Here is a 111,571-nt window from a genome sequence, read left to right as displayed (position 1 = left end):
CGAAACGCTCCTGATCGGGCGTCACGTTGCCATAGAGGTTCTGCGTATCGACCTGGCAGACCGTGCCCGGAGCCGTCGCGTTGATCGGCAGCGCCAGTTCGGCGGCGGTCGGATTGTAGGGGGTGCCGACGCGGCAACCGGCCGTCGGGTTCAGCAGCTGGTAGCGGCCGAGCGCGGTCGTGTTGGTGGCGTTGGCCGGACGGACATAGAAATTGCCCGTGCCGATCGCGAACCCGTTGGTGAACGAGCCATTGGCGTCGAGGCCATTGGCGACGTTGTTCGGGCCGCAGACGCGCGTACCGGTGCGATCGCCGCACAGGCCACGTTCGTCGCTGCTGTTGAACGGTGCCGGCAGCGACTTGGACTGCACACCCTCGGCGCGATAGTAGAAGCCGCTGACGTAAGCGTTGTAGCCCTTTTCGTCGAGATCGCCGGTGCCGGCGGTCAGCGACAGGCGCTGGTTGGCGTTGTAGCCACGTTCCGCGATACCGGCTTCGACGCGACCGGTGACGCCCTGGAACGAACGCTTGGTGATGATGTTGACCACGCCGGCGATCGCGTCCGCGCCGTAGCTCGACGATGCACCGTCGCGCAGCACGTCGACGCGTTCGACGATGTCGTCGGGGATCGTGTTGAGATCGACGAAGTTGCGCGAGCCGTCGTCCGACAGCGGATAGTAAGCGGCGCGCAGGCCGTCGAACAGGACCAGCGTCGAGTTGGTCGACAGACCACGCAGCGATACCGACGATGCGCCCGATGCGAACGCACCGTTCGCAGTGAAGGAGTTGGTCAGCGCCGGACCGTTGTTGGACGACAGCGCCTGGATACCGGCCTGCACCGTGTTGATGCCGCGGGCATCGAGATTCTCGGTGGTGATCGTGCTGACCGGCGACGGACCGGCGTCGGTACCGCGGATGATCGAACCGGTTACGACGATGTCATTGCCGGCCTGATCGTCTGCCGCCTCGGTACCCTGCGTCTGCTGTGCGATCGAAGCGGCGTCGGTGGACGCGCCTTCCGGCGCGGTCTGCGCCGAAACGGCGCCCGCATAAAGCATCGCGAACGGCGTAACGGCTGCGAGCAGCGCCGCCTTGCGCGTGGAACGGTGGATCGTGAACATGTGTTTCCCTTGCCTGACCCAAACGTGTCGACCCGCTATGGCGGTATCGGCCCGGGTGTTTGCCAAGCCCCCCTCGACCGCTGGAGCGGCCCTCAAGAGACATACCGCTGAAATGCGGGCGGAAATTTTCGCTGTAAACCTGCGTTTCAAAAACCGGCAACGTTTGCCGCACAGTGTAGCCTAAATGACACAATTATTGTCGTTGTTCGGCTGTCGCGGTAGAATCCCTGCTCGCAATTGCAGCATGACGACGCGATCTGTCGTTTTGAGGGGCAGGCCCTCACGCCCCCGGCATCGCCCCCGCCACCAGCAACGGGTCGAGCCGCGCGTCGCGCCAGCGCAGGCTCCAGTGGAGATGCGGTCCGGTCGCCCGGCCGGTCGCGCCGACCGCACCGATCGGATCGCCCTGGCGGACGTGGTCGCCGACGCGCACGTCAATCCGCGACAGATGGAGGAAGGCGCTGTTGAGACCGTGGCCGTGGTCGATCATCAGCAAATTGCCTTCCAGGGTGAAAGGATGGTCCGCGGCGAGGATGACGACGCCATCCGCGGGCGCGACGACGGGGGTGCCGGTGGGGCGGGCGATGTCGATGCCCGAATGGTAGCTGCCGGGTTCGCCGCGATAGATGCGCTGCGCACCGAACAGCCCCGAGATGCGGCCGATCGCGGGCCAGCGGAACGTCTGGCGCCAGCCGGTCGCATCGGTGACCTCGGCACGCGCCGCGGCGATCCGGGCGAGTTCGGCGGGGCGCAGCTGCGCCATGACCGGATCGGGGGCGGGGAATTTGGGCAGCGTGTCCAGCCGCTCGATCCGCCAGGCCCGCGGCGCCACTGCGAGGGGCTGGGTAATCCGGCGGCCGTCGTCGAGCGTCGCGACGAGCACGGCCTGCGATCCGGCGTCGCGATCTAAGCCGGCGATGAAGCGGCCCGCCTCGACCGCGATCGGCTGGCCGTCAAGGGTCACCGTCACGCTTCCCGCGGGTACGGTGCCGGCGATCAGCCCGCCCTGCGTCGGCGTTCCGGTCCAGCGAAACGCCGGGGCGGCGACCGGGGCGGGCGCCTGGGGCGACGCCGCCGCGGCCAGGCAGACGAGCGGTGCCAGCGCGGCCGGCAGCCTCATCGCGGGCTGAGCGCCTCGCTGGCGAGATGCGCGCTGGCGAAGGCTTCCTGCCGCGCGACGCTCCAATAACGGAGCAGCTCGATCGGGATGCGGGCGCCGCTCACCGCACATACGACATGATCGCCGGGAGTCAGCACCCGGAAGCCGTTGGCCATATAGTGAAGCCGCGCCGGGCGATCCGAGTTGGAAACGAGCATGTCTTGAGATCCTGTCAGAGCAACGTCGGCTGGTCGGGCTTGGGATAGGCCCTGGCGGGTTTGCGCTCAACCTTGCGCTCGGCGGCGGGCTGGACCGTGCCGTCGTCGACGACGGCATCGACGCTGCCGTCGCGGAAGCGCAGCGTCACCGCCCCTGCCTCGCGCACCGCCGCGGCGGACGCCAGCGTCTCGCCGCCCTCGCCCCCGCCCTCGCGGCGTGCGGTGACCCGCGCATAGCCGCGGTCGAGCACCGCATCGGGGTTGAGCGACTGGACCAGCCGCCACGTCGCCGCCAGCCGGTCGCGGTTGCGGTCGACCTGTTGCTGCAGCACCGCCGGGCGCAGCGCGCCGCTCGACCGGTCGAGCTGGCCGCGCGCCAGCGTCACCCGCCGTTCGAGCCCGCGGTCGAGCCGCTGGCCGGCATCGTCGGCACGCTGGCGCTGCGGCCCGAGCAGCGCGTCGCGCTTGGGCAGCAGCCGGGCGAGCCCGGTCAGCCGCTCGCGGCCGCGCTCGACATAGCGATTGGCGCAACGCTGCGTGCGCAGGCCATGGCTCTGGATCGTATGGCGCAGGTCGGCGAGCACCGGCACCGCCAGCTCGGCCGCCGCGGTGGGCGTCGGCGCGCGCAGGTCGGCGGCGAAGTCGCACAGGGTCGTATCGGTCTCGTGGCCGACCGCGGAGATGATCGGGATGGTACAGCCGGCAACGGCGCGGACCACGACCTCCTCGTTGAACGCCCACAGATCCTCGATCGAACCGCCGCCGCGCGCGACGATGACGAGATCGGGCCGCGGCACCGGGCCGTCCGCGGGCATCGCGTCAAAGCCGCGCACCGCGGCGGCGACCTCCTCGGCCGCCCCCTGCCCCTGCACCTTGACCGGCCAGACGAGCACGTGGGTCGGACAGCGATCCTCGAGCCGATGCAGGATGTCGCGGATCACCGCGCCGGTCGGCGAGGTGACGACGCCGATCGTCCGCGGCAGAAAGGGCAGCCGCACCTTGCGCGCGCCGTCGAACAATCCCTCGCCCGCCAGCTTCGCCTTGAGCTTCTCGAACAGCGCCATCAGCGCGCCGGCACCGGCCAGCTCCATCCGCTCGATGACGATCTGATATTTGGAGCGGCCGGGATAGGTGGTGAGCTTGCCGGTGGCGATCACCTCGATGCCGTCCTGCGCGGCGAAGGCGAGCGCATTGGCCTGCCCCTTCCACATCACGCCGTCGATCACCGCGGCATCGTCCTTGAGCGCAAGATAGACGTGGCCCGAGGTCGCGCGCTTATAGCCCGAGATCTCGCCGCGGATGCGGACGTGGCCGAACTCCCCCTCGACCATCCGCTTGAGCTTGAAGCTGAGTTCGCCGACCGACATGGCGAGCGCGTTGTCGCCGGGCCGCTCCTCGGCTAGCAGCCGGGCGTCGTCGGTATCGGATAGGAACTCTGGCATGAACGTCCTGCTGTTGGGCTCAGGTGGCCGCGAGCACGCACTTGCATGGAAACTGGCGCAATCGGCCTTCCTCGATACGCTCTATGCCGCGCCTGGCAACCCCGGCGTCGCCGCCCATGCGACGTGCGTCGCGCTGGATGCGACCGATCATGCCGCGGTGGTGGATTTCGTGGTCGGCCATGACGTTGGCCTCGTCGTCATCGGACCGGAAGCGCCGCTGGTCGACGGTCTCGCCGACACGCTGCGCGCGGCGGGCGTGCCGGTGTTCGGGCCGGGCAAGGCGGCGGCGCAGCTCGAGGGATCGAAGGGCTTCACCAAGGATCTGTGCCGGCGTGCCGACATTCCGACCGCGGGCTATGTCCGCGTGGGCACGCGCGCCGAGGCGGAAGCGGCGCTGGCGAGCACCTTTTCCTATCCGGTCGTGATCAAGGCGGACGGGCTCGCCGCGGGCAAGGGCGTGGTGATCGCGACCAGCGAGGCCGAGGCCGCCGCGGCGTTCGCCGCGATGTTCGCGGACGGCGATGCGCCGGTGGTGGTCGAGGAATTCCTCGACGGGGAGGAGGCGAGTCTGTTCGTGCTCACCGACGGCGTCGCGCTGCTGCCGTTCGGCAGCGCGCAGGACCACAAGCGCGTCGGCGAGGGCGATACCGGTCCTAACACCGGCGGCATGGGCGCGTACAGCCCGGCGCCGGTGCTCACCCCCGAGCTGGAACGGCGTGCGCTCGACGAGATCGTCGCGCCGACGGTGAAGGCGCTCGCCGAGGAGGGGACGCCGTTCAGCGGCGTGCTCTACGCCGGGCTGATGCTGACCGCGACCGGCCCCAAGCTGATCGAATATAATGCGCGGTTCGGCGACCCCGAATGCCAGGTGCTGATGCCACGGTTCGAGGGCGATCTGGTCGCGACGATGCTGGCAGTCGCGGAGGGACGGCTCGGCGAGCTGCCGGCGGCGCGCTTCGCCGACGCGGCGGCGATGACGGTGGTGCTGGCGGCGGCGGGCTATCCGGGGACGCCCAAGGCAGGCGGCGCGATCCGTGGGATCGACGCGGCGGAGGCGACCGGCGCGATCGTCTTCCAGGCGGGGACGCGATTGGAGGGCGACACATTGGTGGCGTCCGGCGGCCGGGTGCTCGCGGTGACCGCGATGGGGGCGGACATCCGCGCGGCACGCGATGCGGCCTATCGCGGGGTAGATGCGATCGACTTCGCGGACGGCTTCTGCCGTCGCGACATCGGCTGGCGCGAACTGGCGCGCTGATCGCTCGGTGCGGAGAAACGGAAAGGCCCGCCGGATCGCTCCGGCGGGCCTTTTTTCGTTCGCGACAGTCGATCAGAAGGTGATCGTGGTGCCGATCGCGATCTGGCGGCCGAGCGCGTCATAGCGCTGCGGCAGCGTGTTGTTGCGCGACAACCCTACCGTGTACGAGTTGGGAATGATCGGCGCCGTCCGATCGAGCAGGTTGTTCGCGATCAAGCGCAGGGCGAAACGCTTGGCAACGTTGAAGTTCATCGACAGATCGAAGAAGCTTTGCGGTGCGATGCGCGCGAAAGTGGTCTGGAACCGCCGGTCTGTTCCGCCGATTACATCCTGCCCGGAGTTGTTGGCGGTGGTCAGCGCGCTGATGTAGCGCCAGTTGAACGACACGTTGAAGACACTGTCTGCGGTCGTCCAGGTAGTGCGCAGGCCATGCGACCATTTCGGAATCAACTGCCCGCAGGCGATGCCGTTCGAGAAATAGCCGGCGCAATTATAGGCCGCACGGACCGGTGAATCCTGTCCGCCCGCCTTCGTCGTCAGCGAACCGTTGAAGCCCCAGTCGAGCCGCCCGGCGCCGCCGAGTTCCAGCGTATACTGGCCCTGGAAGTCATAGCCTTCCGAGAGGGACCGGTAGTAATTGGTCGTGCCGGCGCGGAAGAAGCCCGTCGTCGGGTTGTTCGCCGCCGCACTGAACAGCGTTCCGGTACCAGGATTGCGGACGATGCCCGAGCAGAAGAACGGATCGCCATTCGAGGCGACGCACCCTTGCGCGTAATAATCGGGGCCATTGAACCCCAGCGAGTTGTTGATCCGGATGCGATAGTAATCGGCCGAGAACACCAGCCCCTTGAGGAAGCGCGGCTTGACCACCAGCCCGTACGTCAACGTGTAGGCGGTTTCCGGATCGGCGGTGAAGCCGCCATATTTGACGGTGCATTGCGTCGCGCAGATCAGCGTCGGGCTGCCATAGAGCGCATCGGGCAGGCCGCTCGCGCGACAGGCCTCGCGCGATCCGAGCGGCTGCGTCGTCGTGCCGCCGCCCGGCAGCTGGCGGGTTTCCGGCGCGCAGAAGTCGGTCACGACCGTGGTGTCATAGGAGGTGTTGGTCGCCTGCCGCACCTCGACCACCGTCGGGGCCCGCTGCGCCTTGTTGAACGAGCTACGGAACATGAAGTCTGGGATCGGCGCGTAGAGGCCCTCGATCTTCCAGGTGACGAACTTGTCGGGGTTGCTGCTGTACTTCGACACGCGTGCGCCACCGTTGACCTGCAACAGGTCGAAGAACCGGCGCTTCTCGACGAGCGGCAACTGCGCCTCGACATTCGATTCCCAGACGTATTGCTTCAGGTTGGCATCGTTGCTGCCATATTGGCTGACGTAGGTCTGGTTGGCGCCGCTGACCAATTTGTCCTGACGGAATTCGGTGGCGAACGACACCGCGAGGCCTTCGTCGGCCCAGGGCGTCTTGAGGCCGTATTTGGTGAGATCGCCGGTCGCGCTCGCGACGATGTCGTACAACGTGCCGACGTTGAAGGTCGCGCCGTCGCTGCCGCCCGAGAACAGATAGTTGGTCAGCGCGGGGCTGCCCGAGCTGGCGCGGAAGGCGTCGAAGGGCACGCAGGCGCGATCGACGCCGGACACCACCGACGCGCAGGTCGGGGTACCGCTGACGTTGACGACGTTGAGCGAGCGGTTGACCCGGTCGGGATCGGAATAGACCGAAAACGCGGTGTTCTGGTAGTTGCGGGCATAAACACCGCCGATGTCATAGCTCCACGCATCGCCGACCTTGCCGCGGATGCCGCCGGTCGCCCGCAGGCCGTTGTTGAGATAGGTCGTCCCCTGCACTTGACCGTCGAACCGGTAACGGACGTCGAGCGGCACCGTGGCAGCGGTGCCGGCAGCGGTGCCGCACAGCGCCTGCGCCTGGCTGGTCGACAGGAACGGATTGTTGCAATTCACCTGATAGGGCGTGTCGCCGAACACAGTATAGGAATAGACACGCAACGGCGAGGTCTGTTGCGACGTGTCCCGGAAGGCGATCATCGTGCCGTAGAGTTCGGCCTCCGGCGCGATCTCGAAGCTGGCGAAGGTGCCGACCGTATAGCGTTCGCCCGCGCGCTGATACGAATAGTCGTCATAGGGGTTGGCGGCGTTGCCGCGACCCGGGCCGTAGGGGACGAAGGTTCGGCTACCCAGCGGATCGTTGACATAGGCGGTACCGCTGTTCGTGCCGCTGCGCGGCGAGACATAGCCGCTCGGCGAATAGGTCGAGAGCGGCGAGCAGGACAGCGGACCGTCGAGGCCGGTCTGCGTCAGCTGGCAGGGCGACGACGAACGCGCGCTGTACGGCACCTGATCGGCATGACGATAATTGAAGAAGGTCGACACCTTCAGCCGCTCGTCGAGCATCGCCTTGCCGAGCGTGACGGTGATGTCGCCGCGACCGCCGTCGTTGCTGTAGCCCCGCGGCGTGTTGAAGCCCGCGGCCTGTGCATAGGGCGTGACGATCGTGTCGCGATTGAGGTGGTTGTAGAAATTGTAGTTGGTATCGATGCGCAGGCCGGAGAAATCCTTGCGCAGGATGAAGTTGATGACGCCCGACACCGCGTCAGAGCCATAGACCGACGAGGCACCGCCCGACAGGATGTCGACGCGCTGGAGCAGCGAGGCGGGAATGATGTTGGTGTCCTGCCCGTTCTGCGTCCCCAGCCGCTTGCCGTCGATCAGCACCAAGGTGCGCTCGAAGCCGAGACTGCGCAGCTTCAGCCGCTGGCGACCGTCCGAATCGGTGTAATTCTGCTGCGAATCCGGCGCGATCTGCGGCAGGCGATTGAGCACTTCCTCGACGTTGAGGGGGGCTTGCGCCTGAATGTCCTGCACGGTGACCGAGGTGATCGGCGCGGCCGAGAAGGTGTTCGGGCGATTGATCCGGGTTCCGGTGACGATGATCTCATTGCCGTTGCCGGCTGGCCGGGCAACCTTGCCCGAGATCAACGCAGCGCGATCGTCCGCCGATTCGGCGACGGTATCGGTGTCACTTTGGCTCACGGTGGTATCATCGCTCTGCGCGACGGTTTGGGCTGCCGCCGGCAGCGCGATCGCACCCAGGCTGCTCGCCAGGGCAAGCAGCGACGCGGTCGTTTTCAACCTCATTGGAAATCCCCCTATCGTCCCGGTCACGCTATTTCGTTGGCCGGAATGACAGGAAGGTCCATTAGGGATCAATATCTGTCAATACCAAACAATAACCTATTACGTAACGATCCCACCGGATCGGTCCGTTTTCAGATGCAGTGTTGCGTCACCGCACCATCGTGCGTCAGATCACTGCCCTTCTTGCCGCAACGGCCGCGCGAGCAGCGCGCCGATGACGTCGTCCACCGGCGCGCCCTGCAGCAAGCGGCAGACCGCGGCGGTGACCGGCATGTCGACGCCCGCCGCCGCCGCCGCCTCGCGCAGCACGGGGGCGGTGAAGGCGCCCTCGGCGACGGTGCGGCGGTCGGCGAGCAGGTCGGCGGCGGCCCTGCCCTGACCCAGGCCGACGCCGAGTGAGAAATTGCGGCTGCTGGTCGAGGAACAGGTGAGGACGAGGTCGCCGAGCCCAGACAGGCCAGCGAGCGTCTCGGCGCGCGCGCCACGGGCGAGGCCGAAGCGCGTCATCTCGGCGAAGCCGCGCGCGATCAGCGCGGCACGCGCGTTCTGGCCGAGCCCGGCGCCATCGACCACGCCGCAGGCGATGGCGAGCACGTTCTTGACCGCGCCGCCGATCTCCGCACCGACGACGTCACGGCTGGCATAGGGGCGGAACTGCGGTGCGGCGAGGCGTTCGGACAGCGCCCGCCCGAGCGCCTCGTCCGCCGCCGCCAGCGTCACCGCGGTGGGCAGGCCGGCGGCCACCTCGTGCGCGAAGGTCGGGCCGGACAGGACGGCGACGGGCGCCTGCGGATGGACCTGCCGCGCGACCTCGCCGACGAGCAGCCGGGTGCCCGCCTCGATCCCCTTCGCGCACAGCACCAGCGGGCGCGTGCCGACCGCGATCTGCGACAGCACGCCGCGGACGTGCTGCGCCGGCGCGACGACGAGCAAGGCGTCGCAGGCGGCGAGATCGCCGACATCGGCGGTGGCGCGGATCGACGGCGACAGCGGCACGCCGGCAAGGAACAGACGGTTCTCGTGGCCTGCGTTGATCCCCTCGACCACCTCGGGCTCGCGCGCCCACAGCGTGACGGGCTCGCCGCGATGCGCTGCGACCTGCGCGAGCGCCGTCCCCCAGGCGCCGCCGCCGATGACGCCGATCTTCATGGCCTCGACCTCCCCCTGATGGATCCGGTTCATGCCTTCACCCCGGCGCCGCGCACCGCCTCCGCATCCGGATCAAGCGGCCAGCGCGCGCGCGCCGGCGTGTCGAGCGGATCGGTGAGCCCGGCGGCGAACCGCTCGGCACCCGCCCAGGCGATCATCGCGGCATTGTCGGTGCACAGCCACAAGGGCGGTGCGACGAAGCGCAGGCCGTTGGCGGTGGCGAGCGCCTGCAGCGCGCTGCGCACCGCCGTGTTCGCGGCGACGCCACCGGCGACGACCAGCGCGGTCGCCTCGATCCCGGCGATGCCGCGGCGGGTGCGATCGATCAGGCAATCGACCACTGCCGCCTGGAACGACGCGGCGATGTCCTCGGGTGCGTGCTGGCCGACCGCACGCGCGACCGCGCTCTTGAGCCCGGCGAAGGAGAAATGCGGCTCGGCCGAGCCTTTCAGCGGGCGCGGCAGCGGCACGACCGGGCGGCCGAGCGCCGCCGCCTTCTCGACCATCGGCCCGCCGGGGAAACCGAGGCCGAGCAATTTGGCGGTCTTGTCGAACGCCTCGCCCGCGGCGTCGTCGATCGTCGTGGCGAGGCGGCGATAGCGCGCGACGCCCTCGACCAGCAGCAACTGGCAATGGCCGCCCGAGACGAGCAGCAGCAGATAGGGGAAAGCGAGATCGGGATCGGACAGCCGCGGGCTGAGCGCATGGCCTTCGAGATGGTTGACCGCGATCAGCGGCTTGCCCGCGGCATGCGCGAGTGCCTTGCCGGTGACGAGCCCGACCATGACGCCGCCGATCAGCCCGGGGCCGGCGGTGGCGGCGATCGCACCGACCTGGTCGAGCCGCAGTCCGGCGTCGGCGAGCGCGGCGCGGACGAGCGGTTCCAAGGCCTCGACATGCGCGCGCGCGGCGATCTCGGGGACGACGCCGCCGAACGGCGCATGCGCCGCTTCCTGGCCGAGCAGACGGTGGCTGAGCACCTGCCGGTCGCTGGTGACGAGCGCGGCAGCGGTCTCGTCGCAGGAGGATTCGAGGCCGAGGATGATCCGGAGAGACATGGCCAAGTCTTTACGCGCGTTGCCGGAGGTTGTCGAAGGGTGGGGATTTCGGCCATGGCGGCGGAAGATTGCCGTCCTCACCCTTCCCAACGGGAGACGCCCACAGCGGCGATGGGTGAGGCCGGATAACGGGAGCAGACGGGTGGCGATCAAATTCAGGCTGGGAACGCGGGGATCGCCGCTCGCGCTGACGCAGGCGGGGATGGTGCGCGACACCTTGTGCGCCGCGCATGGCTGGACCGCGGACGAGGTCGCGCTGGTCGTCATCCGTACCACCGGCGACCGCGTGCAGGACCGCCCCCTCGCCGAGATCGGCGGCAAGGCCTTGTGGACCAAGGAGCTCGACCGCGCCTTGCTCGACGACGAGATCGACGCGGCGGTCCATTCGATGAAGGACGTCGAGACGATCCGCCCGCCGGCGATCGCCATCGCCGCGATGCTGCCGCGCGCCGACGTACGCGACCGGCTGATCGGTGCGGACAGCGTCGCCGATCTGGCCGCGGGCGCGGTGGTCGGCACCAGCTCGCCGCGGCGGCGCGCGCAATTGCTGCGGCTGCGCCCGGACCTGACGGTCGTGATGTTCCGCGGCAACGTCGACACGCGCCTCGCCAAGCTGGCGGCCGGCGAGGCGGATGCGACGCTGCTCGCCGCGGCGGGGCTCGACCGGCTCGGGCGCGACGGCGTCGGCCGCGCGATCCCGACCGATACGATGCTGCCCGCCCCGGCACAGGGCGCGGTCGGTATCGAGGTGCGCAGCGCCGACGCCGGTGCGGCGCGGATCGTCGCGGCGATCGACGATGCCGCGACCAGCGCCTGCGTCCTGGCGGAGCGGGCCCTGCTCGCCGGGCTCGGCGCCGACTGCCATTCGCCGGTCGCCGCGCTCGCCGCTTTGTCGGGCGAGATGCTGACGTTGCGCGCCGAGCTGATCGCCGAGGACGGCAGCGCCTTCGTCGAGGGCAGCGGCGAGGGCACCGACGGCAGCCTCGTCGCTGCGGAACTCGCCGCCGACCTGCTGGCGCGGGCGCCCGAGGTGGTGCGGCGGCTGTTCCAGCCGTGAGCCTCTCCGGCCTGCTCGTGGTGCGGCCCGAGCCCGGCAATGCGCGCACCACGGCGCGGCTGCGCGCCGGCGGCGGCGCGGTGCTCGGCCGGCCGCTGTTCGCCGCCGCGCCGATCGCATGGACGCCGCCCGATCCGGCGGCGTTCGACGCCTTGCTGGTGACCAGCGCCAATGCGGTGCGCCTCGCGGGCGCCGGACTGGCGCGGCTCGCCGGGTTGCCGGTGATCGCGGTCGGAGCGGAAAGCGCGGCGGTGGCACGCGACGCCGGCTTGCGCGTCGCGGTCGTCGGCGACGGCGGCGTCGCCGACGCGCTGACGGCGGCGGCGGCGGCGGGACTGACGCGACCGCTGCATCTGGCGGGACGCGAACATATCGACAGCGGCCACCCGACCGCGATCGTCTATGCCAGCGCCGAGCTGGACGTCGACGCGGCGGCGTTCGCCGCGGCAGCGACGGGGCGGATCGTGCTGCTCCATTCGGTCCGCGCCGCGCACCGCGTCGCGGCGCTGATCGCCGACCGGCACGCGACGGGCGTCGCAGCGCTGAGCCCCGCCGTCCTCGCCGCGGCGGGCGACGGCTGGGGGTTCGCCCGCGCCGCGGCGATGCCGACCGACGCCGCCTTGTGTGCGCTCGCGCTCGCACGGACGATTGACCGTGCGGCGGGGGGCGGGGATAAGAGGCCATGACCGACTATACGCCGATCGATCCCAGGCCCGCGGCAACGCCCGTGCGCGGGCCGCGGACGGGGGTGTTCCTGGCGATCATCGCCCTCGCCTTCGTCGCCGGGGCGCTGCTCACCGGCTATCTCATGAAACAGGTCGGCTGGCTGAGCACGACTTCCGCCGCCGAGCGTGCGCTCGCGGCGAAACGCACGCAGCCCGATCCGGCCAATTTCAACCCGGCGCAGCCGCTCAACGCCAACGGCCAGACGACCAACGCGGCGCTCGAGCCGGCCGCGCTCGCCTCGCGCGAGGCGACGCTGGCGGGGCAATTGACCGCGCTGGAGGCGCGCACCGCAGCGGTGGCGAGCGATGCCGTGGTCGCGGGCGCGCAGGCGGGTCGCGCCGAGGGGCTGCTGGTCGCCTTCGCCGCCCGCCGCGCGCTCGATCGCGGCGTCGGCCTCGGCTATCTCGAGGAGCAGTTGCGCACCCGCTTCGGCACCGTCCAGCCGCGCTCGGTGGCGGCGGTGATCGAGGCGTCGCACCAACCGGTGACGCTGGAGGATCTGCGCCAGGGTCTCGACGCGATCGCGCCCGAGATCGCCACGGTGAGCAGCGACGGCTGGTGGGCGAGCCTGCGCCGCGAGCTCGGCGGGCTGGTGGTGCTGCGCAAGGCGGGCACGCCGTCGCCCCGCCCCGCCGACCGGCTGGCGCGGGCCCGCCGGCTGCTCGAGGGCGGACAGGTCGAGGCGGCGCGCGCCGAGGTCGCGCGGCTGCCCGGCGCGCGCGATGCGGGCAATTGGATGCAGGCGGCCGACCGCTACGTCACCGCGCGCCACGCGCTCGACCAGATCGAAGGCGCGGCGATCATGGGCCAGGCGAGCAAGCCCACCGTCGCCGCCGCCGCCCCTGCCCCCGCGGCGGAACTGCCCGCGATGCCCGACACGCTGTCGAACGAGGAAGCGACGACCTCGGTCGGGATGTAGGCTTACGCCAAGACCCGCTCGATCAGCGCCATTGCACCCTGCGGGGCGCGGATCTTGGCGCCGTTGATGAAGAAGACGAACGTGTCGCGCTGCGCCTTGGCCGGGGCGTCGGCGACCACATAGGGCAACCCCTCCGGCCGGCCACCCGCCTGCCACGTCCGCGCCGCCCGTGCCCAATCGTCGAGCGCGGCATCGGTATAGCCCGCCGGATTCTGCTCCTCGGCCGCTTCCAGCCGCGCATAGACGAAGTCGGCGGTGACGTCGGCGATCGCCGGATAGTCCTTCGAATCGGCATAGACGATCGCGACGTTCGCCGCCCGCGCCATCGCGACGAAGGCCGGGTCGGCGAAGCTCTCGTGCCGCACCTGTACCGCATGGCGCAGCGGCACCCCGGCGTGGCTGTCGGGCAGCAATTTGAGGAAGGCACCCATGTCGTCGGCGTCGAACCTTTTGGTTGCCATGAACTGCCATAGGATCGGTCCGAGCTTGTCGCCGAGCTCGGTGATCCCCTGCCCGACGAAGCGCTCGACCGATTCGCCCGCCTCGGCGAGCACCTTGCGGTTTGTGCAATAGCGCGACGCCTTCACCGCGAAGACGAAGCCGTCGGGCGCGGCGGCGGCCCAATTGGCGAAACTCGCCGGCTTGAAGCTCGAATAATAGGTGCCGTTGATCTCGATCGCGGTGACCTGCGAGGCGGCATAGTCCAGCTCGCGCTTCTGCGGCCATTTGGCGGGATAGAAGGTCCCGCGCCACGGCTCGTAGGTCCAGCCGCCGATACCGATTCGGATTGTCATGCGATCATCTCCTTGAGCGGTACGGCCGTATCCGCCAGCTGCGCGGGGTCGATGACCGCGCCGGCGAGAACCAGCGCGCGGCCCTGAACGTAATCGCGCGTCGCGTTGACGCAGTCGAGCGCGATCACCCGGCCCTCGCGCAGGTAGATCAGTGAGACGCTGCGGCTGGCCATGTCGCCACGCACGACCAGAGCGTCATAACCCGTCGACAGCCCCACCGTCTGCAGCCGCAGGTCGTATTGGTTCGACCAGAACCACGGCACCGCATGATAGTCGACCGGCGTGCCGGCGATCGTTTTGGCGACCACCGTCGCCTGGTCGTTGGCATTCTGCACCGATTCGAGCCGGATACGCGCGCCGTCGGCGAAGGCGTTGGCGTGCGTCGCGCAATCGCCGATCGCGAACACGTCCGCCAGACCGGTGCGGCACTGTGCATCGACGTCGACGCCGTTGCCGCCCGCCGCCCCCGCGTCGAGCAACGGCTCGACGGCTGGGACGATGCCGATGCCGACGATCACCATCTCCGCCGGCACCGTCTCGCCGTCGGCGAGCGTGACGCCGCACGCCCGGCCATCCGCCTCCGCGATACAGGCGACGGTGACGCCGAGCCGCACGTCGACGCCATGCGCGCGATGCTCCGCCTCGTAGAAGCGCGACAAGGGCTCGCCGGCGACGCGTGCGAGGACGCGGGGCAGCGCTTCCAACACCGTGACCTGCTTGCCGAACTTCGCGAGCACCGCCGCCGCCTCCAGTCCGATATAGCCGCCGCCGATCACCGCGACGCGGTTGACGCCGGCCAGCTCGGCGATCATCCGGTCGACATCGGCGCGGGTGCGCACGCCATGGACGCCGGCGAGATCGTGACCCGAGCAGCTCAGCCGCCGCGGGCTGCCGCCGGTCGCCCAGATAAGCTGGCCGTAACCGATCGTCTCGCCGTCCCCGGTGGTGACGGTGTGCGCCTGCGGATCGACGCGCACGACGCGGCGGCCGAGCCGCATCGCGACGTCGCGCTCACCCCAGAAGGCGGGGGGGCGGATCAGGATGCGCTCGAACGGCTTGTCGCCGGACAGATAGTCCTTCGACAGCGGCGGGCGTTCATAGGGCGGCTCGGGCTCGTCGCCGATCATCGCGATGCTGCCGGCGAATTTGGCGGTGCGCAGCGCGATCGCCGCCTGCGCGCCGCCATGGCCGGCACCGACGATGACGACGTCGTAATGGGACTGCACGCTCGTATTCTCCCGCATTGCCCTCTCCTGCCTTAGTCCTGGTGGCGGCGAAAGCCCGCTTGCCCTCCGTTCGGGTTGGGGCCCGTCGAAGCCCGCCGCTCCTCAAACGCTACGTTTGCGGCAAACAGCCCTTCGACAGGTTCTGGGCGAACGGTGTGAGTGGGTGCGCCGCTCAGTCGAAGCCATATGGCACGATCGAACGCCGGTCGGGATCGACGAGCAGCTCGCGTCCCGCGGGCGGGAAGGCGCGCTGGTCGCAGTCGCGGCGCGGGCAGATGCGGCACGACGGCCCGATCGGCGTCGCGCTGTCCGCGCCGGCGAGGTCGAGGCCGTCGCCATAGATGAACGCGCCGGCATGTTCGACCTCGCAGCCGAGCACCACCGCATAGCGACGGGCGACGCGGCGATAGCTCGACGTCGCCTTGACCAGTCCCTTGGCCATCGACACGTAGCGCGCGCCGTCGGGCATCTCGGCGACCTGGACGAGGATGCGGTCGGAGATCGCCACCGCCTCATGCGCCACCCACAGCGGGCAGGCGCCGCCATATTGCGCGAATTGCAGCCGCGTCGCCGAATGGCGCTTGGTGATGTTGCCCGCCATGTCGATGCGGCAGAAGAAGAACGGCACGCCGGGCAGCCCGGGCCGCTGCAACGTCGACAGGCGATGGCAGACCTGTTCGAAGCTCACCCCGAAGCGCTGGCGCAGTGCATCGACGTCGTGGCGTCGCGCCCGCGCCTCGGCGCGGAAGCGCGCATAGGGCATCAGCAGCGCGCCCGCGCCGTAATTGGCGAGGCCGACGCGCAGCAGGTCGCGCGCCGCCTCCGAGCGCAGTGGCGCGTCGCCGACGATCCCCTCGATCAGCGCCTTCGCCTCGAGCCGGATGAGCTGGTGCGCGAGCTGGAAATGCCGCGTCTCGATCGGCTGCGCGCCGTCGATCGTCAGCGTCCCCGCCGCGGCGTCATAGGCGCGCATCGGCGCGGCGATGCCGTCGTCGATCACCCGCACCTCGTGCGCTGCCTGCAACCGGTCGACCAGCGCCCGCCCCGGTGGCAGATCGTCCGCCAGCCCCTCGGCGAAGCGATCAAGCGGGTCGATGTAATTGCCCATGCCCTGGAACCAGTCGCGCACCTCCTCCCACGGCAGCAGATGCGGCGGGCTCCCCTGCGCGTCGACGCGGTCGTCGAGCACGCGCAGCTGCTCCTGCGAGCGACGCAGCGCGGCGTGCAGCGCGATCATCCGCCGCGCCACCAAAGGCTGTTGCTTGAGGCCGCGCAGCACGTCCGCCTCGTCGAGCAGCGCCGCCGGTACCGACGGATCGGTCCCCGCCTCGAGCGCGCCGACCAGTGCCGCGCTATCGTCCTCGGGCGCGATCTCGACCCAGTCGAGCGGAAAGGCCCGCGCCAGTGCGCCGAGCACGCCGCCGGTGATCGGCCGGTCGCCGCTTTCGATCTGCGACAGATAGCTGGTCGAGATGCCGATCCGCCGACTGAGCGCGATCTGGCTGAGCGACAGCCGCGCCCGCAACGCGCGAACCTGATCGCCGGCGAAGATGCGTGCACGGGGCGGTTGCTGGACCATGTGCCCTCATAGTTTGCAAACAGGTCCGTTGCAATTTTGCAAAACCACAGTTGCGGCGGCGGGCTAGGATCGGGGAAGAAGAGGCAGGAGAGAGTATGTCATCCACGCAGACCGAACTCGACCGCCGCCGATCCGCCGCCAGAGCGGGCGGCGGCGAAAAACGGGTCGCCGCGCAACATGCCAAGGGCAAGCTCACCGCCCGCGAACGGCTGGAGATCCTGCTCGACGAAGGATCGTTCGAAGAGATCGACATGTACGTCGAGCACAATTGTGTCGACTTCGGCATGGCGGACCAGGTGATCCCCGGCGACGGCGTCGTCACCGGATCGGGGACGATCAACGGCCGTCTGGTTTACGTCTTCAGTCAGGATTTCACCGTCTTCGGCGGCTCGCTGTCCGAGCGCCACGCGCAGAAGATCTGCAAGGTGATGGACACCGCGCTCAAGGTCGGCGCGCCGGTGATCGGCCTCAACGATTCGGGCGGCGCGCGCATCCAGGAGGGCGTTGCCAGCCTCGGCGGCTATGCCGAGGTGTTCCAGCGCAACGTGCTCGCCAGCGGCGTGGTGCCGCAACTGAGCCTCATCATGGGTCCGTGCGCGGGCGGCGCGGTCTATTCGCCGGCGATGACCGACTTCATCTTCATGGTGAAGGATTCGAGCTATATGTTCGTCACCGGCCCCGACGTGGTCAAGACGGTGACCAACGAGGTAGTGACGCAGGAGGCGTTGGGCGGCGCGGTGACGCATACCACCAAGACCTCGGTTGCCGACAACGCCTTCGAGAACGATATCGAGGCGCTGCTCGCGGCGCGCGACTTCATCGACTTCCTGCCCGCGTCGAACCGCGAGAGCGTTCCCGAACGCCCGACCGCCGATGCCTGGGACCGACTGGAGGCGAGCCTCGACACTTTGGTGCCGGCCTCGGCCAACCAGCCCTACGACATGCACGAGCTGATCCGGAAGACGGTCGACGAGGGCGACTTCTTCGAGACGCAGCCGGCACATGCCGCGAACATCATCACCGGTTTCGGCCGGATCGAGGGGCGGACGGTCGGCTTCGTCGCCAACCAGCCGATGGTGCTCGCCGGCGTGCTCGACATCAACAGCTCGAAGAAGGCGGCGCGCTTCGTCCGCTTCTGCGACGCGTTCGATATCCCGATCGTCACCTTCGTCGACGTGCCGGGCTTCCTGCCCGGCACGGCGCAGGAGCATAACGGCATCATCAAGCATGGCGCCAAATTGCTGTTCGCCTATGCCGAGGCGACCGTGCCGAAGATCACCGTCATCACGCGGAAAGCCTATGGCGGCGCCTATGACGTGATGGCGTCCAAGCATCTGCGCGGCGACCTCAATTACGCCTGGCCGACCGCCGAGATCGCGGTGATGGGCGCGAAGGGCGCAGTCGAGATCATCTTCCGCGGCCGCACTTCCGAGGAGATCGCCGAGCACACCGCCGAGTACGAGGCGCGCTTCGCCAACCCCTTCGTCGCGGCGAGCAAGGGCTTCATCGACGAGGTGATCCAGCCGCATTCCACCCGCCGCCGCATCGCGCTGGGCCTGCGCAAGCTCAAGGGCAAGGCGCTGGAGAACCCGTGGAAGAAGCACGACAACATCCCGTTGTGAGCCCATCTCCTGAACATTATAAGCATATGTGAAGGAGACGACTCATGCAGACCGAACGCGTGACCTTTCTGACCACCCCCGATCACAAGGCGGCGCTCGATGCGTTCGCGGCCAGCAACGGCAAGTCCGTCGGCCATGTCGTGCGCGAGGCGTCGGCGATCTATATCGCGCAGGCGGCAGCGGATGAAGACGAAGAGCAACTGGCGGCGCTGGTCCGCGAGGTGAACGAGGCCGTTCCCCGTATGCGCGAGGACATCAAGAGCGCGATTGCCAGCATCAATCGTGCGAACGCGGCGGTCGATGCGGTGCTCGCTGGTGAAGGACCGCGGCGATGAGTTTCATCGGCGATACGATAAAGGCGCTTCGCAACGTCCTCCTGCTGCAAGAGGACGTACGCCAGCTCAAGGATATGGTCACCAGCCAGAGCGGGCGACTCGCGGCGCTGGCTGAAGCGCATGCCACGTTGCGCGAGCGCGTCAGCCGACTGGAAGGCGTGATCGAGGGCGCCGCGATGGCGACGCGGCAGCGGCGGATCGAGGAATGACCGACCACGCGCCGTTGGGCCGCCTCAACCATATCGGCGTCGCGACGCCATCGATCGCGCGGTCAATCGAGACGTATCGCACCCTGCTCGGCGCGACCGCGATCGGCGAGCCGTTCGATCTGGCCGCGCAGGGGGTGAGGGTGTGCTTCATCGATACGCCCAATACGCAGATTGAGCTGATCGAGCCCTATGACGAAAATTCGCCGATCGCCGGCTTCCTGCGCAGCAATCCGGCCGGCGGCCAGCATCACCTGTGTTTCGAGGTCGCCGACATCCACGCCGCGATCGCCGACCTCACTGCCAAGGGCGCGCGCGTGCTCGGCGAACCGCGGATCGGCGCGCACGGCGCGCAGATCGTCTTCGTCCATCCGAAGGACATGGGCGGCGTGCTGGTCGAACTGATGGAGACGCCGCTTGCCGGACATTGAGGTCAACACCGGCGAGGACAGCGGCGCCGCGCCCGCCCTGCCGCCGGCCCCCGAACCGACACCGCAGCCGGGCCTCGCCGACTGGCAGGCCGCCGCCGCGAAGGAGGTGAAGGGCAAGGACTTCGTCTGGCAGACGCCCGAGGGCATCGCCGTCAAGCCGCTCTACACCGCCGCCGATGCGCCGGTCGATCCGGGCCTGCCCGGCTTCGCGCCCTTCACCCGCGGCGTGCGCGCGTCGATGTACGCCGGCCGGCCGTGGACGATCCGCCAATATGCCGGCTTCTCGACCGCCGAGGAATCGAACGCCTTCTACCGCCGCAATCTCGCCGCCGGGCAGAAGGGATTGTCGGTCGCCTTCGATCTCGCGACGCATCGCGGCTATGATAGCGACCATCCGCGCGTCACCGGCGACGTCGGCAAGGCGGGCGTCGCGATCGACACCGTCGAGGACATGAAGATCCTGTTCGACGGCATCCCGCTCGACCAGATGAGCGTCAGCATGACGATGAACGGCGCGGTGATCCCGATCCTCGCCTTCTTCATCGTCGCCGGCGAAGAACAGGGCGTCGACCGCAAATTGCTCGACGGGACCATCCAGAACGACATCCTCAAGGAGTTCATGGTCCGCAACACCTATATCTACCCGCCCGAACCGAGTATGCGGATCATCAGCGACATCTTCGGCTATACCAGCCGCGAGATGCCCAAGTTCAACAGCATCTCGATCAGCGGCTATCACATGCAGGAAGCGGGGGCGACGCAGCTCCACGAGCTTGCCTTCACCATCGCCGACGGCATGGAATATGTGAAATACGGCGTGGCATCGGGCCTCGACATCGACAAGTTCGCCGGGCGATTGAGCTTCTTCTTCGCGATCGGCATGAATTTCTTCATGGAGATCGCCAAGCTGCGCGCCGCGCGGGTGCTGTGGCATCGCGCGATGACGCAGCTCGGCGCGCAGGACGAGCGCAGCAAGATGCTGCGCACGCATTGCCAGACGAGCGGCGTGTCGCTGACCGAGCAGGACCCGTACAACAACGTCATGCGCACGACGATCGAGGCGATGGCGGCGATGCTCGGCGGCACCCAGTCGCTGCACACCAATGCGCTCGACGAGGCGATCGCGCTGCCCACCGATTTCTCTGCGCGGATCGCGCGCAATACGCAGATCGTCATCCAGGAAGAGACGGGGATGACCAAGGTCGTCGATCCGCTCGGCGGCAGCTATTATGTCGAAAGCCTGACGCAGAGCCTGGTCGACGGCGCGTGGGAGATCATCGAGCGGGTGCAGGCCGAGGGCGGCATGGCCAAGGCGGTCGCCGCCGGCTGGCCCAAGGCGATGATCGAGGAAGCCTCCGCCGCGCGCGCCGCACGCGTCGACCGCGGCGAGGACGTAATCGTCGGCGTCAACAAATACCGCAAGGATGGCGAGGACCCGATCGACATCCTCGACGTCGACAATGTCGCGGTCCGCGAGGCACAGATCCGCCGCATCGAACGCGTCAAGGCGAGCCGCGACGAGGCTGCATGCCGCGTGGCGCTCGATGCGCTGCGCGAGGCGGCACGTATGGCGCCGGCCGTTCGCCCTGAGCCTGTCGAAGGGCAGGCACAGGGGCTTCGACAGGCTCAGCCCGAACGGGACTGGGAACAGAGCAATCTGCTTGCGCGAGCGGTGGATTGCGCCCGCGCCCGCGCGACGCTCGGCGAGATCAGCAGTGCGATGGAGGACGTGTTCGGCCGCTTCGGCACGCAGCCGACCCCGGTCAAGGGCATCTACGGCGGTGCCTATGCCGACGATGCGCGCTGGCTGCGGCTCGAGGACGGCGTCGCCGCCACCGAACGGCGGCTGGGGCGCAAACCGCGGATGCTCGTCGCCAAGATGGGGCAGGATGGCCACGACCGCGGTGCCAATCTGGTCAGCAGCATGTTCGGCGATCTCGGCTTCGAGGTCGTGCCCGGGCCGCTGTTCCAGACGCCGAAGGAAGCCGCGACGCTCGCGGTAGAGAAGGACGTCGACGTCGTCGGCGCCTCCAGCCTCGCCGCGGGCCACAAGACGCTGATCCCCGAGTTGATCGGCCATCTGCGCGATGCCGGCCGCGCCGATATCAAGGTGATCGCCGGCGGCGTCATCCCGGCGCAGGATTACCAGGGCTTACGCGATGCCGGCGTACAGGCGATCTTCGGCCCCGGCACCAATCTCATCACCGCCGCCGAGGATGTGCTACGGCTGCTCGGTCACAATATGCCGCCACAGGATTCCGCAGAATGACCCGTACCGACTGGACCCGCGCCGAGATCGCCGCGCTGTTCGACCTGCCGTTCGACGAACTGATGTATCAGGCCCAGACCGTCCACCGCACGCATCACGCGCCGTCGGAGGTGCAGCTTTGCACGCTCCTGTCGATCAAGACCGGCGGCTGCCCGGAGGATTGCGGCTATTGCTCGCAATCCGCCTCGTCGGACAGCGGGCTGAAGGCGGCGAAGCTGATGCAGGTCGACGCGGTTCTCGCCGATGCGGCGGCCGCCAAGGCGGCCGGGTCGCAGCGCTTCTGCATGGGCGCGGCGTGGCGCAATCCCAAGCCGCGTGACATGCCGGCGATCGTCGCGATGGTCGAAGGCGTGCGCGCTATGGGGATGGAGACGTGCATGACGCTCGGCATGCTCGAGCCGGAACAGGCGCAGCAGCTCGCCGCCGCCGGGCTCGACTATTACAACCACAATATCGACACCTCGCCCGAGAATTACGGCAACGTCATCACGACGCGTACCTTCCAGGACCGGCTCGATACGCTCGAGAACGTGCGGCAGGCGGGGATCAACGTCTGCTGCGGCGGCATCGTCGGCATGGGCGAGACGCGGGGTGATCGCGTCGGCTTCGTACACGCGCTCGCCACCCTGCCGCGTCATCCCGAAAGCGTGCCGGTCAACGCGCTGGTGCCGGTCAAGGGCACGCCGCTCGGCGACATGCTGGCGGACACGCCGATGGCCCGGATCGACGAGATCGAGTTCGTCCGCACCGTCGCGGTGGCGCGGATCACCATGCCGCTGTCGATGGTGCGCCTGTCCGCCGGTCGCGAGTCGATGTCGGAGGCGACGCAGGCGCTGTGCTTCATAGCCGGCGCCAATTCGATCTTCACCGGCGACAAATTGCTCACCACCGGCAACGCCGGCGACAGCGCTGATGCGGCGTTGTTCGCCAAGCTCGGCCTGACGCCGATGGAAAGCGCCGAGCCGATGCGGGTGGCCGCCGAATAGCCTGCCGGGGAGGGTCTGCCCTCCCCCCGAAAACCATCAAACCCGCAGGCGGACCGGCCCCCGGCCGGCTGCCAAGCGGGAGGAGAGTTGAGGATGTTCAAGAAAATCCTGGTCGCCAATCGCGGCGAGATCGCCTGCCGCGTCATGCGCACCGCCAAGCGGATGGGGATCGCCACCGTCGCGGTCTATTCGGATGCCGATGCGCGCAGTCCCCATGTGCTGATGGCGGACGAGGCGGTGCGGTTGGGGCCGGCACCCGCCGCCGAAAGCTATCTCAAGGCCGAGCTGATCCTGCTCGCCGCGCGCGAGACCGGCGCCGATTGCATCCATCCCGGCTACGGCTTCCTGTCGGAGCGCGAGAGCTTCGCGCGCGCCTGTGCCGAGGCGGGGATCGCCTTCGTCGGGCCACCGCCCAATGCGATCGCGGCGATGGGCGACAAGATCGAATCGAAGAAGCTCGCCAAGGCGGCGGGGGTCAACGTCGTCCCCGGCTTCCTCGGCGAGATCGCCGATACCGACGAGGCGGTGCGCATCGCCTCCGACATCGGCTATCCGGTGATGATGAAGGCCTCGGCCGGCGGCGGCGGCAAGGGCATGCGGCTGGCGTATAGCGAGCAGGACGTGCGCGAAGGCTTCGAGGCGACCAAGCGCGAAGGGCTGGCGAGCTTCGGCGACGATCGCGTCTTCATCGAGAAGTTCATCGAATCGCCACGCCACATCGAGATCCAGGTGCTCGGCGATCAGCACGGCACTATCCTCTACCTCAACGAGCGCGAATGCTCGATCCAGCGCCGCCACCAGAAGGTGGTCGAGGAGGCGCCCTCGCCCTTCGTCACGCCGGCGATGCGCAAGGCGATGGGCGAGCAGGCGGTCGCGCTCGCCCGCGCGGTCGGCTATTACAGCGCCGGCACGGTCGAGCTGATCGTCTCGGGCGCGGACACCACCGGCCAGGGCTTCTACTTCCTCGAGATGAACACGCGGCTGCAGGTCGAGCATCCGGTGACCGAGGAGATCACCGGGCTCGACCTCGTCGAACAGATGATCCGCGTCGCCGCCGGCGAGCCGCTGACCATCACGCAGGATGAGGTCGGCATCACCGGCTGGTCGATCGAGAATCGCGTCTATGCCGAGGACCCGTATCGCGGCTTCCTGCCGAGCATCGGGCGGCTGGTACGCTACAATCCGCCCCAGCCCGGCGAGGAGCAGGACGCACGCATCCGCGTCGACGATGGCGTCGTCGAGGGCGGCGAGGTCAGCATGTTCTACGATCCGATGATCGCCAAGCTGATCACCTGGGCGCCGACGCGCGAGGCGGCGATCGATGCGCAGATCGCCGCGCTCGACGCGTTCGAGATCGCGGGGCCGGGGACCAACATCGATTTCCTCTCGGCGCTGATGCAGCATCCGCGCTTCCGCTCGGGCGCGATCACCACCGGCTTCATCGCCGAGGAATATCCCGACGGCTTCCACGGCGCCCCCGCCGACGGCGAGCTTACCCGCACGCTCGCCGCGGTCGCCGCCTTCGCCGCGACCGCGCAGGCGGATCGCGCGCGGCGGATCGACGGCCAGCTCGGCCGCCGCCTGCCGCCGCCCGCGGCCTGGACGGTGCGGATCGACGGCACGGACCATGACGTCACGGTGTCGACCGACGGCATCGGCGTCGACGGCGAGCCGCTCGACATCGCGCTCGAATATACGCCGGGCGACCGGATGGTCGAGGCGGAGATCGGCGAGGACGTGCATCTCACCGTCCGCATCGCGCCGGTGCGCAGCGGCTTCCGCCTGACGACGCGCGGCGCCAGCCATGTCGCGCGGGTGTTGCCCGCGCATGCCGCGCCCTATGCGCGGCATCTGATCGAGAAGGTGCCGCCCGACCTGTCGCGCTTCCTGATCGCGCCGATGCCGGGGCTGCTCGTCCGGCTCGACGTCGGTGCCGGCGACGCGGTCGAGGCGGGGCAAGCACTCGCGGTGGTCGAGGCGATGAAGATGGAGAACATCCTGCGCGCCGAAAAATCGGGCCGGGTGAAGAGCGTGTCCGCCGCGACTGGCGACAGCCTCGCGGTCGATCAGGTGATCCTGGAGATGGAGTGAACGGCAGGCGCAAGCGGAGGCGCCGACTTCCCCCCCCCTCAGATCCGCCGCGCTTCCTCTTCCAGCATCACCGGCACGCCGTCGCGGATCGGATAGGCGAGCCCCGCCGCCTCCGACACCAGTTCCTGCGCGGCCGCGTCGTAGCGCAGCGGCTGGCGGGTCACCGGGCAGACCAAACGTTCGAGCAGCCAGGGATCGATCGACGCGGTCATTGCAGCGTCACCCGGTCCTCGCCGTCGTGGCGGCCGAAGAATTGCATCAGCTGGATGATCAGCTCGGCGCGCGTCTCGATGTCGGGCGCTTCGAGCAGCGCCTGTTTGGCGGCGGTATCGAACGGCGCGATCTGGGCGATGCCGTTGACCAGACTCTCGTCGTCGAGCCGGCCGACCGCCTCCCAATCGACGCTATAGCCCTGCGCGTCGGCGAAGCGGCGCGATTCGAGCTCGAGCGACGACCGCCGTCCCAGCGAGAGCGTGTCGTCCTCGACCGCGGGCAGCAGCTCCGCCTCGACCTGACGGAACGGCGTCGTCACGTCGAGTTCGCGCAGCACGCGGAACAGCGCGACGCCCTCCAGCACCAGATTGTAGCGGCCGTCGTCGAGCGCCTCGACCTCGGCGATCTTGCCGACGCAGCCGATGTCGTACAGCGCGTCGTGGCCGCCGGTGCCGTGCATCGGCTGGATCATGCCGATCCGCTGGTCGCGCACCATCGCGTCGCCGATCATCGCGCGATAGCGCGGTTCGAAGATGTGCAGCGGCAGATGCATCCCGGGGAACAGCAACGCCCCCGGCAGCGGGAAGATCGACAGGCGCCCGAGGACGGTCGGCGAGGTCATCCGAACAGGATCGCGGACAGGCGGCGGCGCTGCGCCGAGACCCAGGGGTCCTCCAGCCCGACGACCTCGAACAGCTTGAGCAATTGCTGGCGGGCTGCACCTTCGTTCCAGCCGCGGTCGGCGGCGACGATATGGAGCAGATTGTCCGCCGCGGCATCGCGGTCGCCCGCCGCCATCTGGGCGTTGGCGAGCGCGAAGCGGCGTTCGTGATCGTCGGGGTTGGCCGCGACCTCGGCGGCAAGGCCGGCGAAGTCCTCGACCGGCGGCGCGCTCTGCGCCAGCGCGAGCGCCGCCTTGGCGCGGTCGATGCCGGCGTCCCTGACGTCGGCGGGCAGCGCGTCGATCGCCGCCTGCGCCTCGTCGGTCAGCCCCGCCGCGACGAGCGCGCGGATGCGGCCCGACAGCACGGCGGGATTGTCCGGCGCCATCTCGACCAGTTGATCGAAGATCGACACGGCACGCTCGGCATCGCCGCTCGCCAGCACCTCCTCGCCCATCGCGATCAGCGGTTCGATCTCGGCGGCGGCCTCGTCGCCCGGCGCGGCAATCGGCAATTGCTTGAGCAACTGGTCGAGGATCACGCGCAATGCCGATTCGGTGCGCGCGCTGGTCAGATCGGCGACGAGCTGGCCCTGGAACATCGCATAGACGGTCGGGATCGACTTGATCTGGAATTGCGCGGCGATGAACTGGTTCTTGTCGGTATCGATCTTGGCGAGCACCACGCCCTTGTCGGCATAGGCGGCGGCGACCTTTTCCAGCGTCGGCCCCAGCGCCTTGCACGGCCCACACCATTCCGCCCAGAAATCGATGATGACGAGGGAGGTCATCGACGGTTCGACGACGTCGCGGCGGAAATCCTCGATCGCCTGCTTTTCCGCGGGCGCCATTCCTAGCGTGGCCAAGTCATGCTCCTTCGTATTCGGTAGCCGCCCATGTGGGGCAGCGGCGCGCCCGCGCCAAGGTGTTAAGCGACCTCTACCCGAACGCGCCCGCGGTTACACCCGTGCGACCACCGGACCGCTCCACGCCATCGGCTGGACCGGTTTGCTTGCGGTCGCGCAGATCAAAGCCCGCTTCCATTTGTTACATTCACGAAAACCTGATTTCATCACAGAATCCGGTGGAGGCCGACACTATTTGTCCGTGCCGACAATAGAAAAAGAATCCCAGTCTTCAGGTCGTTTGCAATGGAGTCCTCCTCCGGTCGCGGTCGGCATCTTATCCGTCGTCTATAATGATACGTGATGCGATGCGTGAAGGGATCAGACGATGATCATCAGCAACAGTGCAACGACGACGCCGGTGCAATCCGGCGTGGCTTCGAAGCCGAACAGCACTTCCCCCACCGATACGATCAGGACCCCGGTGGCCGATGCCAAACCCGGTACGCCGGGGATCAAGCGCCTCTCGGGCGACGCCGCAGCCGTGGTGCTGACCGAACAGGGTAAGGACAAAGCCAGTCCGGCTCCCGCAAAGGCGCCGCCGCCCCCGCCGAAGCTCGATCTGCACGGTCAGGATCTGCGCACGGCCGATCTGACCAAGCTCGATCTGCGCGGCGCCGATCTGACCGGTGCAGACCTCACCGGCAAGGATTTGTCGGGCATCGATCTCAGTGGCGCGACGCTGACCGGCGCGAAATTCGACGGCGCCACGTTCAGCCACACCAATCTCCACGGCGTTACCGCCACCGGCGCCAGCTTCACCAAGGCGAGCTTCGACGAGACCGATCTCGATAACGGCAATTTCACCGAAGCGAAGTTCACCGGCGCGACGTTCGGTGCGAACTTCCAGCTCCCGCCGACCAAGGAAACAACCTTCGACAAATGTTATATCGTCAAGGGTGTCAACCTGACGAAAGCAGACTTTTCGAACGTGATTTTTCAGAAATCGATCTTCGTCAAACAGTTCGTCGCAGATGAGGCGTCATTCAACAATATACAAATGAGCTATCTTTCCAACTTCACGTTCTCGGATGGGAGTGTCAAGCAAGCAACCTTTCAAGGCTTTACCGGAGGCGTCAACGTCTGCGGCACCGATGCGTCAAGGGCAGATTTTAGCCATATAAGCGGCGGACATGTGTCTTTCGGTGGTGCGAAGATAGATGGTGCAACCTCCCATGACAGTGACACCGAGCTCAACTTTTCCCGAATGGACATCCGGCATGCCGACCTGTCCACGAAAAATAACAGTCTGAAAAATTCGATTTTTGAAGAGTGCGATATGCGCGGCATGGATTTCTCGGGATATAACTTTTCGGGTGCCCACTTCGTTAGCTATGGATCGAAGTCCGAGGGGTGTTACGGTGCCAAAACGTCGATCGATACCGGTGATCTGGTCACCGGCACCAACTTTCATGGTGCTAACTTCACCCATACGTATTTCCAATGCATGCAGATGGCAAAGGCATTGTTTGATGATGGGGGCCTTCGTGGCGCCATCGTATCAAACCTCTTGAGCACCGTCGTGCATGTCACCGACAATAATTACGACATAAACACGTTATTTCGCAATATCTGGCCTGAGCACAAGGCCATGCTTGCAAAGTTGGGGAGGTAGTTCAACCAGCAAGGAGGAACGACATGAAAATGTTGAGAAAGGCGATGCTGCTGGCTTTGGCGGCGCTGGCGGCAATTTGTACACCGACGATGGCAAGCTGTCAGGGTCATTACCAGAACGGCATCTGGCAACTCTCCAATACGAGCATAACCGGAACGTTCATAAATGGTACGACACGTAGCGATGTGACGTTCTCCAATATCCACTGGACTGGTCGCTACGGCACCGCCAACAGCGATGGAACGATCACAAATCGAATCCAGGGCGCCGTAGCGCCGGGCAAGTCCATTCCGAGCTATCACCGGATGGGCGATCTGGATATTGGCGAGCGCTATACCGAATTGTCGTTTTATGCCAATTTCACACGACAAGACGGCACAACCGGAAATTGTTACTTCTGGTATGCCTATAATATCGAGACCGAAACCCGATACGGTAATGCCAATTCCCCGGGAGGAAGCGACAAGCAACGCCTTCCCGTTTGTGAGTTAACTTTCAACTCATATTACGATATTACCTGGAAAATCACTGACCCACGCGGCTGATTGTCGGCCAACCCGGCGGCTCGCCGTAAAGTGCCGCCGGGTTTACACCCGCTCGACCGAATTCACCGCATCCGCCGCGCGGAGCGCCGCGATCAGCCGCATCAACTGATGGATGTCGTGGACCTCGACGTCGATGACGTTGGTGTGAAACATCGAATCGCGCGTATCGAGACGCAGCGCGATGATGTTCGCCCGATGCGCACCGATGATCGTCGAGACGATGCCGAGCGCGCCGGGCTCGTTCTTCACCTGCACCGCGATCCGCGCCACCGCGCCGTCGCTCTTGTCGCCCCAGTCGACATCGACCCAGTCGGTCTCGTCCGTCCCGCGCTCGGCGAGTTCGGCGAGCACCGGACAGTCGATCGCATGGACCTCGATCCCCGCATCGGGGCGGCGCAGCCCGACGATCCGGTCGCCCGGCACCGGATGGCAGCATTCGGCGAGGTCGAAGGCGACGCCAGGGGTCAGCCCCTTGATCGAAATGGCGGTCGATTGCGGCGCCAGCAATCCGACGTCGGCGCCCGCCGAGCCCGGCATCAGCGCCTCCATTACCGCATGGTCGGAGATCGTCCGCCGCGCGATCGCGGTCATCAGCGCCGCCTCATCACCGAGGTTGAGCCGCGAAAGCGCATGGTCGAGCGCGTCGCCGCCGAGCTGCGCGGGCAGGCGGCGGACGATGTCGTCGTACAGCTTGCGGCCCAATGCGATCAGCTCGTCGCGCTCGCGGTTGCGCAGATGGCGGCGGATGCCGGCCAGCGCCTTGCCGGTGATCGCGAAATTGAGCCAGCCCGGCTGCGGCACCTGCCCCTTGGAGCGCAGCACCTGCACCTGGTCGCCATTCTCGATCACCGTCGACAGCGGCACGACGCGGCCGTTGATCTTGGCGCCGACCGCCTGGTCGCCGAGATCGGTATGGACCGCATAGGCAAAATCGATCGGCGTCGCGCCCTTGGGCAACTGGATCAACTCGCCCTTCGGCGTGAAGGCGAAGATGCGATCCTGATACATCGCCATGCGGGTATGTTCGAGCAGCTCCTCGGGGCTGCCGGCGGTGTCGAGGATCTCGACGAGGTCGGCGATCCAGCTGTGCTGGCTGTCGGCGCGGACCTTCTTTTCCTTATACGCCCAATGCGCGGCGAGGCCGAATTCGGCCTCGGCATGCATGTCGGCGGTGCGGATCTGGATCTCGATACGCGCATTGTCGGCATGGATCACGCTGGTGTGCAGCGAGCGATAGCCGTTGCGCTTGGGCGTCGAGATATAATCCTTGAACCGCCCCGGCACCATCGGCCAGCGGCGATGGATGATGCCGAGCGTGCGGTAGCAATCCTCGACCGTCGGCACGATCGCGCGGAACGCCATCACGTCGGACAATTGCTCGAAGCTGATGTGGCGCTCGCTCATCTTGCGCCAGATCGAATAGGGGTGTTTCTCGCGCCCGGTCACCTCGGCCTCGACGCCGGCGCGGCCGAGCAGCAGTTTCAGGCCCGAGGCGATCTTGGCGATCCGGTCGCCGCCGCCGGTTTTGAGCTGCTCCAGCCGCTTGCTGATCGACTCATAGGCTTCCGGCTCGAGCTGTTCGAAGGCGAGCGTCTGCATCTCCTTCATGAACTCGTACATCCCGATCCGCTCGGCGAGCGGCGCGTAGATGTCCATCGTCTCCTTCGCGATCCGCCGCCGCTTCTCGGGCTTGGCGATGTGATGGAGCGTGCGCATGTTGTGCAGCCGGTCGGCGAGCTTGACCAGCAGCACGCGAATGTCGTCCGACATGGCGAGCAGGAACTTGCGCAGATTCTCCGCGGCGCGCTCGTTCTCGGTCTGCGCCTCGATCTTGCTCAGCTTGGTGACGCCGTCGACCAGCCGCGCGACGTTGCCGCCGAACAGCCGGGTGATCTCCTCGGGCGTCGCGACGGTATCCTCGATCGTGTCGTGGAGGATCGCGGTGGCGATCGTCTCGTCGTCGAGCCTCAGGTCGGTGAGGATGCCCGCCACCTCGATCGGATGGCTGAAATAGGGATCGCCGCTCGCCCGCTTCTGCGAGCCATGCGCCTGCATCGAAAAGACATAGGCGCGATTGAGCAGCGCCTCGTCCGCCTCCGGGTCATAGTCGAGCACGCGGTCGACCAGTTCATATTGCCGTAGCACGCGCACCACATGGGGTAGGGTCGTACCGCTTTGCAACATATTGTTGCGACCTTGCGGCCGAATTCGACAGGAGCCGGCCTGCGCGGACGACGCGCACGCCGGCGTCGCGATCCGCGCCGATATCGGCTAGATAGCCGGTCTGGGAGAGGATCATGATGGCGATACCGGCTCAGCCGCCCAAATTGCGCGAGACGCTGCGCGGATGCAGCCTGCCCGCGGCGCTGGAGGCGATGGGGGAACGCTGGTCGTTCCTGATCCTGCGCGCCGCATTCAACGGCCTGCATCATTTCGAGGCGTTCCAGGCGGAGCTCGGCATCGCCCGCAACATCCTGTCGAACCGGCTTGCGCGGCTGGTCGATCACGGCATCCTGCAGCGCGAGCCGCTGCCCAAGGACCGCCGCAAGATCCGCTATACGCTGACCGAAAAGGGCCATGCGCTGCTGCCGACGATGGTCGCGCTGCGGCAATGGGGCGAGCGGTGGGAGCTCGGCGAGCCCGCCTTTCCGGTGCTCGTCGACACGCGCGACCGGCGGCCGATCGCGCCGGTGGCGGTCCATGCGGAGGACGGCCGGGTGCTCGGCCAGGGCGATCTGATCTGGGCGTTGCCCGAAGAGGTGCGGGCGGCGGCGGCGGAATGACGACGGCTTGTTCCCGCCCGCGCGCTGGCGTAGCGGCAGGCGTATGAAACGCCTCGCTATCTATTGCGGCTCGGCCACGCCGTCCGACCCCGTCTACATCGACTCCGCGCGCGCGATCGGCCGGACGCTCGCCGAGCGCGGCATCGGCGTCGTCTATGGCGGCGGCCGGCTCGGGCTGATGGGCGCGGTCGCCGATGGCGCGCTGGCGGCGGGCGGCGAGGTGATCGGCGTGATCCCGCAGGCGCTGGTCGATGCCGAGGTCGCGCATCGCGGCCTCACCGAGCTGCACGTCGTCGCCGGCATGCATGCGCGCAAGGCGGCGTTCACCGATCTCGCCGATGGCTTCGTCACCATCCCCGGCGGCACCGGCACGATGGACGAATTGTGGGAGGCTTTGAGCTGGGCGCAGCTCGGCTATCACGCCGATCCGGTCGGATTGCTCAACGTCGCGGGCTATTACGATCACCTGATCGCCTTCTGGGAGAAGTCGGCGGAGGTCGGGTTCCTGCGGCCGCAACATCGCGATCTGCTGATCGTCGACGACACGCTCGACGGCCTGCTGACCAAGATGGCCGCGCACGTGCCGACGCAGCCGATCGTGCGGATGAAGACATCTGACCTCTAGCGCCGGTCCGACGCGCGACGCGATCGTCGCCACCGCGCACGAATCGATCGCGCGCGGCTCGAAGAGCTTCGCCGCGGCGAGCCTGTTGTTCGACCGCGCGACGCGCGAGCGCGCGTGGCTGCTCTACGCCTGGTGCCGCGCCTGCGACGATATCGCCGACGGGCAGGATCACGGCCATACCATGTCGGTGGTCGAGGACGCACCCGAGCGGGTCGCGGCGATGGCGGCGCTGACCGACGCGGCGCTGGCCGGGCAGGTGATCGGCGTGCCGGCGTTCGACGCGCTGCGCATCGTCGCCGCCGAGACGCGGCTGCCGGCGCGGTTCGCGCACGATCTGATCGAGGGATTCCGGCTCGACGGCGCGGGGTGGCGGCCGAAGACCGAGGATGACCTGCTGACCTATTGCTATCATGTCGCCGGTGTCGTCGGCTGCATGATGGCGGTGATCATGGGGGTGGCACCCGACGACGAGCCGGTACTCGACCGCGCCTGCGACCTCGGGCTGGCGTTCCAGCTCGCCAATATCGCGCGCGATCTCGACGAGGATGCGCAGGCGGGGCGCTGTTATCTGCCAACCGACTGGCTCGACGAGATGGGCATTCCGCCCGGTGCCGTGATGGCGACCGAGCACCGGCCGGCGCTGGCGATCCTCGCGCGGCGGCTGACCGACCACGCCGCGCAGTTCGAGGCGAGCGCGCGAATGGGGACGCGGGCGCTGTCGTTCCGTTCGGCCTGGGCGGTGCTGGCAGCGGCGCAGATCTACGGCGCGATCGGTCGCAAGGTCGCGATGCGTGGCGAGCGCGCGTGGGATGCGCGGGTGACGACGTCGAAGGGGGATAAGCTGCGCTTCATCGCGCGTGCGGCGAAGGAAGCGCGGGGGCGGACGACGCTGGTCAACATGCCGCGCGATCCGGGATTGTGGCGGCGGCCGATCCGATAACGTCAGACCGAAATCAGCCATCCGTGCTGAGCTTGTCGAAGCACCGGGAGTCTCACGCCCTTTGACAGGCTCAGGGCAAACGGGGTTTCGAGTCCCGGCATTACCCAGACGAGCGTTACGACCGCTTCGCCTTGCTCTCGGCCTTAGCCACCTGCGCGCCTTCGGTCCGGCACGCCGCGCCGATCATCGGATAGGGCACGTCGGTGTTGCGCGCGAGCTGGTCGGGCAGCGCCGCACGGCATTGCGCCATCGAGCTATAATGCGTCGGCACGATCCGCGCCTCGGTGCACTGGACGTTGCCGTCCGCGCAGCCCATGATCGCCATGACGTAGAACAACGGTTCCATGATCGCCTCGCTTCCACGGGGTAAAATCCGTGGCGGGCGCATTATGTTCCGCCCGGTCGCTTTCGCGTGGAGGGCCGAGCACTTACATGAGGCGCAATGCCTCCCGTCGATCCGACCAGCCACACCCGCGCCGATCAGCCCCTGTTGCCGACGCTGCGCCGCTTCCTGCCCTATCTTTGGCCCGCGGGTCAGGCGGGGCTGAAGGCGCGGATCGTCGGGGCGATGACGCTCGTCGTGATGAGCAAGATCGTCCAGGTGTTCGGCGCCGCCTATACGCTCAAATATGCGGTCGACCGGATGGCGATCGGCGACCGCGGCGTCGCGACGATCGTGATCCTGCTGGTGGTCGGCTATGCCGCCTCGCGCTTCGCGACGACGTTGTTCGACAACCTTCGCAACGCGGTGTTCGAGCGCGTCGGGCAGGATGCGACGCGGCGACTGGCGGCGAACGTCTTCCGCCACCTCCACGGCCTGTCGCTGCGCTTCCACCTCGAACGACGCACCGGCGCGGTCACCAAGGTGGTCGAGCGCGGCACCAAGAGCATCGACACGATGCTCTATTTCCTGCTGTTCAACATCGCGCCGACGGTGCTCGAGCTGGCGATGGTGCTCGGCATCTTCTGGCACAGTTTCGGCTGGCCGTTAGTCGCCGCGACGGTGGCGATGGTCGCGATCTATATCCTGTTCACGCAGCGGGTGACCGACTGGCGCAACGCGCTGCGTGCGCAGATGAACGACCTCGATACCGGCGCGGTCGCGCATGCGGTCGATTCGCTGCTCAACTTCGAAACGGTCAAATATTTCGGCGCCGAGGAGCGCGAGGCACGGCGCTATGATTCGGCGATCTCGGCCTATGCGGCGGCGGCGACCAAGTCGGAGAACAGCCTCGCCTGGCTCAACGTCGGGCAGGCGCTGATCACCAACCTGATGCTCGGCGCCGGCATGGCCTATGTCGCCTGGGGCTGGAGCCGCGGCAGCTTCTCGGCGGGCGACGTCGTGTTCGTCTCGACCTTGCTGTCGCAGCTGTTCCGGCCGCTCGACCTGCTCGGCATGGTCTATCGCACGATCCGCCAGGGGGTGATCGACATGGCGAGCATGTTCGCGCTGATCGACACGCCCGCCGAGGTGGTCGACGCCCCCGGTGCGAAACCGCTGGCCATCGCCAAGGGTCATGTCCGCTTCGAGGGCGTGCGCTTCGGCTACGACCCCGGTCGCGAGATCCTGAAAGGGCTCGACCTCGACGTGCCGGCAGGCAGCACGCTGGCGGTGGTCGGGCCGTCGGGCGCGGGGAAGTCGACGCTGGCGCGGCTGATGTACCGTTTCTACGACGTCGCCGAGGGCCGGATCACGATCGACGGCCAGGATATCCGCGATGTCCAGCAGGCGAGCCTGCGCGCCGCGGTCGGCATCGTGCCGCAGGACACCGTGCTGTTCAACGACACGATCGGCTACAACATCGCCTACGGCCGCGAGGGCGCGGGCCGTGCCGCGGTCGAGGCGGCGGCGGCGGGCGCGGCGATCGCCGGCTTCATCGAGCGCCAGCCCGAAGGCTATGACGCGCGTGTCGGCGAGCGCGGGCTCAAATTGTCGGGCGGCGAGAAGCAGCGCGTCGCGATCGCGCGCACCTTGCTCAAGAACCCGCCGATCCTGATCCTCGACGAGGCGACGAGCGCGCTCGACAGCCGCACCGAGGCGGAGATCCTCGACACGCTGGAAGCGATCGAGCGCGGCCGCACGACGATCGTCATCGCGCACCGCCTGTCGACGGTGATCCACGCCGACCAGATCGTCGTGCTCGACGGCGGCCATGTCGCCGAGCGCGGCACGCATGCCGAACTGCTGCGGCTGGGCGGCGTCTATGCCGAAATGTGGGCGCGTCAGGCGCAGGAGCAGGACGAGGACGTGCCGGGCGCCAGCGAGGGCGCGCTCGCGGCGGAATGAGGCGGGCGCGGGTCGACGCTGGCGGCCCCCGCGCCTACATGGCGCGGTGATGATCCCCGATCCCCTGCCCACCCTGTCGCGCGTCTTCGGCTTTCCTGCGTTCCGTGGTGTGCAGGAGGATGTCGTCACCCGCGTGCTGGCGGGGCAGCGGACGCTCGGCGTGATGCCGACGGGTGCGGGCAAGTCGCTCTGCTACCAATTGCCGTCGGTGATGATGGAGGGGACGTGCGTCGTCGTCTCGCCGCTGATCGCGCTGATGCACGACCAGCTCCGCGCCGCCGAGGCGGTGGGGATCCGCGCCGCGACGCTGACCAGCGCCGACCAGAATCGCGCCGAGTCGATCGCACGCTTCCGCGCCGGCGAGCTCGACCTGCTCTATATCGCGCCCGAGCGCGCCTCGACCGGCCATTTCCGCGAATTGCTGGCGAGCGCGAAGCTCAGCCTGTTCGCGATCGACGAGGCGCATTGCGTCAGCGAATGGGGCCACGACTTCCGCCCCGATTACCGGTTGCTCGCGCCGCTGATGGATGCCTTTCCGGAGGTGCCGCGGCTGGCGCTGACCGCCACCGCCGATGCGCATACCCGCAGCGACATCCTGCAACAGCTCGGCATTCCGGCGGACGGGCTGATCGTCTCGGGGTTCGACCGGCCCAATATCCGCTATGCGATCACCCCCAAGGCGAACACCACCAAGCAGATCGCCGACGTCATCGCCGCCACCCCCGGCCCCGGCATCGTCTATGCGCAGACCCGCGCCGCGACCGAGAAGCTCGCCGAGGCCCTGGGCCGCACCGGGCGGCCGACGCGCGCCTATCATGCCGGGCTCGACGCGCATATCCGCCAGAAGAACCAGGCGGATTTCGTCGCCTCCGAAGACATGGTGATCTGCGCGACGGTCGCCTTCGGCATGGGGATCGACAAGCCCGATGTCCGCTTCGTCGCGCATGCCGGCCTGCCCAAGTCGATCGAGGCCTATTATCAGGAGACCGGCCGCGCCGGCCGCGACGGCGATCCGGCGGTGGCGCATCTGTTCTGGGGCGCCGAGGATTTCGCCCGCGCCCGCCAGCGGATCGGCGAGGTCGAGCCCGAACGGCAGGCGGGCGAGCGCACCCGGCTGGCGGCGCTCGGCGCGCTGGTCGAGACCGCGGGTTGCCGCCGCCGCATCCTGCTCAAGCATTTCGGCGAGGACCGGCAGGAGGATTGCGGCAATTGCGACAATTGCCTCGGGTCGCCCGATGCGGTCGACGCGACGCAGACCGCGATGAAATTCCTCTCTGCGGTGTTCCGCACCGGTCAGATGTTCGGCGTCGGCTATGTCGAACAGGTGCTGCTCGGCCAGTCGACCGAGCGCAGCGTCGATCGCGGGCATGAATCGCTGTCGGTCTGGGGCATCGTCGACGGCGAGGAGGCGGCGCTGATCAAGCCGGTGGCGCGCGCGCTGCTGCTCCGCGATGCGCTGCGCACCAATGCGCATGGCGGGCTGGAATTCGGTCCCGGCGCGCGGCCGATCCTCAAGGAGGGGCAGCAGGTGATGCTGGTGGTGCCGCCCAAGCGCGCCCGCGGTGGCCGCAAGCGCGATGCCGGCGTCGCGGCCAATCCGGCGGACAATCCGCTGTTCGAGGCGCTGCGGACCTGCCGCCGCGATCTCGCCAAGGAGGCGGGGGTGCCGCCCTATGTGATCTTCCACGATTCGGTGCTGCGCGAAATGGCGGCGCAGCGGCCGGGCAGCCGCGCCGAGCTGATGCATCTGTCGGGCATCGGCGCGCGCAAGCTGGAGGCTTATGGCGACGCCTTCCTCGACGTGATCCGGTCGCACGGCTGATCTGTCGTCGGTTAAGAAACCCGGTACAAAAGGCGTGGAAACGCGACCAAAATAGCTGACGTATCTCGACCGATCGCGTAATGGGACCGGATGGCCGACATTCGCAGCATCAACGACCGGATCAGCGTCGCTCCGCAGATCGCTCCCGAGGATATCGCGGCGATCAAGGCGGCGGGTTTCGTCGCGATCGTCAACAACCGTCCGGACGACGAGGACAGCGGCCAGCCGAGCGGCGACACGATCCGCGCCGCGGCGGAGGCGGCGGGCCTCGCCTATAGCGCGATCCCCGTGACGCATGCCGGCTTCTCGCACCCGCAGATCGACGCGATGGCGGCGGCGCTGACCGCAGCGGACGGGCCGGTGCTCGCTTATTGCCGGTCGGGGACGCGGAGCTGCAACCTCTGGGCGCTCGCCGCGGCCAAGGCGGGGCGCGATCCCGAGCTGCTCGTCGCGCAGGCGCGCGGCGCGGGCTACGACCTTGCCGGTATGAAGCCGACGCTGGACGCGCTCGCCGGCGGCGCGTGACGGACGTGACCGATCGGGAGATCTGGATCGCGGTCGGCGCGGCCTTGGTCGCGATAGCGGTGACGCTCAGCGTCGTGCTGGCCTCGCGCGGTCGCCGCAAGCCGCGGATCGCCAGCCCCGAGGAAGCGGCGGAGGCGGCCGAACGCGCGCTGTCGGGTTTCGACACGCAGGGTGCGGTGGTCGGCGCCGATGGCGGCGGCGCGCTGGCGGTCGATCGCGGCGGGCGCGTCGCGGTGATGACGCGCGACGGCGCCCGGATCGCGGTACGCGAGGTGCCATGGGGGGCGCTGCGCTCGACCGCGGAGGGCATTTTGATCGACACCGGCGAGCGGAAACTGGGCGCGGTGCTGGTCGCGGGCGTGGATGCGCTCGACGTGCGGCGGCTGGCGCCGGCCGATCTCAAGCGGCTCGTGCCGCATCTGGGGCGGTAGACCTTTCAGGTCCTCCCCCGCCAGGGGGAGGGGAACCAGCGAAGCTGGTGGAGGGGGAGGACAGGGTGGAGCTCTGTCAAGGACTCCCACCCTTTCCTCCCCCTCCGTCACGCCTTCGGCGTGCCACCTCCCCCTTGCGGGGGAGGAATTGAGTTACGCCGCCTCGGTCTCGAGCGCCGGGTAATCGATGTAGCCTTCCGGCCCCTTCGAATACCAGGTCGCCTGATCGTCCTTGGCGAGCGGTGCACCCTGACGCAGGCGTTCGACGAGATCGGGGTTGGCGATGAACTTGCGGCCGAAGGCGATGCCGTCCGCCACCCCCGAGTCGAGATCGGCCTGCGCGCCCTCCGGCGTATAATCCTGGTTGAGGATCAGCGGCCGCTTGAACACCTCGCGGATCTGCGGGCTGAGCTTGGGCACGTCGGTGCTGCCGAAGGTGCCGTCGGGCGCCTGTTCGCGCAGCTCGAGGAAGCCGATGCCGAGCGCGTCGAGCGCCGCCGCGGCGGGGACGAAGACGCTGGCGGGATCGCTGTCGTCGGCGCCCTGCGTCTCGCCGTTGGGCGACAGGCGGATCGAGGTGCGGCCGGCGCCGATCGCGTCGATCACCCGCTCGACCACCTCGCGCATGAAGCGGATGCGGTTTTCCGGGCTGCCGCCGTATTCGTCGTCGCGCAAATTGGTGTTGTCGCGCAGGAACTGGTCGACCAGATAGCCATTCGCGCCATGGATCTGGACGCCGTCGAAGCCGGCACGCAGCGCATTGGTCGCGGCATCGGCATATTCGTCCTGCGCCCGGCGGATGTCGTCGAGCGTCGCCGCCTGCGCCTCGGCATAGGGGTTTTCGGGCTTGTGATAGGGCGCGCGCGTCGCCGAGGACGACAGCGGCGTCATGCCGATCACGTCCGGGCGGGCGAGCCGGCCCATATGCCAGATCTGCGCGACGATCTTGCCGCCGGCCTCGTGCACCGCGGCGGTGACCGGCTTCCACGCCTCGACCTGCGCGTCGGTCCACAGGCCCGGCGCGTTCGGCCAGCCCAGGCCCTGACGGCTGACGCCGGTGCCCTCGGTGATGATGAGGCCGGCGCCGGCGCGCTGGCGATAGTAATCGACCATGATGTCGGTCGGCACGTGATCGTCGGTCGACCGGCCGCGGGTGAGCGGCGCCATGAGGACGCGGTTGGCGGCGTGGATATCGCCCAGCTGAATGGACTCGAAAAGGCTCGGCATAGATGCTCCCAAATGGCCTGACGGACGGGAGATAGGGCGCTACAGGGCGGCATGCATCAGGCGAGGCCCAGAAGAAAAACTGTCGCGGCGGCAACCTGGCAGGCGCCGGGCGCCGCGTTCGCCGCGCTGGTCGTCGCCAATGTCGCGCTCGCCTTCGGGCCGTGGTTCGTCCGGCTCGCCGATGTCGGCCCGGTCGCCGCCGGCTTCTGGCGGATCGCGCTCGCCATCCCCTTCCTTGCCGGGCTCGCGCTGGCGAGCGGCGGCCGGCCGGCTCGGCTGGGCGCCGGCCTGTGGGTCATGCTGGCGATCGGCGGCGTCGCCTTCGCCGCCGACCTCGCCAGCTGGCATCTCGGCATCGTCCGCACGACGATGGCCAATGCGACGCTGTTCGGCAATTCGGCGATCCTGATCTACCCGCTCTACGGCTTCCTCGTTGCCAGGGCGTGGCCGACGCGGACGCAGGGGATCGCGCTGCTGCTCGCCGCGATCGGCGCGGGGCTGCTGATGGGGCGCTCCTACCAGCTCGATTCGCGCAACCTCGCCGGCGACCTGCTCTGCATCCTCGCCGGCATTCTCTATACGCTCTATATCGTGCTGATGGCGCGGGTCCGGCTGGCGATGCGGCCGCTGCCGGCACTGGCGCTGGCCAGTGCGGCGACCGCGCTGCCGATGCTCGCCTTCGCGCTGCTGCTGCGCGAGACCGTGATGCCACAGCATTGGTCGCCGCTCGTCGGCCTCGCCTTGGTCAGCCAGGTGATCGGCCAGGGCTGCATGATCTTCGCGCTCGGCCGCCTGTCGCCGCTGGTGATCGGCATCGGGCTGCTGATCCAGCCGGTGGTGGCGGGTGCGATCGGCTGGGTCGAATATGGCGAGCGATTGCGGGGACCAGATTGGGTCGGGGTCGCGTTGGTCGCGCTGGCGTTGGTGCTGGTGCGCCGCGCCGAGGTTGCACCGTCGCGCCGGCGGGCGCAGGAGGCAGCCGTGCAGGAGATGGAAGCATGACGCAGGACCTGACGCTCGACGAGATCCGCGAGACGCTCGCGGAAGGCATCGCCGCCAATGCCGCGTTCGACGGCTGGGGCGACGCCGCGCGCGACATGGCGGCCGATGGCGCCGGGATCGACCGCGACGTCGCGCGGCTCGCCTTCTCGGGCGGCGCCATCGAAATGATCGACGCCTGGTTCGGGGCGATCGACCGGCGGATGGCGGCGACGCTGCCGCCCGAGACACTGGCGGCGATGAAGATCCGCGCGCGGATCACCGCACTCGTCGAGGCGAGGCTGGCCATCGTCGCACCGGATCGCGAATCGCTGCGTCGCGCGCGCGCGATCCTCGCGCTGCCGCAAAACGTATCGCGCGCCGCGCAGTTCGGCTGGCGCAGCGTCGACGTGATGTGGCGGATGGCGGGCGACACCGCGACCGACTACAATCACTATACCAAGCGGACGATCCTGCTCGGCGTCTATGCCGCGACGATGACCGTCTTCCTCGACGACGACAGCGAGGGCCATGCCGACACGCGCGCCTTCCTGGCGCGGCGGATCGACGGGATCATGCGCTTCGAGAAGACCAAGGCGGCGTTCACCAAACGCTACGAGCATCGGCCGAGCCTGTCGCGGTTCGTCGGCCGGCTGCGCTATCCGGCGGTGTGAATCCACTCTCCCGACCATTTTGCGGGTGATACTGTCTATAAAGCCGCCATGAGGTTCGATCGATTTTCGCGCGAGACGGAGCAAATGAGGAACGCGGCGCACTTGCCGGAAGGGCGATCTGCGACCGGCAGGACCGGCCTCCGCCCCGATCGACATTTCCCATTCGCACCGCTTTACTCCCCCGTGGGTAAATGATAATCAGTTGCATCATGGATATGTCGCGTACCGTCGTTCCTGCTCTCGACCTCGTGTCGCTCCCGCGTCGCCAGCGTGCGACCGTGGCGGCGATCGACTGGACCCGCCTCGCGGTGCCCGAGGCGCGGCGGTTGCGCGAACTCGGCTTCGATGAGGGCGTCGCGGTCGAGGTGCTGCATCGCGCCTCGCTCGGCAGCGGCCCGATCGCCTGCCGGATCGGCCGGATGACCGTCGCGCTGCGTCGCGCCGTCGCCGGCGCGGTGCATGTGGCTCCCGCCACCGCCGAATAACCGTGCATGCAGCCCCGCTGGTCGCGCTGGTCGGCAATCCCAATGCCGGCAAAAGCGCGCTGTTCAACGCGCTGACCGGCGCGCGGCAGAAGGTCGGCAATTATCCGGGCGTCACGGTGGAGCGCCATTCGGGCCGGCTGGTGCTCGACGACGGCCGCCCGGTCGAGCTGATCGACCTGCCCGGCGCCTATAGTCTCGAACCCTCCAGCCCCGACGAACGCGTCACCCGCGACGTCGTCACCGGCGCGAGCAGCCTCGAACGGCTGCCCGACGCGCTGGTCGTAGTGGTCGACGCCGCCAATCTCGACAACCATCTGCGCTTCACGCTCCAGCTGATCGCGCTCGGCCTGCCCGTGGTGGTCGCGCTCAACATGGTCGATCTCGCCGAGCGCGACGGGCTGACGCTCGACGCCGCGGTGCTCGAGCGCGAACTCGGCGTGCCAGTGATCCCGACCGTCGCGGTGCGCCGGCGCGGCATCGACGCGTTGCGCGGTGCGGTCGCCGATCTCGTCGGCGGCGGGGCCAAACCGCGTGCGCCCGACGTCTCGGCGGGAACGCAGGACGATATCGTCCAGCTGCAACGCCGCGCCCGCCGCATCGCCACCGCGGCCACCGTCTCGGAAACCGCGGGCCGGCGCTGGGCGCATATGCTCGACACGGTCGCGCTGCATCCGATCGTCGGGCCGCTGCTGCTCGTCACCATCCTGTTCGTGATGTTCCAGGCGGTGTTCACCTGGGCCGCGGTCCCCGCCGATGCGATCGACGCGGGCTTCGCCGCCTTGCAGGACGTGATCAAAAGCGCGATGCCGGAGGGATTCGTCCGCTCGCTGCTCACCGACGGGCTGATCGCCGGCGTCGGCGCGGTGATCGTCTTCCTGCCGCAGATCCTGATCCTGTTCCTGTTCATCCTGATCCTCGAATCGTCGGGCTATATGGTGCGCGCGGCGTTCCTGATGGACCGGCTGATGGCCACCGTTGGCCTGTCGGGGCGGGCGTTCATCCCGCTGCTGTCGAGCTTCGCCTGCGCCGTCCCCGGCATCATGGCGACGCGGGTGATCGAGGACGAGAAGGACCGGCTGACCACGATCCTGATTGCGCCGTTGATGACGTGCAGCGCACGCTGGCCGGTCTACACGCTGATCATCGGCGCGATGATTCCCAATACGCAGCTCGCGCCGTTCATCCGGTTGCAGGGCGTCGTGATGTTCGGCCTGCTCGTGACCGGTATCGCCGGCGCCTATTTCGCCGCGCTGGCGCTGCGCCGGACGGTGACCAAGGGCGCCTCGTCGGGCTTCATGATGGAGATGCCGAAATATCAGGTGCCGCTGCTACGCGACGTGGTTCTCGGGCTTTGGCAGCGCGCGGTGATCTTCCTCAAGCGCGCCGGCACGATCATCGCAGCGACCACCGTCGTGCTCTGGCTGCTGCTCAGCTTCCCCAAGCCGCCCGAGGGCAGCGGCGTCAGCCCGGTCGACTATTCGATCGGCGGCCGGATCGGTCATGGCATCGAATATGTCGTCAAGCCGATCGGCTTCAATCGCGACATCGCGCTGGCGCTGCTGCCGGCGATGGCGGCGCGCGAGGTCGCGGTGTCGGCGATCGGCACCGTCTATGCGATCGACGACAAGGACGGCGGCGGCACCGATCGCATCACCGACCAGATCCGCGGCCGCTGGACGCTGCCGACCGCGCTTGCCTTTCTGATGTGGTTCGTCTTCGCGCCGCAATGCATCTCGACGATCGCGGTGACCCGGCGCGAGACCAACGGCTGGAAATGGCCGCTGTTCATGGTTGGCTATTTGTTCGCCGCCGCCTACATCATGGCCGGGATCACATACTGGCTGGCGGTGTTCGCCGGCCTCTAGGCATTTTCGGGGCATTTCATGGCGGGTAGCGTCAACAAGGTCATTCTCGTCGGCAACCTGGGGCGCGACCCCGAAAGCCGCAGCTTCCAGAACGGCGGCAAGGTGGTCAACCTGCGCATCGCCACCTCCGAGTCCTGGAAGGACAAGAACAGCGGCGAGCGCAAGGAAAAGACCGAATGGCATTCGGTCGCGATCTTCAACGAAGGCCTCGCAAACGTCGCCGAGCGCTTCCTGCGCAAGGGCTCGAAAGTGTATATCGAGGGCGCGCTGCAGACCCGCAAATGGCAGGATCAGCAGGGTAACGACAAATATTCGACCGAGATCGTGCTGCAGGGCTTCAACAGCGTGCTGACGATGCTCGACGGTCCCGGCGGCGGCCAGGGTGGCGGCGGCGGCGGTGGTGGTCGCGGCGGCGCCGGCGGCGGTGACGACTGGGCCGGCGGCGGCGACGATTTCGGCGGCGGCTCGTCGGGCGGCGGTTATGGCGGCGGCAGCGGCGGTCGCGGCGGCAGTGCGCCTGCGGGCGGCGGCAATCGCGGTGGCGGCAGCTTCGGCCAGGGTGGAGGCTTCGCCGACGATCTCGACGACGACGTGCCGTTCTGAGCGATCCCGGCGCACCTGCGGGCCTGTCGTTGCATTGCGGCGTGCCGCCGGTCGCACCGGCGCGCGCGCCCGTCGCCCCCGGCTGGCGCGTCGACGAGGCGACGCGCACGGCGGCGATGCAGGCCTATGATCTCGAATCGCTGCGCGACAGCGCATCGCTGAAGAAGATCACCGACTTCGCCGCCGCCTTGTGCGGCACGCCGATCGCACTGGTCAGCCTGGTCGAGGAGACGCAGCAGACCTTCCTGTCGCGAACCGGCCTCGACGTGTCGGAAACGCCTCGCGAAATGTCGTTCTGCCAGCATGCGATGCTGGAGGACCGGATCATGGTGATCCCCGACGCGACGCAGGACCCGCGCTTCATCGACAATGCGCTGGTCACCGGCGATCTGCACCTGCGCTTCTACGCCGGTGCACCGCTGGTGTCCGACGACGGCATCGCGCTCGGCTCGTTGTGCGTCATCGACACCGTTCCCCGTCAGGGGCTGACCAAGCTGCAGATGCAGGGTCTGGCGACGCTCGCCGACAATGTCATGGCGCGGCTGCGCGACAGCCGTGACGCGGCGGCGTGGCGCGCGACCGACCGGGCGACCCGCCGGCAGTTGACCGACAGCGAGGACCGGTTCCGCACGCTCGCCGATACGATGCCGCAGATGGTCTGGTCGACGCTCCCCGACGGCTATCACGATTATTACAACGCGCGCTGGTATGAATTCACCGGCACGCCGCTGGGATCGACCGACGGCGAGGGCTGGAACGACGTGTTCCACCCCGAGGATCAGGCGCGCGCCTGGGAGGTGTGGAGCCATTCGCTGGCGACCGGCGAGCCCTATCAGATCGAATATCGCCTGCGCCATTTCGACGGCACCTATCGCTGGGTGCTCGGTCGCGCGCTGCCGATCCGCGACGCCGACGGCCGGATCACGCGCTGGTTCGGCACCTGTACGGACATCCACGAACAGAAACTGGCGCTGCACGAGCGTGAGGTGATCAGTCAGGAACTGTCGCACCGGATCAAGAATATCTTCTCGGTCATCTCGGGGCTGATCTCGTTCGCCGCGCGCAGCCAGCCGGGCTTCGCACCGATCGCCGCCGACCTGCGGCAGCGGATCACCGCGCTCGGCCGTGCGCACGATTTCGTCCGGCCGCACAGCCCGCAATCGCGCCCGGCGGTACAGCAGGACAGTCTGCACGGCCTGCTCGGCGAATTGTTCGAACCCTATCAGCGCGGCGACCACCCGCCGATCACGGTGACCGGCGACGAGATCGCGATCGACGACCGGTCGGCGACGCCGCTGGCGTTGCTGTTCCACGAGCTTGCCACCAACGCGACCAAATATGGCGCGCTGTCGACCGACTCCGGCACGATCGCCGTCACCGTCGTGCGTGGCGACAATCAGGCGACGCTATACTGGACCGAACGTGGTGGACCGCCGGTAATCGCGCCCGACGGACCGCAAGGCTTCGGCAGCCAGTTGATCGAATTGTCGGCGGTGCGTCAGCTCGGCGGCACGGTGACGCGCGACTGGCGTCCGGAGGGATTGGCGATGACGATCACCGTGCCGCTGGCCGCCTTCCGGCGGGGCTGATCAGGCGATATTCGAGCCGAGCATGACGATATCGTCGTTGGCCGGCTTTTCGCCGTCGGTGGCGAAAGCGGCAGCGGCGAGGATGGCGGCCTCGCTGAACGGCTTGCGGATGTAGCCGAGCGCGCAGTCCATGCCGCGGTCGATCTGCGCGGGATTGGCGGTGACGAACACGACCTTGACCCCGTAATCGCGCGCCATCCGCTCGGCGATGCCGGGGCCGGTCGGACCATCGCGCAGGTTGACGTCGACGAAGGCGAAGCCGCAACCGGGCGCCGCCTCGATCGCGCTGGCGCTGTCCGCGGCGATCGCCGCGACGGTATAGCCGGCGTCCATCAGGATCCGCTCCAGATCGAGGGCCACGAAAATCTCGTCTTCGACAATCAGAGCGGTCTTGGTCATCATATGTCCCGGCTTGACGATGGCGAACCAGCGTTTGGGCAAATAGTTCCGCTCTTTACCACATTCATGTCGGAATCGAACATTATTCGCTCAGCGCCGCAGCAGGAAAACGGCGTGCTGGGCGAGCAGGTTGGCCGCCGCCGAGCTGCGCTGCCGGTCGCCGGACAGAAACCAGGCGCCCTCGACGACGACCTGTCGCGCCTTCAGGAACGCCCGGAAATCGTCGATCGTAACGTGATGGATATTGGGCGTGTCATACCATTGTTCGGGCAATTGGTGCGTCACCGGCATCCGCCCGCCCCAGAGCAGCGAAAGCCGCACCCGCCATTGCGCGAAATTGGGGAAACTGACGAACGCCCGCCGGCCGATGCGCAGCAGATGGTCGAGCACCACGTCGGGCGCACGCGCGGTCTGCAACGTCTGGCTGAGGATCGCATAATCGAAGCTCTGGTCGGGATAGCCGGCGAGATCGACATCGGCATCGCCCTGGATCACCGACAGGCCGCGCGCCACCGCTGCGGCGACGTTGCCCGCGTCGATCTCCAGTCCGCGCGCGTCGCAGCCGCGATCGTCGCGCAACGCCGCCATCAGCGCGCCGTCGCCGCAACCGATGTCGAGCACGCGGCTGCCGGGCGCGACATGATCGGCGATCACCGCGAGGTCGGGCCGGAGCGTCACGGCATGGCCCGCAGCATTGCCGCCGCCTCGGGGGACAGCCGTTCCATATAGCGATCGGGCCGCGGCAGCGCATGGAAACCGAGCTTTGCATAGACGCCATGTGCGTCCGCGGTGACGAGACCTATGCGGCGGATGCCGGCAAAGGCGGGATGATCGACGAACCAGCCGACCATCCGCCGCCCCAACCCCTGGCCGCGTACCGCTTCGTCGACCCAGACGTCGGCGATCCAAGCGAAAGTGGCGTGATCGGTGATCGCACGCGCGAAGCCGACCTGCTCGCCGTCGCGATAGGCGCCGAGGCAATGCGAGCCCGCGATCGCCCGCTCGACCAGATCGCGCGCGATGCCCGGCGACCAATAGCTCGACGCCAGCCAGCCATGGATGCGCGCCACGTTCAGCCGCGCCTTGTCGTCATCGAGTGCGATCATCGTCCGCCCCGCAGGAAGCCGTCGACCACGCGGTTCATCTCGGGCGCGTCGAGCAGGAAGGCGTCGTGGCCATAGGGGCTCGACAGTTCGACGAAGCTGACCGGCGCGCCGGCGGCGTTGAGCGCTTGCACGATGCTACGCGATTCGCTGGTCGGATAGAGCCAGTCGGTGTCGAAACTGACGAGGCAGAAGCGCGCGCGGCTGGCGCGGAAGGCGTTGGCGAGCAGCCCGCCATGTTCCTCGGCGAGATCGAAATAGTCCATTGCGCGGGTGATGTAGAGATAGCTGTTGGCGTCGAACCGGTCGACGAAGCTCAGGCCTTGGTGGCGCAGATAGCTCTCCACCTGAAAATCGGCGTCGAAGCCGAAGCTCTTTGCCTCGCGCGCCTGCAGCCGGCGGCCGAACTTCTCGGTCAGCCCCGCCTCGGACAGATAGGTGATGTGCGCCGCCATCCGCGCCACCGCGAGTCCCGCCGCGGGCGGTTCGCCGCCGTAATAGTCGCCGCTTTGCCAATTGGGATCGGCCATGATCGCCTGCCGCCCGACCTCGTGGAAGGCGATGTTCTGCGCGGTGTGGCGCGCAGTCGAGGCGATGATCACCGCCGCGTCGATCCGCTCCGGGAAGGTCGCGGTCCAGCTCAGCGCCTGCATGCCGCCCATCGAGCCGCCGACGATCGCCTTCAGCCGGCCGACGCCGAGATGATCGAGCAGCATCGCCTGCGCACGGACCATGTCGCGGATCGTGATGACGGGGAAGGCCATGCCCCACGGCCGCCCGGTCGCCGGATTGACGCTCGCCGGGCCGGACGAGCCCATGCAACTGCCGAGGACATTGGCGCAGATGACGAAATCGCGCGCCGGATCGATCGGCTTGCCCGGCCCGATCATCCGGGTCCACCAGCCCGGCTTGCCGGTACGCGGATGTGTCGAGGCAACATGCTGGTCGCCGGTCAGCGCATGGCAGACGAGGATCGCATTGCCGCCGTCGGCCGCGAGGTTGCCATAGGTTTCATAGGCGAACTCGACCGGCGACAGCAGCACGCCGCCGTCGAGGCGCAGCGGCCCCGGCAGCGTGACATGGCGGTTGCATCCGAAACGGTCGTCCCCGGTCATCACCGGGTCGCTACGGCGCTCTTCTTGTCAACGCAAGCACGCGCCCGCTAAGGCCATGCGCATGACCGCACCCGCCCCCAAATCCTGGATCCTGGGCATCGCGCCCTATGTCCCCGGCCGCGCCACCAGCGAGGATGGCCGCAAGGTCGTCAAACTGTCGTCGAACGAGAATCCGTTCGGCACGCCCGAGCCGGCCCGCGCCGCCTATCGCGACGCCGCCGACCATCTCGAACGCTATCCGGACGCCGCCGCGATCGACCTGCGCGCGGCGCTCGCCGCGCATTACGGCGTCGAGGCGGAGCGGCTGATCTACGGCACCGGCTCGGACGAGGTGCTCCACCTCGCCGCCGGCACCTTCGCCGGGCCGGGCGACGAGATCATCCACGTCCGCTACGGCTTCGCGGTCTACGAGATCGCGACGCGGCGGGTCGGCGCGACCCCGGTCGTGGTGCCCGACCGCGACTATGCGACCGACGTCGACGCGATCCTTGCCGCGGTGACCGAGAAGACCAAGATCGTGTTCGTCGCCAATCCCAACAACCCGACCGGCACCTACAGCACGAAGGACGAGATCGCGCGGCTGCACGCCGGCCTGCCGGAATCGGTGCTGCTGGTGCTCGATCAGGCCTATACCGAATATCTCGACCCCGAGGACGACGACGGCGGGCTGGAGCTGGCGCGGACCGCGTCCAACGTGCTGGTGACGCGCACCTTCTCGAAGATCTTCGGTCTCGCCTCGGAGCGGGTCGGCTGGGGCTATGCCTCGCCCGAGATCATCAACGCGATGCACCGCATCCGCGCGCCCTTCGCGTTCAGCATCGGCGCGCAGGCGGCGGCGATCGCGGCGCTGGGCGATGCCGGCTTCGTCGAGCGCAGCCGCAGCCACAATCGCGAATGGCGCGGCTGGTTCAGCGAACAGGTCGATGCGTTGCCGGGCCTGCGCGCGGTGCCGAGCAAGGCCAATTTCGTGCTGGTGCTGTTCGAGGGGCTGCTGACCGCCGAGGATGCGTACAAGGCGCTGATGACGGCGGGCTATGCGACGCGCTGGCTGCCCGGCCAGGGCCTGCCGCAGGCGTTGCGGATCACGATCGGCACCGAGGCGGAGATGCGCGACGTCGTCGCGGTGCTGCGCGCCGAGACCGGGCGCGCCGGCTGATGCTGCCGTTCGCGCGCGTCACGATCGTCGGGCTCGGGCTGATCGGCTCGTCGGTCGCGCGCGCGGTGCGGCAGGCGATGCCGACGGTGCGGATCACCGGTTACGACGCCGATCCCGAGGTGCGTGCGATCGCGACGCGGATCGAGCTCGCCGACGATATCGCCGACAGCGCGGGCGCGGCGGTGATCGACGCCGATCTCGTCATGCTGTGCGTGCCGGTCGGCGCGATGGGCGCGGTGGCGGCGGAGTTCGCCGACGATCTGCCCGCCGAGGCGATCGTCAGCGACGTCGGCGGCTCGAAGGCGAGCGTGCTCGCGGCATTGCGCGCAGTACTTCCCGAGGCGACCATCGTCCCCGGCCATCCCGTCGCCGGCACCGAGCATAGCGGCCCCGAAGCGGGCTTCGCCACGCTCTTCCGCGGTCGCTGGTGCATCCTGACCCCCGAAGAGGGCACGGCCGAGGCTCCCGTCGCCCGGCTGCGCGCCTTCTGGGAGGCACTCGGCGCGCAGGTCGAGATCATGACGCCGCACCACCACGATCTCGTGCTCGCGGTGACCAGCCATGTGCCGCATCTCATCGCCTATTCGATCGTCGGCACCGCCAGCGACCTCGAGGAGGTGACGCAGAGCGAGGTGATCAAATTCTCGGCGGGCGGCTTCCGCGACTTCACCCGCATCGCCGCCTCCGATCCGGTGATGTGGCGCGACGTCTTCCTCAACAATCGCGAGGCGGTGCTGGAGATCCTCCAGCGGCTGACCGAGGACGTGACGATGCTCCAGCGCGCGATCCGCTGGGGCGACGGCGACCAGTTGTTCGACCTGTTCACGCGTACTCGCGCGATCCGCCGCTCGATCATCGAACAGGGCCAGGACGACGCCAAGCCGGATTTCGGGCGGAGTCATTAAGATCGTCCCGTTTCCCTACCGTTCGCCCTGAGCCTGTCGAAGGGCAGGTGAGACCCACTGCCCTTCGACAGGCTCAGGGCGAACGAGGGGACCGATGGCCCCGCCCCCTCAATGGAAATCGCGTGACGGGGGCATGATGCGCACGTCGCGCGGATGCTGGCCACGCGGGTCGCGGCTGCTGATGGGCTTGGGACGGATCACCTCGTCGACCGGCAGCAGCGGCGTCTCGGCGTTGTAATCCGACGACAGCCGCCGCAGCTCCACGCTGCGATCATAGGCCTTGACCGTCATCAGGTGGATCACGCCTTCCTCGCTGCGCTGGATCACGCCTTCCAGCACGAGCAGCCGCGCCGCCATCACCGCGCGCCGGTTCGCCTCGAAATCGCGCGCCCACATCAGCGCGTTGGTGACGCCGGTCTCGTCCTCGATCGTCACGAAGATCGCATTGCCCTTGCCCGGCCGCTGGCGGACCAGCACGACGCCGGCGATCCGCGCCCGCCGCCCGTCCCTGAGCCGCCCCGCCTGCGCGCTGGAGACGATCCCCTCGGCGGCGAACAGCGGCCGCAGGAAGCGCATCGGATGATCCTTCAGCGACAGCCGCGTCGTCTGGTAATCCGCCGCGACCTCCTCGCTGGCCGGCATCGCGGGGAGTTGCGCATCGACCTCGCGGCCGAGTTCGGGCGCGTCGGCCGCGGCGAACAATGCGAGCTGCTTGGGCGGGGTGCGCCGCACCTCCCACAAGGCATCGCGCCGGCCGAGCGCGATCGAACCGAAGGCATCGGCATCGGCGAGCAGGTCGAGGCCGCGCTTGGGCAGTCCGGCACGCGCCGCCACCGCCTCGACATCGGCGAACGCCCCCGCCGCGCGCGCCGCGACCAGATCCGTCGCCCACGTCTCGCGAAAGCCGTCGATCTGGCGAAAGCCGAGCCGGATCGCGAGCCCGCCATCGTCGAGCGGTTCGAGCGTATTGTCCCAGCCGCTCGCGTTGACGTCGATCGGCCGCACGACGACGTCATGCGCGCGCGCATCCTGCACCAATTGCGCCGGCGCATAGAAACCCATCGGCTGCGAATTGAGGATCGCACAGCCGAACACCGCCGGGTGCAAACATTTGATCCACGACGAGACATAGACCAGCCGCGCGAACGACAGCGCATGGCTCTCGGGAAAGCCGTAGCTGCCGAAGCCCTCGATCTGCTTGTAGCAGCGCATCGCGAAGTCGCGTTCGTAGCCACGGCGGACCATCCCCTCGACCAATTTGGTCTGGAAATCCTCCATGCCGCCGACGTTGCGGAACGTCGCCATCGCGCGGCGAAGCTGGTTCGCCTCGCCCGGCGTGAATTCGGCCGCGACGATCGCGAGTTTCATCGCCTGTTCCTGGAATAGCGGCACGCCATAGGTCTCGCGGAGCAGATTGCGCAGCTCGTCGGGATCGTGCGGCGGATGCGGCGCGGGAAATTCGGGGATCTCCTTGCCCGCCCGGCGACGCAGATAGGGATGGACCATATCGCCCTCGATCGGCCCCGGCCGGACGATCGCCACCTGCACCACCAGATCGTAGAGCTTGCGGGGCTTCAGCCGCGGCAGCATGTTGATCTGCGCGCGGCTCTCGACCTGGAACACGCCGATGCTGTCGCCCTTGCACAGCATGTCGTAGACCGGCGGATCGTCCGGCGGAATGCTGTCGAGATCGTGGCTCTCCAGCCCGTTGTCGCGCATCAGGTCGAACGCCTTGCGGATGCAGGTCAGCATGCCGAGCGCGAGGATGTCGACCTTCATGATCTTCAGTTCGTCGATATCGTCCTTGTCCCATTCGATGAAGGTCCGGTCCGCCATCGCGCCGTGATGGATCGGCACCGTCTCGTCCAATCGCCCCTGCGTCAGCACGTAGCCACCGACGTGCTGCGAGAGATGGCGGGGGAATTTGATCAGCCGGTCGACCGTGTCGCGCAGCCGCGCGATCTCTGGATTGTCGACGGTAAATCCGGTCTCGTTGAGGTGCTTGGATTCGAACCGGTCGGCGAAGCTGCCCCAGACGGTGCTGGTCAGCCGCTGCGTCACGTCCTCGCTCAGGCCCAGCACCTTGCCCGCCTCGCGCACCGCGCTGCGCGGGCGGTAATGGATGACGGTCGCGGCGATCGCCGCGCGGTGCCGGCCATAGCGGCGATAGATATATTGCATAACCTCCTCGCGCCGCTCGTGCTCGAAGTCGATATCGATGTCGGGCGGCTCGTCGCGCTCCGCGGAGACGAAGCGCGAGAAGAGCAGGTCGTAGCGCATCGGATCGACCGAGGTGACGCCGAGCAGCCAGCAGACCGCGGAGTTCGCCGCCGATCCGCGCCCCTGGCACAGGATCGGCGGATCGCATTCCTCGCGCGCGAAGCGGACGATGTCGTGCACCGTGAGGAAGTAGAAAGCATATTGGCGCTCGGCGATCAGCGGCAGTTCCTCGTCGAGCAGCTTTTGCAGACGCGCCGGTATCCCCTTGGGAAAGCGCTTGCGGGCCGCGGCATACGTGATGTGCTCCAGCCACGCCTGTGGCGCCCAGCCCGCCGGCACCGGCTCGTGCGGATATTCATAGGCGAGATCGGTCAGCGTGAAGGCGATGCGGTCGAGGATGCGCCCGCTCTCCGCGACCGCCTGCGGCAGATCGGCGAACAGCCGCGCCATTTCCTCGCCCGATTTCAGATGGCGTTCGCCGTTGGCGGCGAGCCGGCGCCCGGCCGCGCGGATCGTCGTGCCGAGGCGGATGCAGGTGAGCACGTCGTGCAGCGGTCGATCGGCCGGTTCGGCGTACAGCGCGTCGCCGGTGGCGAGCAGCGGCACGCCCATCGCCTGCGCGAGCCGGGCATGCTGCGCCAACCGGCGACGGTCGCGCCCGGCGCGCGGCATCGTCACGCCCAACCAGACCCGATCCGGCGCGGCGCCGGCGAGGCGTCGGATCGTCTCGCCGAGCCCCGCATCGCTGCGTGGCGGTGGCAGCATCGCCCCGTCGCGCGCCTCGTGCGGACGGGCGCTCGATGCGGGAAGCACGATCAGCAGCAGGTCGTCGAGATGCCGCAGCAGGTCGCCGAAGCCGAGGATGCAATCGCCCTTCACCGCACGCAAATTGCCCGTCGTCAGCAGGCGCGTCAGCCGCCCCCAGCCGTGCCGCGTCGTCGGATAGGCGACGATATCGGGCGTACCGTCGGCGAACACCAGCCGCGCGCCGACCACCAGCTTGAAGTCGATATCGGCGAAGCCGCCCTCGATCGCCCGTGCACGGATCAGCCGCAGCGCCTTGTGCGCCCGCACCACCCCGGCGACGGTGTTGCGGTCGGCGATGCCGATGCCGGCATTGCCCAGCGCCACCGCCTGCGCGATCATGTCCTCGCCATGGCTCGCGCCCTCGAGGAACGAGAAATTGGTCGCCGCGACGAGTTCGGCGAATGTGGTCATCGGCGATCGCCGTCCGCCACGCTCACGCGAACAACCCGTGCAGATACCAGCGCGGATGCGCCTGTTCGTCGTGCAGGCCGTGGCGGAAGATCCAGAAGCGGCGGCCGCGGCGATCCTCGACGCGATAGTAATCGCGCGTCGGAATCGCGGCGTCGTGGCGGCGCCACCATTCGCCGGCGATCCGCTCCGGCCCTTCCGACCGCGCCACCTCATGCACCCGCCGCCGCCAGCGGAAGCGATGCGGCGGACCGTCCGGCACCTCGGCCATCACGCTCTCGATCAACTGCGGCGGGTCGAACAGATAGATTGGACGCAGCGGCGGTTCGCCGTCCTCGGTCGCCGGCCACGCGCTCGCCGGCGCGTCGGCGGTGGCGGGCAGCATCAGCTCGGCCTGTTCGGGGATATGACTGTCGCGCGATCCGAAGCGCCGCACCCGGCCGCGGCCGAGCCGGGTCGAGAGCTGGTCGACGAGCTGTGCGACCTGCCCCGCCCCGGCGCCGGTCTCGCGCGCGCTCGCACCGCCCTCCAGCCGCAATTGCGCCGCGTCGAGCCGCTCGGCGAGCGCGACGTCGAGCCGCACCAGGTCGTAACCGAACCCCGGATCGAGCGGATCGGCGAGACTGTCGATCCGCTCGGCGAACAGCCGCATCAGCAAGGCGACGTCGCGCGTCGGCTGACCGGTCTCGACGCGCAGCGACTGGATATGGCCGTCGGCACGGAACAGCCGCGCCTCCCAGCGCCGGCCGCCCTGCTGCCGCTCCGCCAGCGTCGCGGCGGCGTCCGCGGCGAGATCCTCGAGCACCTCCAGAGCATATTCGGTGCGCGCGATCGGCTCGGCGAAGCGGCGTTCGACCGCGACCGGTGCGACGCGCACCCGCGGCTTGACCGGCGCCTTGTGATCGCCCGCCAGCCGACGCACCGCGGTCGCCGCCTCCTCGCCGAAGCGTGCGGCGATCCCCGCCAGCGGCCGCGCCATCACGTCGCCGACCGTCTTGAGCCCGGCACGGGTCAGCGCCACCGTCGCATCCGCATCCAGCTCCAGCGCCGCCACCGGCAGGCGTTTGACCGCGCGGGTCTCGTCGGGCGCCGGCGCGCCGGCATAACGGGCAAGCGCCCGCGCGATCTCGGGCGTGTCGCCGAAGGCATGGCGGGCGAGGATGCCACGCCGCGCCATCCGCGCCTCGGCATCCGCCGCCAGCGCACGCTCGCCGTCGAAGGCATGCGCGCAGCCGGCGATGTCGATCACCAGCGCGTCGGGCGGCATCAGCGCCACCGTCGGGCTGTAGCGCGTGCAGCCATCCGCCAGCCGTTCCAGCCAGTCCATATCGGCATGCGGATCGGCGGGGAACACCTCGAGCTCGGGCACCCGCGCCCGCGCATCCGCGAGGGTCAGCCCCGGCTCCAGCCCGATCCGCGCCGCGGCGAGATCGGTCGCGGTCAGCCGCACGGCATTGCCGACGGTCTCGACGAAGGCGACCGGCGTCTCACCCCGTCCGGCGAACAGGTGCGGCCGGGTGGCGCGCAGCCGCTCGACCGGGAGCCACGGAAAAACCAGCGCCAGATAGCGACGCTCCACGGAAACTCTTGGCATCACGATCCCACTCCACGCGCCAGCGCTGCCCCGCGGGGCCGCCGCGCCGGCGCAGACATTCCACATCGAAGGCGGCGAAGCCCGGCGCGCCCGCGCCCGTGCCCTGGTCGAGCGCGATCGACGGCACCGCCGCCACGCCCCAGCGCGTCGCCGCCGCACTTGCGGTCGGCGCGGCACCGATACGCAGCGACAGGACGGTGACGCCCGACGATTCGGCGGCGAGCATCAACCGCCGCGTCGCGGTGAGATCGAAGCCCGGCGCGCGGCCGACGCTTTCGACCAGCACCGTCCCTAGCCCCGGACAGCGCGCCGCATCCGCCGCAGCGCGCAGCAGCGCCGCCTCGTCCGCGACGATTCCCAGCACCAGCGACTCGGCGGACAGGCCGAGTTCGATCAGCCCGCTGGCATGCAGCCGCCCCTGCGTCCGCTCGCACGCCTCGGTACGCAGCCACAGCAGCGGCACGGCCCGCGCCGCCAGCGCGACGGCGATACCGAAGCCCGCGCCGCTCGGCCCATCGCCCTCCTCGACCGCATAGATTTCATGCAGTTGCGCACCCGTCAGCCCGTGCGCCAGCCAGGCGTCGACCGGCGCCGCGGTACCTTGCGCAGCGCCGTCACCGGCGGCAAGGCGCCGCAAACGGGCGATCAGGGCGGACGAGTCGCTCATATATGTTCTTGTAATGTTCTAATGGCTGAGTCGCCAAGCCGAAATCGTGTTGCTGATTTTGTACGATTGCTGTTGCAGCCCCGGAAAAGCGCTGCTAGTGGCGCGCCTCACCCAAACGGTGGCTCGCAAGAGCAGCCGTTTCAAGGCGCCAGAGCGGGCGTAGCTCAGGGGTAGAGCACAACCTTGCCAAGGTTGGGGTCGAGGGTTCGAATCCCTTCGCCCGCTCCAGTTTCTTCGCTGCATCGTCGTGCAGTCACCTGTCGCGCGGTGATCTGACCATCCGGTCGCGTGCGATCTCCTCTTCTACTAAAGTCTTGTACGGCGTGTGCTGGCCATTCTGCGCTGCGGGCACCTTCCGGCATGATAGCTGCCGTATGCGACAACCCGTTGCTGTCCATACGGACGGACACCGCGTGATATCTCGCGAACTGCGTCGGAAGCTGGGATTCAAGCTTCGATCATCGTCGCGACCGGCATCGCAGCGCTACGCACCGCGTCAGCCGCCCCACGCGCCTATCTGCGTATCGATCGCCCCGGCGATCCGTTCAGCGATGATCTTCTGATCCGCCAACGACGGGTGCGAGTTGCAACCGGTGAAGGACAGGCCATTCACAGGGACGTAGGCGAGCCGCTGCTCGCCGGACGAGCGCAATAGATGGACGACCTTGGCTACTTCCGTCTCGATCTCGCCGTCGGCGAGGTCCGTCGCCCACAGCACGATCAGCGCCTTCGGATTCCGCGCGCGAAGCGACTGCACAAATCTCACATATTTCGCCTCGTAATCCGCATGAAGCGTCGCGCGCGTGGCCCATGTCTCGCCGGTATGAAGCGGCGTGGTGAAGTCGTTGGTACCCAGCGCAACGACGATCACTTGCGGGTGCCATTGGGGCTCGGCCGCGCGCGATCGGCGATCGAACATCGTATAGGGATAGGCGTCGGGCAGCGTATCCGCCGCAAAGCCGTTGTAATTGCGGACGACGCCCCGCCCGGAGATCGCGTTGATCTCGTAATCCGCTCCGTAGCGGCGTGCCAGGAGCGCACCGAAGCCGCTTGACGTGTCGGTGGTTCTCCAGACGTCATCCTGCGTGCACTCGCGCGTGGCTGACGTCACCCCGTAGCCGACCGTATGGGAGTCGCCGATGAATTCGATCTGGCGGGCGCGGCGCCGCGGCGATGTCGCCACCGGGCGCTGGGCAGCGTAGAACGGTCCCAATGCCGTCGGCCCGGCCTGGCTTTCCGAAGCGACCTCGACACGCAGTTCGTGCCGGCCGCGAGGAAGTCCGTCGATACGATACAAACCCGGCGCCGGCCTCACAAGCGTATCGATCATCCGCCCGTCGACGAGGACGTGCAGCCGGACTTCGCCCGGACCGATCTTGAAGAATGCTGCCGCCCCTTCGAAGACGGTCTCGAAATAGCTGCCCGGCCACTTCCGGACGAATTCGTCGCCCTTCCGCTCGACGCGTCCATGAACCTGTACCGGCAAGATCGACAGATGCGCCGGGAGCACCTCGACACGCTCGACCTGACGCGCCGCAGCAAGGCCGATGGGCGCGATCGCCATCGTCAGCGCCGTCGCGATCCCGGTCACCAGCCTGTGCTTCCTCACTTTACTCTCCCGACGTGTCGCCGCTGCCTATCACGGCTTCCGGCCTGCGCCAGAACGCCCCCATGCGATAGGCAGGATCGCCAGACATCGTTCGTGCGCTGCCGAACCGGAAAACCGTCTGTCGAACATGCGGTGATCCCGTCACCGTTTCAGTCGAGACCAAGGTCGCAATAGCTACTTGGGGTCGGCGGGATCAGTGTCGGCCCGATGTGCCCGTCCAGAGCGGCTTCCCGTCTTTCAGGCTCGTGGGACGTTCACCAAGAGGACCCTGCCCAGTGCCATGCCCGCGCCACCTCCTTGTGCTATTCCTCGCGCTGGCGTGTCCGGTGAGCGCCGCGACGGATGCAGACACCGCCGCCATTCCGATATGGCCCAAGGCCGCGCCGGGTTTGGAGCGACGTGCCGCCGAACCCGAGCAACTGGAAGCCGGCGCCTATGTCCATAACGTCCACCTCCCGTCGCTGACGGTTTCCCGCCCCGATGCCCGGCGCGTCAACGGCGCCGCCATCATCGTCGTGCCCGGTGGTGGTCATCGGATGCTCGTCTTCCAGAACGAGGGCATGGTTCCAGCCCGGGCGCTGAACCGCTACGGTATCACGACCTTCGTCCTCAAATACCGGCTCGCGCGCGAAGCCGGCTCCACCTATACGATCGAGGGCGATGCCGTTGCGGATGCCAGGCGCGCGATCCGATGGGTCCGCGCGCACGCCAAAGATTATGGTGTCGACCCGCACAGGATCGGCATCATGGGCTTTTCCGCCGGCGGGGAACTGGTGTCACTGCTCGCCGACAATCCTCAGCCAAGCGCGCCGGCACCGGCCGATGCGGTCGACCGCCAGAGCGGCCGGCCCGATTTCCAGATCCTGATCTATCCCGGACCGCTCGGTATACCGGCACGATCCGCAGCAGGTGCGCCACCCGCCTTCATCGCTGCCGGTACCCTTGATCGCTGCTGCGCGCCGCCGGCGCTCGCGCTCTACACCCAGCTTCGCGAGGCCGGCGTCTCCGCCGAACTCCACATGTTCGCCAGTACGGACCATGGTTTCAACGTCGCCGTGCACAACGATCGTATCTCGATACAGCATTGGCCCGATCGGCTCGCCGACTGGCTGGGCGACGAGGGGTGGTTGAGCGCAAGCCACTGATCGTTCGTGAGGCATCCCTGTCGGCGATCCGTGCCGGAGGGCAATGACGTATTCCCTCGGCGTTTCCGGACGGATCGGCGACCGCTCTCTGCGTGCACGAAATTCCGCCCGAAAGGCCCGCATCATTCCGCGTAAGAGCCGCGGCCCGCGCCGAGCCGCCCTCCCCCGAGCGAGCACGATCCCACCGACGACGGTTTCGTGACACACGAGTGACAAACTTGTTGCAGCGCAAGAAAATCTTTGGTTTACTCCGAATCGTACACAGCACCGGTAGCTAATAGCCTGATTGTTTCGCGTATCGCCGTGAACGCGCACAAGCGTTGCGAGCATTGGAGCGGGATGTCTGGGGTGTCTGCCGCCGACGGGGCGGGGTTCGCAGCATGCTGCGACCAGGGGGACGCTCTTCATGGTAACACGCAGAATGATTCTGACCCGGCTGGGTATGGCCGGGGGATTGGGCGCGACGTTCGGCGCGATGCAGGCATTGGGGCTCGCCGGCACCGCGCAGGCACAGGACATGAGCGACCTCGTACCGACGCTGGGACGCGGGCGGCACGTCGTGGTGCTGGGCGCCGGCATCGCCGGCCTGACCTCCGCCTACGAACTCGAACAGGCCGGTTTCCTCGTCACGTTGCTCGAAGCACGCAAACGGGTCGGCGGACGGGCGTGGACGGTGCGCGACGGCGACAAAATCGAGATGAACGGCGAGGAGACGCAAACCGCCAAATTCTCGGCCGGCGTCTATTTCAACGCCGGACCGGCGCGTATCCCCAGTTTTCACCAGGGACTGCTCGGCTACGCCAAGAAGTTCGGCGTGCCGCTCGAAGTCGAAGTCAATTCCAGCCGCTCCGCCTATGTCATGGCGGACGACGGATCCAAGATCCGCATGCGGACCGCGATCAACGATATGCGCGGACGGATCGCCGAACTGCTCGCGAAGGCGATCCGCAAGGGGTCGCTCGACACCGAACTGACCGCGGTCGACCGCGAGAAGCTGCTGCCGTTCATCAAGGCCTATGGCGACCTCGGCGAGGATGGGTCGTTCGCGGGTACCGAACGCTCCGGCTTCGGCTCGGCGCCGGGCGCGGGCGTTACCTTCGCCTCGCCGTCGACGGCGATGCCGCTCGACCAGCTGCTGGCCAATCAGCGGCTGCCGATGACGCTGTTCGAAGACAATCTCTACATGCAGGCGACGATGTTCGAGCCGGTCGGCGGCATGGACCGGATCCATGCGGCGATGGACAATGCGCTGCGGCGTCCGGCGTTGCGCGGCGCCGAGGTCACGCGCATCCGCCAGCGCAGCGGCGATGTCGAGGTGGTCTATCGCGACACCGCGAGCGGCGCGGTCGAAACGGTCGTGGCGGACTATCTGATCTGCACCATCCCCTTCCCGGTGCTCGCCAAGATCGACACCAACTTCTCGACCAAGCTCAAGACGACGATCGCCAACGTCCAATATGATTATTCGAACAAGGTCGCGTTCGAAAGTCCGCGCTTCTGGGAGCGCGAGCAGATCTACGGCGGCATCTCGTTCGTCGGCGGGCCGACGACGCTGATCTGGTATCCGTCCGCCGGGTTGCACAGCGAACGCGGCATGCTGCTCGGTTGCTATTCCTCCGGGCCGACCGCAGCGGAGTTCCAGAAGCGGCCGATCGCCGAACAGATCGCCTTCTCCCGCGGCGTCATCGACAAGCTCCATCCCGGGCATGGCGCCGATCTGGTCAACGGCCTCGCGGTCAATTGGCACAAGATTCCCTATAGTCTCGGGCCGTGGCCGGACTGGAATGCGGGCAGCGCCAACGGCCGACAGGAAGGCCATATCGACACCGCTGCATTCCGCCTGCTGCAGGCACCGGAGGGGCGGGTCTATTTCGCCAGCGCTGCGCTCAGCCAGACGCCGGGCTGGCAGGAGGGCGGCATCCAGTCGGCGCGGGCGCAGGTGCTTGCGCTTGCCCGCCGCGTGACCGCGGAGGCGCTCGTCACCCCAGCCGGTCGGCGCGCGGCATGACGGTCGTCGCCCCGGCGCCGGCTTTCGCGGCGCTCCACTGTGCGGGCGAGCCCTTCGAGGGTGGACACGATTACCGCGCGACCGCCAGGTAGATGCCGATCCGCGGCATGGCCGCGGCGTTTCCTGACCTCACGACCAAAGCTTTGTTGTGAAAATGCATCACATTCGTCCTGTTTAACTACAGAATTAATCGAACATGACGAATCTGTTGCAAACACCAGATAAATGTAAAAACTGAATGAGTTAGCAAATCGACCGCTAAACATCCCGGAACAACGGTTCCGGGAGCGGGGTAACGCGTGCCTAGATCAAAGATTATCGGGATGAGGATGGCGAGGCTGACCTGAAAACATTTGGGGGCTGACCATGAGTTTCTATATCGGAACGTCACGTGCCGCGATCGCGGCGATGCTCTTCATCGCTCACGCGACGGCGGCGAACGGTCAAACGCTGACCCCGATCGCGACGCCGGTCGAACCGACGCCGTCGCCGCTCGCCGACGGCGAACCGCAACAGGACAATAGCGACATCATCGTCACCGGCACGCGCGCCGGCGGCATCACCGCCGCGGAAAGCGCCGCGCCGATCAAGGTGCTCGATGCCGATGCGCTGAGCCATGTCGGCCAGCCCAACCTCAACCAGGTGCTCACCCAGCTGGTGCCGTCGTTCACCGCGCAGGCGTTCGGCGGCGACACCGCCAATCTCACGCTGTCGGCGCGGCTGCGCGGGCTCAGCCCCAACCACACGTTGGTGCTGGTCAACGGCAAGCGCCGACACGGCACGTCGAACCTCGCCGTGCTCGGCGGCCCGTATCAGGGCGCCGCGACCGCCGACCTCGACCTGATCAGCCCGTCATCGATCAAGCGGATCGAGGTGCTGGAGGACGGTGCCGCCGCGCAATATGGCTCGGATGCGATCGCCGGCGTCATCAACATCATCCTCAAGGACGACAAGGAAGGGGGCGACGGTTATGTCACCGCCGGCAAGAACTACGACGTCGGCGGCGAGACCTATGCCGGCACCTTGCACGTCGCCACCAAGATCGGCGACTCCGGCTACCTCAACATCACCGCCTTCCATCGCTTCCACGACTTCACGCAGATCGGCGGTCTCGATCGCCGCGTCACCGACCGCAACGGCAACCTGCTCACCAGCACCTCCAGCCCGTCGCTGAGCGCGATCCAGCAGCAGCTCTACCCGGGGATGGACCGCTTCCCCTATGTCAACCGCATCAACGGCGACGCCCAATCGCGGCTGACCAACCTGCAATACAACACCGCCTATGATTTCGGCGGCGGCGAGATTTACAGCTTCGGCACCTATTCGAAGCGGATCGCCAGCGCCTATGAGAACGTGCGCGTGCCGACGCGCGTGTCGCGCACCGTTGCCGGGGTGACGACCTATTTCGACCCCGAGGGCGACACGCCGGTCAACGGCTTCAGCCCGCGCGAGAAGATCCGCGAGGACGATATGGCGTTCACCGGCGGCATCCGCGGCATGGTGGACGGCTTCCATTATGATCTGTCGACGACCTTCGGCCAGGACAAGAACGCGATCTACACCGTCGATTCCGCCAATGCCTCGCTCTATGCCGACACCGGCTTCACGCCGACCAGCTTCTACGACGGCTTCTTCAAATCGACCGAATTCACCGTCAACGCCGATATCACGCACGAGATCGACGCCGGCCTCGCCACCCCGATCAACCTCGCCTTCGGCGGGGAATATCGCAAGAACGTCTACCAGATCGGCTCGGGCGATCCGGCGTCGATCTACAAGGAGGGCGGTCAATCCTATCCGGGCTTCCGCCCGTCGGACGCCGGCGTCAACGGACGTGAATCCGCTGCGGCCTATGTCGATATCGCAGCCAATCCGATCGACGGCCTCAAGCTCGACGTCGCCGGCCGCTACGAACATTATTCCGATTTCGGCAGCAAGTTCATCTACAAGGGCACCGGCCGCTACGACTTTTCGCCGGCTTTTGCGCTCCGCGGCACCTTCTCGACGGGGTTCCGCGCACCCACGCTCGCCGAATCCTATTATTCGGCGACCAACGTCTCGCCGACCGCCGCCTTCGTGCAACTGCCCGCCAATTCGGCGGCGGCCAAGCTGATCGGCTTCCAGAACCTCAAGCCGGAGAAATCGACCAATTATTCGCTCGGCACGGTCATCCGTCCCGTCGACCGGCTGACCATCACGCTCGACGCCTATCAGGTGAAGATCCGCGACCGCATCCTGGGTACCGGCTCGATCTACGGCAGCGGCGGTGCGGTCAACTTCCCGATCGTGACCCAGGCGATCATCGCCAACGGCAACGTGCTCGATCCGACCGTCAGCCAGACCGGCATCAACATCTTCACCAACGGCGCCAACACCCGCACCCGTGGCGTCGATCTGGTGGTGAGCTATGCCACTGATTTCGGGGATTACGGCAAGGCGAACTGGACGGTGTCGGGCAATTACAACGAAACGAAGCTCACCCGGCTGATCGCCGCCCCCGCCGCGCTGACCAACCCTGCCACCGGCACGGCCATTCCGCTGTTCGACGCCGGCGCGCAGAGCAACATCGAAACCGCGTCGCCCAAGGTGAAGGTGATCACCTCGGTCCTCTACTCGATCGACAAGTTTTCGGCGACGCTGCGCGGCACGGTCTATGGCAAGAGCTCGGCCAAACTGACCCCCGATGGCGGCACCTATTACGAACAGACGATCGGCACCGCGTTCATCGGCGATATCGAATTGAACTACGACATCACGCCCGATCTGGGCCTGGCGCTGGGTGCCAACAACGTCTTCAACAAGCGGCCGCCGACCGTGCCGCTGGTCCCCGGCACCACCAATGCGACGCTGGTGAACGGTGGCAACGTCCTCGACGCGCCGCTGACCTTCAGCCCCTACGGCATCAACGGCGGCTATTATTACGCGCGCCTCAACGTATCGTTCTGACACGAGGATCATGGGAGAATGGCTTTGAAGACGCGCATCATGGGGGCCGCGCTCGCCGCGGCCGCCCTCCTGACCACACCGGCGACGGCGCAGACCGTCGTCAAACACGCCAGCTCGCCGGCGGGGCTGATCCTGCAATCGGTGACGGTGAAGCCCGGCGCGACCACGCTGTACCTCAGCGGCCAGTTGGCCGCACCGCTCGACCCCACGAAGAAGGTGCCGCCCACCCAACTCAGCATCGCCGACTTCGGTGACACCAGGACGCAAACGTTGAGCGTACTCGCCAAGATCAAGGCGATCCTGGCCGAACATGGCTTTGCGATGCGCGACATCGTCAAGCTCACCGTCTTCGTCGCCGGCGATCCCAAATTGGGTGGCAAAATGGATTTCGCCGGCATGAACGATGGCTTCAAACAATATTTCGGGACCGCGGAGAACCCGACCACCGTCGCGCGCTCGACGATCCAGGTCGCGGCCTTGGCAGGGCCGGCCTATCTCGTCGAAATCGAAGCAACGGCGGCGAAGTGAACACTGCCGCACATGCCGACGCGTGACACGACGACGCCATCCCTCGGCCCGCTTTTTGGGGGTTCGTTCGCCTAGCGGATGAAGTCGAGGAATGCGCGCAGCGGCGGCGGGACGAGGCGGCGGCCGGAATAATAAAGGAAGGGGCCGGAGAAGGGCTGCCACCATTCCTCCAGCACGGGGACGAGCGTGCCCCGGTCGAGGAGCGGGCGCAGCCAGTCCTCGAACAGATGGACGACACCGCTCCCCGCCGCCGCCATGTCGACGATGAGGTCGCTCGCGCCGCCGACGCTGGCGATCAGCGGTCCCTGCGGCTCGATCCGGACGATGTCGCCGTCGCGCTCGAACTCCCATGGGCTGGTCGTCGCACCGCTGCTGAAGCGGCCGCGCAGACAGGCATGGCCGAGCAGGTCGCGCGGATGCGTCGGCCGACCGCGGGCGTCGAGATAGGCGGGGGCGGCGGCGGTCGCGAACCGCTGGATGCGCGGGCCGATCGGCACCGCGATCATATCCTGTTCGAGCCGCTCGTCGTAGCGGATGCCGGCGTCGCAGCCCGAGGCGACCATGTCGACGAAGCCGTCCTCGGCGACGATCTCGACGTGGATGTCGGGATAGGCGGCGAGGAAGCCGGGCAGGATCGCGGGCAGCACCAGCCGCGCCGCGCTGACCGGCACGTTGAGCCGCAGCGTACCGGCCGGACGGTCGCGGAGCAGATGGACCATGTCGAGCGCCGCCGCGACCTCGCCAAGCGCCGGCGTCAGCCGTTCGATCAGCCGCGATCCCGCCTCGGTCGGCGTGACGCTGCGCGTCGTACGGTGGAACAGGCGAACGCCGAGCCGCGCCTCGAGCCGCCGCACCGCCTCGCTCAGCGTCGATGCGCTCGATCCCGTCGCGCGCGCCGCATCGCGAAACCCGCGTGCGCGCGCGACGGCGAGGAACGCGTTGAGGTCGGCGAGATCTGCCATCATCGTTCGGTTTTCCGCACAGCCCGTCCGGATCATGCCGGCTTATCGCCTTGATCCGCAACGCCTAACTCGCGGCAGAACAAGGAGACGGACATGACCGACCAGACCTATCCCCTCGGCCAGCGCCACGTGAAGCGGCTCGGCTATGGCGCGATGCAGCTCGCCGGCCCCGGCGTCTTCGGACCGCCGCGCGATCGCGACGAGGCGCTCGCGGTGCTGCGCGCCGCGGTGGCGGCGGGCGTCGACCATATCGATACCAGCGACTTCTACGGCCCGCACGTCACCAACCAGCTCATCCGCGAGGCGCTGTCGCCCTATCCGCAGGATCTGGTGATCGTCACCAAGATCGGCGCGGGGCGCGGCGCGGACGGATCGTGGCTGCCGGCCTTCGCCCGCGACGAACTGGTCGCGGCGGTCGAGGACAATCTGCGCAACCTCGGACGCGAGACGCTCGACGTCGTCAACCTGCGGCTGATGTTCGATGCGCATGGCCCGGCGGAAGGCTCGCTCGCCGCGCCGCTCGCCGTCGTCGCCGATCTCCAACGGCAGGGGCTGGTGCGGCAGATCGGGATCAGCAACGTCACGCCGGCCCAGATTGCGGAGGCGCGCGGCATCGCCGAGATCGTCTGCGTGCAGAACCAGTATAACCTCGCCCACCGCGACGACGATGCGGTGATCGATATGCTGGCGGCGGCGGGCATCGCTTACGTGCCGTTCTTCCCGCTCGGCGGCTTCAGCCCGCTCCAGTCCGCAGCCTTGTCGGCAGTGGCGACCGAGCTGTCGGCGACACCGATGCAGGTCGCGCTCGCCTGGCTGTTGCAGCGCTCGCCCAACATCCTGCTGATCCCCGGCACGTCGTCGCGCGCGCATCTGCACGAGAATCTGGCGGCGGCGGCGCTCATCCTGCCCGAGGCGGCGATCGCCACCCTCGATGCGATCGGCCGACCCGCCTAATCGCCGGCGATCGGCATGCCCTCGATCATCCCGCGGATGCGGGTGGTGAGCGCGTCGATCGCGAAGGGCTTGGTGATCATCTGCATGCCGGGTTCGAGGAAGCCGTTGGCGATCGTCGCATTCTCGGCATAGCCGGTCATGAACAGCACCTTCAGCTCGGGGCGCTGCTGGCGCGCGGCATCGGCGACCTGGCGGCCGTTGAGGCCGGGCAGGCCGATGTCGGTGACGAGCAGGTCGACGCGCATGCCGGACTGGAGCAGCTTCAGCCCGGCAGGGCCGTCCGCCGCCTCGACCGCGCGATAGCCGAGGTCGCGCAGCACCTCGGCGACGAGGTCGCGCACCGCCGTCTCGTCCTCGACGACCAGCACCGTTTCGCCCGCGCCGCGATGCGCGTCATCCGGCACAGCGAGGATCGCGTCGGGGGCGTCCGCCTCACCATGGTGGCGCGGCAGATACACTTTGATCGCGGTGCCGCGGCCGAGCTCGGAATAGATGCGGACATGGCCCTCCGACTGGCGGGCGAAACCGTAGATCATCGACAACCCCAGGCCGGTGCCCTGGCCGATCGGCTTGGTGGTGAAAAAGGGTTCGAAGGCGCGCGCGATCGTCTCGGGCGCCATGCCGGCGCCGGTGTCGGTGACGCAGACGCAGACATAGTCGCCCGCGCCGACCTCGCGCTGCTGCGCGACATAGGCGGCATCGAGCTGCGCGTTGCACGTCTCGATGGTCAGCGTGCCGCCGTCGGGCATCGCGTCGCGCGCGTTGATCGCGAGGTTGAGGATCGCGCTTTCGAGCTGGTGCGGATCGCAGCGCGTCCGCCACAGCCCGACCGCGCCGACCATCTCGAGCGCGATGCTCTCGCCGATCGTGCGCCGGAGCAGTTCCTCCATGCCCGCGACCAGCCGGTTGGCGTCGACCGCCTTGGGGTCGAGCGGCTGGCGGCGGGAGAAAGCGAGCAGCCGATGGGTCAGCGCCGCGGCGCGATTGGCGGAGGTGATCGCGGCGGTGGCATAGCGTTCGACCTTGTCGGTCTCGCCGCGCGCGAGGCGCCGCTGCAACAGGTCGAGCGAGCCGATCACCCCGGTCAGCAGATTGTTGAAATCATGCGCGATCCCGCCGGTGAGCTGCCCGACCGCCTCCATCTTCTGCGCCTGACGCAACTGCTCCTCAGCCTGTGCCAACGCCGCCGCCTGTGCCTTTTCGGCGGTGACGTTGCGGCCGGAGGCATAGGTCATGTCGCCTGCCGGCGCCGCCACCCAGGCGATCCAGCGGATCGAGCCGTCCCTGTGGCGATAGCGGTTCTCGACATCCGCCTTGCCGCCCGCGGCGGCACGGCGATAGGCGCCGATCGTCTCGTCATGATCCTCGGCGACGATGAAATCGCTGACGTGGTGGCCGACCAGCTCGTCGGCGGCATAGCCGAGCATCCGCGTCCACGCCGGATTGGCGCGGCGGATCACCCCGCCGGCATCCATCACCAGCATCAGGTCGGGCGACGTCTCCCACATCCGGTCGCGCTCGGCGGTACGTTCGGTGACCTCGTCACCCAGCCGTTCGTTGAGCCGCTGCAACGCCTCCTCGGCGGCGCGACGGGCGGAGATGTCGTTGAACAGCACGGCGACGCGGCGATCGGCGGGGGCGCCGACGCGAAAGGCCGCGATGTCGAACCAGCGGCCGAGCGCCGCCGACCCCTGTTCGAACCGGATCGGTTCACCACTGACGGCGACGCCGCCGTAGATCTCATACCAATGCTCCTCGAGATCGGGCATCGATTCGCGCAGCCAGCGGCCGTGGATCGCCGCGGTGAAACCGGTCTGGCGGTAGAAAGCGGGATTGGCTTCGACGACGCGATAGTCGGTCGGGGTGTCGGCGGTGCCCGGTGCGACCTCGACGACGCAGAAGCCCGATTCGATCGATTCGAACAGCGTGCGATAGCGCGCCTCGCTATCGGCGAGCCGCCGCTCCGCCTCGCGCCGATCATGGATGTCGATCACCGAGCCGATATAGCCGAGAAAGACGCCATCCGGCCCGAACCGCGGCGAGGCGGCGTCGATCGCCCAATGATAACTGCCGTCGGCATGGCGCAGCCGATAGTCGAGGCGGAACGGCACGCGTGCCGCATGCGCCGCACGGAAGATACGCGCCGCCTCCGCCCGATCGTCCGGGTGGGTGACGTCGAGCCAGCCGGCGCCCTGCGCCTCGGCGGGGGTCTGGCCGGTGAAATCGTACCAGCGGCGGTTGAGATAGGTGCAATGGCCGTCGTGATCGGTGACCCACATCATCACCGGCGCATGATCGGCCATGTTGCGGAAGCGCGCCTCGCTGTCGACCAGCTCGCTGCGGGTGCGCGCCAGTTCCTCCGCCTGGGTGCGGGCGCGCGTCTCGTCGCGCGCGATCTTGAGGAAGCCGCTGTGGCCGCCGTCGCGCTCGATGATCGGATGCGTCGAACCGGTCATGAACACGCGCGTGCCGTCGGCGCGCAGATGCCAGCGCACGTCGGGCGCGCAGCCTTCGGCGGCGGCGGTGGCGCATTCGCGCGCGGGGATACCGGCGTGGCGATCCTCGGGCAGGAAGAGATCGTCGATCGGCCGGCCGATCGCCTGCTGCTCGGTCCATTCGAACGACGCCTCCGCGCCGGCGGACCAGCCGGTGATGCGGCGATCGGTGTCGGTGGTGACGATCGCATAATCGCGGGCGCTGTCGAGGATCAGCCGCAGCCGCTCCTCGCTGGCGCGCAACTGGTCGTAGCGGCGATCGCGCGCCTCGACCGCACGGCGGAGATCGAGCTGCGCCATCACCTGCCGGGAAAGGATGCGCAGCGTTTCCTGCTGGAGATCGGTGAACGGACGGACGCGATGGTCGAGCACGCACAAGGTGCCGATCGCCAGCCCGTCCTCGGTCTTGAGCAGCGCACCGGCATAGGCACGGATATGCGGTTCGCCGACCACCAGCGGGTTGCAGTCGAAGCGGGCGTCGCGGGTGAGATCCGGCACGACGAGCAGATCGTCCTCCAGCAGCGCCCTGGCGCAGAACGAACTTTCCAGCGGCGTCGCGCGCACGCCGAGACCCACCTCGGCCTTGAAGAACTGGCGGTCGGCGGCGATCAGGTTGATCACCGCGATCGGCGCATCGCACAACCGGGCGGTCAGCGCGGCGAGCTCGTCGAACGACGCCTCGCGCGGCGTATCCATCACCGCATAGCGCGCCAGCGCTGCCAGCCTCCGCGTCTCCCGCTCGTTGATGGCGTCCATATCGGTCGATGATCCAGCCATATGCGGGGGTGTGCGGTCGACGACCGCCCTCGATCATGTACCGAAATGGCCCGAAACCGGCAATGGCCGCGGCGCGGCGTTGGTCCCGCCGTCGGCAGTGGATAAAGCGCCAATGGTCTCAGCATCTTACCCTCGTCGCCAGGCGCATTTTCGCTGGTCAAGGTTGGGCGGGCGGGGCACCCTGCCCCCCGCCTCCGCTCCAACCTTCGGTATCGATCATGCGCTTTCTTCTCGCCGTCGCGCTGCTGGCAAGCGGTGCCGTCGCCGGCCAGCCACCCGAACGGGGTACCGGCCGCTATCCCGCCTTGTTCGAGGAGCGAGCCGACCTGCCCAACCATGTCGTCTATCGCCCGGCCGATCTGACGCGGCTGAAGGGCGAGCGGCTCGGCATCTACGTATGGGGCAACGGCGGGTGCAGCGCCGACGGGACGAGTTCGCGCAATCACCTGCTGGAAATCGCCTCGCACGGCTATCTGGTCATCGCCGCCGGCCGCATCCCCCGTGCGACGCCGGCGCCGCCGCCCGCCGCATCATCCGCTGCTCCGTCTACCACCACGCCCGCAGCCCGGCTGACGGTGGCGACGCCGACGCGGCTGCTCGTCGATGCGATCGACTGGGCGCAGCGGGAGAACGGCCGCGCCGGCAGTCCGCTCCGCGGCCATATCGCGGTCGATCAGGTGGCGGCGTCGGGGTGGAGCTGCGGCGGGCTGCAGGCGCTGGCGACCGCGCAGGATCCGCGCGTCAGGACCGCGATCATCATGAACAGCGGCTTCTTTCCCGATGGCGCCAATCCGATCGCCGGGATCGTCTCGGACAAGGCGTTGCTCGCCGGGCTGCACGGCCCCGTACTTTACGTGCTCGGCGGCGCGACCGACATCGCCGCCGCGAACGGCACCGACGATTTCCGGCGAATCGATCGCGTCCCCGCGGCGCTAATCAACATCCCCGTCGGGCATGGCGGAACGTATATGCAACCGCATGGCGGAGTCGGCGCGATCGTCGCAACCACCTGGCTCGACTGGCAGTTGAAGGGCAAAACCGCCGCAAAAGCCGCTTTCGTGGGTCGGAAATGCCGATTCTGCCACGATCCGCGGTTGACGCTGACGCGCAAGAACTTCAATTAGGCGCATTGGTGCCCACCGAAAGCAAAGACCTTCCATGCAGATCATCGTTCGCGACAATAATGTCGATCAAGCCCTCCGCGCCCTGAAGAAGAAGCTCCAGCGGGAGGGTGTCTACCGCGAGATGAAGCTCCGCCGGCATTACGAGAAGCCGTCGGAAAAGCGCGCCCGCGAGCATGCCGCCGCGGTGAGCCGTGCGCGCAAGGCCGATCGCAAGCGCGCCGAACGCGACCGCTGATCCCCGTCGAATGATGCCACCGCCGTCCGGCCCCGGCCGGACGGCGGTGGTGCGTCAGCCGTTCGCGACCGCCTTGGCGAGGACCGGACTCTGCTGATGCTGGACGACCCGCCACACCTCGTGCTCGAGTCGGCGGATCGTCGAGGTGCAATGCGCCTCATAGGCTTCGCCGTCGCGCTGCGCGTGGACGTGATAGCCGATGACGATCAGGCCCTCCTGCGGCCGTGAGACCCGACGCTCGCTCAGCTCCGCCGCGTTCCACACCGGCGTATCGGCGACCGCATCGATCGCCTCGCTGCCGCGCAGCACGAACGGCGGCCGCGGCAGCACCATGACGACCTCGGGGTCGACCTTCTCGCGGTAATTGTCGGGACCCTCGGTCCACAGGCTCTGCTCGAAGCTCCACAAACGGCTGTCGTCCATCGCATTCTCTCCCATGAGGTCAGGGAGGAAGCGGGGCGCGACCCCGAATGTTCCCGCCGCGCCCGACGCAAATGCCTGCCCCGGCCGCGTCACCAACCGCGCCATGGTGCGTTGGCGCCTCTATCACAGGAGGCATCATGACCGACGACATCGCCATTCGTACCCGCCAGCGCGAGATCGCCACCGAGCATCTGCTGTTCAAGCTGATGGAATATGTCGAGGCGCGCCATCCCGGGCTGCTCGACTATATGGAGCACAGCCTCGATCATCTCGGCGATCCCGCCGGTGACGGCAGCAAGGACGACGATGCCGTGCGCACGATCGCCCAGCGCATGATCGTCGGTGCCCGCGCCGAGCGCAAAGGCTGACGCTCGCCGGTCAGGCGGCGGCCGGTTCCGCCGCCGGATCGCGCGCCAGCGCCCGGCGCAGCGCGGTCACCTCCGCGTTGAGCGCCGCGAGCCGCTCGCGGCTGATTCCGGTGCGTTCGACGATCATCGGCGCGAGACAGCCGGTCTCTCGCCAACGCTCGCGGCCTTCGACGGTCAGGCGCACGCGGACCTGACGCTCGTCGGCTGGATTGCGCAGCCGCGTGACCAGCCCCGCCGCCTCCATCCGCTTCGCCAGCGGCGTGATCGTGCTCGGCTCGAGCGCGAGCCGTTCGGCGATCGTGCCGACCGGCACGCCGTCCTCGGCGCCGCTCACCACCTGGAGCACCAGGAATTGCGGATAGGTGATGCCGAGGCGATCGAGCACCGGCTTGTAGGCGCGGTTGATTGCGATCGTCGCGGCGTACAGCGAGAAGCACAATTGTTCATCGAGCGGCAGCGGGCCGGGCATCGTCACTCTCCTTGCCAGCGGCTTAGCACGAAAATGGTTATCGCGACAAATAGTTCTGGACGATAGAGTGCGCCCTCCCTAGATAGTTATCGCGATAACCAAACAGGAGATTGATCATGTCGGTCGACGTCAAATACAGCACCACCGCCACCGCAACCGGTGGTCGCGACGGTCATGCCCGCTCGGACGACGGCAGGATCGACGTCCAGCTCGCGACGCCCAAGGAACTCGGCGGCGCCGGCGGCGACGGCAGCAATCCCGAACAATTGTTCGCCGCGGGCTATTCGGCCTGTTTCATCGGCGCGCTGAAGGCGGCGGGCCGCGAGCTCAAGGTCAAGGTCCCTGACGACGTCACGGTCACCGCCAAGGTCGGCATCGGACCGCGCTCCGAGGGCGGCTTCGGCATCACCGCCGATCTGCAGGTGTCGCTGCCCGGCGTCGAGCGCGAGCAGGCGCAGACGCTGGTCGACACCGCGCACCAGATCTGCCCCTATTCCAACGCCACCCGCGGCAACCTCGACGTCGGCCTGACGCTGGTCTGATCGTCGCCCATATCCTCCCCGCCAGGGTGGGGAGGATACAATCGCCGCCGCGCGTCAGCCCAATCGGGATACGGATGCGATCGTACGGATTGTAGCCTGCGAACCCGTTTCGGAGAGCATTGCATGATCCGCTCGTTTCTCATCGGCTTGGTCGCCGGCCAGCGCGGCATCACCCCGCTGGCGGTGATCGCCACCGCCACCCGCCGGGAGGAGATTCCGGCGACGCTGCCGTTGCAGACCTTGTTGCGCAATCCGGTGATCGCCGCCGGCACCGCGGCCTTCGCCGCGGCGGAGATGGCGGGTGACAAGATGAAGACCGCGCCCGACCGGATCGTGCCGATCGGCCTCGCCGTGCGCAGCGTCACCGCAGCCTACGCCGGTGCCGCGCTGGCACCGCGCGACAAGAAGGTGCTCGGCGCCGCGGTCGCGGTCGGCAGCGCGCTCGCCGCATCCTATTTCGGCTGGCGGCTGCGCTGTGCGGCGATGGCGCGCTACGGCCAGACCGCGACCGGCTTCGTCGAGGATGCGATCGTCTTCGGTGCCGGTCTGGCGATCGCCAATCCTAAATTGGTGTCCGGCAAGGCCTGACCCGGCGGCGTTTACTGCACCGTAGCGAGGGCTGCCATCAGCAGCGCAGCGACGCTGGGATAGAAGGTGAGCGCGAAGCCCAGCGCGCGCGCCTCGGCGCCGTCGCGATAGCCGGTCCAGAACAACAGCCGTCCGGCGGTGAAGCAGGCGGCGAACAGCGCCACCGGCACCCGCGCATGATCGCTCAGCAAGGTCAGAGCGCCATAAGCGACGAGGGCGAGCAGCACCTGTTCGGCGGTGTTGCGCAGGATCGCGTTGGCGGCATCGACCTGTGGATCCGCGCCGTTGCGGCCATCGATCGCCCCGTCGGAGACGAAGCGCCGCCGCGCCACGTCACCGATCGCCGCCGCCAGCCACAGGCCGAGCACCAAGGCGGCGATGCCGAGCGTGGTCAACCGGCTTTCGAGAATCGCCGCCGCGCTGCGGCTATAGCCGAGGATCGCCGCGGCGATCGTCAGCCCCAGGCCGATGCCGATCCCGCGCGCCACGCCGGTCTGCGCCTTGCGCAAGCGCGGGGCGGGCACCGGCTCGCTCACACCAGCAATCCCTGCAGCAATTTGGGCAAAGTGCCGGTTTCACCCCGCGCCTCGGCCATGAAGCGGTTCTTGAGCGGCGGCACCTTGTCGACCGCACCGATGCCGAAGCGGCGGACCGCGCTGGCGGTCTTGCCGGGGATGCCGAACAGGCGGGTCAGCGTGTCGGTGGCGGCGGCGACCATGAACGTATCGAGCCCGCGCCAGCGCTGATAGCGCTCGAGCAACGCGGGGTCGCCGAGATCGAGGCCGAGCCGCTTGCCCTCGACGAGCACCTCGGCGAGCGTCGCGACGTCGCGCAGGCCGAGATTGAGCCCCTGCCCCGCGATCGGATGGATGCCGTGCGCCGCGTCGCCGACCAGCACCAGCCGTTCGGCGGTGACCCGCGCGGCATGGTGGAAGCCGAGCGGATAGCTCGCACGCGGACTCGGCGCGGTCAGTTCGCCGAGGAAGCCGCCCATCCGCTTGCTCGCCTCGGCGAGGAAGGCGCGGTCGCCGAGCTTCATCATCGCCGGGCCGTCCTCGCCCTTCACCGACCAGACGATCGCCGAGCGATGGCCGATCTCGTCGTCGGGCAGCGGCAGCAGCGCGAACGGCCCCGAGGGGTAGAAGATCTCGTAGGCGATATCCTCGTGCGGATATTCGTGGTGGAAGGCGCCGACGATTGCGGCGTGATCGTACTGCCAGCGCGCGACGGCGATCCCGGCCGCCTCGCGCGTCGGCGAGTTGCGCCCCTCCGCGGCGATCAGCAGCGGCGCGGTGACCGTCGCCCCCGAATCGAGCGTCGCGGTGACGCCCGCGGGTCCGCGCACGACGTCGACCGCGCGCGTTTGCATGCGGAGATCGACATGCTTCGCCGCGCTCGCGGCCTCGAACAAGGCGGTCCGCAACCGCTTGTTTTCGTACATCGTACCGAGCGCGCCGTCGCCCGCGTCGGGACGGAAATCGAGCTTGCCCGGCTCCAGCCCGTCGCTGACCCGGATGTGGCGGATCGCGCAGCCATGGCCGGCGAGCACCGCGCCGATGCCGATCGCATCGAGCATCCGCCCGCTCGCGCTGGCGATCGCCGAGGCGCGCCCGTCGAAGCCCGGCGCGAGCATCACCGCCGGATCGGCGGGATCGATGACGATGCTGGTCAGCCCATGCGCGTCGAGCGCGAGCGCGAGCGTCGCGCCGACCAGGCCACCGCCCAGGATGATGACGTCCGTGTCCATATCGTCTCCCTACGCCTGCCGCGCGCAGGTGCCAACGGTGGCATGCGTCGATCCGTCGCAGCCAACCGCCTTGACGTAACGCGCGCGCGGCCCGATGATTCCCGGGCATTTCGCACATTGAAGGGATCGGGGATGGCGAGCCGTGCGCAGCCAGGGCTGTTGCGTGAGACGGTGAAGGCAGGGGCGGTACGCGGCGGTGCCTTGATCACCGCGATCGCGCTGTTCCTCGTCACCGCGCTGATGGTGCTGGCGCTGACCAGCTATCATGCCAGCGACGCGTCGCTCAACACCGCCTCGGGCGGGCCGATCCTCAACCTCGCGGGACCGCCGGGGGCGTGGTTCGCCGATCTCGCGCTGACGCTGTTCGGGCCAGCGGTGGCGCTGCTGCTGCCGATCGCGCCGATCGTCGCGATGCGGCTGTGGCGCGACCAGCCGCCGGGTCGCTGGCTGGCGATGCTGCGCAACGCCGCGATCGGCGTCGCGCTGATGGCCGCGGCGCTCGCCTTCGTCTCCGATTCGTCGGTGCTGGCGCTGCCCGCCGGCTGGGGCGGCGTGATCGGCCTGTCGGTCGCGCATCTCGTCCAATGGGGGCTGGGCTTCCTCGGCCAGGCCGGCGCCGAACGCTGGATCGCGCGCGGCGTCGGCCTGATCGCCGGCGTCGCCGGCATCGTCATCTGGGCGAAGAGCCTCGAGATCGACCTCGGCGAGCGCCGCTTCCGCCTGCGCCGGACGCGCGTCGCCGCCGATGGCGACGATCTGCTCGACGCCTATGACGATAGCGACGACGAGGAAGACGAGGAGCCGCTGCAGCTCGCGCGCAAGGTGATCGAGCCACGCGCCGTCGCCGAACCCGATACCCGCCCCGCGCCGGTCATCGCCGACCGCGCGGTGGCACCGTCGGCCGCCAAGCCCAAGCCGCGCCAGCAGAGCCTCGACCTCGGTCACACCTATACGCTGCCGCAGCTCGACCTGCTCACCCCCGCGCCGCCGGCGCCCAAGGGGCAGATCGACAAGGCGGCGCTGGAACGCAATGCGCGGCTGCTCGAGAACGTGCTCGACGATTTCAAGGTGCACGGCGTCATCAACGAGGTGCGCCCCGGCCCGGTCGTGACGATGTACGAGCTGGAGCCCGCCCCCGGCATCAAGGCGAGCCGCGTCATCGCGCTCGCCGACGATATCGCGCGCAACATGTCGGCAGTATCGGCGCGCGTCGCGGTGATCCCGGGGCGCAACGTCATCGGCATTGAGCTGCCCAACCAGAAGCGCGAATCGGTATCGCTGCACGAACTGGTCGGCAGCCAGACATTCGAGGATCAGGCGGCGCAACTGCCGATCATCCTCGGCAAGAACATCGCCGGCGATCCGGTGATCGCCGATCTCGCACCGATGCCGCATTTGCTGGTTGCGGGTACCACCGGCTCGGGCAAGTCGGTCGGGCTCAACTGCATGATCCTGTCGCTGCTCTACCGGCTGACGCCGGAACAGTGCCGGATGATCATGATCGATCCCAAGATGCTCGAATTGAGCATGTACGACGACATTCCGCATCTGTTGTCGCCGGTCGTCACCGATCCGGCCAAGGCGGTGCGCGCGCTCAAATGGGCGGTCGAGACGATGGAGGACCGCTATCGCCAGATGTCGTCGGTCGGCGTGCGCAGCCTCGCCGGCTTCAACGACAAGGTCCGCGCCGCCAAGGCCAAGGGCCAGCGGCTCGGCCGCCGCGTGCAGACCGGCTATCATCCCGAGACCGGCCAGCCGGTCTATGAGGAAGAGCAGCTCGATTACGAACCGCTGCCGCAGATCGTCGTCATCGTCGACGAGCTCGCCGATCTGATGATGACGGCGGGCAAGGAGGTGGAATTCCTGATCCAGCGGCTCGCGCAGAAGGCGCGCGCGGCGGGCATCCATCTCATCATGGCGACGCAGCGGCCATCGGTCGACGTCATCACCGGCGTCATCAAGGCGAACCTGCCGACGCGGATCAGCTTCCACGTCACCAGCAAGATCGATTCGCGCACCATCCTCGGCGAACAGGGCGCCGAACAGCTGCTCGGCAAGGGCGATATGCTCTATATGCCCGGCGGCAAGGGCATCGTCCGCGTCCACGGCCCGTTCGTCAGCGACGACGAGGTGCGCGCCATCGCCGATCACTGGCGCAGCCAGGGTCAGCCCGACTATATCACCTCGGTCACCGAGGAGCCCGAGGACGGCTTCACGCTGGAAGGATCGCCGGAAGGCGAGGATTCGGCCGAGGACCAGCAATATCGCGCAGCGATCCAGCTGGTGTGCGAATCGCAGAAGGCGTCGACGAGCTGGCTGCAACGCCAGTTGCGCATCGGCTACAATTCGGCGGCACGACTGATCGAGAAGATGGAGAAGGACGGCATCGTCAGCCGCCCCGACCACGTCGGCCGTCGCGAGGTGCTGCGCGATACCGAAGGGCACGCGATCTGAGCGAACGGTTTCCCCGACCCTTCGTCCTGAGCCGGTCGAAGGGTGGGGAACGGACCCTCCCCGCCCCTTGCGCGGTTAAGCGGTCGTTCAATGCCACAGGACCACAGGACCCGCATGATCCGATACGCTCTAGCAATCGCCGCGATCGTGGCCCCCGCCGCGCTGCCGGCCCAGGCGACCGGCGACCTCGCCGCGGTACAGCGCCACCTCCAGTCGATCACGACGATGACGGCGGACTTCACCCAGACCGACCGCAACGGCAAGGTGCTGACCGGCACCTTCACGCTCAAGAAGCCCGGCAAGCTGCGCTTCCAATATGAGAAGGGCGTGCCGATCCTGATCGTCGCGGAGGGCGGCGCGCTGACCTTCATCGACTATTCCGTCCGCCAGGTGCAGCGCTGGCCGATCAAGAACTCGCCGCTTGGGGTCCTGCTCGATCCCGGCCGCGACATCACCCGCTATGCCCGGGTGGTGCAGACCGGCAACGATCGCGTCGTCTCGGTCGAGGCGAACGATCCCAAACATCCCGAGATCGGCCGGATCACGATGATCTTCGCGCGCGACGCCGCGGCGCCGGCGGGGCTGGCGTTGCAGGGCTGGGTGCAGCTCGACAGCCAGAACAACCGCACGACGATTCGCCTCGCCAATCAGCGCTTCGGCGGGGCGGTTAGCGACGGAACGTTCAAATGGGTCGACCCGCGGAGGGCAAATACCCGATAATGAACGGGAAGTCCCGGCGCCATTCATCGCCGCGACAGGTTCGCGCGGGTAGAAGCCTCCTCGCGGATGTGGGGCGTCCGGGATTTTTCCCCCTGTTGCCCGGATGACTAGACCCACTTCCCGCCTGCGTGACGAACGCCAGGTCGGCCCTCGCTCCATGCCCCCGGAGCGGGGGCCTTTCCGTTTCCGGGGTCCATCGACGGTCCTTGCCGGCTTGATGCGATGGCGCGGCACGGCTAGCCGATAGGATGTCGTCGCTCTGGCGGTCCCGCCTGCCCCTCGCTACATGGCGGCGGTGAAGATCGTCTCCTGGAATATCAATTCCGTCCGCTTCCGGATCGCCATCGTCGAGCAGTTCCTGCGCGAGGCGGAGCCCGATATCCTGTGCCTGCAGGAAACCAAGGTGATCGACGAGGACTTCCCGTTCGAGATGTTCCGCAGCCTCGGCTACGACCATATCGTCATCCATGGCCAGCGCATGCACCATGGCGTCGCGATCCTCAGCCGGGTCCCGATCGCCGAGGACGACCGCTTCGACTGGCAGGCCAATCGCGAGGCGCGCCACGTCGGCGTCCGCCTGCCTAACGGCGTGCGGCTGGAGAACGTCTACGTTCCCGCCGGCGGCGACGTGCCCGATCGCGATGTGAACCCCAAGTTCGGGCAGAAGCTCGATTTTCTCGAGCGGATGACCGATTGGTCGGCACGCCTGGATGGCCCGACGATCCTCACCGGCGACTTCAACATCGCGCCGCTGCCGAGCGACGTGTGGAGCCACAAGGCGCTGCTCAAGACGGTCAGCCACACGCCGATCGAGGTCGCCGCGCTCGACCGGTTGCAGGCGTCGAACGACTGGGTCGATCTCGGCCGCCACTTCCACCCTGCCCCGGCGCGGCTGCATACCTGGTGGAGCTATCGCTCGCCCGACTTCACCAAGAACGATCGCGGCCGGCGGTTGGATCATATGTGGGCGAGCGGCGACGCGGCCAAGGCGGCGCGCGCCCATATGGTGTTCGAGGATTGCCGCAGCTGGCTGACGCCGTCGGACCATGTGCCGATCATGACCGAGTTCGCCTTTTGAGCGGCGCACGCGACGTCGCGCGGGCGATCGATGCGTTGCGCCGCGGCTGGCCGATCGCGATCCATGCCCCCGGCGAGCCCCCCCTGCCCCTGCTCGCGGTCGAGACCGCCGATCCGCGCGGGCTGGAGGCCTTCATGACGGGCGGGGTCGGTCCGCTGCTGATCTCGGACGGTCGCGCGGCGACGCTGAAGCTGACCAATCAGCTCGCCGCCGCCGATCCCGATACGCCGGTAGTAATCGAGGCGGCGCCGTGGCTCGACTTCAGCACCGCGGTGGCGCTTGCCGATCCGCAATTCGATCTGGCGACGCCGCTCAAGGGGCCGTTCCGCACCGCGGCAGTGACGCGGCCCGCCGCGAGCCTCGCCGCAATCCGGCTGGCGCGGATCGCCGGGCTGCTCCCCGCCTTCTTCATCGACGGCAGCGGTCCCGAAGTGACGATCGCCCCCGCGGCGATCGACGCGCATCAGGACGCGCGCGCGCTGCACCTCGCCACGCGCGCGCGCCTGCCGGTCGATGGCGCCGAGGATGCCGAGATCGTCGCCTTCCGCGCGCCCGATTCGAGCGACGAGCATGTCGCGCTGCTGATCGGCCAGCCCGATGGCAATCCGCCGCTGGTGCGCTTGCACAGCGAATGCCTGACCGGCGACGTGCTCGGCAGCCTCAAATGCGATTGCGGCCCGCAATTGCGCGCCGCGATCGCCGCGATCGCGGCGAATGGCTGGGGCATCCTGCTCTATCTGCGGCAGGAGGGGCGCGGGATCGGGCTGGTCAACAAGCTGCGCGCCTATGCCCTGCAGGATCAGGGATTCGATACCGTCGACGCCAACGTGCGACTGGGCTTTGCGGTCGACGCGCGCGATTTCGGGGTGGCGGCACGGATGCTGGACCTGCTCGGGCAGCGGGCGGTGCGGTTGATGACCAATAATCCGGCGAAAGTGGCGGGACTGGAAGCGGCCGGGGTACGCGTGGTGGAGCGGGTGCCGCACCAGCTGCCGCCCAATCCGCATAATGCGCGCTATCTCGCGACCAAGCGCGATCGGACCGGGCACCAATTGTAAGCCTGGTCCGCTGCGCTACGCGCTGAACGCTTCGGGATCGACGAGTCCGGTCAGGCGGCGCGCTGCGCGGCGCGCGAAGGCCAGGGTGCCGCGTTTGCGCACATGTGCAGGAAGCGGCACCGTATGCGCCTCGCGGATGATCGCGGCGTCATAGCGGTCGGCGACGATCACCCCGGTCCGTTCGGGCAGGAACGCTGCGCCGTCGAGCGGCGCGGTGTCGAACCCCGCCGGCACCGCCCAATAATAACGGTCGCAATGCGCAAGATAGTCCGGCCACTTGCCGTCGCTGAGCAGGTCGGCGCGCGACACCTTGATCTCGACGACGATGAGCTGGCCGCGCGCGTCGATCGCCATCAGGTCGGCGCGACGGCCGCCCTCAAGCGGGACCTCGGCGATGGTGGTGATATCGTGGCGCAGCAGCATCCGCGTCACGCCGCGGGCGACATCCGCAGCACAGATCGCGGGATCGCCGCCGTCCAAACACGAAGCGGGGGCCATGTCCAACATGACCCCCGCTTAGGAACATTATGCGAACAGGACAAGCCTGCCCGGATCGATCAACGATAGAAGACGTGGTTGCCGATCATCGCGATCTTGGTGACGTTGCCGGCGGGGCGGCGGTTGGGCGTGTTGAAGAACAGCGCCTTGGGGGCGGGGCTTTCCCACGCCGCGGCGAGCGCGATCTTGGCGACGGCGAGCGCGGTGCGATAGGCGGCGCGGCCTTCGTCGATCGACGGGATCTCGCCGCCGCGCACGAAGCTGAACTGCCCGCGCTGCTTGACCACCGAGCAAACGTCGGTCGGGAAACGGCCCGACTTCGAGCGGTTGATGATCACGTTGGCTACGGCCAGCTGGCCGGCAAGCGGCTCGCCCTTCGATTCGAAATAGATCGCGCCCGCGAGGCAGCGCTGCGTCGCGTCGACCCGGTCGGCGTCCTGCGCGGCGACGGCTTCGGCGAGGGTGTTGAAACGGTCGTCTTCGGCCTGCTGCTCCGTGGGGATCGGCTCGACCATCGCGGCGGCCTGCGGCGTGGCGCTGGCGGCGGAAACGGGAACCGACACGGGGCTGACCGTGTTGATGATCTGAATGGTCGAGGCCGGCGCGGGAATCGACGTCCGGTCGATGTCCGAGGCCTTGACGGGCGAGCTGTGGCTGATGAGGCCCGCCAGAGAAAAAGTCATCGCCGCGATGGCCGCGGCGCGCTGCATAATCGTCATCTACGTATTCGATATGCGGTTGGACCACGGACCCGATCGGCCAGGCCGATCGTCCGGGCATCCCCCCGACTGCGTCACCGACCCGGATCGCACCCAGGCACAGCACAACGCGCATTCACTGTGCGCGTGGCCTTCGTCACACCGCTGTCATGAGTCAATTCGACGCGATCGTTTCAGCGGCGAACCGTTCGGCTTCCGGGATGTCCAGTTCGATTACCCACAAATCCGGATCGGATTGGCGCCGCCGCCGCCAATAGGCCTCGGCATCCTCGGTCTGGTCCGAATCGGTCAGAGTGGCTTGCCCATCGAAGTCGATCCGGCGTTCGAGCACGCGCGTTGGGCCGTGCCGATCCTCGATCAGCAGCAGGATTGCGCCGCCCTGAGCCTCGCCCTTGGCACGCACCATCGCGATGCCGCCGGCGTCGTTGACCCGCCTCAGCAGCGCGCCGACGATCAGATGCGTCGGCAGCCGGCCGGTCATGCGCTGCGATAGCCGGGCAGGCCCGACAGCGCGATCTGCGAGCGCATGAAGGTGCCGGTGCCGCGCGCGACCTCCTCGCCCTCGGCGTCGATCAGCCGCGCGTCGGCGACGTAGACGCGGCGCTTGCCGCTGATCCAGCGGCCCTCGGCGACGACCGGCCCGGCCTTCAGCGGCCGGGTCAGCAGCAGGTTGAACGCGGTGGTGAGCAGGAAGCGATCGGTGACGAGGCTGTTCGCCGCATAGAAAGCGGCGTCGTCGAGCATCTTGAAATAGCTGGTGCCATGGACCGCGCCGGCGGCGTGATAATGATCCTCGGTCAGCCGGAAGTGGATGCGCGCGACGCCCGCCTCGACGATCTCCAGGCGGGATTCGAACAAGCGGTTGATCGGCGCCGCGGCATAGAGCGATTCCAGCGCGCGATAATGCGCCAGCGCGCCGGCGTCAGGCGGCATCGCGCGCGGCGTCGGCGGTGAACAGGGCATAGAGCGCATCGCGCGATCCCGCGCCGCGCAACTTGGCGAGGAAGGTGCGGTCGCGCAGCCGCCGCGAGACGCGGGCGAGCGCCTTGAGATGCTCCGCCCCCGCGTCGACCGGCGAGACCAGCATGAAGACGAGATCGACCGGCAGGTCGTCGACCGCGTCGAACTCGATCGGCTGGGCGAGCCGCATGAAGACGCCGGTGACGCCGGACAGATCGGGCAGGCGGGCGTGGGGAATGGCGACGCCGCCACCGAAGCCGGTCGAGCCGAGCTTTTCGCGTGCCGCCAGCCGCTCGGCGGCCAGTCGGCCGTCGAGACCGAGCGCGTCCGCGGCGGTGCAGAGCTGGGTGAACAGCGCCTTCTTGTGCGCGACGGCCACGCCCTCATAGACCGCCTCGGGGCGCAGCAGATCGCTGAAGTCGTGCATGCGTTACTCGAATAAACGAAAGGCCCCGCCGGGCCTCTAACGGAACCGGCGGGGCGGGGGAAGGTCAGCGTGCGGCGGACTGGACCGCCTGCTCGCGCTGCGGCTCGACCCAGCCGATCGTGCCGTCGCCGCGGCGATAGACCATGTTGTACGAACCGGTACCCGCATTGCGGAACAGCAGCGCCGCGGTGTTGCGCAGATCGAGCATCATCACCGCATCGGACACGCTGGCATCGGGCACGTCGACGCGCGTCTCGGCGATGATCAGCGGTGCGTCGCCGACATCCTCCTCGCTCGGGGCCGATTCCTGGAACAGGGTGTAACCGGCATTGTCATAGCCCATGTCCTCCTGGATCGCGGCGGCCTCGCCGGCGTGACGGTCCTTGAGGCGGCGCATGTAGCGGCGCAGCTGCGTCTCGATCTTGGCGGCCGCCCCGTCGAACGCGGGATGCGCCTCCTGCGCCTGGTGGCTGCCCTTGAGCACCAGGCCCTTCATGACGTGGACGACGATATCGCATTTGAAGCCGACGTCGTGCGGCCCCTTGCCGAACGTCACCTCGGCGGAGATGGCGCGTTCGAAATGCTTGGTGGCGATACCCTGGAGTCGGTCGCTCACGTGATCCTTGAGCGCGTCGCCGGTCGCGACCTGATGACCAGAAATCCGGATATCCATTATATTCTCCATCATTGTGGGCTGGCCTGTTGGCCTTCACCCGGTTGACGTCATTCCAACGCCCCGACCCCCCAAAGCGGATCCTGTAACTTCGAAACAAATGCTGCGTGCGCTGCAAGTTCCGCGTCCGACGGGCGGAAGACGCGCGGCGGACGGACGGTGACGGGGCGGCGTACCGCGACCTGCGTCGTGGTGGCGATGGGCGCGTCGCTGACCAGGCCGAGCCCGATCTGGCGACCGCCGAGCAATTCGACATAGACCTGCGCAAGGAGCTGCGCGTCGAGCAGCGCGCCGTGGAGGACGCGGTGCGACCGGTCCACGCCGAAGCGCGAACACAAAGCGTCGAGCGTATGCTTGGCGCCGGGATGGCGGCTGCGCGCGATCTGCAGCGTGTCGACCATCCGTTTGACGTGGACGATCGGCCGGCCGCAGCGCTGGAGCTCGCCGTTGAGGAAGGAGAAGTCGAAGCCGGCATTGTGCGCGACCAGCGGCGCGTCGCCGAGGAATTCGATCAGCTCGTCCACACCCTGCGCGAACTTCGGCTTGTCGCTGAGGAAGGCTTCGGAGATGCCGTGCACCGCCTGCGCTTCGGCGGGCATGTTGCGTTCCGGGTGATAATAAGCGTGGAAGGTGCGGCCGGTCTCGACACGGTTGACCATCTCGACGCAGCCGATCTCCACCAGCCGGTCACCACCGGCGAAGCTCAGGCCGGTGGTTTCGGTGTCGAAGACGATCTCGCGCATCCCACCTTTATCAGCCTGCCGGCGGCGCCATGCAAGCGATGACGTGGCGAACCGCCGCACGCGTCCGCTCAAGCGGGACGTCGGTGGCGATGACATAGGTGGCGCGGGCGCGCTTGTCGGCGTCGGGGAGCTGGCGGGCGAGGATCGCGTCGAACTTGGCCGCGGTCATGCCGGGGCGGGCGAGCGTCCGCGCGCGCTGGACTTCGGGCGCGGCGGAGACGACCGCGACGGCGTCGACGTGGCGGTCGCCGCCCGTCTCGAAGAGCAGCGGCACGTCGAAGACGACGAGCGGCGCGTCGGCATGTGCCGCGAGGAAGGCGGCGCGCTCCCCGGCGACGGCGGGATGGACGATCGCCTCGAGCCGCTTCATCGCGGCATCGTCACCGAGGACCGCGGCGGCGAGGGCAGGGCGATACACTCCCTCCGCACCGGTGGTGCCGGGAAAGGCCGCCGCGATCGCCGCGACGAGCCGGCCGCCGGGACCTTGCAGGCGATGGACCGCGGCATCGGCGTCGAAGACGGGCACGCCCTCGGCCGCGAACATCGCCGCCACCGTCGACTTGCCCATGCCGATCGAGCCGGTGAGGCCCAATATCGTCACGCCAGCAGTGCCTCGCGCAATTCGTCGTCGCGATCGCGCGGCGGTTCGGCGCCGAAGAACAGTTCGAAGGCGAGGGCGGCCTGGCCGATCAGCATCTCGAGGCCGTCGACCGTCTCCAGTCCGCGGGCGCGGGCGGCGGCGAGGAGGGGCGTCTCGAGCGGCGAATAGACGATGTCGTAGACGACGCTATCTTCACCAAGTTCACGCAGATCGAGGTCGAGCGGGGGCTGGCCGGTCATGCCGAGCGTGCTGGCGTTGACCAGCAGGCCGGTGTCCGGGGGCAAAGGGGCCGACAGCGGCAGCGCCTGGCCCTTGAGCCCGAAGGCCGATAACAAAACGCCTGCTTTCAATACGTTACGATTGAGCAGCGTGACCGGGCCGACCGCCATCCGGGCGAGCGCGAACAGGATCGCGCGCGCCGCGCCACCGGCGCCGATCACCGTCACCGCGCGGCCGGTGAAATCGAAACCGGCGAGCGGTGCGTAGAAGCCGCCGGCGTCGGTGTTGGTACCGACCGCGACGCCATCCTCGGCGCGGAAGACGGTGTTGAGCGCGCCGATGCCGCCGCGCACGTCGCCGCGATCGTCGACATGGTCGAGCGCGGCGAGCTTGTGCGGCATGGTGACGTTGCAGCCGCGCCAGTCCGGGTCGTCGCGGCGTGCGGCGAAGAAGGCGGGCAGGTCCTCCGCCGTCACCAACGTCTTGCGATAGTCCGCGTCGAGGCCGAGCTGATCGAGCCAGAAGCGATGGATGATCGGCGATTTCGACTGGGCGATGGGGTCGCCGATCACTTCTGCGTAGGGCCGGCCTTCGCCGGCGGGGGCATAGGAATGGGTCATGCGGGGATCACTTCGCGGGTCCGGAGATAGTCGAGGACGTTGAGCAGCGGCAGGCCGAGCACGGTGAACTGGCTGCCGTCGATGCGGCTGAACAGCTGCGCGCCGGGGCCTTCGATCCGGTAGCAGCCGACGCAGCCGGCGATCGCCGGCCATTCCATGTCGAGATACGATTGGATGAAGCCGGGGGAGAGCGGGCGGACGTGCATCCTCGCCGCCTCGACGTGGCGCCAGACCGGGCGGCCGTTCTCGGCGATCACTGCGGCGCTCCACAGATCGTGGCGCGCGCCCGACATGCGGGTCAGGTGATCGGCGGCCTGGTCGCGGCTCTCGGGCTTGTCGAGCAGGCTGCCGTCGGCGAGCGCGACGACGCTGTCGCTGCCGAGCACGAGCCGGCCGGGATGGCGGAGGCTGACCTTGACTGCCTTCAGTTCGGCGAGCGCGTCGGCGAGGTCGCGCGGCTTGCTGCCGGCGAGGGCGGCCTTGGCGGCATCCTCGTCGACGCCGGCGGCGGTCGCCTCGAACGGCACGCCGGCGGCGGTGAGCATCGCGCGGCGGGAGGCGCTCTGCGAGGCGAGGAGGATCATGCGGGGGCTTTCGTCATTGCGGTGTTAGTCCCCGCTTCTCATCCCGGCGGAGGCCGGGAGCCATGGGGGCGATGTGGCTGGTGGTGGTGCGCCACGCCGGCCTCCCGTGTCCATGGGTCCCGGCTTTCGCCGGGATGACGGAGAGGGGGGCCTTTGCAGACCGGACGTCATCCCCGCGCAGGCGGGTGCTTTCGCAGATGACCATTTGGCGTGTTGCGACAGAATTTACATTCCCGTCATGCCGGACTTGATCCGGCATTCCGCTTCTTCCCGCCGTCCGAAGAAGCGGGAGCCCGGCGCAAGGCCGGGGTGACGGAGCCGGGGCGGGGGCCGTGCGCGTCGCTGTCACGTCCGCGTCGCCTTGCGGTCGTTGGCCAGCGCGATGATCGCGGCGGCGGTTTCCTCGATCGAGCGGCGGGTGACGTCGATCACCGGCCAGCCGTTGTCGGCGAACATGCGGCGCGCATAAGCGATCTCGCGCGTCACCGCTTCCTCCTCGACATAGGGGGTGTCGGGCATCTGGTTGAGCGAGAGCAGGCGGTTGCGGCGGATCTGGATCAGCCGATCGGCGCTGGTGGTGAGGCCGACGACGAGCGGATTCTTCAGCGTGAACAGGATGCGCGGCGGCGGGCTCTCGACCACCACCGGGATGTTCGCGGTCTTCCAGCCGCGGTTGGCGAGATAGATCGAAGTCGGCGTCTTCGACGAGCGTGAGACGCCGGCGAGGACGATCTCCGCTTCCTCCCAATCCTCCGAGGCGATGCCGTCGTCGTGCGCGATCGTCCACTGGATCGCGTCGACGCGCGCGAAATAGGCGGCGTCGAGCACGTGTTGGCGACCGGGGCGCGCCTTGGCCTGCTGGCCGAGCAGACCGGACAAGGCGTCGTTGACCGGATCGAGCGGCGCCACCGCGGGCAGGCCGAGCGCGAGGCAGCGCTGTTCGAGGATGCGGCGCGTCGCGACGTTGACCAGCGTGAAGACCACCAGCCCCGGATTCTGCGCGATCTCCTGGAGGATGCGTTCGAGGTGCGCCTCGGTCCGCACCATCGGCCAGAAATGGCGGACCGTCTCGACGTCGTCATATTGGGCGAGCGCCGCCTTGGCGATGTTCTCCAGCGTCTCGCCGGTCGAGTCCGAGAGGAGGTGGAGGTGGAGGCGCATCATCGCGCGCTCCGGGGCAGACCTGTGGACAACATGGGCATAAGGGATAGGGCAAGTCGGCACCCCCGCCAAGCGACCCGGCGGCGGTGGACAACCCGCATTCCATCCACAATTGCGCACACAGGGCATGGTTTTATCCACAGGCTGTGGATCGTGTTGACGGCCTGCCCCGAATCCCCGGTGAATCCCCGATCCTTGCCGGTCAACCTGTGGGTGATTACGGGACGAAACGCTTTATCCCGCGTTCCACGTGCCAACCACTGCAACAATCTTTTCTAGATTCTTCTTAGATAGGAAGAAGGCCCTGTCCGATCCTGTGAACAAGCCGCTCCTTGCCGTCCTCAAGGGTGCGAAACCGTCGATGCCGCCGATGTGGCTCATGCGTCAGGCGGGGCGCTACCTTCCCGAGTATCGCGCGCTGCGGGCGGAGAAGGGCGGCTTCCTGGCGCTCGCCACCGATCCCGAGGCGGCGGCGGAAGTGACGGTGCAACCGATCCGGCGCTTCGGCTTCGACGGCGCCATCCTGTTCTCCGACATCCTGATGGTGCCCTGGGCGCTGGGCCAGGAGCTGACCTTCGGGCCGGGCGAGGGACCGCGGCTGACGCCACCACTCGTCGATCATGCGCTGGCGGCGCTGCAACGGGTGCCTGAGCGGCTCGAGCCGGTCTATGGGACCTGCGAGCGGGTGGCCGCCGCCTTGCCGCCCGAGACGACGTTTCTGGGCTTTGCGGGGTCACCGTGGACGGTGGCGACCTATATGGTCGCGGGCGCCGGGTCGAAGGACCAGGGCGAGACGCGCGGCTTCGCTTATGCCGACCCGGCGGCGTTCGATGCGATCATCGCTGCGATCGTGACGATGACGATCGACTATCTGGCGCGGCAGATCGCGGCGGGCGTCGAGGCGGTGCAGCTGTTCGACAGCTGGGCGGGGTCGCTGTCGCCGGCACAGTTCGAACGCTGGGTGATCGCCCCCAATGCGGCGATCGTCGCCGGCCTGCGCGCGCGCTGTCCGGAGGCGTGCATCATCGGCTTTCCCAAGGGCGCGGGCGGCAAGCTGCCGGCCTATGCCCGCGAGACCGGCGTCGATGCGATCGGGCTCGACGAGACGGTCGATCCGCTGTGGGCGGATGCGGTCCTGCCCGCGGGGCTGCCGGTGCAGGGCAATCTCGATCCACTGGCGCTGCTCGCCGGGGGGGCGGCGCTGGACGACGGGATCGACCGGGTGCTCGCGGCGTTCCGCGACCGGCCGCACGTCTTCAACCTGGGGCACGGCATCGGCCAGTTCACGCCGATCGCGCATGTCGAGCATCTGGTCGCGCGGGTGAGGGGATCGTGATGGAATTTTTGTCAGGCGCCTATCTGTGGATCGTGGCGGCGCATGTGATCTTCGTCATCTTCTGGATGGCGGGGCTGTTCATGCTGCCGCGCTATCTGGTCTATCATCAGGAGGCGCTGGTCGCCGGGCGGGCCGAGGAGGCGGCCTTGTGGGTCGAGCGGGAGAGCAAGCTGCGTGCGATCATCCTCACCCCGGCGATGATCGTGGTGTGGGTGCTCGGGCTGACGTTGGCGACCGTCGGCCAGCATTGGGGTGAGGGGTGGCTGCACGCCAAATTGCTCTTCGTGCTGGTGCTGTCGGGCTATCACGGCTGGGCGGTGGGCTATGCCAAGACGCTGGCGCGGGGCGTGATGAAGCTCGATGGCCGGCGGTTGCGGATGATCAACGAGGTGCCGGCGCTGGCCGGTGCGGTGATCGTCGTACTGGTGTTCGTAAAGCCTTTTTGATAATAGTTGATAGTGACCGGGGGTCGCGGGAGGCGGTAATGATCAGTGCGGATTTGGGGCAGCAGCTCGAGACGTTCGTCGCCGACCTAGTGCAGACCGGGCGGTATAATTCAAAGAGCGAGGTGCTGCGGGAAGGCGTGCGTCTCGTTCAGGAACGCGAAGCATGGCTTGCCGCCGTGCATGCGGGGATCAAGCGCGGCTTGCAGGATGCGGATGCGGGGCGGACCAAGCCTGCGGAAGAAGTCTTCGATCGGCTCGAGGCGAAATACCGCGCGATGCCGCCGATCGGGGAATGATTGTCCGGCTGAGTAGCTCGGCCGAGGACGACTTGGAGGATATCGGCGACTATATCGCGCGCGAAGATCCCAGGTCGGCGGTCGAACATGTCCGTGTGCTGAGAGCGAAGTGCATGGACTTGGCCTATTTTCCTCGTCGGTTTGCGCTGGTCGCTGGCCAGGAACCAGAAGGCGTCCGCCGTCGCGTCCATGGCAATTACGTGATCCTCTACCGTATCGATGACGCCGCAGTCGTTATCCTCCACATCGTTCACGGCGCTCGTGATTATGGCAGGCTGCTCTAAGCCCGCTTGACGAACCCCCTCCACGCTCTTACCTCCTGAACACGCGTAGAGCTGCCGTCCGGTGGTTCCGCGTTCCTCCTTGGCTATCGTCGCTGCGAGTCCTTCGCCGATTTGAGCCACTCCCCCGCTTACGCATTCGGATTATTCCATGCATCTTAGAGACTTGAAGAAAAAGACCCCCGCCGAGCTGGTCAGCATGGCCGAAGAGCTGGGGGTCGAGGGCGCCTCGACGCTGCGCAAGCAGGATCTGCTGTTCGCGATCCTGAAGGTGCAGGCCGAGAATGGCGACCAGATCATGGGCCTCGGCACGATCGAGGTCCTGCAGGACGGCTTCGGCTTCCTGCGCAGCCCAGAGGCCAATTACCTCGCCGGGCCGGACGACATCTACGTCTCGCCCAATCAGGTCCGCAAGCACGGCCTGCGCACCGGCGACACCGTCGAGGGCGAGATCCGCGCCCCCAAGGACGGCGAGCGCTATTTCGCGCTGACCAAGCTGACCAGCGTCAATTTCGACGATCCCGAGGCGGTCCGCCATCGCGTCAATTTCGACAACCTCACGCCGCTCTATCCGGAATCGAAGCTGACGCTCGACCCGGCCGATCCGACGCAGAAGGACAAGTCGGCGCGCGTCATCGACATCGTCTCGCCGCAGGGCAAGGGCCAGCGCACGCTGATCGTCGCGCCGCCGCGCGTCGGCAAGACGGTGATGCTCCAGAACATCGCGCGCGCGATCTCGGACAATCACCCCGAGGTGTTCCTGATCGTGCTGCTGATCGACGAGCGGCCCGAAGAGGTCACCGACATGCAGCGCAGCGTGAAGGGCGAAGTGGTGTCGTCGACTTTCGACGAGCCGGCGCAGCGCCACGTTCAGGTCGCCGAGATGGTGATCGAAAAGGCCAAGCGCCTCGTCGAGCACAAGAAGGACGTCGTGATCCTGCTCGACAGCATCACCCGCCTTGGCCGCGCCTACAACACCGTCGTGCCGTCGTCGGGCAAGGTGCTGACCGGCGGCGTCGACGCCAACGCCTTGCAGCGGCCCAAGCGCTTCTTCGGCGCGGCGCGCAACATCGAGGAGGGCGGCTCGCTCTCGATCATCGCCACTGCGCTGATCGACACCGGCAGCCGCATGGACGAGGTGATCTTCGAGGAGTTCAAGGGCACCGGCAATTCCGAGATCGTGCTCGACCGCAAGGTCGCGGACAAGCGCGTCTTCCCGGCGCTCGACGTCGGCAAGTCGGGCACCCGCAAGGAAGAACTGCTGGTCGACAAGGACAAGCTGTCGAAACAATGGGTGCTGCGCCGTATCCTCATGCAGATGGGGACGATCGACGCGATGGAGTTCCTGCTCGACAAGATGAAGAACTCGAAGACCAACGAGGATTTCTTCGACAGCATGAACCAGTAACCCTTGCGTTCGCCCCGTGCCGGTCGATCCTTCGGCCGGCGCGCGGGGCCCATCACGATAGCGCGACGCGCGGAAGCATGGCTTTCGCGCGTCGCTGCGTTATGGACCTATGATCAACCGGGAGTTTGAAACGTGTCCATCATCGCCATGCTGAGCGCCGCCGCCGCCAGCGGGCCGGGGTCTCCGGCCGAGATCTGGCAGCATATCCTCAACGACTTCTCCAATATCGGCTCCCCCGCCGCGCTCGCCGCCTTCATCCAGGTGCTGATGATCGACGTGGTGCTCGCCGGCGACAATGCGATCGTCGTCGGCGCGCTCGCTGCGGGCCTGCCGGTAGACCAGCGCAAGAAGGTGATCCTGATCGGGATCATGGCGGCGCTGGTGCTGCGCATCGTCTTCGCGCTGGCGGTGAGCTGGCTGCTCGGCGTGATCGGGCTGATCTTCGCGGGCGGCATCCTGCTGCTGTGGGTGGCGTGGAAGATGTGGCGCGAGCTGCGCGAGCATGGCAACGCCGGCTCGCCCGAAATCGATGGCGACGAGACGTCGGGGCTGAAGCCTGCCAAGAGCTTCGCCGCGGCGGCCTGGGCGGTGGCGGTCGCCGATGTCTCGATGAGCCTCGACAACGTGCTGGCGGTCGCCGGCGCGGCGCGCGAGCATCCCGGCATCCTGATCATCGGCCTGCTGCTGTCGGTGGCGATGATGGGGATAGCGGCGAACCTGATCGCCAAATATATCGAGCGCTATCGCTGGATCGCCTATGTCGGGCTTCTGGTGATCCTCTATGTCGCGGGCAAGATGATCTACGAAGGGGTCGTCGACCCGCAGGTCGGGGTGCTGACCTTGTTCTGATGCAGAAAGGGGGGCCGTCGAGCCCCCCTTTTTCGTTCTAGCGTCGGTAGACCGGCGTCGTCGCGTTCGTACCCTTCACAAGATTGATCGCGTTGTCGCAGCCCGATTCGTAGACGTAGCCTTCGCCGGATGCGATGATCTCATGATTGGCGGCCTTCAACCGCCAACGCCATTGCGCGCCCTGCTGATACTTTTCGAAATACATGCTTTTCCTCTCCTGGCGGCTCATCGACCGCCAGGAGAGAATAAGAAGTAAGATCAATGTTTCGCAGCGGCTTTCGTATCCAATTCGGCGCTATCGCGCGAGCTTAGCCGAGATGCTCCGCGAAGAAGGCGGCGGTGCGTTCGTCGGCGAGGCGGGCGGCGTCCTCGGAGCGGCGCTTGCCGAATTGCGCGGCGAAGCCGTGATCCTCTCCGGGGTAATCGTGGAGCGTCACCTTGGGATGGTCGTCGAGGCCGGCGTGCATCCGGGCCTGCGCGTCCTTGTCGACGAAATGATCCTCCTGCGGCACGTGGAGGAGGACGGGATTGGCGATGGCATGTTTCTCGCCGATCAGGCCGTCGATGCCGACGCCGTAATAGCCGACCGAGGCATCTACGTCGGTGCGGGCGGCGGTCATGAAGGCGAGGCGGCCGCCGAGGCAATAGCCGACCGCGCCGACCTTGGCGGTGAGCCCGGTGCCCGTCTGGGCGTCGTTGAGCATGGTCCGCGCGGTGCGGATCGTCGCTTCGATGTCGCGGACGCCGGCGTCCTGATCGAACTGGCCCATCAGCCCGAGCGCCTGCTGCATCTCGGCGGGGACGTCGGGATCGAGCTGGATGCCCGGCGCGATTTGCCAGAACAGGTCGGGGGCGAGGGCGAGATAGCCGTCGGCGGCGAAGGCGTCCGCCTTGGCGCGAATGCCGGCGTTGACGCCGAAAATCTCTTGGATGACGACGATCGCCGCGCGCGGCGTACCGACGGGTTCGGCGACGTAGACGTCGAAGCGGCCGCGGTCGTCGCGTGTCTCGATCTGGATGGTCTTGGTCATGGGGGTCCTCTCGCGCGTGGGAGCGCGCTGAGCTATGCAGCGGGGCTGAAGGCTGCTCAAGGGGCGACGCGTATGAAGCTAACGGTGAACGTGGATCTGACCCCGGAAGAGGCGCGGCGGGCGATGGGACTGCCCGATCTGACGCCCCTGCACGATCGCTATGTCGCGTCTTTGCTCGAAGCGATGAACGGACAGGTGCGGCCCGAACTGCTCGAGACGATGATGAAGAACTGGGCGCCGATGGGCGATGCCGGTCTGGCGATGTGGCGGCAGATGTTCGACCAGGCGACCGGCGGAGGGAAGACGGGCAATTGAGCGAGACGATCTTCGCGCTGTCGAGCGGTGCGGCGCCCGCGGGGATCGGCGTGATCCGGGTCAGCGGGGCGCATGCGTTCGCCGCAGTGGCGCGGATCGCGGGCAGCGTGCCACCGGCGCGGACCGCGCGGGTGCGCGCGTTGCGCGATGCGGAGGGCGCACTGCTCGACCGCGCGTTGGTGCTGACGTTTCCCGGGCCGGCGAGCGCGACCGGCGAGGACCTCGCCGAACTGCATTGTCATGGCGGGCGGGCGGTGATCGCGGCGGTGTTGCGCGCGCTCGGGGGGCAATCCGGATTGCGGCCGGCGCTGGCCGGCGAGTTTACCCGGCGGGCGCTGACCAACGGGCGGATCGATCTGGCGGAGGCGGCGGGCCTCGCCGACCTGCTGTCGGCGGATACCGAGCGGCAGCGGGTCGCGGCGCTCGCCGCGGCGGAAGGGATGGTCAGCCAGCGCGTGCGCGGCTGGCTCGACCGGTTGGCGATGCTCGCCGCAGTGACCGAGGCGCAGCTCGACTTCGCCGATGAGGACGATGTCGGCACCGATCAGATGGGTGCGGTGCGCGAAGGGCTGGCGAACCTTGCGGCGGACCTGCGCGGCGTGCTTGCGATGCCGCCGGTCGAGCGCTTGCGCGATGGCGTACAGGTCGTGCTCGCCGGACCGCCAAACAGCGGCAAGTCGACGCTGATCAATCTGCTCAGTCAGCGCGAGGTCGCGATCGTCTCGGCGATCGCTGGCACGACGCGCGACCGGATCGAGGCGACGGTGACGCGGGCCGGCCTCGTCTATGTGCTGACCGATACCGCGGGGCTGACAGAGAGCGCCGATCCCATCGAGCGGATAGGGGTGGAACGCGCGGCAGGAGCGATCGTGCGCGCCGACCTGTTGCTGTGGCTCGGCGATGATACGCCACCGCGCGCGGACGCGATCTGGGTGCAGGCGCGGAGCGATGCGCCGGGGCGGGGGGCGATCGTCGAAGCGGACGTTGCCGTGGCGCAGTCCGATGTAGCGAGCGTTGAGCGGCTCTGGGAGATGATCGCGGCACGGGCGGAGGCGTTGATGCCGCGGGGGGATGCGGTCGCTTTCCGGGAAAGCGAGCGGGCGGCCTGTACGGCGGCGCTGGCGGCGATCGAGCGGGACGAGGCGGATGCCTTGATCGTCGCGGAGCAGCTGCGGCTGGCGATACGGGCGCTAGGCGGGATACTCGGGATCGACGCGACGGAGGTGATGCTCGACACGTTATTCGGGCGCTTCTGCATCGGGAAATGATGTTCCACGTGGAACGTCGTGATCGATAGCGGGGTTAGCGCGGGTGCCGCAGAGGGACCTTCGTGGGTGAATGTTCCACGTGAAACATAGAATTGGCGCCCAAATGTCGTGTTCCACGTGGAACACTTTTGACCTCCGGTCTCTGCTCGCATAGGCGAACGACATGTATGACGTGATCGTCGTTGGCGGTGGCCACGCCGGAACCGAAGCCGCCGCGGCTGCCGCGCGGCGGGGCGCCCGGACCCTTCTCCTCAGTCATGACCGCAATCAGATCGGTGCGATGTCGTGCAATCCCGCGATCGGTGGCCTCGGCAAGGGGCATATCGTCCGTGAGGTCGATGCCTTCGACGGGCTGATCGGGCGGGCGGCCGATGCCGCGGCGATCCATTATCGGATGCTCAACCGCAGCAAGGGCGCAGCGGTGCAGGGGCCGCGGGTGCAGGCCGATCGCCGGCGCTATGCTGCGGTGATCCAGCGGATGCTCGGCTCGCTCCCGATGCTGACGATCGCCGAGGGGGATGTCGACGCGCTGAGTCTCAACGGCGCGCGCATCGATGGTGTCCTGCTGGGTGACGGCACCCGCATCTGTGGCAGGACGGTGGTGCTGGCCACGGGTACGTTCCTCGGCGGGCGCATGTTCCGTGGCGACGAGCGACACGAGGGCGGCCGGATCGGCGAGCGGCCGGCGCGCAAGCTCGCCGAGCAATTACGCGCGCTGGCATTGCCGCTCAGCCGGTTGAAGACCGGGACGCCGCCGCGGCTCGACGGGCGGACGATCGATTGGGCGCAGCTCGAGGAACAGCGGTCGGACGTCCAGCCCTGGACGATGTCGCCGATGACCGAGCGCCGGCTGCTGCCGCAGATCGCCTGCGCGGTGACGCGGACGAGCGCGGCGACGCACGACCTGATCCGTGGCGGGCTCGACCGGTCGCCGCTGTTCGGCGGTGCGATCGAAGGGCAGGGGCCGCGCTACTGTCCCTCGATCGAGGACAAGGTGCATCGCTTCGGCGACCGTGACGGGCATCAGGTGTTCCTCGAACCCGAGGGGCTGGACGATACCACCGTCTATCCCAACGGCCTGTCGACCTCGCTGCCGACCGACGTGCAGGCGGCGATGATCCACAGCATCGCCGGGCTGGAGCGGGCGCGGATCACCATGCCCGGCTATGCGGTGGAATATGATTACCTCGACCCGCGGGCGCTCGATGCGACGCTGGCGCTGGCGGCGATCCCCGGCGTCTATTGCGCGGGCCAGCTCAATGGCACGACGGGCTATGAGGAGGCGGCGGGGCAGGGGCTCGTCGCCGGCCTCAATGCCGCGGCCACGGCTTGCGATCTGGCGCCGTGCGTGCTCGACCGCGCGTCGAGCTATACCGGCGTCATGATCGACGATCTTGTCCTGCAAGGCGTCACCGAGCCATATCGGATGCTGACCGCGCGCGCGGAATATCGGCTGTCGTTGCGCGCCGACAATGCCGAGACGCGGCTTGGTCCGATTGCCGAGACGCTCGGGTGCCTCGGTGACGAGCGGCTGGCGCAGCAGCGTCGCCGGGGGGAGGCAAAAGCGGCGGTGCGTGACGCGCTGACGCAGACGGTCACCGCCGCTGGGATTGCGGCGGCGGGCGTCCATGTCGCGCAGGATGGCAGTCGTCGCAGCCTGTACGAATGGCTGCGGATGGGCGAGCTCGATCTCGATCGCGTAGCGCCGGGGGTGCGGCAGATGGCACCGGCGGCGATCGTCGACGAGGTCGTCGAGGATGCGCGCTATGCTCCCTATATCGAGCGACAGGCGGAGGAGGTCGCGCGGATGCGCCGCGACGAGGCGGTGCCCCTCGCGGCGGAGCTGGATTATACGGCGATCCCCGGATTGTCGAACGAGATGATCGACCGGCTTGGCAAGGCGCGTCCGGCGTCGCTCGGCGCGGCGGCGCGGGTGCGCGGCGTAACGCCCGCGGCGCTGTCGGCGATCTATCTTTATGCGCAGCGGCGGGCGGCATGACCGAGGATGACGCACGGGCCTTGTTCGTCGATCGGTTCGGCGAGACCAAGACCGCACAGGTGGCGACCTTCCTCGACCTCGTTCGCGAAGAGAACGAACTCCAGAATTTGATCTCGCCGGCGAGCGTCGCGTCCATCTGGGCGCGGCACGGGGTGGATTCGGCGCAGTTATTGTTCCACGTGAAACACTCGGGTGGGTCGTGGCTCGATATCGGGACCGGCGGTGGTTTCCCCGGAATGGTGGTCGCGATCTTGCGCGACGATCCGGTGACGATGGTTGAACCGCGCAAGAAGCGGGCGGCGTTCCTGCAAGCGTGTGTCGAGCGGCTTGAGTTGCATCATGCCACCGTTTCGGCGGCCAAGGTCGAGGGGATCGAAGGGCGGTTCGCGATAATCTCGGCACGCGCGGTCGCATCGGTAGAAAAGCTTTTGCAAGCGGCGGAGCATTGCGCCACACCAGCAACACGCTGGATCCTCCCCCGCGGACGGATCGAGGCCGAAGAATTGGCCCGTCTACAGCGTGACCGAACTAGAGTGTTTCACGTGGAACATAGTTTGACCGATCCTCAATCCTCGATCCTGATCGTGGATCGCAACCAAGGACGCGCGCGATGACCTGTATTGCGGTGGCCAATCAGAAGGGCGGCGTGGGCAAGACCACCAGTGCGATCAACCTCGCCACCGCTCTGTCGGCGACGGGCAAGACCGTATTGCTGATCGACCTCGATCCGCAGGGCAATGCCTCGACCGGGCTCGGGATCAGCCAGGCGCAGCGCGGCCGCTCGAGCTATCACGTGCTGATCGGCGAGGCCGAGATCGGCGACACGGTGATCACCACCAAAGTACCGCGGCTCGATCTGGTGCCCGCGACGCAGGATTTGTCGGGAGCGGAGATCGAGCTGGTCGAGTTCGAGCACCGGACGCATCGTCTCGATCGCGCGCTCGCGCAGACCAAGGACCGCTGGGACATCGTGCTGATCGATTGTCCACCGTCGCTGGGGCTGCTGACGATCAACGCGATGGTCGCCGCGGACAAATTGCTGGTGCCGCTGCAATGCGAATTCTTCGCGCTGGAGGGGCTGTCGCAATTGCTGACCACCGTCGAGCGCATCCGCGAGCGGTTCAATCCCGGTCTGGCGATCCTCGGCGTCGCGCTGACGATGTACGATCGCCGTAACCGGCTGACCGAGCAGGTGTCGGCCGACGTGCGTGCGGTGCTGGGGCAGGTGGTGTTCGATACGGTGATTCCGCGCAACGTCCGCCTGTCGGAGGCGCCGAGCCACGGGCTGCCGGCGCTGATCTACGATTATCGCTGTTCGGGGTCGCAGGCCTATATCGATCTCGCGCGCGAGCTGATCGCGCGTCTGCCGCAGCCTCCCGCAACCGCGGCGGCGGCATGAGCGATGCGGCGAAGCGCAGCCGGCCCGCGGGGCTCGGCCGTGGCCTGAGCGCGCTGCTCGGCGAGATGGCGAGCGAGGCCCCGGTCAGCCCCGGTGCCGAGGGCAAGGTCCCGTCGGGCGTGCGCATGTTGCCGGTGAGCGCGCTGACTCCGCATCCCGGCCAGCCGCGGCGCCATTTCGACGATGCGCTGCTCGACGAGCTGGCGGCGTCGATCGCGTCGCGCGGGCTGATCCAGCCGATCGTCGTGCGACCGCATGGCCACGATTATCAGATCGTCGCGGGCGAGCGGCGCTGGCGGGCGGCGCAGCGTGCGCGGCTGCACGAGGTGCCCGTCGTCGTTCGCGACTTCGACGATGCGCAGACGCTCGAAATCGCGCTGATCGAGAACATCCAGCGCCAGGATCTCAATGCGATCGAAGAGGCGCAGGCCTATCAGCGGCTTGCCGGCGAATATGGCCATACGCAGGAGGCGCTCGCCAAGATCGTCCACAAGTCGCGCAGCCACGTCGCTAACCTATTGAGATTGTTGGAATTACCCGAGGCGGTGCAGGATCGGGTGACCGATGGCTCGTTGTCGATGGGGCATGCGCGCGCGTTGCTCGGATCGCGCGACGTCGAGATGCTCGCCGAACAGGTGGTGGCGCGCGGCCTGTCGGTGCGCGAGACCGAAAAGCTCGCCAAGGGCGCCAAGCTGGAGCGGGCAGGGGGCATTCGCGACCGTTCGCCGGCACCCGCACCGGACGCGGACATCGCGGCGCTGGAACGGCAATTGTCCGATCTGCTCGGGCTGCACGTCCGCATCGCGCATAGCGAGAAGGGCGGGACGATCACGCTGACCTATTCGACGCTCGATCAGCTCGACATGGTCTGCCAGCGGCTGACCGGGGATTCGATCTGATGATCCTGCGCAGCGACGAACAGGACGATCTGCCGACCGCGGCGGGTGGGACGATGCGGGTGCATTGGTTCCGGCCGGCGGGGGAGGGGCGGTTCCCCGGGCTGGTGCTCTATTCGGAGATCTATCAGGTCACCGACCCGATCCGGCGGCTGGCGGCGTTCTTCGCCGGCCATGGCTATGTCGTCGCGGTGCCCGAGGTTTATCACGAGTATGAGGCGCCGGGGACGGTGTTGCGCTACGATGCCGAAGGAACCGCGCGCGGCAACGATCTCAAGGTCACCAAGCCGGTCGCGGCCTTCGATGCCGATGCAGCGTTGGTGCTGGATGCGTTGGCCGGGCATCCGGCCTGTTCGGGGCGGCTGGGGACGGTCGGCGTCTGTCTCGGCGGGCATCTCGCCTATCGCGCGGCGCTCGACCCGCGGGTGAGCGCGGCGGCGTTTTTCTATCCGACCGATATCCATTCGGGTCTGTTGGGCGCCGGGCGGTCGGACGACAGCCTCGCGCGGATGGCGGAGTTGCGCGCCGAGACGCTGTTCGTGTTCGGGCGGCAGGACCCGCATGTGCCCTTCGCCGGGCGCGAGACGATCCGGGCGCGGCTCGAGGCGGTCGGCGCGACCTACGAATGGCATGAGGTGAACGGACAGCATGCCTTCCTGCGCGACGAGGGGCCGCGCTACGATCCGGCGTTGTTCGTCGCGGCGACGGGCTGGGCCTTGGCGCTGTTCGGGCGGGTGCTGCGCTAGGATCCCGCGGGGGCTAACCCCGGCGTTCGACGCCCCGCGTCAGCTCGGTCAGCGCGTGATCCGCCAGCACGCTGCCGGCATTGCCGCTCGCCATGATCGCGCGTTCGGCGTGGCGGACGCGGGTGAGCGCGGTGGCGAGCATCGCCGGCGTCCAGCGGCGCAGCGCCTGTGCGGTGGCGGCTTCCTCCTTGAAGAAGATGCGGTGGCGTTTGAAGACGGTGTCCTGCGTCGCGCCGGCGTCGATCTCCGCCTTCATCTCGGCGAGCGTCATCAGCCGCCGGGCGAGCAGGCGCAGCCAGGGGATGGGGGAGGTGCCCGCCTCGCCCAACCGGCCGAGTTCGGCGCCGAGCGCGGCGGTATGGCCGGTGACGACCGCCTCGACCACCTGCGTCATCTCCGCCTCGCCGAGATCGGCACCGATCGCGTCGAGCGCGGCGTCGTCGAGGTCGTGCGGGCGATCGGGGGCGGCGTCGAGGAACAGCGCCACTTTCTCGATCTCGCGTGACAGCACCGCGCGATCGCCGCCACAGGTCGCTGCGAGCCGTGCCGCGGCGCTGTTGGTCGGGCGCAGGCCCTGGTCGCGCGCCATCACCGCCGCCAGCCGTTCGAGATCGGCGGCGCTCGGTTCATAAGCGGCGAAGGCCATTGCACGGCGGGAGTCGATCGCCAGTTTGACGATCTTGGCGGTCGACTTGACCGTGGGCGCAAGCGCAACCACCGGGTTGCCGGCATGATCCGCCGCGAGCAGTGCGGTGAATGCGTCGAGGCATTCCTCGCCCGCCGGCGAAACGCGGATATGCCGCGCACCGCCGAACAACGACATCGACGCCGCCTCGTCGGACAGGCGCGCCGGGTCGGAGCGGAGCGTCGCACCGTCGAGATCGATGCGTTCCGCCTCCGGCCCCATCGCCTTGGCGAACAAGGCGGCGAGTTCGGCGGTCGCCGAGCCGTCCGGCCCGTGCAGCAGATACAGGCGGATATCGGGCGAGGGGCGTTCGAGCGCGGACCTTATGTCGCGCGCATTGGCTTTCATCGTGCCGGGCGGCTGCGCGCGTAGACGGCGACGCGCGCGACGATCTGGTCGGCGACGATGCCGGCGAGCCGTTCGAGCGCGGTATTCTCCGCCGCGATCGTCGCATATTCGGACTGGACGACGTCGATGCCCGCGTCCGACCCGGCGGTGTCGTCGAGCAGCACGCTGCCGTCGGCGAGGTTCACCAGCTGGAAGCGCGCGCGCAAGGTGCGGCGTTCGCGAGTGACGCTGTCGTCGCGGCGCACGCCGAAGCCGGCGATCTTGTCGTCGAGCCGCACGTCGAGCCGATATTGCGGCGTGCCGCCGGCGGCGAGCCGGTCGCGCAGCGCGTTGCTCATCAGCCAGCCCGATTTGCCGTCGATCGGCGTCACCTCGATATGCGCGAGCGTGCCGGCGACGGCGCCGCCCGACCCGCCGCTGTAGAGCGGGCGCAGGCCGCAACCCGAAACGAGCAGCGCGAGCGGCGCGAGGAGCAGGATGGTCCTGATCGAAGCCTTGGTCATGCGACGATGTTCACGAGGCGTCCGGGCACGACGATCACCTTCCTGGGGGGCTTGCCGTCGAGCAGGCGCGCGATCTTGTCGGCGGCGAGCGCGGCGGCCTCGATATCCTCGCGAGCCATGTCCTTGGGCAAAGTCAGCGTGTCGCGCAGCTTGCCGTTGACCTGCACCGCGATCGTCACTTCGTCCTCGACGAGCAATTTGGGGTCGACCTCGGGCCAGGCGGCGTCGGCGATCAGTCCGTCAAAGCCCTTGGCGGCCCAGGCTTCCTCGGCGACATGCGGCACCATCGGCGCGACCAGCAGCATCAGCGTGTAGATCGCATTGCTGCGCGACGCGCTCGGCTCCGCGCGTTCGATCGCGGTGCAGAGTTCGTACAGCTTGGCGACCGCCTTGTTGAAGGCGAGCGCCTCGATGTCCTGTTCGATGCCGAGGATCGTCTGGTGCAGCTTGCGGTCGAGCGCGACGTCGCCGCCCCCGCCGGGGGCCGCGCCGTCGTCGCCGTCGAACAGCCGCCACAACCGCTGGATGAAGCGCCACGCGCCCTCGATCCCCGATTCGCTCCACGGCAGGTCGCGCTCGGGCGGCGAATCGGACAGCATGAACCAGCGCGTCGCATCGGCACCGTAACGATCGACGATCGGCTCGGGATCGACGGTGTTCTTCTTCGACTTCGACATCTTCTCGACGCGGCCGACGGTGACCGGCTGGCCGGTGGCGACCTCGAGCCCGTCGCGGACGTCATCAGGGGAGAGCCAGCGGTTGTCGGCCGATTTGTACGTCTCGTGCGTCACCATGCCCTGCGTGAACAGGCCGGTGAACGGCTCGGCGATATCGAGCTGCCCCATATGCTTGAGCGCGCGCGTCCAGAAGCGTGCGTAGAGCAGGTGGAGGATCGCATGCTCGACCCCGCCGATATACTGGCCGACCGGCAGCCAGCTCTCTGCGACCGCACGATCGAACGGCCGGTCCTTGGGCTGGCTGGCGAAGCGGATGAAATACCACGACGAATCCGCGAAGGTATCGAGCGTGTCGGTCTCGCGCACCGCCGGCTTGCCGCACGCCGGGCAATCGACGTGCTTCCACGCCTGATGCCGGTCGAGCGGGTTGCCGGGGACGGTGAAGGACACGTCCTCGGGCAGCACGACGGGAAGCTGGTCCTTGGGGACCGGCTGCACGCCGCATGCCTCGCAATGGATGATCGGGATCGGCGTGCCCCAATAGCGCTGGCGGCTGACGCCCCAGTCGCGCAGGCGATAGACGGTCGAGCCCTTGCCCCAGCCGCCCGCCTCGGCACGGCGGATCACCTCGCGCTTGGCGTCCTCGACATCCATGCCGTCGAGGAAGTGCGAGTTCACCAAAGCGCCGGGGCCGGTATAGGCCTCGTCCCCGGTGAAGACGGGATCGGTCCGGTCGCCGTCGGAGACGACGCGCTGCACGGGGATGCCGTATTTGCGCGCGAAGTCGAGATCGCGCTGGTCGTGCGCGGGGACGCCCATCACCGCGCCGGTGCCGTAATCCATCAGCACGAAATTGGCGATGTAGATCGGCAACCGGCGGGTTGTATCGAACGGATGTGCGGCGGTGAGGCCGGTGTCGAAGCCGAGCTTCTCCTGCGTCTCCAGTTCGGCGGCGGTGGTGCCGCCCTGCTTGCAGCGCTCGATGAACGCCGCGACCTCGGGCCGCTCGGCGATCGATTGCGCGATCGGGTGATCCGCGGCGACCGCGACGAAGCTCGCGCCGAAGATCGTGTCGGGGCGGGTCGAGAAGACCTCGACCGTGCCGCCGTCCGACACCGCGAAGCCGAAGGTCAGCCCCTGGCTCTTGCCGATCCAGTTCTCCTGCATCAGCTTGACCTTGTCGGGCCAGTGTTCGAGCTTGCCGAGACCCTCGATCAGCTCGTCGGCGAAGTCGGTGATCTTGAGGAACCACTGGCTGAGCTTGCGCTTCTCGACCAGCGCGCCCGAACGCCAGCCGCGCCCGTCGATCACCTGTTCGTTGGCGAGGACGGTCATGTCGACCGGGTCCCAATTGACCGCCGATTCCTTGCGATAGACCAGCCCGGCGGCGAACATGTCCAGGAACAGCGCCTGTTCGTGGCCGTAATAATCGGGTTCGCAGGTGGCGAGTTCGCGGCTCCAGTCGAGCGCGAAGCCGAGCCGCTTCAGCTGGGCCTTCATCGTCGCGATATTCTCGCGCGTCCAGCTGCCGGGATGGACCTGCTTTTCCATCGCCGCATTTTCGGCGGGCATGCCGAACGCATCCCAGCCCATCGGGTGGAGCACTTCATAGCCGCGCATGCGGCGGAAGCGCGCGAGCACGTCGCCCATCGTGTAATTGCGCACGTGCCCCATGTGGATGCGCCCCGACGGATAGGGGAACATCTCGAGCACGTAGCTCTGCGGCTTGCCGCTATCGTCGCGGGCGGCAAAGGTCTGGCGGTCGTCCCAGACCTTCTGCCAGGTCGAGTCCGCTTGCAGCGCGTTGAAACGCGTAACCATGGTCTGGATTAGCCCGCGATGGACGCGCGGCGCAGATCGCGGGCCCGGGTGAGGATGACGTCTTCGAGCTTCTGCGTGGTCGCGGCGGCGACGGGGGCGGAGACCCACTGACCGTTGCGGTTGACCTCGCGCAGCGCCGCGACGCGGACCGCATCGGCGCGCAGATCCTGGTCGAGGATCGAGACGGTCACCTTCATCCGCTCGGTCGGCACCTGCGGGTTGACGTACCAGTCGGTGACGATGACGCCGCCGTTGGAATCGGTCTGGACCAGCGGCATGAACGACAGCGTGTCGAGGCTCGCGCGCCACAGATAGGCGTTGACGCCGATCGTCGTCACCTTCGACGCGGCGAGATCGGTCTTGGCGACGGCGTTGCCACCGCGGCCGCCGCAAGCGGCGAGCGGCAGCGCAATGGCGGCGACCATGAGGGCGGTGCGCAACGAGCGGATCATGGGCGTAACTGTCCTGCGATAAAAAGGGCGCTTTTCGCTCTATAGATGCAGGGGGGGACCCGCAAGCGACGCGTCGTGACCGCGATGGGACCGCGATCTGTGGGACTAATGCAACAGTCGGGGGAAATGATGCATCGGACGATCAAGGTTCCATATTGGTGTGGGCCTGAATCGTGTTAGGCGCGTTGCAGCGGGAGTCGAGGGGACTGCTAGTGTTTGCCAAGCGTGCCATGGGGCGTGCAGTGACTGGAGTGATGACGGCGACGCTCTGCGTTACCGCTATCATGGTCGCGCCCGCTTTCGGCGCCAGCGAACGCCCCGCCCCCGCGAAGCGGCCGATGGTGTCGCGCTTCGCCGGCTCTTTCACGCCCGCCGCCGCCGATCCGCGGCTCGCCGCGGCGATCGCGCGCGGTGGCCTCGACGAGGCCGATTTCCGCTTCACGCCCGCCGAGGCGCAGCAGGACAAGCGCGCGGTGACCGTCGCGGTCCGTGCCCGCTCGACGCGCACCGCCTTTGCCGACGCCGGTCGCAGCAGCGCCGTGACCGCACCGACGGTGGGCATCCAGCCGATTGCCTATAACCTCGGCGTATCGGTGGGCTGGAAGCGGTTTGCGGTGTCGGGTGCGGTCAACCGCATCGATCTGGGGCCGATCCCGGGCAGCCGCGAATCGACCGACGTCGCGGTCAGCTATCGTGCGGGTCGCGCGAGCAGCCGTCTGGTCGCGGTGGCCGACCGGCCGCTGGAGAATACGCCCAAGCTGACGCAGGAGCTGCCGAGCTATTCGGTCGACGTCAGCAGCTCCTATTCGCTGACGCGCAATCTCGATGTGACCGCCGGCATGCGCTATCGCTCGGATCGCGAGCGGCTGGCGCGGCTCGACGACGATCGGCGTGACAGCCAGTCGGTCTACGTCGGGACGGCGTTCCGCTTCTGACCTGATGCATGAACGGACCGGCTGGTCCGATCGTGATCCGCGCGGGGCGATCAGCCGGCCGTCAGCCCGTCGATCGCCGCCCAGCCGTCGAATCCGTATTGCCGCAGCCTGAGCCAGTGCGCCGCCGTCATTCCCCCCAGAGCGACGCGCTGGCCGCTGCCGCCCTGCGCCAGCGCCACGGCGCGTCGCACGCCGAGCGGCGTCGCACCCGGATGCGACCGCGTCGCATGGACCGGCGAGACGAACAGCCACGTCGCCCCCGCGCGCCGCGCCGCAACCGCCTGCCGCCGATCATGGACCGGATGGGTCGCCGCACACGGCCCGCCATGCGCGGGCGCGCCTGGTAGGCCACCACCGGCGGTGATCCGCAGACCGCGCGCCTGTGCCAGCCGCCGCACCCGCAGGAACAGCCGGTGCCGTTCGCCCCGCGACAGGCCGTAATGCCGGAACACCACGCCCGCGCCGGGCGGCAGCGCGCGCAGCGTCGCGAACAACGCATCGTCGATCCGCGGATCGGTCATCAGCCAGGCGTGGCGGCGGGGATCGATATTGCGGTTCAGATTGGCCACCACGTCGCTATAGGGCGCGCATGACCGCCGCCACCAGCCCGCTCGACCACGTCACCGCCGGTATCGCGCACGCCGCCCGCCTCGCAGGCCGCGAACCCGCCGACGTCACGCTGATCGCCGTGTCCAAGACGCATGACGCCGAGACGATCCGGCCGCTGCTCGACGCGGGCCAGCGCGTGTTCGGCGAGAATCGGGTGCAGGAGGCCGCCGCCAAATGGCCGGCGCTGCGCGACGCCTATCCCGGCGTCGCGCTGCACCTGATCGGCCAGCTCCAGTCGAACAAGGCGGAGGAAGCGGTGGCGCTGTTCGATGCGATCCATGCGGTCGACCGACCCTCGCTGGTCGACGCGCTCGGCAAGGCGATGGCGAAGGCCGGGCGGCGGCCCGATTGCTTCCTGCAGGTCAATATCGGCGCCGAGGAGCAGAAGGGCGGCTGCGCGATCGCCGATCTGCCGGCGCTGCTCGATCAGGCGCGCGCCGCCGGGCTGCCGGTGGCCGGGTTGATGTGCATCCCCCCCGCCGAGGTCGAACCGGCGCCCTATTTCGCGTTGCTCGCCAGACTGGCGCGCGAGGCGGGGCTTGAGGGGCTCAGCATGGGGATGTCGTCGGATTACGAGACCGCGGTGACGCTCGGCGCCACCCACGTGCGGGTGGGCAGCGCCTTGTTCGGCGCACGGGGAGACAAGGCATGACGTTCAAGGGCTTGTTGTTCGACTTCGACGGGGTGCTGATCGAGAGCGAATATGCCGGCAATCGCCAGATCGCCGAATGGCTGAGCGCGGCGGGGCATCCGACCACGCCGGAACAGTCGATGGCCAATTTCATGGGACTGGCCGGCGCCGACTTCCGTGCCGCGGTCGAAGGCTGGATCGGCGGCCCGCTGCCCGACAGCTTCACCGCCGCGCGCCAGGCGGAGGACGCGCGCGCGATGGCCGAGGGGATCGATGCGGTCGCCGGGGCGGTGGCGTTCGTCCGGTCGCTGCCCGCCGATCTGCCGCGCGCGGTGGTGTCGTCGAGCCCGACCGCGTGGATCCGCCGTCATCTCGACCATATCGGCCTGTCGGACGCGTTCGGCGACCATATCTACAGCGGCCGCGAGCATGTCACGAAAGGCAAGCCGGCGCCCGATCTCTATTGGTATGGCGCGAGGGCGATCGGCGTCGACATCGCCGATTGCGCGATCCTCGAGGATTCGCCGGTCGGTGCGACCGGCGCGGTGGCATCGGGCGGCTATGTCGTCGGCCTGTGCGCGGGGACGCATTGCGGCATCGGCCATGACGCGCGGCTGCGCGCGCTCGGCGTGGATGCGGTGGCGTCCGACTTCGGCGAGGTGGCGCGGTTGCTGGGGCTGCAAGGCTGAGGGCGGTGCGCCCCGTCGTGCTTCGACTGGCTCGGCACGAACGGTTAAATCAGCACCCAACCGAACCCACCGGGGAGATCAGAACTTCGGTCCCGCCACCTGCGCGCGTGCCTTCTTGGGGGTGTCCTTAAACAGCGCGATCATCGTCGGGTTGCGCGAATCGCGCAGCGCATAGGCGCGTGCCGACATGCCGGCGAGATTGTCCGTCTGGTCGGGATCGGCGCCCTTGGCGAGCAGCTTGCGCGCGATCGGCTCGTTGCGCGCATTGACCGCGACGATCAGCGGCGTCTGGCCCGAGCTGTTGGCGAGGTTGATGTTGGCATTGTAGGTCAGCAGCAGATCGACCAGATCCTCGCGCCCCGCCTGCGCCGCGAGGACCAGCGGCGTATTGCCCTTGCCGTCGCGGATGTTGGGGTCGGCCTTATGCTGCAGCAGATACTGCATGTAGAGGCTGCCGGAATGGCCGACGAGGATGTGCAGCGCGCCCTTGCCGGTGGTCACCGCCTTGGTGTTGATGATCGTGCTGCCCGGCGTCTCGATCATCGTCGTGACCTCCTTGCCGTCCTCCTTCTCGATCGCGGAGAGGAATTTGTAGCTCTCCGACTGCTGCTGCGCCGCAGCCGGCACGGCGATGGTGGAGAGCGCGAGCGCGAGAAGAAGGCGCGAACGGTTCATGGCGGGGTCCCTGACGACGAAAGCTTGCAGCCCTGCCGGTAACAGATCAGAGCTGGCGCGGTCATGAACATTCTGCGTCTCGCCCCGCTCGCCGCCGTTGCGCTGGTCGCCTGTCACGCCGCGCCGCAGGAGTCGCCGCCGCTCGCAGGTGCCCGGATCGGCGGCCCGTTCACGCTGGTGGACCAGGACGGGCGGACCGTCAGCGATCGCGATTTCGCGGGCAAATACCGCATCATGTATTTCGGCTACACCTTCTGCCCCGACGTCTGCCCGACCGACGCGGCGGCGATCGGCAAGGCGATGGCGGAACTCGACGGCACCGATGCCGATCTCGCCCGCCGCATCGTGCCGATCTTCGTCACCGTCGATCCCGAGCGCGACACGCCCAAGGTGCTCAAGAGCTTCACCGCCGCCTTCCACCCGCGCATGGTCGGGCTGACCGGCACGCCGGCGCAGATCGCCGCGGTCTCGAAGGCGTATGGCGTCTATGCCGGCAAGGGCGCGATGCAGCCGGGCGGCGGCTATCTGGTGAACCACAGCCGCACCACCTATCTGATGGACGCGGACGGCAAGCCGCTTGCGCTGCTGCCGACCGAGCAGGGGCCGCATGCCGTGGCCGCCGAGATCAAGCGCTGGGCGAAATGAGCAAATTCTGGGAGTTGCCGATCGAGCAGCTCGACCGCGGCCAATGGGAAGCCTTGTGCGACGGCTGCGGCAAATGCTGCATCCACAAGCTGGAGGACGAGGAGACGGGCGAGATCGTCCCGACCAACGTTGCCTGCCGCCTGCTCGACCGGCGCAGCGGCTTCTGTTCGGACTATAAGCACCGTCACGCCTATGTCCCCGAATGCGTGCGGCTGACCGCGGGCAACGTCCGCGGCATCGACTGGCTGCCGTCGACCTGCGCCTATCGGCTGCGCGCGGCGGGCGAGCCGCTGCGCGACTGGCATTATCTCATCAGCGGGGATCGCGAATCGGTGCATGCCGCCGGCATTTCGGTGCGCGGCTGGACGGTGAGCGAGGACGATGTCGGCGATATGGAGAACCATATCGTCGAACGCGAATTGTGAGCGAGCCGTTCGAGGTCGTGCGGCACCCGACCGCGCGGCGCATCCGCCTGTCGCTCGATCCGGCGAGCGGGCGGGCACGGCTGGTGGTGCCCAAGCGCGCGGCGTTGAAGCCGGCGCTCGCCTGGGCGCAGGGCAAGACCGAATGGATCGCGCAGCAGCGCGCGCGTTTGCCGCAGCCGCGCCCGTTCGTGCCCGGCATGGCGATGACCGTCGCCGACCAAGTGCTGACGATCGGCTGGCAACCGGGCAGCCGCCGCCGCGTCGAGGTGGACGGCGACATCCTGTCGCTCTCCGGCCCGCTCGACACGTTGCCGCGGCGGGTGGAGACGTGGCTCAAACGGCAGGCGCTCGATTTGCTCACCCGCGAGACCGCGGACTATGCCGCCAAGGCCGGCGTTACCGTCGCGCGCGTCGCGATCGGCGATGCCCGCGGCCGCTGGGGCAGCTGCGCGCACGATGGTGCGATCCGCTACAGCTGGCGGCTGATCCTCGCGCCCGGCTGGGTCCGCCGCGCGACGGTGGCGCATGAGGTCGCGCATCGTGTCCATATGAACCATGCGCCGGTGTTCCACGCATTGGTCGCGCGCCTGTATGGCGAAGACCCGACTCCGGCACGCGCTTGGCTGCGCGACCATGGCGCGGCGCTTCACTGGGTCGGGCGGTCGTCCTGAAGCGGGCGGGGCGGCTGGCGGTTCGCTGGGGCCCCGTCACGGCGATCGTCGCGTAGCGGCTGGCGCGCCGGTGCGGCGGGGTCGCGGCGGTCGTCGTGCGGCGCATCGCGGCCGGTGACGCGGTCGATGAGATCGTCGAGCTGCTGCGGCGCGCTGTCCTGCGGACGGATGCTCTGCTCGTCCTGCTGCTGCTGCTCGTCGCGCGGCGCCTGCGCGACCGGATTGCCGTCTTCGTCGACCATCGCCCCGCCATTGTCGGGCTGGCCGAAATAGGTCTCCTCGTCGGGCTCGAGCTGCCATTCGGGCAGCGTCACCTGCGTCTCGAACTGCTCGATCGGCCGATTGGCAGTGGCCGGCTTCATGAAGGCGGCGAAGGCGCGCGCCGGCGCGGTGCCGCCGTGCAGGCCGGCGATCGGCCGCGCATCGTCGCGTCCCATCCAGACGCCGGTGGTGAGTCCGCTGGAGAAGCCGAGGAACCAGCCGTCCTTGAGCGAGGTGGTCGTACCGGTCTTGCCCGCGACCGGGCGACCGATCTGCGCGGCGCGGCCGGTGCCGGTGTTGACCGCGGTCTGCAACAGGTCGGTCATCTCCGCCGCGACATAGGGCGCGACCAGCACGTGGCTGCGGTCGACCTCATGCGTGTAGATCGTCTGGCCGTTGGCGGTGACGCGGGTGATGCCATAAGGCGTCACCGCGACGCCCTTGGCGGCGACGCTGGCGAAGGCGCGGGTCATGTCGATCAGCCGCACGTCGGAGGTGCCGAGCACCATCGCCGGATGCGTGTTGATCGGCGTGGTGATGCCGAAGCGGCGCGCCATGTCGGCGATCGTGGTGAAGCCGACCTCCTGACCCAGTTTCGCCGCGACGGTGTTGAGCGAGAAGGCGAAGGCGGTGCGCAACGTCACCGGCCCGGAGTTGCGACGCGAATCGTTGCGCGGGCTCCAGCCGTTGATCGTGACGGGTTCGTCGACGATCGAGTCCTCGGGCTTGTGACCCGCTTCCAGCGCGGCGAGATAGACGAACAATTTGAACGCCGATCCCGGCTGGCGCTGCGCCTGCGTCGCGCGATTGTAGATCGACGAGACGTAATCCTTGCCGCCGACCATCGCCTTCACCGCGCCGTCGCGGTCGAGGCTGACCAAGGCACCCTGCGCACCGTCGGGCGCGTTGGCGCGGATCGCGGCATCGGCATCGCGCTGCATGCCGAGATCCAGCGTCGTCCACACGTCGAGCGGCGCCTGCGTCTCGTCGATCAGCGTGTCGAGCTGCGGCAGCGCCCAGTCGGTGAAATAGCGCGCGCTGTTCTGCCGGGGTTCGGGGGCGAGGCGCAGCGCCTGCGGATCGGCTTCGCTCGCCTGTTCGCGGGTGATCGAACCGTGACGGACCATCGCGTCGAGCACGACGCCGGCGCGGCCGACCGCGGCCTGCGCATCGGCGGTCGGCGAATAATTGGATGGTGCCTTGACCAGCCCGGCGATCACCGCCGCCTCGGCGAGGTTGAGCGTGTTGGCGCCATGGCCGAAGAATTTGCGCGACGCGGCGTCGATGCCATAGGCGCCGCCGCCGTAATAGACCTTGTTGAGGTACAGTTCGAGCACCTGGTCCTTGCTGAACTTGCGTTCGAGCGCGAGCGCCAGGATCCACTCACGGAACTTGCGGCCGAACTTCTTCTGGTTGTTGAGGAAGACGTTGCGCGCGAGCTGCTGGGTGATGGTCGAGCCGCCCTGGATCCAGCGCCCGCGCTCGTAGCGGATCAGCACCGACCGTGCGATGCCGAGCGGATCGACGCCGGGGTGGCTGTAGAAGCGGCGATCCTCGACCGCGACGGTCGCCTCGCGCATCACCCGCGGGATGCTGTCATAGGACAGCCATTCGCCGTAGCTCGGCCCCATCGAGACGATGACGCTGCCGTCGGCGGCATGGACGCGGATCATCTGGCCGTTGGGCGAGGATTTCAGCTCCTCGAAGCTCGGCAATTGCGAGCGCGCGACATAGACTGCGATGGCGAGCGCGCCGAACGCCAGTACGACGAGCGCCACCGCGATCTGCGCGGACAGGACGAGCCGCCGGCGCCATGGCGAGCGGCGGGCAGGAGCGGAGCGGGGGGTGCGCGCACGGGCCATGAAGACTTGCGCGATTACCGGATGACCGCGGTGCCGACAAGCGGGCGGGGCGATGTTTCGCGCCGGTATGGGGGCGCGAAACATCGCCC

At 68.0% G+C, this 111,571-nt stretch carries 111 protein-coding genes and 1 tRNA gene (1 of these 112 cut by a window edge); 62 read left to right on the top strand and 50 right to left on the bottom strand.

Annotation, left to right across the window (positions count from 1 at the left end):
• From FFS23_RS04660 to xseA, 4 genes are all read right to left on the bottom strand, one after another.
• A protein-coding gene (locus FFS23_RS04660; RefSeq protein ID WP_137897642.1) for a TonB-dependent receptor domain-containing protein crosses the window boundary here: on the bottom strand, positions 1–1,120 show its beginning. It extends 1,952 nt beyond the left edge of the window; only the first 1,120 of its 3,072 coding nucleotides appear in the window; the start codon lies at positions 1,118–1,120; its stop codon lies off the left edge, out of view.
• A 280-nt stretch (positions 1,121–1,400) separates the two neighbouring features.
• On the bottom strand, positions 1,401–2,240 hold the full coding sequence (locus FFS23_RS04655; protein WP_137897641.1) for a M23 family metallopeptidase: 840 nt from the start codon (positions 2,238–2,240) through the stop codon (positions 1,401–1,403).
• Positions 2,237–2,437, bottom strand: a complete 201-nt coding sequence (locus FFS23_RS04650) for a DUF2093 domain-containing protein (protein WP_038664415.1) — start codon at positions 2,435–2,437, stop codon at positions 2,237–2,239. Before FFS23_RS04650 ends, FFS23_RS04655 begins: the two co-directional genes overlap by 4 nt.
• 14 nt (positions 2,438–2,451) lie before the next feature.
• Entirely contained in the window at positions 2,452–3,879 is a 1,428-nt protein-coding gene (xseA, locus tag FFS23_RS04645) for an exodeoxyribonuclease VII large subunit (RefSeq protein WP_137897640.1), read from the bottom strand.
• On the opposite strand from xseA, the gene purD reads away from it, so the two are divergent.
• Positions 3,878–5,137: a phosphoribosylamine--glycine ligase gene (gene purD, locus FFS23_RS04640; RefSeq protein ID WP_137897639.1), complete on the top strand. Its 1,260-nt coding sequence runs from the start codon at positions 3,878–3,880 to the stop codon at positions 5,135–5,137. The genes xseA and purD overlap by 2 nt on opposite strands.
• A 72-nt stretch (positions 5,138–5,209) precedes the next feature.
• Here purD and FFS23_RS04635 read toward each other — a convergent pair whose 3' ends face one another.
• From FFS23_RS04635 to tsaD, 3 genes are all read right to left on the bottom strand, one after another.
• The gene (locus FFS23_RS04635) at positions 5,210–8,293 is read right to left on the bottom strand and encodes a TonB-dependent receptor domain-containing protein (protein ID WP_137897638.1); all 3,084 of its coding nucleotides are present in this window, start codon (positions 8,291–8,293) and stop codon (positions 5,210–5,212) included.
• A gap of 171 nt (positions 8,294–8,464) precedes the next feature.
• Positions 8,465–9,442 (bottom strand): NAD(P)H-dependent glycerol-3-phosphate dehydrogenase, encoded by a 978-nt coding sequence (locus FFS23_RS04630; RefSeq protein ID WP_137897654.1) that lies wholly within the window; start codon positions 9,440–9,442, stop codon positions 8,465–8,467.
• Between the two features lie 29 nt (positions 9,443–9,471).
• The gene (tsaD, locus tag FFS23_RS04625; RefSeq protein ID WP_137897637.1) at positions 9,472–10,500 is read right to left on the bottom strand and encodes a tRNA (adenosine(37)-N6)-threonylcarbamoyltransferase complex transferase subunit TsaD; all 1,029 of its coding nucleotides are present in this window, start codon (positions 10,498–10,500) and stop codon (positions 9,472–9,474) included.
• 142 nt (positions 10,501–10,642) lie between these two features.
• Between tsaD and hemC the strand changes: the two genes are divergently transcribed.
• The 3 genes from hemC to FFS23_RS04610 are packed head-to-tail and all read left to right on the top strand — an operon-like array spanning position 10,643 to position 13,202.
• Complete coding sequence (gene hemC, locus FFS23_RS04620; protein ID WP_283214441.1) at positions 10,643–11,557, top strand: hydroxymethylbilane synthase; 915 nt, start codon at positions 10,643–10,645, stop codon at positions 11,555–11,557.
• Entirely contained in the window at positions 11,554–12,243 is a 690-nt protein-coding gene (locus FFS23_RS04615; RefSeq protein WP_137897635.1) for a uroporphyrinogen-III synthase, read from the top strand. The genes hemC and FFS23_RS04615 overlap by 4 nt, the downstream gene beginning before the upstream one ends.
• The gene (locus FFS23_RS04610; RefSeq protein WP_137897634.1) at positions 12,240–13,202 is read left to right on the top strand and encodes a hypothetical protein; all 963 of its coding nucleotides are present in this window, start codon (positions 12,240–12,242) and stop codon (positions 13,200–13,202) included. The genes FFS23_RS04615 and FFS23_RS04610 overlap by 4 nt, the downstream gene beginning before the upstream one ends.
• A 2-nt stretch (positions 13,203–13,204) precedes the next feature.
• Here FFS23_RS04610 and FFS23_RS04605 read toward each other — a convergent pair whose 3' ends face one another.
• From FFS23_RS04605 to FFS23_RS04595, 3 genes are all read right to left on the bottom strand, one after another.
• A complete protein-coding gene (locus tag FFS23_RS04605; protein WP_137897633.1) occupies positions 13,205–13,996 on the bottom strand; it encodes a DUF72 domain-containing protein in 792 nt (263 codons plus the stop codon).
• On the bottom strand, positions 13,993–15,240 hold the full coding sequence (locus tag FFS23_RS04600; RefSeq protein ID WP_137897632.1) for an NAD(P)/FAD-dependent oxidoreductase: 1,248 nt from the start codon (positions 15,238–15,240) through the stop codon (positions 13,993–13,995). The genes FFS23_RS04605 and FFS23_RS04600 overlap by 4 nt, the downstream gene beginning before the upstream one ends.
• Positions 15,241–15,394: 154 nt before the next feature.
• Positions 15,395–16,801, bottom strand: coding sequence for a helix-turn-helix domain-containing protein (locus FFS23_RS04595; protein WP_137897631.1), 1,407 nt, complete (start codon positions 16,799–16,801; stop codon positions 15,395–15,397).
• 95 nt (positions 16,802–16,896) lie between these two features.
• On the opposite strand from FFS23_RS04595, the gene FFS23_RS04590 reads away from it, so the two are divergent.
• From FFS23_RS04590 to FFS23_RS04560, 7 genes are all read left to right on the top strand, one after another.
• Positions 16,897–18,423, top strand: coding sequence for an acyl-CoA carboxylase subunit beta (locus FFS23_RS04590; protein ID WP_137897630.1), 1,527 nt, complete (start codon positions 16,897–16,899; stop codon positions 18,421–18,423).
• A 44-nt stretch (positions 18,424–18,467) separates the two neighbouring features.
• Positions 18,468–18,758, top strand: coding sequence for a hypothetical protein (locus FFS23_RS04585; protein ID WP_212742907.1), 291 nt, complete (start codon positions 18,468–18,470; stop codon positions 18,756–18,758).
• Positions 18,755–18,967 (top strand): hypothetical protein, encoded by a 213-nt coding sequence (locus FFS23_RS04580; RefSeq protein ID WP_137897629.1) that lies wholly within the window; start codon positions 18,755–18,757, stop codon positions 18,965–18,967. The genes FFS23_RS04585 and FFS23_RS04580 overlap by 4 nt, the downstream gene beginning before the upstream one ends.
• A complete protein-coding gene (gene mce, locus FFS23_RS04575) occupies positions 18,964–19,395 on the top strand; it encodes a methylmalonyl-CoA epimerase (RefSeq protein WP_137897628.1) in 432 nt (143 codons plus the stop codon). Before FFS23_RS04580 ends, mce begins: the two co-directional genes overlap by 4 nt.
• Before the next feature lie 37 nt (positions 19,396–19,432).
• Positions 19,433–21,664: a methylmalonyl-CoA mutase gene (gene scpA, locus FFS23_RS04570; protein ID WP_137897653.1), complete on the top strand. Its 2,232-nt coding sequence runs from the start codon at positions 19,433–19,435 to the stop codon at positions 21,662–21,664.
• Positions 21,661–22,650 (top strand): biotin synthase BioB, encoded by a 990-nt coding sequence (gene bioB, locus FFS23_RS04565; protein WP_137897627.1) that lies wholly within the window; start codon positions 21,661–21,663, stop codon positions 22,648–22,650. The genes scpA and bioB overlap by 4 nt, the downstream gene beginning before the upstream one ends.
• A 93-nt stretch (positions 22,651–22,743) precedes the next feature.
• The gene (locus tag FFS23_RS04560) at positions 22,744–24,741 is read left to right on the top strand and encodes an acetyl-CoA carboxylase biotin carboxylase subunit (RefSeq protein WP_137897626.1); all 1,998 of its coding nucleotides are present in this window, start codon (positions 22,744–22,746) and stop codon (positions 24,739–24,741) included.
• Positions 24,742–24,779: 38 nt separating this feature from the next.
• On the opposite strand, the gene FFS23_RS04555 is transcribed toward FFS23_RS04560, so the two are convergent.
• Genes FFS23_RS04555 through FFS23_RS04545 form a run of 3 tightly spaced genes read right to left on the bottom strand, consistent with a single transcriptional unit; the run spans position 24,780 to position 26,466 of the window.
• Positions 24,780–24,953: a Trm112 family protein gene (locus FFS23_RS04555; RefSeq protein WP_081974448.1), complete on the bottom strand. Its 174-nt coding sequence runs from the start codon at positions 24,951–24,953 to the stop codon at positions 24,780–24,782.
• Positions 24,950–25,576 (bottom strand): LON peptidase substrate-binding domain-containing protein, encoded by a 627-nt coding sequence (locus tag FFS23_RS04550; protein ID WP_038664463.1) that lies wholly within the window; start codon positions 25,574–25,576, stop codon positions 24,950–24,952. Before FFS23_RS04550 ends, FFS23_RS04555 begins: the two co-directional genes overlap by 4 nt.
• Positions 25,573–26,466: a tetratricopeptide repeat protein gene (locus FFS23_RS04545; protein WP_038664466.1), complete on the bottom strand. Its 894-nt coding sequence runs from the start codon at positions 26,464–26,466 to the stop codon at positions 25,573–25,575. Before FFS23_RS04545 ends, FFS23_RS04550 begins: the two co-directional genes overlap by 4 nt.
• A 382-nt stretch (positions 26,467–26,848) precedes the next feature.
• Here FFS23_RS04545 and FFS23_RS04540 point away from each other — a divergent pair, with 382 nt between their 5' ends.
• Together FFS23_RS04540 and FFS23_RS04535 are read left to right on the top strand one after the other, a co-directional pair.
• On the top strand, positions 26,849–28,135 hold the full coding sequence (locus FFS23_RS04540; RefSeq protein ID WP_137897625.1) for a pentapeptide repeat-containing protein: 1,287 nt from the start codon (positions 26,849–26,851) through the stop codon (positions 28,133–28,135).
• Positions 28,136–28,158: 23 nt separating this feature from the next.
• Positions 28,159–28,680 carry a hypothetical protein gene (locus tag FFS23_RS04535; RefSeq protein WP_137897624.1) on the top strand — a complete coding sequence of 174 codons (522 nt, stop codon included), beginning with the start codon at positions 28,159–28,161 and terminating at the stop codon, positions 28,678–28,680.
• Positions 28,681–28,722: 42 nt separating this feature from the next.
• Here FFS23_RS04535 and FFS23_RS04530 read toward each other — a convergent pair whose 3' ends face one another.
• Positions 28,723–30,825 carry a RelA/SpoT family protein gene (locus tag FFS23_RS04530; RefSeq protein ID WP_038667481.1) on the bottom strand — a complete coding sequence of 701 codons (2,103 nt, stop codon included), beginning with the start codon at positions 30,823–30,825 and terminating at the stop codon, positions 28,723–28,725.
• 152 nt (positions 30,826–30,977) lie between these two features.
• Between FFS23_RS04530 and FFS23_RS04525 the strand changes: the two genes are divergently transcribed.
• From FFS23_RS04525 to FFS23_RS04515, 3 genes are read left to right on the top strand one after another with little or no spacing between them, the layout of a single operon-like run.
• A complete protein-coding gene (locus FFS23_RS04525; protein ID WP_137897623.1) occupies positions 30,978–31,463 on the top strand; it encodes a winged helix-turn-helix transcriptional regulator in 486 nt (161 codons plus the stop codon).
• A gap of 43 nt (positions 31,464–31,506) precedes the next feature.
• Positions 31,507–32,088 carry an LOG family protein gene (locus FFS23_RS04520; protein ID WP_137897622.1) on the top strand — a complete coding sequence of 194 codons (582 nt, stop codon included), beginning with the start codon at positions 31,507–31,509 and terminating at the stop codon, positions 32,086–32,088.
• A complete protein-coding gene (locus FFS23_RS04515) occupies positions 32,078–33,028 on the top strand; it encodes a phytoene/squalene synthase family protein (RefSeq protein WP_137897621.1) in 951 nt (316 codons plus the stop codon). Before FFS23_RS04520 ends, FFS23_RS04515 begins: the two co-directional genes overlap by 11 nt.
• Before the next feature lie 115 nt (positions 33,029–33,143).
• Here FFS23_RS04515 and FFS23_RS04510 read toward each other — a convergent pair whose 3' ends face one another.
• On the bottom strand, positions 33,144–33,374 hold the full coding sequence (locus tag FFS23_RS04510) for a hypothetical protein (protein WP_137897620.1): 231 nt from the start codon (positions 33,372–33,374) through the stop codon (positions 33,144–33,146).
• 96 nt (positions 33,375–33,470) lie between these two features.
• Here FFS23_RS04510 and FFS23_RS04505 point away from each other — a divergent pair, with 96 nt between their 5' ends.
• The 4 genes from FFS23_RS04505 (at position 33,471) to FFS23_RS04490 (ending at position 38,093) form a co-directional block, all read left to right on the top strand.
• Entirely contained in the window at positions 33,471–35,315 is a 1,845-nt protein-coding gene (locus tag FFS23_RS04505; protein WP_137897619.1) for an ABCB family ABC transporter ATP-binding protein/permease, read from the top strand.
• 49 nt (positions 35,316–35,364) lie between these two features.
• Positions 35,365–37,137 (top strand): DNA helicase RecQ, encoded by a 1,773-nt coding sequence (recQ, locus tag FFS23_RS04500; protein ID WP_038664487.1) that lies wholly within the window; start codon positions 35,365–35,367, stop codon positions 37,135–37,137.
• A gap of 90 nt (positions 37,138–37,227) precedes the next feature.
• Positions 37,228–37,662 carry a protein tyrosine phosphatase family protein gene (locus FFS23_RS04495; RefSeq protein ID WP_038664491.1) on the top strand — a complete coding sequence of 145 codons (435 nt, stop codon included), beginning with the start codon at positions 37,228–37,230 and terminating at the stop codon, positions 37,660–37,662.
• On the top strand, positions 37,659–38,093 hold the full coding sequence (locus FFS23_RS04490; RefSeq protein ID WP_171009350.1) for a hypothetical protein: 435 nt from the start codon (positions 37,659–37,661) through the stop codon (positions 38,091–38,093). The genes FFS23_RS04495 and FFS23_RS04490 overlap by 4 nt, the downstream gene beginning before the upstream one ends.
• Positions 38,094–38,246: 153 nt before the next feature.
• Here the strand turns inward: FFS23_RS04490 and FFS23_RS04485 are convergent, their stop codons facing one another.
• Entirely contained in the window at positions 38,247–39,320 is a 1,074-nt protein-coding gene (locus FFS23_RS04485; RefSeq protein WP_137897618.1) for an alkene reductase, read from the bottom strand.
• A 51-nt stretch (positions 39,321–39,371) separates the two neighbouring features.
• Here FFS23_RS04485 and FFS23_RS04480 point away from each other — a divergent pair, with 51 nt between their 5' ends.
• The 6 genes from FFS23_RS04480 (at position 39,372) to FFS23_RS04455 (ending at position 45,514) form a co-directional block, all read left to right on the top strand.
• Positions 39,372–40,322 (top strand): DMT family transporter, encoded by a 951-nt coding sequence (locus tag FFS23_RS04480; RefSeq protein WP_137897617.1) that lies wholly within the window; start codon positions 39,372–39,374, stop codon positions 40,320–40,322.
• Positions 40,319–40,972 (top strand): COQ9 family protein, encoded by a 654-nt coding sequence (locus FFS23_RS04475; RefSeq protein WP_137897616.1) that lies wholly within the window; start codon positions 40,319–40,321, stop codon positions 40,970–40,972. The genes FFS23_RS04480 and FFS23_RS04475 overlap by 4 nt, the downstream gene beginning before the upstream one ends.
• A gap of 209 nt (positions 40,973–41,181) precedes the next feature.
• Positions 41,182–41,457: a FeoA family protein gene (locus tag FFS23_RS04470; RefSeq protein WP_038664500.1), complete on the top strand. Its 276-nt coding sequence runs from the start codon at positions 41,182–41,184 to the stop codon at positions 41,455–41,457.
• 2 nt (positions 41,458–41,459) lie between these two features.
• The gene (gene feoB / locus FFS23_RS04465) at positions 41,460–43,322 is read left to right on the top strand and encodes a ferrous iron transporter B (protein ID WP_137897615.1); all 1,863 of its coding nucleotides are present in this window, start codon (positions 41,460–41,462) and stop codon (positions 43,320–43,322) included.
• A gap of 18 nt (positions 43,323–43,340) precedes the next feature.
• Positions 43,341–43,925, top strand: coding sequence for a single-stranded DNA-binding protein (ssb, locus tag FFS23_RS04460; RefSeq protein ID WP_137897614.1), 585 nt, complete (start codon positions 43,341–43,343; stop codon positions 43,923–43,925).
• Between the two features lie 116 nt (positions 43,926–44,041).
• The gene (locus FFS23_RS04455) at positions 44,042–45,514 is read left to right on the top strand and encodes a sensor histidine kinase (RefSeq protein ID WP_137897651.1); all 1,473 of its coding nucleotides are present in this window, start codon (positions 44,042–44,044) and stop codon (positions 45,512–45,514) included.
• On the opposite strand, the gene FFS23_RS04450 is transcribed toward FFS23_RS04455, so the two are convergent.
• The 4 genes from FFS23_RS04450 to metX form a co-directional block, all read right to left on the bottom strand.
• Positions 45,515–45,916 carry a response regulator gene (locus FFS23_RS04450; protein ID WP_052075827.1) on the bottom strand — a complete coding sequence of 134 codons (402 nt, stop codon included), beginning with the start codon at positions 45,914–45,916 and terminating at the stop codon, positions 45,515–45,517.
• Between the two features lie 87 nt (positions 45,917–46,003).
• The gene (gene metW, locus FFS23_RS04445) at positions 46,004–46,591 is read right to left on the bottom strand and encodes a methionine biosynthesis protein MetW (RefSeq protein ID WP_038664513.1); all 588 of its coding nucleotides are present in this window, start codon (positions 46,589–46,591) and stop codon (positions 46,004–46,006) included.
• On the bottom strand, positions 46,588–47,019 hold the full coding sequence (locus FFS23_RS04440; protein ID WP_137897613.1) for a GNAT family N-acetyltransferase: 432 nt from the start codon (positions 47,017–47,019) through the stop codon (positions 46,588–46,590). The genes metW and FFS23_RS04440 overlap by 4 nt, the downstream gene beginning before the upstream one ends.
• A complete protein-coding gene (gene metX, locus FFS23_RS04435) occupies positions 47,016–48,131 on the bottom strand; it encodes a homoserine O-acetyltransferase MetX (RefSeq protein WP_137897612.1) in 1,116 nt (371 codons plus the stop codon). Before metX ends, FFS23_RS04440 begins: the two co-directional genes overlap by 4 nt.
• A 61-nt stretch (positions 48,132–48,192) precedes the next feature.
• Here metX and hisC point away from each other — a divergent pair, with 61 nt between their 5' ends.
• Positions 48,193–49,287: a histidinol-phosphate transaminase gene (gene hisC, locus FFS23_RS04430; protein WP_137897611.1), complete on the top strand. Its 1,095-nt coding sequence runs from the start codon at positions 48,193–48,195 to the stop codon at positions 49,285–49,287.
• Complete coding sequence (locus tag FFS23_RS04425; protein ID WP_137897610.1) at positions 49,287–50,192, top strand: prephenate/arogenate dehydrogenase family protein; 906 nt, start codon at positions 49,287–49,289, stop codon at positions 50,190–50,192. Before hisC ends, FFS23_RS04425 begins: the two co-directional genes overlap by 1 nt.
• Positions 50,193–50,300: 108 nt before the next feature.
• Here the strand turns inward: FFS23_RS04425 and FFS23_RS04420 are convergent, their stop codons facing one another.
• Genes FFS23_RS04420 through FFS23_RS04410 form a run of 3 tightly spaced genes read right to left on the bottom strand, consistent with a single transcriptional unit; the run spans position 50,301 to position 55,888 of the window.
• Positions 50,301–53,630: an error-prone DNA polymerase gene (locus tag FFS23_RS04420; RefSeq protein ID WP_137897609.1), complete on the bottom strand. Its 3,330-nt coding sequence runs from the start codon at positions 53,628–53,630 to the stop codon at positions 50,301–50,303.
• 22 nt (positions 53,631–53,652) lie between these two features.
• The gene (locus FFS23_RS04415) at positions 53,653–55,206 is read right to left on the bottom strand and encodes a Y-family DNA polymerase (protein ID WP_137897608.1); all 1,554 of its coding nucleotides are present in this window, start codon (positions 55,204–55,206) and stop codon (positions 53,653–53,655) included.
• Positions 55,115–55,888: a hypothetical protein gene (locus FFS23_RS04410; protein ID WP_137897607.1), complete on the bottom strand. Its 774-nt coding sequence runs from the start codon at positions 55,886–55,888 to the stop codon at positions 55,115–55,117. Before FFS23_RS04410 ends, FFS23_RS04415 begins: the two co-directional genes overlap by 92 nt.
• 153 nt (positions 55,889–56,041) lie before the next feature.
• On the opposite strand from FFS23_RS04410, the gene FFS23_RS04405 reads away from it, so the two are divergent.
• Positions 56,042–56,116, top strand: a tRNA-Gly gene (locus FFS23_RS04405).
• A 268-nt stretch (positions 56,117–56,384) separates the two neighbouring features.
• On the opposite strand, the gene FFS23_RS04400 is transcribed toward FFS23_RS04405, so the two are convergent.
• The gene (locus FFS23_RS04400; protein ID WP_249340518.1) at positions 56,385–57,479 is read right to left on the bottom strand and encodes an SGNH/GDSL hydrolase family protein; all 1,095 of its coding nucleotides are present in this window, start codon (positions 57,477–57,479) and stop codon (positions 56,385–56,387) included.
• Between the two features lie 344 nt (positions 57,480–57,823).
• On the opposite strand from FFS23_RS04400, the gene FFS23_RS04395 reads away from it, so the two are divergent.
• From FFS23_RS04395 to FFS23_RS04380, 4 genes are all read left to right on the top strand, one after another.
• Positions 57,824–58,642, top strand: a complete 819-nt coding sequence (locus tag FFS23_RS04395) for an alpha/beta hydrolase (RefSeq protein ID WP_249340517.1) — start codon at positions 57,824–57,826, stop codon at positions 58,640–58,642.
• Between the two features lie 421 nt (positions 58,643–59,063).
• Complete coding sequence (locus FFS23_RS04390; protein WP_212742906.1) at positions 59,064–60,650, top strand: flavin monoamine oxidase family protein; 1,587 nt, start codon at positions 59,064–59,066, stop codon at positions 60,648–60,650.
• A 366-nt stretch (positions 60,651–61,016) separates the two neighbouring features.
• On the top strand, positions 61,017–63,596 hold the full coding sequence (locus tag FFS23_RS04385; protein ID WP_249340516.1) for a TonB-dependent receptor plug domain-containing protein: 2,580 nt from the start codon (positions 61,017–61,019) through the stop codon (positions 63,594–63,596).
• An 18-nt stretch (positions 63,597–63,614) separates the two neighbouring features.
• Positions 63,615–64,124, top strand: a complete 510-nt coding sequence (locus tag FFS23_RS04380; RefSeq protein ID WP_137897605.1) for a RidA family protein — start codon at positions 63,615–63,617, stop codon at positions 64,122–64,124.
• 71 nt (positions 64,125–64,195) lie between these two features.
• On the opposite strand, the gene FFS23_RS04375 is transcribed toward FFS23_RS04380, so the two are convergent.
• Positions 64,196–65,089, bottom strand: a complete 894-nt coding sequence (locus tag FFS23_RS04375; protein ID WP_137897604.1) for a LysR family transcriptional regulator — start codon at positions 65,087–65,089, stop codon at positions 64,196–64,198.
• Positions 65,090–65,179: 90 nt separating this feature from the next.
• Here FFS23_RS04375 and FFS23_RS04370 point away from each other — a divergent pair, with 90 nt between their 5' ends.
• A complete protein-coding gene (locus FFS23_RS04370) occupies positions 65,180–66,040 on the top strand; it encodes an aldo/keto reductase family oxidoreductase (protein WP_137897603.1) in 861 nt (286 codons plus the stop codon).
• On the opposite strand, the gene FFS23_RS04365 is transcribed toward FFS23_RS04370, so the two are convergent.
• Positions 66,037–69,291 (bottom strand): PAS domain S-box protein, encoded by a 3,255-nt coding sequence (locus tag FFS23_RS04365; protein ID WP_171009349.1) that lies wholly within the window; start codon positions 69,289–69,291, stop codon positions 66,037–66,039. The two genes, FFS23_RS04370 and FFS23_RS04365, sit on opposite strands and share 4 nt — an antisense overlap.
• 239 nt (positions 69,292–69,530) lie before the next feature.
• Here FFS23_RS04365 and FFS23_RS04360 point away from each other — a divergent pair, with 239 nt between their 5' ends.
• Both FFS23_RS04360 and rpsU read left to right on the top strand, forming a co-directional pair.
• Positions 69,531–70,436, top strand: coding sequence for an alpha/beta hydrolase (locus FFS23_RS04360; protein ID WP_137897601.1), 906 nt, complete (start codon positions 69,531–69,533; stop codon positions 70,434–70,436).
• A gap of 34 nt (positions 70,437–70,470) precedes the next feature.
• The gene (rpsU, locus tag FFS23_RS04355; protein WP_037535892.1) at positions 70,471–70,671 is read left to right on the top strand and encodes a 30S ribosomal protein S21; all 201 of its coding nucleotides are present in this window, start codon (positions 70,471–70,473) and stop codon (positions 70,669–70,671) included.
• Between the two features lie 54 nt (positions 70,672–70,725).
• On the opposite strand, the gene FFS23_RS04350 is transcribed toward rpsU, so the two are convergent.
• Positions 70,726–71,094, bottom strand: coding sequence for a nuclear transport factor 2 family protein (locus tag FFS23_RS04350; RefSeq protein WP_137897600.1), 369 nt, complete (start codon positions 71,092–71,094; stop codon positions 70,726–70,728).
• Positions 71,095–71,231: 137 nt separating this feature from the next.
• Between FFS23_RS04350 and FFS23_RS04345 the strand changes: the two genes are divergently transcribed.
• Complete coding sequence (locus FFS23_RS04345) at positions 71,232–71,462, top strand: hypothetical protein (RefSeq protein ID WP_038664583.1); 231 nt, start codon at positions 71,232–71,234, stop codon at positions 71,460–71,462.
• A 10-nt stretch (positions 71,463–71,472) separates the two neighbouring features.
• On the opposite strand, the gene FFS23_RS04340 is transcribed toward FFS23_RS04345, so the two are convergent.
• Positions 71,473–71,931, bottom strand: a complete 459-nt coding sequence (locus FFS23_RS04340; RefSeq protein WP_137897599.1) for a MarR family winged helix-turn-helix transcriptional regulator — start codon at positions 71,929–71,931, stop codon at positions 71,473–71,475.
• 116 nt (positions 71,932–72,047) lie between these two features.
• Between FFS23_RS04340 and FFS23_RS04335 the strand changes: the two genes are divergently transcribed.
• Together FFS23_RS04335 and FFS23_RS04330 are read left to right on the top strand one after the other, a co-directional pair.
• Positions 72,048–72,473, top strand: coding sequence for an organic hydroperoxide resistance protein (locus FFS23_RS04335; RefSeq protein WP_137897598.1), 426 nt, complete (start codon positions 72,048–72,050; stop codon positions 72,471–72,473).
• A gap of 123 nt (positions 72,474–72,596) precedes the next feature.
• On the top strand, positions 72,597–73,061 hold the full coding sequence (locus FFS23_RS04330; RefSeq protein ID WP_137897597.1) for a DUF4126 domain-containing protein: 465 nt from the start codon (positions 72,597–72,599) through the stop codon (positions 73,059–73,061).
• 11 nt (positions 73,062–73,072) lie between these two features.
• Here FFS23_RS04330 and FFS23_RS04325 read toward each other — a convergent pair whose 3' ends face one another.
• The gene (locus tag FFS23_RS04325) at positions 73,073–73,597 is read right to left on the bottom strand and encodes an MAPEG family protein (RefSeq protein ID WP_249340515.1); all 525 of its coding nucleotides are present in this window, start codon (positions 73,595–73,597) and stop codon (positions 73,073–73,075) included.
• Positions 73,594–74,808, bottom strand: coding sequence for a UbiH/UbiF/VisC/COQ6 family ubiquinone biosynthesis hydroxylase (locus tag FFS23_RS04320; protein ID WP_137897595.1), 1,215 nt, complete (start codon positions 74,806–74,808; stop codon positions 73,594–73,596). Before FFS23_RS04320 ends, FFS23_RS04325 begins: the two co-directional genes overlap by 4 nt.
• A gap of 132 nt (positions 74,809–74,940) precedes the next feature.
• Between FFS23_RS04320 and FFS23_RS04315 the strand changes: the two genes are divergently transcribed.
• The 4 genes from FFS23_RS04315 to ribA all read left to right on the top strand — a co-directional run bounded on the left by FFS23_RS04315 (position 74,941) and on the right by ribA (position 80,118).
• Entirely contained in the window at positions 74,941–77,262 is a 2,322-nt protein-coding gene (locus tag FFS23_RS04315; protein ID WP_137897594.1) for a DNA translocase FtsK, read from the top strand.
• A 114-nt stretch (positions 77,263–77,376) separates the two neighbouring features.
• Positions 77,377–77,982 (top strand): LolA family protein, encoded by a 606-nt coding sequence (locus FFS23_RS04310; RefSeq protein ID WP_137897593.1) that lies wholly within the window; start codon positions 77,377–77,379, stop codon positions 77,980–77,982.
• A gap of 286 nt (positions 77,983–78,268) precedes the next feature.
• Entirely contained in the window at positions 78,269–79,060 is a 792-nt protein-coding gene (locus tag FFS23_RS04305; protein WP_137897592.1) for an exodeoxyribonuclease III, read from the top strand.
• Entirely contained in the window at positions 79,057–80,118 is a 1,062-nt protein-coding gene (gene ribA / locus FFS23_RS04300; RefSeq protein WP_137897591.1) for a GTP cyclohydrolase II, read from the top strand. Before FFS23_RS04305 ends, ribA begins: the two co-directional genes overlap by 4 nt.
• Positions 80,119–80,133: 15 nt before the next feature.
• Here ribA and FFS23_RS04295 read toward each other — a convergent pair whose 3' ends face one another.
• The 11 genes from FFS23_RS04295 to FFS23_RS04245 form a co-directional block, all read right to left on the bottom strand.
• Entirely contained in the window at positions 80,134–80,625 is a 492-nt protein-coding gene (locus tag FFS23_RS04295) for an MmcB family DNA repair protein (RefSeq protein WP_137897590.1), read from the bottom strand.
• Between the two features lie 50 nt (positions 80,626–80,675).
• On the bottom strand, positions 80,676–81,335 hold the full coding sequence (locus FFS23_RS04290) for a cell wall hydrolase (protein ID WP_137897589.1): 660 nt from the start codon (positions 81,333–81,335) through the stop codon (positions 80,676–80,678).
• 154 nt (positions 81,336–81,489) lie between these two features.
• Positions 81,490–81,816: a DUF1491 family protein gene (locus tag FFS23_RS04285; protein ID WP_137897588.1), complete on the bottom strand. Its 327-nt coding sequence runs from the start codon at positions 81,814–81,816 to the stop codon at positions 81,490–81,492.
• Positions 81,813–82,268: a PaaI family thioesterase gene (locus FFS23_RS04280; RefSeq protein WP_038664619.1), complete on the bottom strand. Its 456-nt coding sequence runs from the start codon at positions 82,266–82,268 to the stop codon at positions 81,813–81,815. Before FFS23_RS04280 ends, FFS23_RS04285 begins: the two co-directional genes overlap by 4 nt.
• Positions 82,258–82,722, bottom strand: a complete 465-nt coding sequence (locus FFS23_RS04275) for a PTS sugar transporter subunit IIA (protein WP_038664622.1) — start codon at positions 82,720–82,722, stop codon at positions 82,258–82,260. The genes FFS23_RS04280 and FFS23_RS04275 overlap by 11 nt, the downstream gene beginning before the upstream one ends.
• A gap of 64 nt (positions 82,723–82,786) precedes the next feature.
• Positions 82,787–83,395 (bottom strand): ribosome hibernation-promoting factor, HPF/YfiA family, encoded by a 609-nt coding sequence (hpf, locus tag FFS23_RS04270; protein ID WP_038664624.1) that lies wholly within the window; start codon positions 83,393–83,395, stop codon positions 82,787–82,789.
• A 50-nt stretch (positions 83,396–83,445) separates the two neighbouring features.
• A complete protein-coding gene (gene dnaQ, locus FFS23_RS04265) occupies positions 83,446–84,138 on the bottom strand; it encodes a DNA polymerase III subunit epsilon (RefSeq protein WP_038664627.1) in 693 nt (230 codons plus the stop codon).
• A gap of 10 nt (positions 84,139–84,148) precedes the next feature.
• Positions 84,149–84,739 (bottom strand): dephospho-CoA kinase, encoded by a 591-nt coding sequence (coaE, locus tag FFS23_RS04260; RefSeq protein WP_137897587.1) that lies wholly within the window; start codon positions 84,737–84,739, stop codon positions 84,149–84,151.
• The gene (gene aroE, locus FFS23_RS04255; RefSeq protein ID WP_137897586.1) at positions 84,736–85,578 is read right to left on the bottom strand and encodes a shikimate dehydrogenase; all 843 of its coding nucleotides are present in this window, start codon (positions 85,576–85,578) and stop codon (positions 84,736–84,738) included. The genes coaE and aroE overlap by 4 nt, the downstream gene beginning before the upstream one ends.
• Positions 85,575–86,162, bottom strand: a complete 588-nt coding sequence (locus FFS23_RS04250) for a Maf family protein (RefSeq protein WP_137897585.1) — start codon at positions 86,160–86,162, stop codon at positions 85,575–85,577. Before FFS23_RS04250 ends, aroE begins: the two co-directional genes overlap by 4 nt.
• Positions 86,163–86,507: 345 nt before the next feature.
• On the bottom strand, positions 86,508–87,326 hold the full coding sequence (locus FFS23_RS04245; protein ID WP_038664630.1) for a pyruvate, water dikinase regulatory protein: 819 nt from the start codon (positions 87,324–87,326) through the stop codon (positions 86,508–86,510).
• A gap of 313 nt (positions 87,327–87,639) precedes the next feature.
• Here FFS23_RS04245 and hemE point away from each other — a divergent pair, with 313 nt between their 5' ends.
• The 6 genes from hemE (at position 87,640) to FFS23_RS04215 (ending at position 91,939) form a co-directional block, all read left to right on the top strand.
• On the top strand, positions 87,640–88,659 hold the full coding sequence (gene hemE, locus FFS23_RS04240) for a uroporphyrinogen decarboxylase (RefSeq protein ID WP_137897584.1): 1,020 nt from the start codon (positions 87,640–87,642) through the stop codon (positions 88,657–88,659).
• Positions 88,659–89,105 carry a CopD family protein gene (locus FFS23_RS04235; RefSeq protein ID WP_137897583.1) on the top strand — a complete coding sequence of 149 codons (447 nt, stop codon included), beginning with the start codon at positions 88,659–88,661 and terminating at the stop codon, positions 89,103–89,105. The genes hemE and FFS23_RS04235 overlap by 1 nt, the downstream gene beginning before the upstream one ends.
• A gap of 38 nt (positions 89,106–89,143) precedes the next feature.
• On the top strand, positions 89,144–89,401 hold the full coding sequence (locus tag FFS23_RS04230) for a type II toxin-antitoxin system ParD family antitoxin (protein ID WP_137897582.1): 258 nt from the start codon (positions 89,144–89,146) through the stop codon (positions 89,399–89,401).
• Positions 89,398–89,685 (top strand): type II toxin-antitoxin system RelE/ParE family toxin, encoded by a 288-nt coding sequence (locus FFS23_RS04225; RefSeq protein ID WP_038664637.1) that lies wholly within the window; start codon positions 89,398–89,400, stop codon positions 89,683–89,685. Before FFS23_RS04230 ends, FFS23_RS04225 begins: the two co-directional genes overlap by 4 nt.
• A gap of 148 nt (positions 89,686–89,833) precedes the next feature.
• Positions 89,834–91,090, top strand: coding sequence for a transcription termination factor Rho (rho, locus tag FFS23_RS04220; protein WP_038664639.1), 1,257 nt, complete (start codon positions 89,834–89,836; stop codon positions 91,088–91,090).
• A 147-nt stretch (positions 91,091–91,237) separates the two neighbouring features.
• Positions 91,238–91,939, top strand: a complete 702-nt coding sequence (locus FFS23_RS04215; protein ID WP_171009351.1) for a TerC family protein — start codon at positions 91,238–91,240, stop codon at positions 91,937–91,939.
• A 37-nt stretch (positions 91,940–91,976) separates the two neighbouring features.
• On the opposite strand, the gene FFS23_RS04210 is transcribed toward FFS23_RS04215, so the two are convergent.
• Together FFS23_RS04210 and FFS23_RS04205 are read right to left on the bottom strand one after the other, a co-directional pair.
• Positions 91,977–92,144 (bottom strand): YegP family protein, encoded by a 168-nt coding sequence (locus tag FFS23_RS04210; protein ID WP_137897647.1) that lies wholly within the window; start codon positions 92,142–92,144, stop codon positions 91,977–91,979.
• 103 nt (positions 92,145–92,247) lie between these two features.
• Positions 92,248–92,970, bottom strand: coding sequence for a dienelactone hydrolase family protein (locus tag FFS23_RS04205; protein WP_137897580.1), 723 nt, complete (start codon positions 92,968–92,970; stop codon positions 92,248–92,250).
• A 72-nt stretch (positions 92,971–93,042) separates the two neighbouring features.
• Here FFS23_RS04205 and FFS23_RS04200 point away from each other — a divergent pair, with 72 nt between their 5' ends.
• From FFS23_RS04200 to FFS23_RS04170, 7 genes are all read left to right on the top strand, one after another.
• Complete coding sequence (locus FFS23_RS04200; protein WP_038664647.1) at positions 93,043–93,285, top strand: DUF6489 family protein; 243 nt, start codon at positions 93,043–93,045, stop codon at positions 93,283–93,285.
• On the top strand, positions 93,282–94,553 hold the full coding sequence (gene mnmE, locus FFS23_RS04195; protein ID WP_137897579.1) for a tRNA uridine-5-carboxymethylaminomethyl(34) synthesis GTPase MnmE: 1,272 nt from the start codon (positions 93,282–93,284) through the stop codon (positions 94,551–94,553). Before FFS23_RS04200 ends, mnmE begins: the two co-directional genes overlap by 4 nt.
• A gap of 163 nt (positions 94,554–94,716) precedes the next feature.
• Positions 94,717–96,552 (top strand): tRNA uridine-5-carboxymethylaminomethyl(34) synthesis enzyme MnmG, encoded by a 1,836-nt coding sequence (mnmG, locus tag FFS23_RS04190; protein WP_137897578.1) that lies wholly within the window; start codon positions 94,717–94,719, stop codon positions 96,550–96,552.
• On the top strand, positions 96,549–97,166 hold the full coding sequence (gene rsmG, locus FFS23_RS04185) for a 16S rRNA (guanine(527)-N(7))-methyltransferase RsmG (protein WP_137897577.1): 618 nt from the start codon (positions 96,549–96,551) through the stop codon (positions 97,164–97,166). Before mnmG ends, rsmG begins: the two co-directional genes overlap by 4 nt.
• Positions 97,163–97,951 carry a ParA family protein gene (locus FFS23_RS04180; RefSeq protein WP_038664658.1) on the top strand — a complete coding sequence of 263 codons (789 nt, stop codon included), beginning with the start codon at positions 97,163–97,165 and terminating at the stop codon, positions 97,949–97,951. The genes rsmG and FFS23_RS04180 overlap by 4 nt, the downstream gene beginning before the upstream one ends.
• Positions 97,948–98,850 (top strand): ParB/RepB/Spo0J family partition protein, encoded by a 903-nt coding sequence (locus tag FFS23_RS04175; protein WP_137897576.1) that lies wholly within the window; start codon positions 97,948–97,950, stop codon positions 98,848–98,850. The genes FFS23_RS04180 and FFS23_RS04175 overlap by 4 nt, the downstream gene beginning before the upstream one ends.
• Complete coding sequence (locus tag FFS23_RS04170) at positions 98,850–99,593, top strand: dienelactone hydrolase family protein (protein ID WP_137897575.1); 744 nt, start codon at positions 98,850–98,852, stop codon at positions 99,591–99,593. Before FFS23_RS04175 ends, FFS23_RS04170 begins: the two co-directional genes overlap by 1 nt.
• Before the next feature lie 13 nt (positions 99,594–99,606).
• On the opposite strand, the gene holA is transcribed toward FFS23_RS04170, so the two are convergent.
• The 4 genes from holA to FFS23_RS04150 are packed head-to-tail and all read right to left on the bottom strand — an operon-like array spanning position 99,607 to position 104,079.
• On the bottom strand, positions 99,607–100,626 hold the full coding sequence (gene holA, locus FFS23_RS04165) for a DNA polymerase III subunit delta (RefSeq protein WP_137897574.1): 1,020 nt from the start codon (positions 100,624–100,626) through the stop codon (positions 99,607–99,609).
• A complete protein-coding gene (gene lptE / locus FFS23_RS04160; protein ID WP_137897573.1) occupies positions 100,623–101,129 on the bottom strand; it encodes an LPS assembly lipoprotein LptE in 507 nt (168 codons plus the stop codon). The genes holA and lptE overlap by 4 nt, the downstream gene beginning before the upstream one ends.
• Positions 101,126–103,627, bottom strand: coding sequence for a leucine--tRNA ligase (gene leuS / locus FFS23_RS04155; protein ID WP_137897572.1), 2,502 nt, complete (start codon positions 103,625–103,627; stop codon positions 101,126–101,128). The genes lptE and leuS overlap by 4 nt, the downstream gene beginning before the upstream one ends.
• An 8-nt stretch (positions 103,628–103,635) precedes the next feature.
• Positions 103,636–104,079 carry a DUF3576 domain-containing protein gene (locus FFS23_RS04150; RefSeq protein ID WP_038664675.1) on the bottom strand — a complete coding sequence of 148 codons (444 nt, stop codon included), beginning with the start codon at positions 104,077–104,079 and terminating at the stop codon, positions 103,636–103,638.
• A 284-nt stretch (positions 104,080–104,363) separates the two neighbouring features.
• On the opposite strand from FFS23_RS04150, the gene FFS23_RS04145 reads away from it, so the two are divergent.
• The gene (locus FFS23_RS04145; RefSeq protein WP_249340513.1) at positions 104,364–105,014 is read left to right on the top strand and encodes a hypothetical protein; all 651 of its coding nucleotides are present in this window, start codon (positions 104,364–104,366) and stop codon (positions 105,012–105,014) included.
• Between the two features lie 50 nt (positions 105,015–105,064).
• Here FFS23_RS04145 and FFS23_RS04140 read toward each other — a convergent pair whose 3' ends face one another.
• Complete coding sequence (locus FFS23_RS04140; RefSeq protein ID WP_349303947.1) at positions 105,065–105,583, bottom strand: thiamine phosphate synthase; 519 nt, start codon at positions 105,581–105,583, stop codon at positions 105,065–105,067.
• A 20-nt stretch (positions 105,584–105,603) separates the two neighbouring features.
• Here FFS23_RS04140 and FFS23_RS04135 point away from each other — a divergent pair, with 20 nt between their 5' ends.
• Positions 105,604–106,275, top strand: coding sequence for a YggS family pyridoxal phosphate-dependent enzyme (locus FFS23_RS04135; protein WP_137897569.1), 672 nt, complete (start codon positions 105,604–105,606; stop codon positions 106,273–106,275).
• Complete coding sequence (locus FFS23_RS04130; protein WP_137897568.1) at positions 106,272–106,943, top strand: HAD family hydrolase; 672 nt, start codon at positions 106,272–106,274, stop codon at positions 106,941–106,943. The genes FFS23_RS04135 and FFS23_RS04130 overlap by 4 nt, the downstream gene beginning before the upstream one ends.
• A 78-nt stretch (positions 106,944–107,021) precedes the next feature.
• Here FFS23_RS04130 and FFS23_RS04125 read toward each other — a convergent pair whose 3' ends face one another.
• Positions 107,022–107,618 (bottom strand): ankyrin repeat domain-containing protein, encoded by a 597-nt coding sequence (locus FFS23_RS04125; RefSeq protein WP_137897567.1) that lies wholly within the window; start codon positions 107,616–107,618, stop codon positions 107,022–107,024.
• Between the two features lie 63 nt (positions 107,619–107,681).
• On the opposite strand from FFS23_RS04125, the gene FFS23_RS04120 reads away from it, so the two are divergent.
• Genes FFS23_RS04120 through FFS23_RS04110 form a run of 3 tightly spaced genes read left to right on the top strand, consistent with a single transcriptional unit; the run spans position 107,682 to position 109,359 of the window.
• Positions 107,682–108,263, top strand: a complete 582-nt coding sequence (locus FFS23_RS04120) for an SCO family protein (protein ID WP_137897566.1) — start codon at positions 107,682–107,684, stop codon at positions 108,261–108,263.
• Positions 108,260–108,688, top strand: coding sequence for a YcgN family cysteine cluster protein (locus FFS23_RS04115; RefSeq protein WP_038664698.1), 429 nt, complete (start codon positions 108,260–108,262; stop codon positions 108,686–108,688). The genes FFS23_RS04120 and FFS23_RS04115 overlap by 4 nt, the downstream gene beginning before the upstream one ends.
• Positions 108,685–109,359, top strand: a complete 675-nt coding sequence (locus FFS23_RS04110; protein ID WP_137897565.1) for a M48 family metallopeptidase — start codon at positions 108,685–108,687, stop codon at positions 109,357–109,359. The genes FFS23_RS04115 and FFS23_RS04110 overlap by 4 nt, the downstream gene beginning before the upstream one ends.
• On the opposite strand, the gene FFS23_RS04105 is transcribed toward FFS23_RS04110, so the two are convergent.
• Positions 109,335–111,482, bottom strand: coding sequence for a transglycosylase domain-containing protein (locus FFS23_RS04105; protein WP_137897564.1), 2,148 nt, complete (start codon positions 111,480–111,482; stop codon positions 109,335–109,337). The two genes, FFS23_RS04110 and FFS23_RS04105, sit on opposite strands and share 25 nt — an antisense overlap.
• Positions 111,483–111,571: the final 89 nt, after the last annotated feature.

The organism is Sphingomonas sp. 2SG, assembly GCF_005503285.1.
GTDB classification, from domain to species: Bacteria; Pseudomonadota; Alphaproteobacteria; order Sphingomonadales; family Sphingomonadaceae; genus Sphingomonas; species Sphingomonas taxi.
The sequence above is the reverse complement of the archived record's forward strand: the minus strand, read 5'-3'. Positions and strand labels throughout refer to the sequence as shown.

Excerpts from the sequence above, each read along its gene's own strand:
- FFS23_RS04655 (WP_137897641.1), bottom strand. The coding sequence starts at position 2,240 with ATGAGGCTGCCGGCCGCGCTGGCACCGCTCGTCTGCCTGGCCGCGGCG.
- FFS23_RS04650 (WP_038664415.1), bottom strand. The coding sequence starts at position 2,437 with ATGCTCGTTTCCAACTCGGATCGCCCGGCGCGGCTTCACTATATGGCC.
- purD (WP_137897639.1), top strand. The coding sequence starts at position 3,878 with ATGAACGTCCTGCTGTTGGGCTCAGGTGGCCGCGAGCACGCACTTGCA.
- xseA (WP_137897640.1), bottom strand. The coding sequence starts at position 3,879 with ATGCCAGAGTTCCTATCCGATACCGACGACGCCCGGCTGCTAGCCGAG.
- FFS23_RS04635 (WP_137897638.1), bottom strand. The coding sequence starts at position 8,293 with ATGAGGTTGAAAACGACCGCGTCGCTGCTTGCCCTGGCGAGCAGCCTG.
- FFS23_RS04630 (WP_137897654.1), bottom strand. The coding sequence starts at position 9,442 with ATGAAGATCGGCGTCATCGGCGGCGGCGCCTGGGGGACGGCGCTCGCG.
- tsaD (WP_137897637.1), bottom strand. The coding sequence starts at position 10,500 with ATGTCTCTCCGGATCATCCTCGGCCTCGAATCCTCCTGCGACGAGACC.
- FFS23_RS04610 (WP_137897634.1), top strand. The coding sequence starts at position 12,240 with ATGACCGACTATACGCCGATCGATCCCAGGCCCGCGGCAACGCCCGTG.
- FFS23_RS04605 (WP_137897633.1), bottom strand. The coding sequence starts at position 13,996 with ATGACAATCCGAATCGGTATCGGCGGCTGGACCTACGAGCCGTGGCGC.
- FFS23_RS04600 (WP_137897632.1), bottom strand. The coding sequence starts at position 15,240 with ATGCGGGAGAATACGAGCGTGCAGTCCCATTACGACGTCGTCATCGTC.
- FFS23_RS04595 (WP_137897631.1), bottom strand. The coding sequence starts at position 16,801 with ATGGTCCAGCAACCGCCCCGTGCACGCATCTTCGCCGGCGATCAGGTT.
- FFS23_RS04590 (WP_137897630.1), top strand. The coding sequence starts at position 16,897 with ATGTCATCCACGCAGACCGAACTCGACCGCCGCCGATCCGCCGCCAGA.
- FFS23_RS04585 (WP_212742907.1), top strand. The coding sequence starts at position 18,468 with ATGCAGACCGAACGCGTGACCTTTCTGACCACCCCCGATCACAAGGCG.
- FFS23_RS04580 (WP_137897629.1), top strand. The coding sequence starts at position 18,755 with ATGAGTTTCATCGGCGATACGATAAAGGCGCTTCGCAACGTCCTCCTG.
- mce (WP_137897628.1), top strand. The coding sequence starts at position 18,964 with ATGACCGACCACGCGCCGTTGGGCCGCCTCAACCATATCGGCGTCGCG.
- bioB (WP_137897627.1), top strand. The coding sequence starts at position 21,661 with ATGACCCGTACCGACTGGACCCGCGCCGAGATCGCCGCGCTGTTCGAC.
- FFS23_RS04560 (WP_137897626.1), top strand. The coding sequence starts at position 22,744 with ATGTTCAAGAAAATCCTGGTCGCCAATCGCGGCGAGATCGCCTGCCGC.
- FFS23_RS04555 (WP_081974448.1), bottom strand. The coding sequence starts at position 24,953 with ATGACCGCGTCGATCGATCCCTGGCTGCTCGAACGTTTGGTCTGCCCG.
- FFS23_RS04550 (WP_038664463.1), bottom strand. The coding sequence starts at position 25,576 with ATGACCTCGCCGACCGTCCTCGGGCGCCTGTCGATCTTCCCGCTGCCG.
- FFS23_RS04545 (WP_038664466.1), bottom strand. The coding sequence starts at position 26,466 with ATGGCGCCCGCGGAAAAGCAGGCGATCGAGGATTTCCGCCGCGACGTC.
- FFS23_RS04540 (WP_137897625.1), top strand. The coding sequence starts at position 26,849 with ATGATCATCAGCAACAGTGCAACGACGACGCCGGTGCAATCCGGCGTG.
- FFS23_RS04535 (WP_137897624.1), top strand. The coding sequence starts at position 28,159 with ATGAAAATGTTGAGAAAGGCGATGCTGCTGGCTTTGGCGGCGCTGGCG.
- FFS23_RS04525 (WP_137897623.1), top strand. The coding sequence starts at position 30,978 with ATGATGGCGATACCGGCTCAGCCGCCCAAATTGCGCGAGACGCTGCGC.
- FFS23_RS04520 (WP_137897622.1), top strand. The coding sequence starts at position 31,507 with ATGAAACGCCTCGCTATCTATTGCGGCTCGGCCACGCCGTCCGACCCC.
- FFS23_RS04510 (WP_137897620.1), bottom strand. The coding sequence starts at position 33,374 with ATGGAACCGTTGTTCTACGTCATGGCGATCATGGGCTGCGCGGACGGC.
- FFS23_RS04505 (WP_137897619.1), top strand. The coding sequence starts at position 33,471 with ATGCCTCCCGTCGATCCGACCAGCCACACCCGCGCCGATCAGCCCCTG.
- recQ (WP_038664487.1), top strand. The coding sequence starts at position 35,365 with ATGATCCCCGATCCCCTGCCCACCCTGTCGCGCGTCTTCGGCTTTCCT.
- FFS23_RS04495 (WP_038664491.1), top strand. The coding sequence starts at position 37,228 with ATGGCCGACATTCGCAGCATCAACGACCGGATCAGCGTCGCTCCGCAG.
- FFS23_RS04485 (WP_137897618.1), bottom strand. The coding sequence starts at position 39,320 with ATGCCGAGCCTTTTCGAGTCCATTCAGCTGGGCGATATCCACGCCGCC.
- FFS23_RS04480 (WP_137897617.1), top strand. The coding sequence starts at position 39,372 with ATGCATCAGGCGAGGCCCAGAAGAAAAACTGTCGCGGCGGCAACCTGG.
- FFS23_RS04475 (WP_137897616.1), top strand. The coding sequence starts at position 40,319 with ATGACGCAGGACCTGACGCTCGACGAGATCCGCGAGACGCTCGCGGAA.
- FFS23_RS04470 (WP_038664500.1), top strand. The coding sequence starts at position 41,182 with ATGGATATGTCGCGTACCGTCGTTCCTGCTCTCGACCTCGTGTCGCTC.
- ssb (WP_137897614.1), top strand. The coding sequence starts at position 43,341 with ATGGCGGGTAGCGTCAACAAGGTCATTCTCGTCGGCAACCTGGGGCGC.
- FFS23_RS04455 (WP_137897651.1), top strand. The coding sequence starts at position 44,042 with ATGCAGGCCTATGATCTCGAATCGCTGCGCGACAGCGCATCGCTGAAG.
- FFS23_RS04450 (WP_052075827.1), bottom strand. The coding sequence starts at position 45,916 with ATGATGACCAAGACCGCTCTGATTGTCGAAGACGAGATTTTCGTGGCC.
- FFS23_RS04440 (WP_137897613.1), bottom strand. The coding sequence starts at position 47,019 with ATGATCGCACTCGATGACGACAAGGCGCGGCTGAACGTGGCGCGCATC.
- metX (WP_137897612.1), bottom strand. The coding sequence starts at position 48,131 with ATGACCGGGGACGACCGTTTCGGATGCAACCGCCATGTCACGCTGCCG.
- hisC (WP_137897611.1), top strand. The coding sequence starts at position 48,193 with ATGACCGCACCCGCCCCCAAATCCTGGATCCTGGGCATCGCGCCCTAT.
- FFS23_RS04425 (WP_137897610.1), top strand. The coding sequence starts at position 49,287 with ATGCTGCCGTTCGCGCGCGTCACGATCGTCGGGCTCGGGCTGATCGGC.
- FFS23_RS04420 (WP_137897609.1), bottom strand. The coding sequence starts at position 53,630 with ATGACCACATTCGCCGAACTCGTCGCGGCGACCAATTTCTCGTTCCTC.
- FFS23_RS04410 (WP_137897607.1), bottom strand. The coding sequence starts at position 55,888 with ATGAGCGACTCGTCCGCCCTGATCGCCCGTTTGCGGCGCCTTGCCGCC.
- FFS23_RS04390 (WP_212742906.1), top strand. The coding sequence starts at position 59,064 with ATGATTCTGACCCGGCTGGGTATGGCCGGGGGATTGGGCGCGACGTTC.
- FFS23_RS04385 (WP_249340516.1), top strand. The coding sequence starts at position 61,017 with ATGAGTTTCTATATCGGAACGTCACGTGCCGCGATCGCGGCGATGCTC.
- FFS23_RS04380 (WP_137897605.1), top strand. The coding sequence starts at position 63,615 with ATGGCTTTGAAGACGCGCATCATGGGGGCCGCGCTCGCCGCGGCCGCC.
- FFS23_RS04375 (WP_137897604.1), bottom strand. The coding sequence starts at position 65,089 with ATGATGGCAGATCTCGCCGACCTCAACGCGTTCCTCGCCGTCGCGCGC.
- FFS23_RS04370 (WP_137897603.1), top strand. The coding sequence starts at position 65,180 with ATGACCGACCAGACCTATCCCCTCGGCCAGCGCCACGTGAAGCGGCTC.
- FFS23_RS04365 (WP_171009349.1), bottom strand. The coding sequence starts at position 69,291 with ATGGACGCCATCAACGAGCGGGAGACGCGGAGGCTGGCAGCGCTGGCG.
- FFS23_RS04360 (WP_137897601.1), top strand. The coding sequence starts at position 69,531 with ATGCGCTTTCTTCTCGCCGTCGCGCTGCTGGCAAGCGGTGCCGTCGCC.
- rpsU (WP_037535892.1), top strand. The coding sequence starts at position 70,471 with ATGCAGATCATCGTTCGCGACAATAATGTCGATCAAGCCCTCCGCGCC.
- FFS23_RS04350 (WP_137897600.1), bottom strand. The coding sequence starts at position 71,094 with ATGGACGACAGCCGTTTGTGGAGCTTCGAGCAGAGCCTGTGGACCGAG.
- FFS23_RS04345 (WP_038664583.1), top strand. The coding sequence starts at position 71,232 with ATGACCGACGACATCGCCATTCGTACCCGCCAGCGCGAGATCGCCACC.
- FFS23_RS04340 (WP_137897599.1), bottom strand. The coding sequence starts at position 71,931 with ATGCCCGGCCCGCTGCCGCTCGATGAACAATTGTGCTTCTCGCTGTAC.
- FFS23_RS04335 (WP_137897598.1), top strand. The coding sequence starts at position 72,048 with ATGTCGGTCGACGTCAAATACAGCACCACCGCCACCGCAACCGGTGGT.
- FFS23_RS04330 (WP_137897597.1), top strand. The coding sequence starts at position 72,597 with ATGATCCGCTCGTTTCTCATCGGCTTGGTCGCCGGCCAGCGCGGCATC.
- FFS23_RS04320 (WP_137897595.1), bottom strand. The coding sequence starts at position 74,808 with ATGGACACGGACGTCATCATCCTGGGCGGTGGCCTGGTCGGCGCGACG.
- FFS23_RS04315 (WP_137897594.1), top strand. The coding sequence starts at position 74,941 with ATGGCGAGCCGTGCGCAGCCAGGGCTGTTGCGTGAGACGGTGAAGGCA.
- FFS23_RS04310 (WP_137897593.1), top strand. The coding sequence starts at position 77,377 with ATGATCCGATACGCTCTAGCAATCGCCGCGATCGTGGCCCCCGCCGCG.
- FFS23_RS04305 (WP_137897592.1), top strand. The coding sequence starts at position 78,269 with ATGGCGGCGGTGAAGATCGTCTCCTGGAATATCAATTCCGTCCGCTTC.
- FFS23_RS04295 (WP_137897590.1), bottom strand. The coding sequence starts at position 80,625 with ATGTTGGACATGGCCCCCGCTTCGTGTTTGGACGGCGGCGATCCCGCG.
- FFS23_RS04290 (WP_137897589.1), bottom strand. The coding sequence starts at position 81,335 with ATGACGATTATGCAGCGCGCCGCGGCCATCGCGGCGATGACTTTTTCT.
- FFS23_RS04285 (WP_137897588.1), bottom strand. The coding sequence starts at position 81,816 with ATGACCGGCCGGCTGCCGACGCATCTGATCGTCGGCGCGCTGCTGAGG.
- FFS23_RS04280 (WP_038664619.1), bottom strand. The coding sequence starts at position 82,268 with ATGCCGCCTGACGCCGGCGCGCTGGCGCATTATCGCGCGCTGGAATCG.
- FFS23_RS04275 (WP_038664622.1), bottom strand. The coding sequence starts at position 82,722 with ATGCACGACTTCAGCGATCTGCTGCGCCCCGAGGCGGTCTATGAGGGC.
- hpf (WP_038664624.1), bottom strand. The coding sequence starts at position 83,395 with ATGGATATCCGGATTTCTGGTCATCAGGTCGCGACCGGCGACGCGCTC.
- dnaQ (WP_038664627.1), bottom strand. The coding sequence starts at position 84,138 with ATGCGCGAGATCGTCTTCGACACCGAAACCACCGGCCTGAGCTTCGCC.
- aroE (WP_137897586.1), bottom strand. The coding sequence starts at position 85,578 with ATGACCCATTCCTATGCCCCCGCCGGCGAAGGCCGGCCCTACGCAGAA.
- FFS23_RS04250 (WP_137897585.1), bottom strand. The coding sequence starts at position 86,162 with ATGATCCTCCTCGCCTCGCAGAGCGCCTCCCGCCGCGCGATGCTCACC.
- FFS23_RS04245 (WP_038664630.1), bottom strand. The coding sequence starts at position 87,326 with ATGATGCGCCTCCACCTCCACCTCCTCTCGGACTCGACCGGCGAGACG.
- FFS23_RS04235 (WP_137897583.1), top strand. The coding sequence starts at position 88,659 with ATGGAATTTTTGTCAGGCGCCTATCTGTGGATCGTGGCGGCGCATGTG.
- FFS23_RS04230 (WP_137897582.1), top strand. The coding sequence starts at position 89,144 with ATGATCAGTGCGGATTTGGGGCAGCAGCTCGAGACGTTCGTCGCCGAC.
- FFS23_RS04225 (WP_038664637.1), top strand. The coding sequence starts at position 89,398 with ATGATTGTCCGGCTGAGTAGCTCGGCCGAGGACGACTTGGAGGATATC.
- rho (WP_038664639.1), top strand. The coding sequence starts at position 89,834 with ATGCATCTTAGAGACTTGAAGAAAAAGACCCCCGCCGAGCTGGTCAGC.
- FFS23_RS04215 (WP_171009351.1), top strand. The coding sequence starts at position 91,238 with ATGCTGAGCGCCGCCGCCGCCAGCGGGCCGGGGTCTCCGGCCGAGATC.
- FFS23_RS04210 (WP_137897647.1), bottom strand. The coding sequence starts at position 92,144 with ATGTATTTCGAAAAGTATCAGCAGGGCGCGCAATGGCGTTGGCGGTTG.
- FFS23_RS04205 (WP_137897580.1), bottom strand. The coding sequence starts at position 92,970 with ATGACCAAGACCATCCAGATCGAGACACGCGACGACCGCGGCCGCTTC.
- FFS23_RS04200 (WP_038664647.1), top strand. The coding sequence starts at position 93,043 with ATGAAGCTAACGGTGAACGTGGATCTGACCCCGGAAGAGGCGCGGCGG.
- mnmG (WP_137897578.1), top strand. The coding sequence starts at position 94,717 with ATGTATGACGTGATCGTCGTTGGCGGTGGCCACGCCGGAACCGAAGCC.
- rsmG (WP_137897577.1), top strand. The coding sequence starts at position 96,549 with ATGACCGAGGATGACGCACGGGCCTTGTTCGTCGATCGGTTCGGCGAG.
- FFS23_RS04180 (WP_038664658.1), top strand. The coding sequence starts at position 97,163 with ATGACCTGTATTGCGGTGGCCAATCAGAAGGGCGGCGTGGGCAAGACC.
- FFS23_RS04175 (WP_137897576.1), top strand. The coding sequence starts at position 97,948 with ATGAGCGATGCGGCGAAGCGCAGCCGGCCCGCGGGGCTCGGCCGTGGC.
- FFS23_RS04170 (WP_137897575.1), top strand. The coding sequence starts at position 98,850 with ATGATCCTGCGCAGCGACGAACAGGACGATCTGCCGACCGCGGCGGGT.
- holA (WP_137897574.1), bottom strand. The coding sequence starts at position 100,626 with ATGAAAGCCAATGCGCGCGACATAAGGTCCGCGCTCGAACGCCCCTCG.
- lptE (WP_137897573.1), bottom strand. The coding sequence starts at position 101,129 with ATGACCAAGGCTTCGATCAGGACCATCCTGCTCCTCGCGCCGCTCGCG.
- leuS (WP_137897572.1), bottom strand. The coding sequence starts at position 103,627 with ATGGTTACGCGTTTCAACGCGCTGCAAGCGGACTCGACCTGGCAGAAG.
- FFS23_RS04150 (WP_038664675.1), bottom strand. The coding sequence starts at position 104,079 with ATGATCCGCTCGTTGCGCACCGCCCTCATGGTCGCCGCCATTGCGCTG.
- FFS23_RS04145 (WP_249340513.1), top strand. The coding sequence starts at position 104,364 with ATGGTCGCGCCCGCTTTCGGCGCCAGCGAACGCCCCGCCCCCGCGAAG.
- FFS23_RS04135 (WP_137897569.1), top strand. The coding sequence starts at position 105,604 with ATGACCGCCGCCACCAGCCCGCTCGACCACGTCACCGCCGGTATCGCG.
- FFS23_RS04130 (WP_137897568.1), top strand. The coding sequence starts at position 106,272 with ATGACGTTCAAGGGCTTGTTGTTCGACTTCGACGGGGTGCTGATCGAG.
- FFS23_RS04125 (WP_137897567.1), bottom strand. The coding sequence starts at position 107,618 with ATGAACCGTTCGCGCCTTCTTCTCGCGCTCGCGCTCTCCACCATCGCC.
- FFS23_RS04120 (WP_137897566.1), top strand. The coding sequence starts at position 107,682 with ATGAACATTCTGCGTCTCGCCCCGCTCGCCGCCGTTGCGCTGGTCGCC.
- FFS23_RS04115 (WP_038664698.1), top strand. The coding sequence starts at position 108,260 with ATGAGCAAATTCTGGGAGTTGCCGATCGAGCAGCTCGACCGCGGCCAA.
- FFS23_RS04105 (WP_137897564.1), bottom strand. The coding sequence starts at position 111,482 with ATGGCCCGTGCGCGCACCCCCCGCTCCGCTCCTGCCCGCCGCTCGCCA.